The sequence below is a fragment of the Mesorhizobium cantuariense genome, assembly GCF_042647205.1.
Lineage (GTDB): Bacteria > Pseudomonadota > Alphaproteobacteria > Rhizobiales > Rhizobiaceae > Mesorhizobium > Mesorhizobium cantuariense.
Genome location: NZ_JBHRVD010000001.1, coordinates 5008195 through 5117236, shown reverse-complemented (window position 1 = coordinate 5117236; position 109042 = coordinate 5008195). Strand labels below are relative to the sequence as shown.

The 109042-nt window shown below is 63.1% G+C and carries 112 protein-coding genes and 1 pseudogene (2 of these 113 running past the window's edge); 42 read left to right on the top strand and 71 right to left on the bottom strand.

The genetic code is table 11. The features are described from left to right. Window positions 1–282, top strand: partial view of a hypothetical protein gene (locus tag ACFOJ9_RS25035; RefSeq protein WP_378982311.1) — the final stretch only. It extends 849 nt beyond the left edge of the window; only the last 282 of its 1131 coding nucleotides appear in the window; its start codon lies beyond the left edge, outside the window; it ends in the stop codon at window positions 280–282. 2 nt (window positions 283–284) lie between these two features. On the opposite strand, the gene ACFOJ9_RS25030 is transcribed toward ACFOJ9_RS25035, so the two are convergent. The 6 genes from ACFOJ9_RS25030 to ACFOJ9_RS25005 form a co-directional block, all read right to left on the bottom strand. Continuing rightward, complete coding sequence (locus ACFOJ9_RS25030; RefSeq protein WP_378982309.1) at window positions 285–1091, bottom strand: TrmH family RNA methyltransferase; 807 nt, start codon at window positions 1089–1091, stop codon at window positions 285–287. A gap of 210 nt (window positions 1092–1301) precedes the next feature. Continuing rightward, window positions 1302–1646, bottom strand: coding sequence for an ArsR/SmtB family transcription factor (locus tag ACFOJ9_RS25025; RefSeq protein WP_378988033.1), 345 nt, complete (start codon window positions 1644–1646; stop codon window positions 1302–1304). Window positions 1647–1791: 145 nt separating this feature from the next. Further along, window positions 1792–2580: a HugZ family pyridoxamine 5'-phosphate oxidase gene (locus ACFOJ9_RS25020; RefSeq protein WP_378982307.1), complete on the bottom strand. Its 789-nt coding sequence runs from the start codon at window positions 2578–2580 to the stop codon at window positions 1792–1794. A 31-nt stretch (window positions 2581–2611) separates the two neighbouring features. Further along, complete coding sequence (locus ACFOJ9_RS25015; protein ID WP_378982305.1) at window positions 2612–3787, bottom strand: CaiB/BaiF CoA transferase family protein; 1176 nt, start codon at window positions 3785–3787, stop codon at window positions 2612–2614. 6 nt (window positions 3788–3793) lie between these two features. Further along, window positions 3794–4555 carry a 3-hydroxyacyl-CoA dehydrogenase gene (locus tag ACFOJ9_RS25010; protein WP_109659617.1) on the bottom strand — a complete coding sequence of 254 codons (762 nt, stop codon included), beginning with the start codon at window positions 4553–4555 and terminating at the stop codon, window positions 3794–3796. Window positions 4556–4616: 61 nt separating this feature from the next. Then, window positions 4617–5153, bottom strand: coding sequence for a GNAT family N-acetyltransferase (locus ACFOJ9_RS25005; RefSeq protein WP_378982303.1), 537 nt, complete (start codon window positions 5151–5153; stop codon window positions 4617–4619). A gap of 273 nt (window positions 5154–5426) precedes the next feature. On the opposite strand from ACFOJ9_RS25005, the gene ACFOJ9_RS25000 reads away from it, so the two are divergent. Next, complete coding sequence (locus tag ACFOJ9_RS25000) at window positions 5427–6419, top strand: glutathione S-transferase family protein (RefSeq protein WP_378982301.1); 993 nt, start codon at window positions 5427–5429, stop codon at window positions 6417–6419. A 1-nt stretch (window position 6420) separates the two neighbouring features. On the opposite strand, the gene ACFOJ9_RS24995 is transcribed toward ACFOJ9_RS25000, so the two are convergent. Beyond that, a complete protein-coding gene (locus ACFOJ9_RS24995; RefSeq protein WP_378982299.1) occupies window positions 6421–6918 on the bottom strand; it encodes an NUDIX domain-containing protein in 498 nt (165 codons plus the stop codon). 71 nt (window positions 6919–6989) lie between these two features. Between ACFOJ9_RS24995 and ACFOJ9_RS24990 the strand changes: the two genes are divergently transcribed. Continuing rightward, window positions 6990–7913, top strand: coding sequence for a metallophosphoesterase family protein (locus ACFOJ9_RS24990; protein ID WP_378982297.1), 924 nt, complete (start codon window positions 6990–6992; stop codon window positions 7911–7913). Here ACFOJ9_RS24990 and ACFOJ9_RS24985 read toward each other — a convergent pair. From ACFOJ9_RS24985 to leuA, 4 genes are all read right to left on the bottom strand, one after another. After that, window positions 7897–8514: a hypothetical protein gene (locus ACFOJ9_RS24985; RefSeq protein ID WP_378982295.1), complete on the bottom strand. Its 618-nt coding sequence runs from the start codon at window positions 8512–8514 to the stop codon at window positions 7897–7899. The genes ACFOJ9_RS24990 and ACFOJ9_RS24985 overlap by 17 nt on opposite strands. 114 nt (window positions 8515–8628) lie before the next feature. Beyond that, window positions 8629–9432: an alpha/beta fold hydrolase gene (locus tag ACFOJ9_RS24980; protein WP_378982293.1), complete on the bottom strand. Its 804-nt coding sequence runs from the start codon at window positions 9430–9432 to the stop codon at window positions 8629–8631. Between the two features lie 199 nt (window positions 9433–9631). Next, window positions 9632–11395, bottom strand: coding sequence for a tetratricopeptide repeat protein (locus tag ACFOJ9_RS24975; protein WP_378982291.1), 1764 nt, complete (start codon window positions 11393–11395; stop codon window positions 9632–9634). A gap of 184 nt (window positions 11396–11579) precedes the next feature. Further along, window positions 11580–13340, bottom strand: coding sequence for a 2-isopropylmalate synthase (gene leuA, locus ACFOJ9_RS24970; RefSeq protein WP_378982289.1), 1761 nt, complete (start codon window positions 13338–13340; stop codon window positions 11580–11582). Window positions 13341–13775: 435 nt separating this feature from the next. Here leuA and ACFOJ9_RS24965 point away from each other — a divergent pair, with 435 nt between their 5' ends. Both ACFOJ9_RS24965 and ACFOJ9_RS24960 read left to right on the top strand, forming a co-directional pair. Next, on the top strand, window positions 13776–14942 hold the full coding sequence (locus ACFOJ9_RS24965; RefSeq protein ID WP_378982287.1) for an ATP-grasp domain-containing protein: 1167 nt from the start codon (window positions 13776–13778) through the stop codon (window positions 14940–14942). A 4-nt stretch (window positions 14943–14946) separates the two neighbouring features. Then, on the top strand, window positions 14947–15723 hold the full coding sequence (locus ACFOJ9_RS24960; protein ID WP_378982285.1) for an esterase family protein: 777 nt from the start codon (window positions 14947–14949) through the stop codon (window positions 15721–15723). 34 nt (window positions 15724–15757) lie between these two features. Here the strand turns inward: ACFOJ9_RS24960 and ACFOJ9_RS24955 are convergent, their stop codons facing one another. Then, complete coding sequence (locus ACFOJ9_RS24955) at window positions 15758–17293, bottom strand: MFS transporter (RefSeq protein ID WP_378982283.1); 1536 nt, start codon at window positions 17291–17293, stop codon at window positions 15758–15760. Window positions 17294–17440: 147 nt separating this feature from the next. Here ACFOJ9_RS24955 and ACFOJ9_RS24950 point away from each other — a divergent pair, with 147 nt between their 5' ends. Together ACFOJ9_RS24950 and ACFOJ9_RS24945 are read left to right on the top strand one after the other, a co-directional pair. After that, complete coding sequence (locus ACFOJ9_RS24950) at window positions 17441–18334, top strand: LysR family transcriptional regulator (protein WP_378982281.1); 894 nt, start codon at window positions 17441–17443, stop codon at window positions 18332–18334. Window positions 18335–18464: 130 nt separating this feature from the next. Continuing rightward, window positions 18465–19544, top strand: a complete 1080-nt coding sequence (locus ACFOJ9_RS24945; protein ID WP_378982279.1) for an SIP domain-containing protein — start codon at window positions 18465–18467, stop codon at window positions 19542–19544. Window positions 19545–19572: 28 nt separating this feature from the next. Here ACFOJ9_RS24945 and ACFOJ9_RS24940 read toward each other — a convergent pair whose 3' ends face one another. From ACFOJ9_RS24940 to ACFOJ9_RS24910, 7 genes are all read right to left on the bottom strand, one after another. Next, a complete protein-coding gene (locus ACFOJ9_RS24940; RefSeq protein ID WP_378988030.1) occupies window positions 19573–20094 on the bottom strand; it encodes a TonB-dependent receptor domain-containing protein in 522 nt (173 codons plus the stop codon). After that, on the bottom strand, window positions 20025–21677 hold the full coding sequence (locus tag ACFOJ9_RS24935; RefSeq protein WP_378982277.1) for a TonB-dependent receptor domain-containing protein: 1653 nt from the start codon (window positions 21675–21677) through the stop codon (window positions 20025–20027). The genes ACFOJ9_RS24940 and ACFOJ9_RS24935 overlap by 70 nt, the downstream gene beginning before the upstream one ends. A 161-nt stretch (window positions 21678–21838) precedes the next feature. Next, window positions 21839–22939 carry an AbrB family transcriptional regulator gene (locus ACFOJ9_RS24930; RefSeq protein WP_378982275.1) on the bottom strand — a complete coding sequence of 367 codons (1101 nt, stop codon included), beginning with the start codon at window positions 22937–22939 and terminating at the stop codon, window positions 21839–21841. Window positions 22940–23029: 90 nt separating this feature from the next. Further along, window positions 23030–23275, bottom strand: coding sequence for a type II toxin-antitoxin system Phd/YefM family antitoxin (locus ACFOJ9_RS24925; RefSeq protein WP_378982273.1), 246 nt, complete (start codon window positions 23273–23275; stop codon window positions 23030–23032). A 45-nt stretch (window positions 23276–23320) separates the two neighbouring features. Beyond that, window positions 23321–23629 carry a putative quinol monooxygenase gene (locus tag ACFOJ9_RS24920; protein ID WP_378982271.1) on the bottom strand — a complete coding sequence of 103 codons (309 nt, stop codon included), beginning with the start codon at window positions 23627–23629 and terminating at the stop codon, window positions 23321–23323. Window positions 23630–23692: 63 nt separating this feature from the next. After that, window positions 23693–24472 carry an SDR family NAD(P)-dependent oxidoreductase gene (locus ACFOJ9_RS24915; protein WP_378982269.1) on the bottom strand — a complete coding sequence of 260 codons (780 nt, stop codon included), beginning with the start codon at window positions 24470–24472 and terminating at the stop codon, window positions 23693–23695. A gap of 62 nt (window positions 24473–24534) precedes the next feature. Continuing rightward, window positions 24535–24972: a DsrE family protein gene (locus ACFOJ9_RS24910; protein WP_378982267.1), complete on the bottom strand. Its 438-nt coding sequence runs from the start codon at window positions 24970–24972 to the stop codon at window positions 24535–24537. Window positions 24973–25074: 102 nt separating this feature from the next. Between ACFOJ9_RS24910 and ACFOJ9_RS24905 the strand changes: the two genes are divergently transcribed. Continuing rightward, window positions 25075–26178 (top strand): hypothetical protein, encoded by a 1104-nt coding sequence (locus tag ACFOJ9_RS24905; RefSeq protein WP_378982265.1) that lies wholly within the window; start codon window positions 25075–25077, stop codon window positions 26176–26178. Between the two features lie 156 nt (window positions 26179–26334). Here ACFOJ9_RS24905 and ACFOJ9_RS24900 read toward each other — a convergent pair whose 3' ends face one another. Continuing rightward, window positions 26335–27282, bottom strand: coding sequence for a cation diffusion facilitator family transporter (locus ACFOJ9_RS24900; protein ID WP_378982263.1), 948 nt, complete (start codon window positions 27280–27282; stop codon window positions 26335–26337). 5 nt (window positions 27283–27287) lie between these two features. After that, a complete protein-coding gene (locus ACFOJ9_RS24895; protein ID WP_378982261.1) occupies window positions 27288–29477 on the bottom strand; it encodes an anthranilate synthase in 2190 nt (729 codons plus the stop codon). Between the two features lie 319 nt (window positions 29478–29796). Here ACFOJ9_RS24895 and ACFOJ9_RS24890 point away from each other — a divergent pair, with 319 nt between their 5' ends. Further along, window positions 29797–30567, top strand: a complete 771-nt coding sequence (locus ACFOJ9_RS24890; RefSeq protein WP_378982259.1) for an isocitrate lyase/PEP mutase family protein — start codon at window positions 29797–29799, stop codon at window positions 30565–30567. A 7-nt stretch (window positions 30568–30574) separates the two neighbouring features. Here the strand turns inward: ACFOJ9_RS24890 and ACFOJ9_RS24885 are convergent, their stop codons facing one another. The 4 genes from ACFOJ9_RS24885 to ACFOJ9_RS24870 form a co-directional block, all read right to left on the bottom strand. Further along, on the bottom strand, window positions 30575–31630 hold the full coding sequence (locus tag ACFOJ9_RS24885; RefSeq protein WP_378982257.1) for a succinylglutamate desuccinylase/aspartoacylase domain-containing protein: 1056 nt from the start codon (window positions 31628–31630) through the stop codon (window positions 30575–30577). A gap of 88 nt (window positions 31631–31718) precedes the next feature. Then, on the bottom strand, window positions 31719–32897 hold the full coding sequence (locus ACFOJ9_RS24880; RefSeq protein WP_378982255.1) for an MFS transporter: 1179 nt from the start codon (window positions 32895–32897) through the stop codon (window positions 31719–31721). A gap of 127 nt (window positions 32898–33024) precedes the next feature. Further along, window positions 33025–34401 carry an FAD-containing oxidoreductase gene (locus ACFOJ9_RS24875; protein ID WP_378982253.1) on the bottom strand — a complete coding sequence of 459 codons (1377 nt, stop codon included), beginning with the start codon at window positions 34399–34401 and terminating at the stop codon, window positions 33025–33027. Then, window positions 34398–34859 carry a DUF4126 domain-containing protein gene (locus tag ACFOJ9_RS24870; RefSeq protein WP_378982251.1) on the bottom strand — a complete coding sequence of 154 codons (462 nt, stop codon included), beginning with the start codon at window positions 34857–34859 and terminating at the stop codon, window positions 34398–34400. The genes ACFOJ9_RS24875 and ACFOJ9_RS24870 overlap by 4 nt, the downstream gene beginning before the upstream one ends. Window positions 34860–35045: 186 nt before the next feature. Here ACFOJ9_RS24870 and ACFOJ9_RS24865 point away from each other — a divergent pair, with 186 nt between their 5' ends. Then, window positions 35046–35603, top strand: coding sequence for a sugar O-acetyltransferase (locus ACFOJ9_RS24865; protein WP_378982249.1), 558 nt, complete (start codon window positions 35046–35048; stop codon window positions 35601–35603). A gap of 29 nt (window positions 35604–35632) precedes the next feature. Here the strand turns inward: ACFOJ9_RS24865 and ACFOJ9_RS24860 are convergent, their stop codons facing one another. Both ACFOJ9_RS24860 and ACFOJ9_RS24855 read right to left on the bottom strand, forming a co-directional pair. After that, complete coding sequence (locus tag ACFOJ9_RS24860; protein WP_378982247.1) at window positions 35633–36916, bottom strand: ATP-binding protein; 1284 nt, start codon at window positions 36914–36916, stop codon at window positions 35633–35635. Continuing rightward, window positions 36913–37572 (bottom strand): response regulator, encoded by a 660-nt coding sequence (locus ACFOJ9_RS24855; protein WP_378982245.1) that lies wholly within the window; start codon window positions 37570–37572, stop codon window positions 36913–36915. The genes ACFOJ9_RS24860 and ACFOJ9_RS24855 overlap by 4 nt, the downstream gene beginning before the upstream one ends. Window positions 37573–37737: 165 nt before the next feature. Here ACFOJ9_RS24855 and ACFOJ9_RS24850 point away from each other — a divergent pair, with 165 nt between their 5' ends. Further along, the gene (locus tag ACFOJ9_RS24850; protein WP_378982243.1) at window positions 37738–38004 is read left to right on the top strand and encodes a PepSY domain-containing protein; all 267 of its coding nucleotides are present in this window, start codon (window positions 37738–37740) and stop codon (window positions 38002–38004) included. Between the two features lie 59 nt (window positions 38005–38063). Continuing rightward, window positions 38064–38594, top strand: coding sequence for a cytochrome b/b6 domain-containing protein (locus ACFOJ9_RS24845; RefSeq protein ID WP_378988027.1), 531 nt, complete (start codon window positions 38064–38066; stop codon window positions 38592–38594). A gap of 60 nt (window positions 38595–38654) precedes the next feature. Here the strand turns inward: ACFOJ9_RS24845 and ACFOJ9_RS24840 are convergent, their stop codons facing one another. Continuing rightward, window positions 38655–39650 (bottom strand): GlxA family transcriptional regulator, encoded by a 996-nt coding sequence (locus tag ACFOJ9_RS24840; RefSeq protein ID WP_378982241.1) that lies wholly within the window; start codon window positions 39648–39650, stop codon window positions 38655–38657. A gap of 126 nt (window positions 39651–39776) precedes the next feature. Between ACFOJ9_RS24840 and ACFOJ9_RS24835 the strand changes: the two genes are divergently transcribed. Then, complete coding sequence (locus ACFOJ9_RS24835; protein WP_378982239.1) at window positions 39777–40421, top strand: cysteine hydrolase family protein; 645 nt, start codon at window positions 39777–39779, stop codon at window positions 40419–40421. A gap of 66 nt (window positions 40422–40487) precedes the next feature. Here the strand turns inward: ACFOJ9_RS24835 and ACFOJ9_RS24830 are convergent, their stop codons facing one another. From ACFOJ9_RS24830 to ACFOJ9_RS24795, 8 genes are all read right to left on the bottom strand, one after another. Then, the gene (locus ACFOJ9_RS24830) at window positions 40488–42167 is read right to left on the bottom strand and encodes a formate--tetrahydrofolate ligase (RefSeq protein WP_378982237.1); all 1680 of its coding nucleotides are present in this window, start codon (window positions 42165–42167) and stop codon (window positions 40488–40490) included. Window positions 42168–42558: 391 nt separating this feature from the next. Then, window positions 42559–43683 carry a DUF2333 family protein gene (locus ACFOJ9_RS24825; protein WP_378982235.1) on the bottom strand — a complete coding sequence of 375 codons (1125 nt, stop codon included), beginning with the start codon at window positions 43681–43683 and terminating at the stop codon, window positions 42559–42561. 207 nt (window positions 43684–43890) lie between these two features. Next, window positions 43891–45189: a DUF6638 family protein gene (locus ACFOJ9_RS24820; RefSeq protein ID WP_378982233.1), complete on the bottom strand. Its 1299-nt coding sequence runs from the start codon at window positions 45187–45189 to the stop codon at window positions 43891–43893. A 219-nt stretch (window positions 45190–45408) separates the two neighbouring features. After that, window positions 45409–47319 carry an AAA family ATPase gene (locus tag ACFOJ9_RS24815; protein ID WP_378982231.1) on the bottom strand — a complete coding sequence of 637 codons (1911 nt, stop codon included), beginning with the start codon at window positions 47317–47319 and terminating at the stop codon, window positions 45409–45411. A 24-nt stretch (window positions 47320–47343) separates the two neighbouring features. After that, the gene (locus ACFOJ9_RS24810; protein ID WP_378982229.1) at window positions 47344–48489 is read right to left on the bottom strand and encodes a hypothetical protein; all 1146 of its coding nucleotides are present in this window, start codon (window positions 48487–48489) and stop codon (window positions 47344–47346) included. 31 nt (window positions 48490–48520) lie between these two features. Continuing rightward, window positions 48521–49609, bottom strand: a complete 1089-nt coding sequence (locus ACFOJ9_RS24805) for a hypothetical protein (RefSeq protein WP_378982227.1) — start codon at window positions 49607–49609, stop codon at window positions 48521–48523. Window positions 49610–49919: 310 nt separating this feature from the next. Then, the gene (locus ACFOJ9_RS24800) at window positions 49920–50309 is read right to left on the bottom strand and encodes a c-type cytochrome (RefSeq protein ID WP_378982225.1); all 390 of its coding nucleotides are present in this window, start codon (window positions 50307–50309) and stop codon (window positions 49920–49922) included. A gap of 131 nt (window positions 50310–50440) precedes the next feature. Beyond that, window positions 50441–51052 (bottom strand): thymidine kinase, encoded by a 612-nt coding sequence (locus ACFOJ9_RS24795; protein ID WP_378982223.1) that lies wholly within the window; start codon window positions 51050–51052, stop codon window positions 50441–50443. 238 nt (window positions 51053–51290) lie between these two features. Between ACFOJ9_RS24795 and ACFOJ9_RS24790 the strand changes: the two genes are divergently transcribed. The 4 genes from ACFOJ9_RS24790 (at window position 51291) to ACFOJ9_RS24775 (ending at window position 55054) form a co-directional block, all read left to right on the top strand. Further along, window positions 51291–52226, top strand: a complete 936-nt coding sequence (locus ACFOJ9_RS24790) for a choline ABC transporter substrate-binding protein (RefSeq protein WP_378982221.1) — start codon at window positions 51291–51293, stop codon at window positions 52224–52226. Between the two features lie 123 nt (window positions 52227–52349). After that, a complete protein-coding gene (choW, locus tag ACFOJ9_RS24785; protein WP_378982219.1) occupies window positions 52350–53204 on the top strand; it encodes a choline ABC transporter permease subunit in 855 nt (284 codons plus the stop codon). Continuing rightward, a complete protein-coding gene (gene choV, locus ACFOJ9_RS24780; protein ID WP_378982217.1) occupies window positions 53201–54382 on the top strand; it encodes a choline ABC transporter ATP-binding protein in 1182 nt (393 codons plus the stop codon). The genes choW and choV overlap by 4 nt, the downstream gene beginning before the upstream one ends. A 111-nt stretch (window positions 54383–54493) precedes the next feature. Continuing rightward, window positions 54494–55054 carry a hypothetical protein gene (locus ACFOJ9_RS24775; RefSeq protein WP_378982215.1) on the top strand — a complete coding sequence of 187 codons (561 nt, stop codon included), beginning with the start codon at window positions 54494–54496 and terminating at the stop codon, window positions 55052–55054. A gap of 155 nt (window positions 55055–55209) precedes the next feature. Here ACFOJ9_RS24775 and ACFOJ9_RS24770 read toward each other — a convergent pair whose 3' ends face one another. Further along, window positions 55210–56616: an ATP-binding protein gene (locus ACFOJ9_RS24770; RefSeq protein WP_378982213.1), complete on the bottom strand. Its 1407-nt coding sequence runs from the start codon at window positions 56614–56616 to the stop codon at window positions 55210–55212. Next, window positions 56613–57329 carry a response regulator gene (locus ACFOJ9_RS24765; RefSeq protein WP_378982211.1) on the bottom strand — a complete coding sequence of 239 codons (717 nt, stop codon included), beginning with the start codon at window positions 57327–57329 and terminating at the stop codon, window positions 56613–56615. Before ACFOJ9_RS24765 ends, ACFOJ9_RS24770 begins: the two co-directional genes overlap by 4 nt. A gap of 233 nt (window positions 57330–57562) precedes the next feature. Between ACFOJ9_RS24765 and ACFOJ9_RS24760 the strand changes: the two genes are divergently transcribed. The 4 genes from ACFOJ9_RS24760 (at window position 57563) to clpS (ending at window position 59140) form a co-directional block, all read left to right on the top strand. Continuing rightward, window positions 57563–57865: a hypothetical protein gene (locus ACFOJ9_RS24760; RefSeq protein WP_378982209.1), complete on the top strand. Its 303-nt coding sequence runs from the start codon at window positions 57563–57565 to the stop codon at window positions 57863–57865. 38 nt (window positions 57866–57903) lie between these two features. Continuing rightward, on the top strand, window positions 57904–58113 hold the full coding sequence (locus ACFOJ9_RS24755; RefSeq protein ID WP_378982208.1) for a hypothetical protein: 210 nt from the start codon (window positions 57904–57906) through the stop codon (window positions 58111–58113). Between the two features lie 218 nt (window positions 58114–58331). Further along, window positions 58332–58697, top strand: a complete 366-nt coding sequence (locus ACFOJ9_RS24750; RefSeq protein WP_378982206.1) for a hypothetical protein — start codon at window positions 58332–58334, stop codon at window positions 58695–58697. A gap of 137 nt (window positions 58698–58834) precedes the next feature. Beyond that, the gene (gene clpS, locus ACFOJ9_RS24745; protein ID WP_023809857.1) at window positions 58835–59140 is read left to right on the top strand and encodes an ATP-dependent Clp protease adapter ClpS; all 306 of its coding nucleotides are present in this window, start codon (window positions 58835–58837) and stop codon (window positions 59138–59140) included. Window positions 59141–59142: 2 nt separating this feature from the next. On the opposite strand, the gene ACFOJ9_RS24740 is transcribed toward clpS, so the two are convergent. From ACFOJ9_RS24740 to ACFOJ9_RS24725, 4 genes are all read right to left on the bottom strand, one after another. Continuing rightward, complete coding sequence (locus ACFOJ9_RS24740) at window positions 59143–61221, bottom strand: hypothetical protein (RefSeq protein WP_378982204.1); 2079 nt, start codon at window positions 61219–61221, stop codon at window positions 59143–59145. 63 nt (window positions 61222–61284) lie between these two features. Next, on the bottom strand, window positions 61285–64107 hold the full coding sequence (locus ACFOJ9_RS24735; RefSeq protein WP_378982202.1) for a DUF4159 domain-containing protein: 2823 nt from the start codon (window positions 64105–64107) through the stop codon (window positions 61285–61287). Then, complete coding sequence (locus ACFOJ9_RS24730; RefSeq protein ID WP_378982200.1) at window positions 64104–65069, bottom strand: DUF58 domain-containing protein; 966 nt, start codon at window positions 65067–65069, stop codon at window positions 64104–64106. Before ACFOJ9_RS24730 ends, ACFOJ9_RS24735 begins: the two co-directional genes overlap by 4 nt. Then, window positions 65069–66073 carry an AAA family ATPase gene (locus ACFOJ9_RS24725; protein ID WP_378982198.1) on the bottom strand — a complete coding sequence of 335 codons (1005 nt, stop codon included), beginning with the start codon at window positions 66071–66073 and terminating at the stop codon, window positions 65069–65071. The genes ACFOJ9_RS24730 and ACFOJ9_RS24725 overlap by 1 nt, the downstream gene beginning before the upstream one ends. 141 nt (window positions 66074–66214) lie before the next feature. Here ACFOJ9_RS24725 and ACFOJ9_RS24720 point away from each other — a divergent pair, with 141 nt between their 5' ends. Genes ACFOJ9_RS24720 through ACFOJ9_RS24710 form a run of 3 tightly spaced genes read left to right on the top strand, consistent with a single transcriptional unit; the run spans window position 66215 to window position 68738 of the window. Beyond that, a complete protein-coding gene (locus ACFOJ9_RS24720; RefSeq protein WP_378982196.1) occupies window positions 66215–66844 on the top strand; it encodes a DUF1285 domain-containing protein in 630 nt (209 codons plus the stop codon). Beyond that, the gene (locus ACFOJ9_RS24715) at window positions 66844–67476 is read left to right on the top strand and encodes a CoA pyrophosphatase (RefSeq protein ID WP_378982194.1); all 633 of its coding nucleotides are present in this window, start codon (window positions 66844–66846) and stop codon (window positions 67474–67476) included. Before ACFOJ9_RS24720 ends, ACFOJ9_RS24715 begins: the two co-directional genes overlap by 1 nt. Next, window positions 67473–68738, top strand: a complete 1266-nt coding sequence (locus ACFOJ9_RS24710) for a CCA tRNA nucleotidyltransferase (RefSeq protein WP_378982192.1) — start codon at window positions 67473–67475, stop codon at window positions 68736–68738. The genes ACFOJ9_RS24715 and ACFOJ9_RS24710 overlap by 4 nt, the downstream gene beginning before the upstream one ends. An 87-nt stretch (window positions 68739–68825) precedes the next feature. Here the strand turns inward: ACFOJ9_RS24710 and ACFOJ9_RS24705 are convergent, their stop codons facing one another. From ACFOJ9_RS24705 to hemF, 3 genes are all read right to left on the bottom strand, one after another. After that, window positions 68826–69011, bottom strand: a complete 186-nt coding sequence (locus ACFOJ9_RS24705) for a DUF1059 domain-containing protein (RefSeq protein ID WP_109659722.1) — start codon at window positions 69009–69011, stop codon at window positions 68826–68828. Window positions 69012–69236: 225 nt separating this feature from the next. After that, window positions 69237–69497, bottom strand: a complete 261-nt coding sequence (locus ACFOJ9_RS24700; protein WP_378982190.1) for a DUF1344 domain-containing protein — start codon at window positions 69495–69497, stop codon at window positions 69237–69239. 258 nt (window positions 69498–69755) lie between these two features. Beyond that, window positions 69756–70670 (bottom strand): oxygen-dependent coproporphyrinogen oxidase, encoded by a 915-nt coding sequence (gene hemF, locus ACFOJ9_RS24695; protein ID WP_378982188.1) that lies wholly within the window; start codon window positions 70668–70670, stop codon window positions 69756–69758. A 114-nt stretch (window positions 70671–70784) separates the two neighbouring features. On the opposite strand from hemF, the gene ACFOJ9_RS24690 reads away from it, so the two are divergent. After that, window positions 70785–71042, top strand: a complete 258-nt coding sequence (locus tag ACFOJ9_RS24690) for a hypothetical protein (protein WP_027039410.1) — start codon at window positions 70785–70787, stop codon at window positions 71040–71042. Between the two features lie 27 nt (window positions 71043–71069). Here ACFOJ9_RS24690 and soxR read toward each other — a convergent pair whose 3' ends face one another. Both soxR and ACFOJ9_RS24680 read right to left on the bottom strand, forming a co-directional pair. Beyond that, on the bottom strand, window positions 71070–71513 hold the full coding sequence (soxR, locus tag ACFOJ9_RS24685; protein WP_352627586.1) for a redox-sensitive transcriptional activator SoxR: 444 nt from the start codon (window positions 71511–71513) through the stop codon (window positions 71070–71072). Window positions 71514–71726: 213 nt separating this feature from the next. Next, the gene (locus tag ACFOJ9_RS24680) at window positions 71727–72185 is read right to left on the bottom strand and encodes a tRNA (cytidine(34)-2'-O)-methyltransferase (protein WP_378982186.1); all 459 of its coding nucleotides are present in this window, start codon (window positions 72183–72185) and stop codon (window positions 71727–71729) included. A 443-nt stretch (window positions 72186–72628) separates the two neighbouring features. Between ACFOJ9_RS24680 and ACFOJ9_RS24675 the strand changes: the two genes are divergently transcribed. The 5 genes from ACFOJ9_RS24675 to ACFOJ9_RS24655 are packed head-to-tail and all read left to right on the top strand — an operon-like array spanning window position 72629 to window position 77630. Next, window positions 72629–73024 (top strand): hypothetical protein, encoded by a 396-nt coding sequence (locus tag ACFOJ9_RS24675; protein ID WP_378982184.1) that lies wholly within the window; start codon window positions 72629–72631, stop codon window positions 73022–73024. A gap of 28 nt (window positions 73025–73052) precedes the next feature. Continuing rightward, window positions 73053–74939, top strand: a complete 1887-nt coding sequence (locus tag ACFOJ9_RS24670; protein ID WP_378982182.1) for an ABC transporter ATP-binding protein — start codon at window positions 73053–73055, stop codon at window positions 74937–74939. Window positions 74940–74949: 10 nt separating this feature from the next. After that, the gene (locus ACFOJ9_RS24665) at window positions 74950–76833 is read left to right on the top strand and encodes an ABC transporter ATP-binding protein (RefSeq protein ID WP_378982180.1); all 1884 of its coding nucleotides are present in this window, start codon (window positions 74950–74952) and stop codon (window positions 76831–76833) included. 43 nt (window positions 76834–76876) lie between these two features. Next, window positions 76877–77317 carry a GNAT family N-acetyltransferase gene (locus tag ACFOJ9_RS24660; RefSeq protein ID WP_378982178.1) on the top strand — a complete coding sequence of 147 codons (441 nt, stop codon included), beginning with the start codon at window positions 76877–76879 and terminating at the stop codon, window positions 77315–77317. Window position 77318: 1 nt separating this feature from the next. Then, on the top strand, window positions 77319–77630 hold the full coding sequence (locus ACFOJ9_RS24655) for a DUF6665 family protein (protein ID WP_378982176.1): 312 nt from the start codon (window positions 77319–77321) through the stop codon (window positions 77628–77630). A gap of 3 nt (window positions 77631–77633) precedes the next feature. On the opposite strand, the gene ACFOJ9_RS24650 is transcribed toward ACFOJ9_RS24655, so the two are convergent. The 3 genes from ACFOJ9_RS24650 to ACFOJ9_RS24640 are packed head-to-tail and all read right to left on the bottom strand — an operon-like array spanning window position 77634 to window position 78682. Further along, complete coding sequence (locus tag ACFOJ9_RS24650) at window positions 77634–77978, bottom strand: cupin domain-containing protein (RefSeq protein ID WP_378982174.1); 345 nt, start codon at window positions 77976–77978, stop codon at window positions 77634–77636. A 6-nt stretch (window positions 77979–77984) separates the two neighbouring features. Beyond that, window positions 77985–78407, bottom strand: coding sequence for a type II toxin-antitoxin system VapC family toxin (locus tag ACFOJ9_RS24645; RefSeq protein ID WP_378982172.1), 423 nt, complete (start codon window positions 78405–78407; stop codon window positions 77985–77987). Next, window positions 78407–78682 (bottom strand): type II toxin-antitoxin system Phd/YefM family antitoxin, encoded by a 276-nt coding sequence (locus ACFOJ9_RS24640; protein ID WP_378982170.1) that lies wholly within the window; start codon window positions 78680–78682, stop codon window positions 78407–78409. The genes ACFOJ9_RS24645 and ACFOJ9_RS24640 overlap by 1 nt, the downstream gene beginning before the upstream one ends. Window positions 78683–78942: 260 nt before the next feature. Between ACFOJ9_RS24640 and petA the strand changes: the two genes are divergently transcribed. The 6 genes from petA to ACFOJ9_RS24610 all read left to right on the top strand — a co-directional run bounded on the left by petA (window position 78943) and on the right by ACFOJ9_RS24610 (window position 84968). Continuing rightward, on the top strand, window positions 78943–79503 hold the full coding sequence (gene petA / locus ACFOJ9_RS24635; protein WP_378982168.1) for a ubiquinol-cytochrome c reductase iron-sulfur subunit: 561 nt from the start codon (window positions 78943–78945) through the stop codon (window positions 79501–79503). A gap of 16 nt (window positions 79504–79519) precedes the next feature. Then, a complete protein-coding gene (locus ACFOJ9_RS24630; protein WP_378982166.1) occupies window positions 79520–80821 on the top strand; it encodes a cytochrome b in 1302 nt (433 codons plus the stop codon). An 89-nt stretch (window positions 80822–80910) separates the two neighbouring features. Further along, window positions 80911–81783 (top strand): cytochrome c1, encoded by an 873-nt coding sequence (locus ACFOJ9_RS24625; RefSeq protein ID WP_378982164.1) that lies wholly within the window; start codon window positions 80911–80913, stop codon window positions 81781–81783. Between the two features lie 192 nt (window positions 81784–81975). Further along, window positions 81976–83121, top strand: a complete 1146-nt coding sequence (locus ACFOJ9_RS24620) for an alpha-hydroxy acid oxidase (RefSeq protein WP_378982162.1) — start codon at window positions 81976–81978, stop codon at window positions 83119–83121. Between the two features lie 9 nt (window positions 83122–83130). After that, window positions 83131–83676: an adenine phosphoribosyltransferase gene (locus ACFOJ9_RS24615; RefSeq protein WP_378982160.1), complete on the top strand. Its 546-nt coding sequence runs from the start codon at window positions 83131–83133 to the stop codon at window positions 83674–83676. 209 nt (window positions 83677–83885) lie between these two features. Continuing rightward, entirely contained in the window at window positions 83886–84968 is a 1083-nt protein-coding gene (locus ACFOJ9_RS24610; protein ID WP_056580349.1) for a transposase, read from the top strand. Window positions 84969–85176: 208 nt separating this feature from the next. On the opposite strand, the gene ACFOJ9_RS24605 is transcribed toward ACFOJ9_RS24610, so the two are convergent. The 7 genes from ACFOJ9_RS24605 to ACFOJ9_RS24575 all read right to left on the bottom strand — a co-directional run bounded on the left by ACFOJ9_RS24605 (window position 85177) and on the right by ACFOJ9_RS24575 (window position 91304). Next, the gene (locus tag ACFOJ9_RS24605) at window positions 85177–85647 is read right to left on the bottom strand and encodes a MaoC family dehydratase (RefSeq protein WP_378982158.1); all 471 of its coding nucleotides are present in this window, start codon (window positions 85645–85647) and stop codon (window positions 85177–85179) included. After that, window positions 85644–86120, bottom strand: coding sequence for a MaoC family dehydratase (locus tag ACFOJ9_RS24600; protein ID WP_378982156.1), 477 nt, complete (start codon window positions 86118–86120; stop codon window positions 85644–85646). Before ACFOJ9_RS24600 ends, ACFOJ9_RS24605 begins: the two co-directional genes overlap by 4 nt. A gap of 128 nt (window positions 86121–86248) precedes the next feature. Further along, a complete protein-coding gene (gene corA / locus ACFOJ9_RS24595; RefSeq protein WP_378982154.1) occupies window positions 86249–87223 on the bottom strand; it encodes a magnesium/cobalt transporter CorA in 975 nt (324 codons plus the stop codon). A 233-nt stretch (window positions 87224–87456) separates the two neighbouring features. Continuing rightward, the gene (gene ychF, locus ACFOJ9_RS24590; protein WP_378982152.1) at window positions 87457–88560 is read right to left on the bottom strand and encodes a redox-regulated ATPase YchF; all 1104 of its coding nucleotides are present in this window, start codon (window positions 88558–88560) and stop codon (window positions 87457–87459) included. 91 nt (window positions 88561–88651) lie between these two features. Continuing rightward, entirely contained in the window at window positions 88652–89407 is a 756-nt protein-coding gene (gene pth / locus ACFOJ9_RS24585; protein WP_378982150.1) for an aminoacyl-tRNA hydrolase, read from the bottom strand. 23 nt (window positions 89408–89430) lie between these two features. After that, on the bottom strand, window positions 89431–90072 hold the full coding sequence (locus tag ACFOJ9_RS24580) for a 50S ribosomal protein L25/general stress protein Ctc (RefSeq protein ID WP_378982148.1): 642 nt from the start codon (window positions 90070–90072) through the stop codon (window positions 89431–89433). A 197-nt stretch (window positions 90073–90269) separates the two neighbouring features. After that, a complete protein-coding gene (locus ACFOJ9_RS24575; protein ID WP_378982146.1) occupies window positions 90270–91304 on the bottom strand; it encodes a class I SAM-dependent methyltransferase in 1035 nt (344 codons plus the stop codon). 294 nt (window positions 91305–91598) lie between these two features. On the opposite strand from ACFOJ9_RS24575, the gene ACFOJ9_RS24570 reads away from it, so the two are divergent. After that, window positions 91599–93605, top strand: coding sequence for a putative bifunctional diguanylate cyclase/phosphodiesterase (locus ACFOJ9_RS24570; protein WP_378982144.1), 2007 nt, complete (start codon window positions 91599–91601; stop codon window positions 93603–93605). Window positions 93606–93700: 95 nt separating this feature from the next. Here the strand turns inward: ACFOJ9_RS24570 and ACFOJ9_RS24565 are convergent, their stop codons facing one another. Further along, entirely contained in the window at window positions 93701–94129 is a 429-nt protein-coding gene (locus tag ACFOJ9_RS24565; RefSeq protein WP_378982142.1) for a MarR family winged helix-turn-helix transcriptional regulator, read from the bottom strand. A gap of 152 nt (window positions 94130–94281) precedes the next feature. Between ACFOJ9_RS24565 and ACFOJ9_RS24560 the strand changes: the two genes are divergently transcribed. Further along, window positions 94282–95139, top strand: coding sequence for an alpha/beta fold hydrolase (locus ACFOJ9_RS24560; protein WP_378982140.1), 858 nt, complete (start codon window positions 94282–94284; stop codon window positions 95137–95139). A 62-nt stretch (window positions 95140–95201) separates the two neighbouring features. On the opposite strand, the gene ACFOJ9_RS24555 is transcribed toward ACFOJ9_RS24560, so the two are convergent. The 3 genes from ACFOJ9_RS24555 to ACFOJ9_RS24545 form a co-directional block, all read right to left on the bottom strand. Continuing rightward, window positions 95202–95528, bottom strand: coding sequence for a hypothetical protein (locus ACFOJ9_RS24555; protein WP_378979101.1), 327 nt, complete (start codon window positions 95526–95528; stop codon window positions 95202–95204). Further along, entirely contained in the window at window positions 95525–96631 is a 1107-nt protein-coding gene (locus ACFOJ9_RS24550; RefSeq protein WP_378979100.1) for an IS5 family transposase, read from the bottom strand. Before ACFOJ9_RS24550 ends, ACFOJ9_RS24555 begins: the two co-directional genes overlap by 4 nt. A gap of 75 nt (window positions 96632–96706) precedes the next feature. After that, a complete protein-coding gene (locus tag ACFOJ9_RS24545; protein ID WP_378982138.1) occupies window positions 96707–97957 on the bottom strand; it encodes an MFS transporter in 1251 nt (416 codons plus the stop codon). Window positions 97958–98132: 175 nt separating this feature from the next. Here ACFOJ9_RS24545 and ACFOJ9_RS24540 point away from each other — a divergent pair, with 175 nt between their 5' ends. Continuing rightward, window positions 98133–99017, top strand: a complete 885-nt coding sequence (locus tag ACFOJ9_RS24540) for an AraC family transcriptional regulator (protein ID WP_378982136.1) — start codon at window positions 98133–98135, stop codon at window positions 99015–99017. 14 nt (window positions 99018–99031) lie between these two features. On the opposite strand, the gene ACFOJ9_RS24535 is transcribed toward ACFOJ9_RS24540, so the two are convergent. The 8 genes and pseudogenes from ACFOJ9_RS24535 to ACFOJ9_RS24500 form a co-directional block, all read right to left on the bottom strand. Further along, the gene (locus ACFOJ9_RS24535; RefSeq protein ID WP_378982134.1) at window positions 99032–99967 is read right to left on the bottom strand and encodes a ribose-phosphate pyrophosphokinase; all 936 of its coding nucleotides are present in this window, start codon (window positions 99965–99967) and stop codon (window positions 99032–99034) included. A gap of 155 nt (window positions 99968–100122) precedes the next feature. After that, window positions 100123–100749 (bottom strand): hypothetical protein, encoded by a 627-nt coding sequence (locus tag ACFOJ9_RS24530; RefSeq protein WP_378982132.1) that lies wholly within the window; start codon window positions 100747–100749, stop codon window positions 100123–100125. Between the two features lie 43 nt (window positions 100750–100792). Next, the gene (locus ACFOJ9_RS24525; protein ID WP_378982130.1) at window positions 100793–101944 is read right to left on the bottom strand and encodes a M24 family metallopeptidase; all 1152 of its coding nucleotides are present in this window, start codon (window positions 101942–101944) and stop codon (window positions 100793–100795) included. Continuing rightward, window positions 101944–102738, bottom strand: a complete 795-nt coding sequence (pgeF, locus tag ACFOJ9_RS24520) for a peptidoglycan editing factor PgeF (protein WP_378982128.1) — start codon at window positions 102736–102738, stop codon at window positions 101944–101946. Before pgeF ends, ACFOJ9_RS24525 begins: the two co-directional genes overlap by 1 nt. A 119-nt stretch (window positions 102739–102857) precedes the next feature. Then, window positions 102858–103945, bottom strand: a pseudogene (locus ACFOJ9_RS24515) (class I SAM-dependent methyltransferase). Then, the gene (gene lgt / locus ACFOJ9_RS24510; protein WP_378982126.1) at window positions 103942–104796 is read right to left on the bottom strand and encodes a prolipoprotein diacylglyceryl transferase; all 855 of its coding nucleotides are present in this window, start codon (window positions 104794–104796) and stop codon (window positions 103942–103944) included. Before lgt ends, ACFOJ9_RS24515 begins: the two are co-directional and overlap by 4 nt. 83 nt (window positions 104797–104879) lie before the next feature. Next, complete coding sequence (locus ACFOJ9_RS24505; protein ID WP_378982124.1) at window positions 104880–105182, bottom strand: type II toxin-antitoxin system RelE/ParE family toxin; 303 nt, start codon at window positions 105180–105182, stop codon at window positions 104880–104882. Beyond that, entirely contained in the window at window positions 105179–105439 is a 261-nt protein-coding gene (locus ACFOJ9_RS24500) for a type II toxin-antitoxin system ParD family antitoxin (protein WP_056595628.1), read from the bottom strand. The genes ACFOJ9_RS24505 and ACFOJ9_RS24500 overlap by 4 nt, the downstream gene beginning before the upstream one ends. A gap of 163 nt (window positions 105440–105602) precedes the next feature. Between ACFOJ9_RS24500 and ACFOJ9_RS24495 the strand changes: the two genes are divergently transcribed. From ACFOJ9_RS24495 to ACFOJ9_RS24485, 3 genes are all read left to right on the top strand, one after another. After that, window positions 105603–105905 carry an accessory factor UbiK family protein gene (locus ACFOJ9_RS24495; protein ID WP_109659791.1) on the top strand — a complete coding sequence of 101 codons (303 nt, stop codon included), beginning with the start codon at window positions 105603–105605 and terminating at the stop codon, window positions 105903–105905. Between the two features lie 324 nt (window positions 105906–106229). Continuing rightward, complete coding sequence (locus ACFOJ9_RS24490; RefSeq protein WP_378982121.1) at window positions 106230–106730, top strand: type III secretion system chaperone family protein; 501 nt, start codon at window positions 106230–106232, stop codon at window positions 106728–106730. A 13-nt stretch (window positions 106731–106743) separates the two neighbouring features. Further along, window positions 106744–107103: a tRNA-binding protein gene (locus ACFOJ9_RS24485; RefSeq protein ID WP_378982119.1), complete on the top strand. Its 360-nt coding sequence runs from the start codon at window positions 106744–106746 to the stop codon at window positions 107101–107103. A gap of 87 nt (window positions 107104–107190) precedes the next feature. Here ACFOJ9_RS24485 and ACFOJ9_RS24480 read toward each other — a convergent pair whose 3' ends face one another. Continuing rightward, entirely contained in the window at window positions 107191–108213 is a 1023-nt protein-coding gene (locus ACFOJ9_RS24480) for a glycosyltransferase family 4 protein (RefSeq protein WP_378982117.1), read from the bottom strand. Between the two features lie 276 nt (window positions 108214–108489). Further along, window positions 108490–109042: the 3' end of an ATP-binding protein gene (locus ACFOJ9_RS24475; RefSeq protein WP_378982115.1), read on the bottom strand. 863 nt of this gene lie beyond the right edge of the window; the window shows 553 of its 1416 coding nt (coding positions 864–1416); its start codon lies off the right edge, out of view; the stop codon is at window positions 108490–108492.

Sequence of the window (109042 nt, the reverse complement as noted above, 5' to 3'; positions counted from 1 at the left end):
CGTGAACGGCTTGAGGCCAGGCTGACGGTGCTGGCGCGCGAGAACAAGCGGCTGAAGGCGGATCTCACCGCGCTGAGCGCGTCCAATCCCACGGACGGCAGCTCCGCCTTGCGCGAGCAGATGAACGAACTGGCGGCGGAGGTCGTCCACCTGACGGCCAAGCTCGAGGGGCCTGGTTCGCCGATCGCCAAGGCGCTGGCGGCACCGTCGGATGCACGCTCCGGCAACCGCAGTCTTGCCGACCGCGTGCGGGATTTGCAGAAGGCTGACGCGACCGGCTGAAATCAGCTCTCTTTTTTTGCCGAAAAATGATGCAGCGCGATGGCTGAGGCGGCTGCGACGTTCAGGCTGTCGAAACCTTCCGACATGGTGATCCGCACGGTGTGCAGGCTTGCGAGCAGGCTGTCCGGCAAACCTTCGCCCTCGGTACCGAGATAGAGCGCCAGGCGTTCGCTCCGCCGCGCATCGCGGATGTCGGTCCGCCCGCGTGGCGACAACGCGAATTGTTCGAAGCCCTGTCGGGCGAGAATTGCCATGAAGCCGGCGGTGTCGGTGAACGATGCGAAAGGGATCTTGAGCGCGGCGCCGACGGAAACGCGGATCGCCTTGCGGTAGAGCGGATCGCAGCATGTCGCATCCAGCAGAACCGCATCGGCGCCAAAGGCGGCGGCGTTGCGGAAGATCGAGCCCATATTGTCATGGTTGGCGATACCGATGAGCACCACGACCAGCGCATGAGCCGGCAAGGCATCGAGCAGGGCATCTGCCGACTGCGGCGCCCCCTTGCGGCCCATGGCCAGGATGCCGCGATGCATATGAAACCCGGCGATTGCGTCCATCACCGCGCTGGTGGCTACATAGACCGGGAGATCCGCCGGCGCCTTGCGCAGGATATCCTCGAGACCGGCCAGCCGATTTTCCAGGACCAGCACCGATTCGGCGCCAAAGCGCCCGGCCGAGAGCAGCAGGTCCAACACCACCTTGCCTTCGGCGACGAAGCGGCCTTGCCGGCCCGCGAGATCGCGTTCGCGGATGTCGAGATAGGCGGCGACGCGCGGATCTTGCGGGTCGTCGATGCGAATGGGATCCATGCGTTCCTCGCGGCTGTCGCCTTGGCCCGAAAAGACCGATCGCCGGCGCTTCCCTTGGTTCGGAAAGCACGATGCGACAATTAGGGACGATCAGCTATCTCTGTGCGCCCGAATGGGCGCATGTCGCTCTGAAAACGACCAGCTACCTCCATGCGCCCGGATGGGCGCATGTCGCTCGAAATCGTCGGCGAGGTAAGCGGCTACGGACGGTCAGGTTCCGGCACGGCGCAAACGGTGCGCCATCTGGGACAGGTCATCCTTGCCGCTGCCGAAAATGCCGTCCAGCATGTCGAGCAGTTCGCGCACGGCGTCGGATTTGCAGGAATAGTAGATCATCTGCCGGTCGCGGCGGGTCTCGACGAGGTCGAGAGCGCGCAACTTAGCCAGATGCTGGGACAGGGCTGATTGACTGAGCATCACCTTCTCGGCGATGGCGCCGACCGACATTTCACCGTCGGCGAGATAGCTCATGATCAACAGCCGCTTCTCATTGCCCATCAGCATGAGAAATTCGGCCGCCGATTCGGCGTTGACGATTAGCTTTGTCGAGACCATCGATCCCCCATGCTTCTTGTTCATCCTGACGCCATGGGGGCAATGGCATCTGATTCCATAAACTCACTCGTGAATCGGCGCATGCGATTCAGCGTCACCAATGAAAGGTAGAGCATTTCATTTAAATCTCAAGTGTTGCTTTTGATCAAACATAATTAAGTCCAGTCCCGGCGTCGACCGAGGCCCGGCCGACCCTGGCCATTTCGACCAGAACGTGTCGTAATTCGCGTGCTGCCGCCAAGGGTTGTGGGAAGAAGACCCGGCAAACATCGTCGCCCGACACCAGATCCATACCATCGGCATCGAATCCGGCAACGCTCCAGCCGTTGCCGGACACGTTCGTGAAATGCCTTGCATAGACGGCGATCGCGTCGAGATGGTCGGCGTTCATGTGGTCGATGGCGGATTGTTCGCTCGTCGCCAGTTCCTCGACGATCGGTCCGCTGGTGAGCAGATCCGACTGATCGAGCTGATAGGCCTTGCCGAAGCCGCCGTTGAGGCTGGCGCGTTGCGGTTCGAGGCGAAAGATCGAAAAGTCGCCGAGACCGGCATAAAGTTTCGCCTTGGGATTGCGGTTGAGATAACGGCGCTCGGCGCGGGCGTGTTCGCTTGACCCGCGCTCAAGCCGTGCCGCCTGGCAGACCAGTGTCAGGCGCGGGTGCGCCAGCGGGTCGCCCTTGCCTGGTTCGCCAAGCAACAGGGAGCTGCGCGGATCGGCAAGCAGGGCGCCGGTGTGCGCCGAGAGCATCGATACCAGGATCAGCGGCGCGCCATCGATGTCGGTGGCCACGCCGACCCTGCTGGCCAGCGGCGAGCCGGTTTGCGGTTCGATCACCGCCAGAGCGCCAAAGCGGGCGTTGCGCAGAAGCGTCTTCGCCAGCCGGATCGCTTCGGCGTCCGTCTTACGGATCACGTCCTTCTTCGGCTCGTCCAAGGCATCACCGCAGTAAGTTGATTTTTCTTCTCTAGTTATCGGTCAGCAAACCGAATTTGACAAGGTCGTCGACCTCGGCTTTCGAAAAGCCGAAACGCGCCAGCACCGTCGAGGGGGCGAGATCGCTGTCGGCAGGCTTGGTCGCCGGTGCCGGCTGCGAGCCGGAGAAACGCGGCGCCGGGGCAGGGCGCTCAAACGCACCCGCCGTCACAAAGGCGTTGCGCGCCCGATTGTGCGGGTGGTGCTTCGCCTCTTGCAGCGACAGGACGGGGGCAACGCAGGCATCGGTTTGGGCAAACAGAAGGTCCCAGTCGTCGCGCGATTTCTGCCGGACCCGATCAGCAATGGCCGCGCGCATCGACGGCCACAGTGCCTCGTCGTACTGGCCGGATACAAAGCGCTCGTCGAGCGGCAGCAGGCTGGCGAATTCGGCGAAGAATTGCGGCTCGAGGCAACCGATGGCGATGTGCCCGCCATCCGCCGTCTCATAGGTGTCGTAGAAGGGGGCGCCGGAATCGAGCAGATTCGTGCCGCGCTTTTCGCTCCACAACCCGGCCGCCATCAAGGCGTGCAGGGGCACTGCCAGCATCGAGGCGCCTTCGACCATCGCGGCGTCGATGATCTCCCCCTTGCCCGTGCGCGAGCGTTGGAACAAGGCGGCCAGCACACCGGCAATCAGCATCATGGCGCCACCGCCATAGTCGGCGACAAGGTTGAGCGGCGGGACGGGACGGTGGTCGGCGTGGCCAATTGCGTGTAGCACGCCGCAATAGGCGAGGTAGGTGATGTCGTGGCCGGCGCGGCCGGCGAGGGGGCCGTCCTGGCCGAAGCCGGTCATGCGGCCGTAGATCAGCGCCGGGTTGCGCGCCAGCACCGCTTCCGGGCCGAGGCCAAGCCGTTCCATGACACCGGGACGAAACCCTTCGAGCAAGATGTCCGCCTTTTCGGCAAGGCGCAGCAGCAGATCGGTGCCTTCCCGGCGCTTCAGGTCGAGGCACAGGAGGGCGCGGCCGTGGCGGTCGATGTTGTATTCATCCGGCAGCGACAGGAGCTGGCTCGTCGCCGCCCGTTCGATGCGCAGCACTTCGGCGCCCATTTCCGACAGCAACAGGCCGGCCAGCGGCACGGGGCCGAGCCCGGCCATCTCGATCACCTTCAGCCCGGCGAGCGGACCGGTCTTGCCGGCAGCGGACAGGCTGGTGCTCATGGCCGGCTATTTCGGCGCCATGCGAATGGCGCCGTCGAGGCGGATGGTCTCGCCGTTCAACATCTGGTTCTCGATGATGTGCAGGGCGAGAGCGGCATATTCGGATGGTTCGCCGAGGCGCGACGGGAAGGGCACGGCGGCGCCCAGCGAATCCTGCACCTCCTGCGGCATGCCGGCCATCATCGGTGTCTTGAAGATGCCGGGAGCGATGGTGCAGACGCGGATGCCGGAACGGGCAAGGTCGCGCGCCACCGGCAGCGTCATGCCGACGACGCCGCCCTTGGACGCCGCATAGGCGGCCTGGCCGATCTGGCCGTCATAGGCGGCAACCGAGGCGGTGTTGACGATGACGCCGCGCTCGCCACCTTGCAGCGGCTCGAGCTTCGACGCGCGCTCGGCGACGAGGCGGATCATGTTGAACGTGCCGATCAGATTGACCTCGATCACCTTGCGGTACTGATCGAGGGGATGGGGACCATCCTTGCCGATCGTCTTCACGCCAATGGCGATGCCGGCGCAATTGACCAGGATCCGCGGTTCGCCAAGCTTGGCGGCGACGTCGGCGAGTGCAGCGGTTCCACTGTCGGCGCTGCTGACGTCGCACTGGACGGCAATGCCGCCGATCTCGGCCGCGACCTTGGCCGCGCGGTCAATGCCGACATCGAAGATGGCGACGCGGGCGCCCTTGGCGGCCAGCGCGCGCGCCGTCGCCTCGCCAAGACCGGAGCCGCCGCCGGTGACGATCGCGATCTGGCCGTTCGGGTTCATGGCGTCATCCTTTGATCTCAGGAACAGTGGGGCGGATCAGGTGCCAGATCGACGGGAAAGGTCAAGCCATCGCAGCGATTGGATCGGCAACCCTGGCCTGATCGGCGTGGCAGACCTCGCCCAAGAGCCTGGCGAGCGCGCCCGGCGCGATCTCGTGCGACAGCAGCCGGTCGAGATCGACGGGGCGCGGCATCGAAATCTGGCCGCGCGGGATCCGCTTGAAACCGAGCGGACCATAGTAGGGTTCGTCACCGACGAGCATGACCGCGGGCGCACCGGCCTTGGCGGCCGCCTCCAGCGTGATCGCCACCAGCCGGCGGCCGATGCCGAGATTCTTGAAGGCCGGCCGCACCGCAAGCGGCCCGAGCATCAGCGCACGACCGGCGCCGGCGGCGACGCGGGTCATGCGCACCGAGGCGACGACAAGGTCGCCATCGACGGCGACAAAGGACAGCGAGCGCTCGTGCCCTCCGGCTTCGCGGATCTTGTAGGCGGCCAGCACAAAGCGGCCGGGCCCGAAGGCTTCGTCGTTGATGGCTTCGATCTGGAGGTCATGCGCCGGGGTCTCCGGCAGGTATTTCACGTCGGCAAGGCTCATGGTCTTTGCGTTCCGGTAAGGAGGAGAGGTTTGCTGCAAACGGCAGCATTCGCCAGTCAGCGCTTCATCAAGCGCGGGCGCCCTTTCGTCGTCGGTCAAACCGGATCAAAGCAAAGTCGAACATGCGGATTGTCCGCTAGCATCAATTTCCCGCCGCTGCAATCGGCCGTGTTTGTCCGCCGTTTCGGCCAAGTGACGGTCTGTTCAGCACCTGACGTCTTCGACAGGGCAACCTTGCGCCTACATGAACCAGCAGGACGCAAGGAGATTTGCATGGGATTGCTGGTTGAAGGCAGGTGGCAGGATCGCTGGTATGACACGGCGGACAGCGGCGGCAGGTTCATGCGGACGCAGTCGCAATGGCGCGACTGGATCACCGTTGACGGGGCGCCGTCCGAAGGCCGGACGCGCGGTTTCAAGGCCGAGCCCGGGCGTTATCATCTCTATGTCTCGCTTGCCTGCCCGTGGGCGCACCGGACGTTGATCTTTCGCGCGCTGAAGAAGCTGGAAGGCATCATATCGGTGTCGGTGGTGCATCATTTCATGGGCGCCCACGGCTGGACGTTCGTGGCGCAGGACGGCGCCACCGGCGACACGCTTTACGGCCTCGATTTCCTGCATCAGATCTACGCCAAAGCCGATCCCGACTATTCGGGCCGGGTGACGGTGCCGGTGCTGTGGGACAAAAAGGAGCAGACCATCGTCTCCAACGAATCTTCCGAGATCATCCGGATGCTCAATTCGGCATTCGACGCATGGGGAGATGCCAGCCTCGACTTCTATCCCGAGGATCTGCGGCGCGAGATCGACCGCGTCAATGCGCTGGTCTATCCCGCGGTCAACAACGGCGTCTACCGCGCCGGCTTCGCCACCACGCAACGCGCCTATGAAGAGGCGTTCGCCGAATTGTTCGCGGCGCTGGATACGCTGGAAGAGCGGTTGTCAAAACAGCGCTATCTCGTCGGCGACCGTATCACCGAAGCCGACTGGCGGCTGTTCACCACGCTGGTGCGCTTCGATCCGGTCTATGTCGGCCATTTCAAATGCAATCTGCGCCGCATCGCCGACTATCCGAACCTGTCCAACTATCTGCGCGATCTCTATCAGGTGCCTGGCGTGGCTGGTACCGTGAACCTGCATCACATCAAGGCGCATTACTACGGCAGCCACGAGACGATCAATCCGACGCGGATCGTGCCTGTCGGGCCGGACCTGGATTATGCCGCACGGCATGACCGGGCGCGGTTCAGGAAGGCGGCGGCCTGATCTACCAGTAGGGCGAAGACTGCTCGCCGCCAAAAACCTCGGCGATCCGCCGCAGCGTCGCCGGCGTCGTGCCCTCAGGTAAGCGGTCGAGCGGGAAGAAGCCGGCTTCGGCGATCTCGTGATCCGGCAGCTTTGGCGCCGTCTGGCTGAAATGCTCGATCAGGTAGAAGCCGACATGATCGCGGCGGCTGGCGCGACGATTGAAATGCATCGACCTCAGCACCGGCGGGGCGGTCAGCGCGATGTTGCCTTCCTCGGCCAGCTCGCGTGCCAGCGCCTCGGCAAGCGTCTCGGCGACTTCGACGCCGCCGCCGGGAAGCTGCCAGCCCGGCACATAAGTGTGGCGAATGAGGAAGACGGACCTGGACGCCGTGTCATAGATCAGGCCACGCACGCCAAGCGTCATCGGCCGCCGCAGCACGAAATAGAGGTGGAACAGCCTGGCCCTTAGACCCGCCCAGCCGGTCTGGCGGAAGGCCTTTTCCGGGTCAGTCGCCATCAGGTGCGAAACCGTGGGTGGTAAGGAAAGCTTGAGTGGAAAGCGGGGCGCCTGTCGCCTATGAAGGATGCATGTTCAGGCTCGCGCATATTTCCGATGTCCATCTGGGGCCGCTCCCCGATGTATCCTATCGCGATCTCGCCTCCAAGCGCGTGCTCGGCTACGTCAACTGGCAGCGCAACCGCCGCCGCCATATGCATGACGCCGTCATCGACACGATCGTCGCCGACATCAAGGCGAACACGCCCGACCACCTCGCCGTCACCGGCGACCTGGTCAACCTGGCGCTCGACGGCGAGATCGAGATGGCCAAACACTGGCTGGAGACGCTGGGATCGCCGCATGACGTTTCGGTCGTTCCGGGCAACCACGACGCCTATGTGCCCGGCGCCTTCGACAAGGTCTGCCGATCCTGGGCGGCGTGGATGAGCGGCGACGGCATCAACACGCCGGTCGACCGCAACGCCTTCCCCTATCTGCGCGTGCGCGGCAATGTCGCGCTGATCGGCGTCTCGACGGCACGCGCCACAGCGCCCTTCATGGCCAACGGCTTCTTCATGGAAGGCCAGGCGGAGCGGCTCGGCAAGCTGCTCGATGCCGCGGCGCGGCAGGGACTGTTTCGCGCCATCATGATCCATCACCCGCCGGTGCGCGGCGCTGTCCCGCAGCACAAGCGGCTGTTCGGCATCGCCCGCTTTAACAAGATCATTCGCCGCCATGGCGCCGAACTCGTCCTGCACGGCCATTCGCATCTGCCGTCGCTGTTCTTCATTGGCGGTCGAGGCGTCAGGATCCCGGCGGTCGGCGTCGCTGCCGCAGGCCAGGCGCCGGGCGGCAAGCACCCGGCGGCGCAGTACAATCTGTTCGACATCGACGGTGAAAAGGGCAATTGGCGGATCCGGCTGACACGGCGCGGCCTGACCGGGCCGTCCATACCGCCATCCGATCTGCAGACGCTGGAGCTTGGCGTCGAGGTCGCTATGGCCGCAAGCTGAGACCCATGGCAACGATGCGGTCCCAGAACAGGACAACCGACACTATCAGTCCGACCAGTGCGCCGGCAGCGACCAAGCCGAGCCCGGACAGAAAGGCCGACCAGCCCTTGCTGCGCGTCGTCGCACGCAGTGGCGGTTCGGCTTCCGGCACATCGGCGCGTTTCATGCCGGCGACAGCCGGCTCGACCCCGCCTTCCATCATCCTCTGACGCTCGACGATGCGCTCGGCGACGTAGCGCGTCACAGAATCGACAACCGGCTTCATCTCAGTCGATTCGGCAAGGACGACCCGGCCGATGCGGGTGTCCTTGAGGAAGCGATAGGTGCGGCGGTCGCGTCCCATGGCGACATGGCTGACGGCGTCGATCCACAGGCGTGGCTGCAAGCCGGACGAGACGACAAAATCGAAATTGTCCATGTCGGCCGGAACATCAGCAAAAACCGGCGCCAGCTCGGCGGCGAGCAGATCGAGGCGCATGCGATGCGCCTCGCGCATATCGACGACGACATCGTCGCGGTCGGCGAAGGCATTTTTCACATCACGGATGGCATCGGACAGTTTCTTCGACTGGTCGATGGTCTTCTCGCCTGCTTCCTTCATGGCGTTTGCCTCGCGGGTTTGGTTAACAGGGGGTTAACACAGCCGCCGGCAAAATGCACTGGCGAGATCAACGGGATCGAGGTGCTCAGGAAGGTTGTTGCGTGCGAAAAAAGGTCAGCTGGCCGCCGCGGAGAATTTCAGGCGATGCGGCCTGGCGCGGCGACTGGTGTTGCGGCGAATGATCTCGGCAACGAGGTCGGGTGCTTCCTCGGCCAGCATATGGCCGGCCTCCAGCACATGGTGCACATGAAAATGCGCCGGCAGATCATCCGCCTGGGTGAAGGGCAGCACAGCGTCGTCGGTTCCCCACGCCACCATCACCGGCATGTTCAGCCCGTCGAGACGATCGTGCGGGATGACGCCTTGCCGATCGTCCATGGTCATGGCGGCTGCGATCTCGACGAGTTTTTCCAGCTGGGCGGGTCGCCTGCGCATTTCCCAGAGAGCGTCCACGGTGCGATCGAAGGGCCGGGTCCCTGGCCCGGACATGGCGGCGAGGCAGGCCCGGATCTCGGACCGATCGGCTGCGCCGGCATAGCGACGCAACAGTGGTCCGTTGATCTCGGGGCCAACGCCGCCCGGCGCCAGAAGCGTCAGCGAGGCTATTTTTTCGGGCTCGGCCAACGCCATCAGCGCCGCCACCGCACCGCCCATCGAGTGACCAACGAGATGAACGCGCTTCAGGCGACGCTCCGAGAGATCGGCGAGCACGGCCCTTGCCGCCACCTTGGCCGGACCGGCGGAGGGAAAATCGAGCGACATCCCATGCCCCGGCAGGTCATAGGCCAGCGTGTGCGTGGAAGGCGCCAGGGAGAAAATCACCTCGCGCCAGACATCGTGGCAGCCGCCGAAACCATGCAGCAGGACGATGGCCTTCGAGCCAACACCCTGTTCGGCGGCAAAAAGCGATGCGGTCATGAAAGCTGATTTTTTGTTATTGCAGGATGCGCGACACCAATTGTGGCTGGATTGCTCCTAGTCCACCGGGATGGCCAGTAAAATTTTCGCGATTTGTACGGTTGCGGACGGAACTCGGCGTTCAACCGGCATTAGGCGATGGGAGCGCAGGAAATCCATTGGGACGCGACGACGCTCAATCCGCGGATGTCGATTGGTGTCAGCTTGCGTTGCCGAGCCCGGCAGCGCGCAGCGCCTGGACCAGCCGGTCGGTCAGGTCGGCCGGATATTTCCGCTCGACGAAGGTCGCGCGGGGATCGGCGGCGAATTTAGGGAATTCGGTGGTGAGTTGATCCAGCAGCGTGCTCACCAGATGGTCCTGTCCGGCAGCCTTGGCGCCAATCAGTCGTGCCGCCAGATAGTGCGATTTCGTTGCCGTCGTCCTCAGTGCCGTGCTGGCCGCGATGGCCTTGTTCATGTCGCCCTGCATGAACTCGCCGACGAACAGCCCGTAATCCCACCATGTCGAGTGGCCGCTGAAGGTCTCCGCGGCATGGGCAAGGATCGGGGTTCCCTCCGCGTAGCGGCCGGCGAAGATCAGCCCATAGCCGTAGGTGGCAGCCATGCCGAGATCATAGGGATTGAGTTCGTAGGCCTTGCGCATCCAGCGGATCGCCTCGTCCGTATTGCCGAGGCGCGAACTGACGTAGCCGTAGGAGCGATGCGCATAGGGGCTGGTCGGCCCCATCTGCACGCCGCGATGGGCAAACTCCATTGCCTTTTCAATCGTCGCATTGGGCGGATAGGCGTAATGATCGGAGACTGCCTCGAGATGCAGCGAGGCAAGTTCCGAATAGACGAGCGAGGATTTCGTTCCGCCATTGGCCAGTTTCTCGAGGCAGCGATAGGCAGCCTCATGGGTCCTGGCGTTCTGGTCGAGATAATATTTATCGTTGAGCAGCAGGCATTGCGTCAGACCGTTTGGCGCGCCGGTCTGCTCGATATAGTTGTAGATCGTGCCCGAGGCCGGAAGTGCTGAACTCAGCATGTCGGCGATACGGTCTTCGACCACGGCAGGTGCGCTGTCGGCAGGGGTGAGATTGCGTGAAAGAAGCACCCGTCCGGACGCCATGCTTTGCAGCTCGATGGTGATGTCGCCCGCGTTTGGTCCGGGCAGGATGTCGAATATGAAGCTCGTGGCATCGTCGGCCGGATCGGTGACGGTGTCGCGGCCGATGAAGTCGATCGTATCGAAGCCGCTCAGGCCGGCGCGCAGTGACGCGGCGACACGGCTGGTATCGGCGCCTTCCGCCTTGACGTCGATATGGATGAGCGGCAGGACGTCAGCCATTGCCGATGGCACGATGCTGCTGGTGGCGCTGGCGGTCTGGATCGTTGCCGACATGTCGCCGCCTGCCAGCAAGGCAGTGCTGCCCTGACGAAGGATCAATATGCCCAGCATGGCGATGACCAGGGCGATCGCCACCCAGAAGAAGCGGAGATGGCGCGCCACCGAGGGGGCGGGCGACGGCGTCGCGGATGCCAGCGACATCGCATCCGGCATACCCGTGCTCGCGTCGTTGGGCAAATCGGCGGATACAGCGCCGTCCAGCTTGAGTTCGGGAACATCCGGCAGCCGGATCGCGTTCAATTCATAGGCAGGAACATAGCCGCCGCGCGGGATGGCGATGCGGAAAGGCTCGGCAATACCCTCATTGGCAAAATAGTGCTGCAGAAGCTCGCGCAGCCTGCCTGCCTGCACCCGCACCACGGCGTCGGTGGACGAATCGAAATCGCCGTCCTTGCCGAAAACATCCATGGCGATAGAGAAGCCCTTGAGCCTGTCGCCTTCGCCGGCCTGTTCGCGTTCGACAAGATAACGCAGCAGCTTGCGCGCGCGCTCGGACCGCCCGAACGTTTGGCTGGCAAGCAGTCGCTCCAGTGTCTCGCGCACTGCGGGGGCGGCAGGCGTGGCATGCTGCAAGTGTCGATCCTCTCGAAGTCGGCACAGGTTGAGGCGCGATCATATAGGGCTCGCACCGCCACACAAGTATACACCCATTATGCGATCGCGTACCCCACCGGATAATTCCGCGGTGGTTAATGGCCGAAAAGATCGGAACCGATCACCAGTTTGGGACGGTCCCGATCTTTGCTCTGGTTGCGCGTCAGCGGGCTTTTTTGCCAACGATACGGTTGGCGGCAGACATCACCGCTTCCAGCGAGGCGGCGACGATGTTGGTGTTGATGCCGGCGCCGAACAGCTTGCCATCAGGATATTCCATCTCGACATAAGAAATGGCCGACGCGTTCGAGCCGCGCTGCATGGAGTGTTCGGAATAGTCGAGCACCGACATTTCGACGCCGAGATGACGCGACAGCGCATCGACGAAGCCGTCGATCGGACCGGTGCCCGTGCCTGTAATCGTCATTTCCCTGCCGTCGTCGAGGATGACCGCCTCGACAACGCGCCGGCCCTTGATTTCGGTGCTGGGATAGGTGTGGTGATCGAGGAATTTCAGCCGCGCGCCGGGCTGATCGACATAGGTTTCGAGAAAGCGCTCATAGATGCGCCTGGCCGGCACTTCCCTGCCCTCGGCATCGGTGATCGCCTGGATCTCCTGGCTGAATTCGATCTGCAAATTGCGTGGCAGGTTGAGGCCGTAATCGGCTTGCAGCACATAGGCGATGCCGCCCTTGCCGGACTGCGAGTTGATGCGGATGATGGCTTCGTAGCTGCGCCCGACATCGGCCGGATCGATCGGCAGATAGGGCACTTCCCACAGGCTCGTGTTGGCCTTCTTGAGCGCCTTCATGCCCTTGTTGATGGCATCCTGGTGCGAGCCGGAAAAGGCGGTGTAGACGAGTTCGCCGACATAGGGGTGGCGCTCGGGGATCTTCAACTGGTTCGAATATTCGTAGACGTCCTTCATCCGGTTGATGTCGGAGCAGTCGATCCCGGGATCGACACCTTGCGTGTACATGTTGAGCGCCAGCGTGACGATGTCGACATTGCCGGTGCGCTCGCCATTGCCGAACAGGGTGCCTTCGACACGATCGGCGCCCGCCATCAGGCCGAGTTCGGTGGTGGCGATGCCGGTGCCGCGATCATTGTGCGGATGCAGGGAGACCAGCAGGTTCTCCCTGTTGTCGAGGTTGCGGCACATCCATTCGATACGGTCGGCATAGATGTTGGGTGTCGACATCTCGACCGTTGACGGCAGGTTGATGATGAGCTTGTTGTCCGCCGTCGGCCTGACGATCTCGGTGACGGCGTTGCAGATCTCCAGCGCCACTTCGAGTTCGGTGCCGGTAAAGCTCTCCGGCGAATATTCGAAGCGAAAGCCGCCGCCGGCCTTGGCCGCCATGTCGGTGATCATCTTGGCCGCGTCGGTGGCGATGCGCTTGATGCCGCCGACGTCCTTTTCGAAGACGACGCGGCGCTGCAATTCGCTGGTCGAATTGTAGAAATGGACGATCGGATTGGTGGCGCCCTTGAGCGCCTCGAAGGTGCGGGTGATCAGCTCCGGCCGGCACTGCACCAGCACCTGCAGCGAGACATCGGCGGGTACGTTGCCTTCCTCGATGCACCAGCGGGCAAAGTCGAAATCGGTCTGCGAGGCCGACGGGAAGCCGATCTCGATCTCCTTGAAGCCCATGTCGAGCAGCAGGCCGAACATGCGCGCCTTGCGCTCGTGGCCCATCGGGTCGATCAGCGCCTGGTTGCCGTCGCGCAGGTCGACCGAGCACCAGATCGGCGCCTTGTCGATGACCTTCGAGGGCCAGGTGCGGTCGGTGAGGCCGACGGTGGGATAGGGCTGATATTTGCGGGCTGCGTCAGGCATGCCCTTGGCTGACTGTGTCATGCCTCTAGCCGCATCCTTGCCGGCTGCCGCGGCATCGGAGCGGATCTCTTCTCGTGCGTTCATCGTCGTTTCTCCCGGCGGCTCGCGGATCCACCCTCAAGCGGATTGATGGCGAGCGACGCCTTTACCAGAATTTCGTTCGCTTGATATGACTTGGCAAGGAGCATGCGCTTGCGCGGCGGTTCGACCGCCGGGCGCTCCTTCAGCGAACCCGGCGATCGCCGATAAGGCCGAGAAGAAGCAGGGTCGAAGCCAGCGCGCGCACGGTCTCGCCGGAAAAACCGGTCGGACGGGAAGCGTTGGTGGCGCGCGTGTTCATGGCGGTTCTCATACAGGAGCGGCTTGTGGGAGGCAAGTGGGGCCACATGGGGGCCACATGGCGGGCCGTGATCTGTCGGACAATATCCTAACGTGCGTGCTCTTCCCCAGCCGCTGCAAATGCGCCAGACTTGGGCGTCGACGGGATTGCGATGTCCCCGTCGCCGGGAGGGGTCGTCCATGAATTTCGTGTTCTTCTCGCCGCATTTTCCCGCCAATGGCGCAGATTTCTGCGACCGGCTGAAGAAGGCCGGGGCCAGGGTTCTGGGTATCGGCGACGCCCCCTATGACGCGCTCGACGCCAAGCTGAAAGCAGCCCTTTCGGAATATTACCGCGTCGCCGACATGGAGGACTACGATCCAGTGTTCCGGGCGATGGGGCATTTCATCCACAGATGGGGCCGCATCGACCGCTTTGAATCGCTCAACGAGCATTGGCTGGAACTGGAAGCCAACATCCGCACAGACTTCAACATCTATGGCACCAAGCTCGATTTCGTGAAGAATCTGAAGCGCAAGAGCCGCATGCGCGCCTTCTTCCGCAAGAGCGGCGTCGACACCATCGCACAGCGCAAATGCTCCGACCGCACCGGGGCCATGACCTTCATCCGCCGCGTCGGCTACCCCGTCGTGGTCAAGCCCGACAGCGGCTCCGGCGCCTCGAACACCTTCAAGATCTCCAACGCCAAAGAACTCGACCAGTTCTTCAGGGACAAGCCCGAGGGTGTGACCTTCGTCATGGAGCAGTTCATCGAGGGACTGGTGGTGACCTATGACGGGCTGGTCAACCGCGATGGCGAGGTGGTGCTGGCCGCCAGCCACCGCTACGACCAGAGCGTCATGGAGGTGGTCAACAAGGACCGCCACATGAGCTACACCTGCTTTCCCAGGATCAGCCCGGCGGTCGAGGAGGCCGGCCGCAAGATCCTGAAAGCATTCGACGTGCGTGAGCGCTTCTTCCACATCGAGCTGTTCGAGACCAAGGACGACCGCGTCATCGCGCTGGAGGTCAATATGCGCCCGCCCGGCGCCTGGATGACCGATGCCATCAACTACACCTTCGACATCGACGTCTATGCGGCATGGGCCGACATGGTGGTGAAAGATGCCGCCGGCGGACCTTACGAGGGCAAGTATTTCACCGCCTATGCCAGCCGCAAGCGGCGCCTCGGCTATTTGCACAGCCATGAGGACGTGTTAGCCGCGCATGGCGACAAGATCGTCCACCATCAGGCCATCGAAGAGGTTTTCAGCCGCGCCATGGGAAACTACGCCTACCAGATGCGCTCGAAAGACGAAGCAGCGCTGCGTGAGGCGGTCGCCTATATCCACGCGGAAAAGGCGTGAAGCGATGGACGTTTCCTATCACAAGAATTTCTCGGGCAAGCTCGGCCGCGATATGGAATACAAGCGCTACGGCCATGCTGGCCGGCCGGTGGTGGTGTTCCCGACTTCTCAGGGCCGGTTCTACCAGTTCGAGGATTCCGGCGGGGTGGGCGCCCTTGCCGAATTCATCGATACCGGCCGCATTCAGCTGTTCACGGTCGACGGCGTCGATTCGGAATCCTTCTTCGACAAGCATGCCGATGCCGCTCACCGCATCGCCCGGCACGAGGCCTATTTCCGCTATATACGCGAGGAGGCACTGCCGGAATTCCTGTCGACAGCCGAGCAAGCCAATGGCGGGCGCAAGCTGAAGCCGCTGTTCTCAGGCTGTTCGATGGGCGGCTACCATTCGTCGAATTTCGTCTTCCGCTTTCCGGAACTGGCGAGCGGCGTCATCGCGCTGTCGGGCGTCTATTCGGCCCGCGACTTTTTCGGCAAGGCGCTTGAAGGCGACATTTTCTACAACTCGCCGCTCGACTATCTGCCCGGCATCGTCGATCCAAAACTGCTTGCCCGGCTGAAGGCGCTCAGGCTGATCTTCTGCTGCGGGCAGGGCGCCTGGGAGGAGCGGATGCTGGTCGAGACGCGAAAACTGGAACAGATCCTGCGGGACAAATCCATTCCCGCCTGGGTCGATTATTGGGGCGGCGATGTCAGCCACGACTGGCCGTGGTGGCACAAGCAACTGGTCTATTTCTTCGGCCGCTGGCTGGATGAGGACCTGATGCACAGGCTGGATTAATAGCGAGCCTAGTCACCTGACTTTTCGCTGATGGCTACCCTTCCTGGCACACCGGCAGGGGTGCCGCCTCGTGTTCCGACGCCGATCCGCGACGCAGACCAAGGAAGACGACGATGGCGGTCATGACGGTGATTGCCGCCAGCACGATCAGCAGCCTGTCGAATGCCGTCTCGTAGGTCTGGACCAGAACAGCGGCTCCGGCTTGTGGCAGGTGTTGCGCCGTTGCACCGAGATTGCCGGTCACCAGCAGCTGCGCTGCGGCCGCGGCATCCGTTGAAGACGCCATTCCCTGCGCGGCGAGCTGCGCGGCGGTGAAGCCCGACAAGGTCGCCATGACGATCGCGAGCGCCACGCCCTCGCAAGCGACGCGGGTGGTGTTGAAGATGCCGACCGCCATGCCGGCGCGCTCCCTCGGCACGACGCTGACGGCAAGCCCGTCCATCAATCCCCAGGGCAGAGCGATGCCGACGCCGATCAGCATCAGCGGCGCCACCAGCGCACTATCGACCGGCGGTGTCATGCTCAGCCAGACAAGCCCGGCGGCAGCGACGAGCAGGCCGACGCCGCAGATCGTGGCCGGCGCGATCCAGCGCGCCAGCTGGCCGGCGAGCATCGGCAGGATCAGCAGCGGGCCAGAGAGGCAGATCATCAATTGCCCGGCCTTGATCTCGCTCATCCCCTCGATGCCGATGAAGCGGATCGGCAACAGCACGAGCAGGACGACGAAGGCATAGGCGGGTGCCGCTGCCAGAAACTGGACGCCGACGAAGCGGGGATAGGCGAACAGCGTGAGATCGAGCATCGGCCGGCGTACGCGCCGCTCGACGACGATGAAGGCAACAAAGCAAATGGCTGCCACGGCCAGAAGCGTGACGACGAGAGGATCGGCCCAACCGCTCTGCGGCGCCTGGAGCACACCATAGGTCAGCGACGCCAGCGCGATCGTGAAGCTGCCGGCGCCCGCCCAGTCGAGGCCCGTCGCATCCGGGTCGCGCGATTCGTAGATGGTGCGCAGGCCGAGGGCCGCTGCGGCGATCGCCAGCACTGCGACCAAGACAAAGATCGACCGCCAGCCGAATGTCGAGATGAGCAGGCCGGACGCGATCGGACCGAAGGCGAGGCCGATGCCGAAACTGGTGCCGAGGAAGCTAAAGGCGCGCAGCCGCAGCGGTCCTTCGAATTCCTGGGCAAGTGCCGAGGCGCCGCCAGCGAAGGCGGCCGCACTGCCGATCCCCTGCGCGGCCCGGAAAATGTCGAACCAGATGATGTCCGGCGCCAGCATCGCGCCCAGCGATGCCAGGACATAGAGGGAGAGGCCGACGAGGAAGAGGCGCTTGCGGCCGTGGTTGTCGGCCAGAGCGCCCGACGCCATCAGGGTGGCGCCGAAGGTCAGCATGAAGGCGTTGGTCACCCAGTTGAGCTCGATCGGACTGCCGCCGAGATCGGCCGCGATGCGCGACAGAGCGACGGCCGGACCGGTGAAGGTCAAGGGCATCGTCATCGCGGCAAGGCACAAGGACAAGAGCACGAGCCATCTCTCGGCAGAGCCGGTTGTGGTCCTAGAAGTCATGGATTTCCCTATCTGAAGCAGCACTCGCCAGTAGTCCGCGCGATTGCGGAGCCGGTCGTGATGACAAGATAGGTCGTCGGCATTTCGGGAAAAATGGTGTTATATCTCCTGGTATATCGGACTGAAACGCTCGAATGGAATGACGCGATGGATCGTCTCAACGGCCTCCTGGCCTTCGCCCGCACCGCCGAGCTCGGCAGTTTCGTCGCTGCCGGGCGGGCGCTGGGCATCTCGGCTTCCGCCGTCGGCAAAAGTGTCGCCCGGCTCGAGCAGGAACTCGGCGTGCGGCTGCTGCAGCGCAGCACGCGGCGCGTTGGCCTGACGGAAGAGGGCAAGCTGTTCAACGAGCGGGTGCGGCGCATCCTCGACGACATCGACGATGCCGAGGCGATGCTGTCGCGGACACGGGAAACGCCGCACGGACGGCTGCGCGTTTCGACCCCGATCGTCACCTATCATTTGCTGCTGCCGGTGCTGTCGGAGTTCATGGCCCGCTATCCGGAGATAGAGCTCGACATCGATTTCAACGATCGGATCGTCGACGTCATCGACGAGGGCATCGATGTCGCGATCCGAAGCGGCGAGCTGCCGGATTCACGCCTGGTGTCGAGACCCGTTGCGCCCTTTCGCATGCTGCTGTGCGCGGCGCCCTCCTACCTCGACCGCCATGGCACACCCGGCGAGCCGGCTGATCTCATCAGGCATTTCGGCATAAACTTCCGCTTCCTCAACAGCGGCAGGCTGCTGGACTGGCCGTTCATTACCGGAAGCGCCGAACCGCAGATCCGCTCGATGCTGACCTGCAACAACATGGAAGCCTTGAAGGGCGCCACGCTCGCCGGACTCGGTATCGCCTGCATGCCGGATTTCCTGGTGCGCGAGGCGCTGCACGAAGACAGGCTGCGCACCGTCCTCGACGACCATGTCGATGGCCGCGGCCAGTTCCGGATGCTGTGGCCCTCCAATCGCCATTTGTCGCCGAAGGTGCGCGTGTTCGTCGATTTCCTTCCCGAGCGACTTGCTGCGACAAGCGGTTCGTAGCCAACTCATCGAATAAATATGATTATTATTGTCATGTTTCTGTGGAAACATCGGAGCGGCTGTGGCATGCCGCTGACGGTGAGGGTGCCGCGCGGCGCCTTGCCCCGAACCGTTTCGAAGGACTTGGATGATGGACCAACTGAGCGCGCAGGCCCTGATCAGCGATGAGGCGACCCGCTCGGCGATGGACCGGTTGCGTGCCGAGCATGGCGAATTTGAGATCGAAACCGGCGTTGCCGATCGCTGGGAGCTTCGCCTGCATTACGGCTCGTTGAGCGCCACGCTCGAGGGCGACGCCATGCTGGTCCGGGTCGCGGCGACAGACGAAACCTGCCTGTCCTACATGAAGATGACGGTCGCCGGCCATGTCGCCGAACATCTCGGCACGACCAAGGGCATCCATTGGCAAGGTGACGGCAGCGATGCCGGCACGCCGGTCTTCTTCCGCGAGATCACGGTGATGTCGTCGACACGGATCTCTGCGCACATGCAGCGCCTGCGATTCGCCGGCAAGGATCTCGGCCGATTTACCCATGGCGGCCTGCACATGCGGCTGCTGCTGCCGCCGCCTGGCCGCCGGCTGGTTTGGCCGACGATGGGCGCTGACGGCTTGATCGTCTGGCCTTCTGGCGACGATGCGCTTGCCGTGCGGGTCTACACGATCCGGGCGGTGGACGCCGCAAGCGGATGGCTCGATGTCGATTTCGTGCTGCACCCCGGCCAGGAGACGCCTGCCGCTACCTTCGCGCAAAACGCACAGGCGGGAGACGTCATCGGCATGATCGGACCCGGTGGCGGCGACGCCCCGATGGCGCAGACCCTGCTTCTGCTCGGCGACGACACCGCACTGCCCGCCATTGGCCGGATTTTGGAGCATTTGCCGCCGTCAACCCGCGCCGAGGCACTGATCGAGGTCGATGGCCCGGATGACCGGATCGCGCTGGCGCAAGGGGACAATATCGATATCACCTGGCTCTACCGGCACGGCCGCGAGGCCGGCACCGCCGGCCTGTTGCCGGCCGCCTTGCGGGAGCGCAGCCACATGGCGCTTGCCGACGGCCTTTATGTCTGGGCCGGATGCGAATTCGGCGATTTCCGGGAGATCCGCAAGATCGTCCGCAAGCAATGGAGCCTGTCGCGCGACCGGCACCTGGTCACGGCCTACTGGCGCCGCGACGCGCAGGGCGAGAACGGGGGCGGCGAGGACTAGTCGCCGCCCTCTCGAAACGGCGTTGCCGTCAGAAGCGGTAGCGCAGGCTGGCGAACAGCGAGCGGCCTTCGTCGCGGTAGCAATAGCCGGCGGAGCAGATGGTCTTCTGGTTGTCGAACAGGTTCTTGGCGTTGACCTGCAGCTTCACGCCTTCGAGCTTCGGATTGCGATAGCCAAAATCATAGGAGAGCGAGGCGTCGACGAAGGCGCGGGCGCTGTTCCTGAAGGTGTTGGTGTCGTCGCCATAGCTCGAGCCGGCGACGCGCACGCCGGTACCCAGCCCCAGGCCCTCCAGCGTGCCGTTCTCGAACTGATAGTGGCCCCACAGCGACAGGATGTGGTTTGGGGTCGCCGACAGTTCCTTGCCATCGGTTCCTTCGGCACCGCGCTCGATCTTCACCCGCAGATAGGTATAGGAGGCGATGAAGCTGAAGCCGTTGTCGAGCGAGGCATTGGCTTCCAGTTCGACACCGCGCGAATTCAGGTCGAGCTGGCGCTGCTTGTTGATGCCGGTCGAGGCGTCGAAGACGACGCCGTCCTTCTGGTCGATGTCGAACAGCGCGGCGCTGATCGTCGCGTTGTGGTCGGGATCTCGTATTTGACGCCGATCTCCTTCTGCGTGGCGATGGTCGGGCGGGCGACACGCCCGACGGTGCTGGTGACGTCGTCATAGACGAAGCCGATGTTGGGCGAGAAGGAGGTCGAATAATTGACATAGGGCGTGATGCCCCATTCGGTCTGGTAGGACAGGCCAAGCCGGCCGGAAAAGGCACCGTCCTTCTGCTTGGACGTGCTGTAGTCGGCGGCGGTGGAGGTGGTGTCGACCCAATCGTAGCGGCCGCTGGTGAACAGGGTGAATTGGTTCCACTCCATCTGGTCGTGCAGATAGACACCGAGCTGGTTCATCTCCTGGCCGCCGGAGTGGGGAACCGGCATCGCCTTGATGTCGTCGATCGAGACATAGGATATACCGCTGGCGGCATCGTAGTCCGACCAGGCATAATCGACGCCGCCGACGGCGGTGTGTTTGACCGGTCCCGTGTCGAACTCGAACTGCGCCATGTTGTCGACGACGAAGTTCTTCATATTCTCGGTGTAGTGGCCCCAGTAGCGCTTCAAGTCGGCGCCGTCCGGATAGTGGCCGCTGTATTCGATATCGCTGTCGACGGCGTTGTAGCGCAGGTTCTGGCGCACCGTCAGCACATCGTTGAAACGGTGCTCGAACTTGTAGCCAATGCGGCCCTGGCTCTGGGTGAAATCGTTCCAGGCGGGATCGCCTTCATACAGGTTGGACAGCACGCCAGTGCTCGAATTGTAGAAGGCCGCCGTGCCGCCGGTGACCGATTTCGAATATTCGCCGAGGATGGTCAGCTTCGTATCCTCGTCCGGCTTGAAGGTGACAGCCGGCGCCAGATAGATCTTGTCGTCGGGATAGGCAGGCAATTCGGTATCGCTTTTGCGGCCGAGGCTGGTGAAGCGGTAGAGGATGCTGCCGTCCTCGTTGACTGGCCCGGAAGCGTCAAGCGCTGCCTGAAACCGGTTGTGCTCTCCGGCAAGCAATTCGATTTCGCGGAACGGTTCATCCTTGGGCCGCTTGGTGACGACGTTGACGATGCCGCCGGGGCCGCTGACGCCGTAAAGCGATGATGCCGGGCCTTTCAGGATGGTGACGCCCTCGATGCCGTAGGGCTCGGTCTTGAACCAGGCCGAGGGGCCGTTGTACTGGCGCAGCCCGTCGCGGAACATGCCGTTGTAGAAGGCCTGGAAGCCGCGCAGGAAGAACGCGTCGTAGCGGGTGTCGAAGCCGAAGCTGTTGGGATTGGCGCTGGCCGTGTAGCCGAGCGTTTCGTTCAGCGTGCGCGGCTTCTGGTCCTCGATCTGCTTCTGCGTCACGACCGAAATGGCCTGTGGAATCCTGGCGATCGGCGTGTCGGTCTTGGTGCCGATGCGGTCCTTCTTGGCGACATAGCCATCCTGTTTCAGGATTTCGTTGCTCTGCGCGGTGACCTCGATCTTGCCGAGCATGGTGGACGTTTCGCTGTCCTGGGCATGTGCAGCGCCGGATTGGCCGAGCATCGCCGCGCCGCCCAGCAATGATATTCCCAGGCGCCATGTCGCCGGCCTTGTTCGCATCAACTCGTCTCCACTGTCTCATGCCTGATTGCGTCCCCGCTCTCAAATATGAGTATGTTAGTCAAGTATTTTTTGCGACCCGTGCACAGACTGCCGGCTGCTGTCACACAGCAGCAACGCTGGTCAGGATTCGGCCAACCAAACTGGGGAGGCTGCTTTGCCTATTGCCTGACGCTTCTCGCCACCAGTCGCGCGACGCTCGGGCCAATCAGCAGCACGATCAGGAAGCGGGCCGATTGCAGCGCCATGACGAAGGAGATGTCGACGTTCTGCGCGGCGGCGGCGATGATGGCGATGCTGTCCATGCCGCCGGGGCTGGTCGCCAGATAGGCGGTCAGCGGATCGATGCCCAAGAGATGGCTGATCATGAAGGCAAGGCCGCCGCAAAAGGCGATCAGCGCCACGATCGAGGCGATGATCTGCGGCAAGGCGCGCGTCGCATGGCGCAGGATCGCCCTTGTGAAGTTCAGGCCGATCGACCAGCCGACCATGGCGTAACTGACGGCCAGCAGCCATTGCGGCAATTGCATCTCCACGCCCAAGCCGAGATGGACGACGGTGCCGAAGATAAAGGTACCGAGGAAGAAGGGCGAGGGCAGCCTCAGCAGTTTTCCCAGAAGGCCGCCGACAAGCGCGATGCCGATGGTGGCGGCGAAGGGTTGCGGATCGATCGGCGGAAACCACATGATGGCGGGGATTTCGACACCCAACGTGTCGACCCACATCTTGGCAACGAGCGCTGCCGTCATCGAGACGAAGATGACGCGCAGATATTGCATGAAGGCGACGAGACGCTGGTCGGCGCCGAAGGCACCGGCCATCAGCACCATGGCGGTGGCCGCACCCGGCGACGAGCCCCAGACGGCGGTGGTGCCTGGCAGGATGCGCCAGCGGCTGATCAGCCAGCCGAGCAGGCTGGAGGCCGTGACGGTGGCCATCACGACGCCGAGAAACAGCGGCCATTCCCGGTAGAAGACCGGAAAGATGTCGGCCGAGATCGAGCTGGCGACGAGGCAGCCGACGATCGCCTGGGCGGCGCCGAACAGAAGGCGCGGCACGCGCACCGTGGCGCCATTGGTGCCGGCGACGATGGCCGCCAGCATCGGCCCGATCAGCAGCGCCGCAGGCAGGGCCGCGAGTTCCAGCGCGCCGGCAAACAGCAGGGAGACGATCAGCAGGGCCAGCCATTGCCAGAGCTTGCGCATCCGCGCCATGCGTTCGATGGCGGGCTGGTCTGGTGGCTGCTCGGCCGAGGAATCCATGTTTCGGTCTTAGACCCGGGAGGGCGAAAAATGCGAACGCGGTTCACAGAAAATGATGGTTTCACGCGTCTAGGTGTCGAGTAACAGGTTTCATGTGCCGGCGTCGAACCGGCGCGCGATCTCATTGCGACCCATGCGGTCGAAATCGTCAGGGACGGAAAACTGGCCGCCCATAAAACCTACCCGTCGCGCCTGCGGCGCCGGCTGATCGATAGGCACGATTCTGGCCAACGGCTTGCCAGCATTGGTAATAACGAACGACTCACCTTGGGCTGCACGTGCCACGAGGCGCGACAAATGGGCTTTCGCGTCGCGAATGTTTACCGCCTGCGTCAAAGGTTGCTCCTCAAAAACTGCCCCCGCGTCGGCATCGTGCCAGGATCAGCCCGTCTTGCCGTCGGCCAGGCCGAAGCCGCCAACAGGGTGGGTCTCGACCTGAAATTCAAAGCCCGCGATGAAAGGCCGCGCCTTGGCGATCGCCGCCTGGACTTCGGGAAGCTGCAGCGAGGCCTTGTGGCTTTCGGCGTCGGTCCACACTTCAGTGACCCAGATCGCATCGGCATCCGCGGGGTCGCGGGCGATGATGTAGCTCAGGCAGCCCGGCAGGGCGCCGGTACTGGCGCGCAGCACGTCCATGACCACGTCGCGCTGGCCGCGCGCCGCCCGCATCTTGCCGATCAGTCCATACATTCCGTTGTCTCCCTTTGAGGTTTTCGACAAGAACATGCAGATCGCCAGTATGCCGATAGCCGCTCAAGGCATCAACTGGCCGCCATTCACCTCGATCACCTGGCCGGTGATGTAGCCGCTCAAGAGATCGGAAGAGAGGAACAGATAGGCGCCGACGCAATCCTCAGCCGTGCCGGCGCGTCCCTGCGGAATGGTGGCGACCATGCCTTTGATCTGCTCGTCGGTCGAATAGCGCTCGTGGAACGGGGTGAGAATGGTGCCGGGCGCCACCGCGTTGACGCGGATGCCGAAGCCGATCAGCTCCTTGGCCATGCCGCGCGTCACATTGGAGACGAAGGCCTTGGCCGAGCCGTAAAGCCCGGCGCCGCCGCCGGCACCATTGCGCGCGGCGATCGAGGAGGTGTTGACGATGAAGCCGCCCTGTTTCTTCAGCCACGGGATCGCCTTGCGCGAAGCGGTCAGCACCGAACGGGCGTTGAGGTCCATCACCGCGTCATAATGCGCTTCCGTCTGCTCGGCATAGGGCACGCGGCCAAGCATGCCGCCGGCATTGTTGACCAGCCCGTCGAGGCGGCCGAGATACTGCGCGCTATCCTCGACGACGCGTTCGACATCGGCGGCAACGGAGAAATCGCCCTGGACGAGAAACACCTCGCCGCCCTTGTCGGCGATCGTCATGCCGAGCTTCTCGGCGGCGGCTTGGCTCGAATTGTAGTGCAGCGCCACCTTGCATTTCTGCGCTGCATAGGCCAGCGCGAGCGCCGCCCCGATGCCGGTCGACGCACCGGTGACCAGCACTGCCTTGCCGGCAAGATCGGGTATGCTGAGTGTGGTGGCTGGCATGGTTCCTCCTCCGGGACTTCGGCCCGTCCTTCGTAGGCCCTTGTCGCACCGGTGTTCAAGCCTCAGGGGCGCAGATAGGCGTAGCCCTGTCCTTGCAGTTCGGCGAGTTTGACGACGCCGCCCTTGTCGGCGGCATGGAAACCGGCGAGCAGCTCGGCGAGCGTAATATCCATGCCTTGCATGGTGTTGGCGCAGGCATGGGATTCCAGCCCCTGCTGCACCAGGCCGGCGAAGCGCCCGGAAATCGCGGCCGATATTCCCTTCGACTTGAAGCTGGCCAAGGCCGGACCATGCACGACCAGTACGATGTCGACATTGCCGCCGGTGCCGTCATAATGGTTCTTGATGTTGCCGAGCACGAAATTGACCTTGTCGACGTCACTCAAGTGATAGGCAACCTTCTGCCTGGCGGGCTCCGTCGTCGCCGCCTGCGCCGCCCGCAGGCCAAGAAGCGTTCCGGTTCCAGCAAGAACCGCGCGGAACATATCGCGCCGGCGCATGGCATCCTCCTCGGCTTGGCGGCCCACCGCGAATTGCATGGCTCCAGCCGCAATACTAGCATAAATTGACGTCACGTCCTGTCGATGCGGAGGAGAAGTCACATGGCGTTTGGGGTGGGGGAATGGAAGACAGTCGCGGGCGCCGGGTATGGCGTCGCGCTGCTTGGAGTGCTTGCCGGTTCGGCCTTCGCCGACGATGCGCTCAAGCTCACCGAACTCAGCCCCAACGGTGCCGACGCCTGTTTCGGCCGCGTCTATGACGCGGCGCACCTCAAGGCGCATCCGAAGCAGAAGGTGGCGCGGATCTTCTTCTACTACGGCCATGATCCGGTCAGCCGGCCGAACGAGGAACCTACCGCGAATTCCGACACGTCCTACAATGCCTTCATCGCCACCACCGTGCGCGGCGCCAAGGCGCCTGAATGGGCCGGTGGCTGGTGCAATCACGAGTCCGAGGACGGCAGGACCGGCCCGATCCATTGTGGCATGGAGTGCGACCGGACGCTGGCGTCGCTGAAGGTCGACGACAAGGGCCGGCTGTTCCTCTCGGATCTGCAGCCCGATATTTATCTCGATGCCGGCTCGGAAGAAGAACTTGGCGCTGCGGAATATAGCAGGCAGGCACTCGGCAAGGATGACGACAATTTTCGCCTCGACCCGATCCCAGCGGCGACCTGCAAGGCGGAGTTCGCGCGCATCGATCCGGTCGACCCGGCGCTCGGGTCCCCGCTGCGCGAGCGGCTGAAGCCGGACCAGGCCTTCTGCTATGGGCGCGACTACGATGCAGCCCATCTCGGCTCGCACCCCGACCAGCTGACGCAGTCGATCCGGGTCTTCCGCGGATCGGTGGAACTCGCGTCCTTCGCCTCGGGCGGCGATGCCGCCAACTGGCCTGACGGCGCCGACATTGCCGTTACCGTTACCACACGGCAGAAATCGGCTGAGGTGACGCAGACCTATTCCTGCCAGGGCGAGGCCGACCAGTGGCGCTGCGCGGCCAGCGCGAAGATGAGCGATTTCTCCTGCGACATCGCGCAGAAGGAGATTTTCCTCAAGCGCGGCGTCAACGGCACGATGATGCTGGCCAATCCCAACAGCGCACTCGCGATCGTCGATCTGTGCTCGAAGGCCGCCGACGGCAAGACAAAATCCGACGACAAGGTCTATCGGCTGCAGCCGATGCCGCAATCGGCCTGCTCGCCTTGAGGCCAGTCGATATTCAGGTGATGCCGGCCTGCGAATGGCGGCTTCCTGTGCTTCCGGTGCTCACGTACTTAAAGTACGCTCCGCTCCGGTTCTCGGAAGTCACCATTCTCGGCTCGGCCTGACCTGAATCTCGACAGGCCTCAGGCTAGCGCAAGGCTAAGCAAACGGCACGGCCGTCGTGCCCTTGGGGAGCTTGGCCTCGTCGTCGGGCTCGACATGGATGGTGACGCGCACCGAGGGGATTTCGGCCCTCAGCGCGTCCTCGATGCGGTCGCAGATGACGTGGCTGGCGCCGACCGACATGTCGGCGTCGACGACCAGATGGAACTCGATGAAGGTGGCACGTCCGGCGATGCGCGTCTTGAGGTCGTGCACCTCGAGCGCGCCCTTGCAATTGGCCGAGATGACGTCGCGGATGCGCATGTGCTCTGCCGTGTCGACGGCGCGGTCCATCAGGCCGTTCATCGACGAGCCGATGACGTGCCAGCCCTGCCACAGGATGTTCAGCGCCACGAGGACGGCAAGCGCGGGGTCGAGGATCTGCCAGCCGGTCAGGATCGCTCCGACCAGGCCGCCGAAGACGCCGATCGAGGTGACCACGTCGGTCATGATGTGATTGCCGTCGGCGACCAGTGCCGGTGACTTCTCCGCCCTGCCGGCGCGGATCAGCGTCCAGGCCCAGAAGGCGTTGATGACGGTGGCGACGCCGTTGACCGCGAGGCCGCTCCAAGGCTGCTCGAGTGGTGCCGGCGTCTGCCAGGAGCGCCAGACCTCGTTGAGGATCAAAAGGGCGGCGAGCACGATCAGCACGCCTTCCAGCACCGCCGAGAAATACTCGGCCTTGTGATGGCCAAACGGGTGATCCTGGTCGGCCGGTTTGTAGCTGACCTGGATCGCCCAGAAGGCGGCGGCCGAGGCAATGACGTTGACGATCGATTCCAGCGCGTCCGAATAGAGCGCTACGGAGCCGGTGACGTACCAGGCGATGAGCTTCAGGCCGAGCACGATGGCGGCAATGATGATCGACCAGAAGGCAAGGTTGGCGACCTTGCGCTTCGCAGCCGCCCTGGCCGCGATCGCCATCGTGTTCTCGGCTTCAGCCATCGACGTCAGGCGGCCTTTTCCTTGGCCTTGCGCGGCAGGTGGGCGACGATGTTCTCGATGATGCGCATGCCGGCATTGTGGCCGAGCGTCATGATCGATTCCGGATGGAATTGCACCGCGGCGATCGGCTCCTTGCGGTGCTCGAAGGCCATGATGACGCCGTCCTCCGTCTCGGCCGTGACGATGAAATCGTCGGGCAGCCGCACCGGATCGGCGAAGATCGAGTGGTAGCGGCCGACGGTGACTTCCTTGGGCAGACCGGAGAAGATGATGCCGGGCTTCGAGACGCGGATGCGCGAGGGCTTGCCGTGCATCGGTATGTGCAACTGCCTGAGTTCGCCGCCATAGGCCTCGGCCAGCGCCTGCAAGCCAAGGCAGACGCCGAAGATCGGCAGGTCGCGGGCGCGCGCCTTCTTGATGGTCGCGGCGCAATCAAAGTCCTTCGGCGTGCCGGGACCGGGCGACAGCACGACGAGGTCGGGCTTCAGCCGGTCGAAGACTTCCTCCGGCACCGGCGAGCGGACGGTCGAGACATTGGCGCCGGTCTGGCGGAAGTAATTGGCCAGCGTGTGAACGAACGAGTCCTCGTGGTCGACGAGCAGGATGTTGACGCCGTCGCCGACGCGCGCGGTGGTGCGTTCGGTGCTGGCGGAATTGCCCGTCTTGGCGTCGCGGATGGCGGAGAGCATGGCGGATGCCTTCAGTTCGGTTTCGGCTTCTTCTTCCTCGGGAATGCTGTCGAAGAGCAATGTGGCGCCGGCGCGTACTTCGGCAATGCCGTCCTTGATGCGGATGGTGCGCAAGGTGAGGCCGGTGTTCATGTCGCCGTTGAAATTGACCATGCCGATCGCGCCGCCATACCAGGCGCGCGGGCTCTTTTCGTTCTGTTCGATGAAGCGCATGGCCCATAGCTTCGGCGCGCCGGTGACGGTGACCGCCCAGGCGTGCGACAGGAAGGCGTCGAAAGCATCCATGCCTTCACGCAGGCGGCCTTCGATGTGGTCGACAGTGTGGATTAGGCGCGAATACATCTCGATCTGGCGGCGGCCGATGACGCGCACCGAACCCGGCTCGCAGACCCGCGACTTGTCGTTGCGGTCGACGTCCGAGCACATGGTCAGCTCGGATTCGTCTTTCTTCGAGTTGAGCAGTTTCAGGATTTGCTCTGAGTCGGAAATGGCATCGTCGCCGCGCTTGATGGTGCCCGAGATCGGGCAGGTCTCGACGCGGCGGCCGTTGACGCGCACGAACATTTCCGGCGAGGCGCCGATCAGGTATTCGCCTTCGCCGAGATTGATGAAGAAGGAATAGGGCGAGGGGTTGATGGCCTTCAGCTTGCGCGAAATCTCTGATGGCTGCGTCTCGCAGCGCTCGTAGAACATCTGGCCGGGCACGACCTCGAACAGGTCGCCGCGCTTGAACGAATCCATCGCTTTGCGCACCAGATTGGCATATTCGCCCGGTTCATGGTCACCACGCGGCGGAATGCTGTCGGGGCTCTTGAACGGCTCGGCGATTTCGTCGCGCGGCAACCCCTCCGTCGAAAACCCGTCGCCGGCATAGTCGTAGCGGTCGGTCCAGGCCTTGGCCGAATAGTGGTCGACGACCAGGATTTCGTCGGGCAGGAACAGCACAAGGTCGCGCTGGCTTTGCTTGCGCTCGAGCTTGTAGTCGACCGGGTCGAACTGGAAGGCGAGGTCGTAGCCGAAGGCACCGTAAAGACCGAGATTGGCGTCTTCCTCGGTCTTGAACAGAGCGGTGATGGCGCGCAGCACGGTGAAGACAGAAGGAACGCGGCTGCGTTCTTCTTCCGTGAAGACACGGCCGGGCTTGGCGACGTCGAGGCGGATGAGCTTTTTCGACGTCTCGGCGATGGTGACATCGGCCAGGCTGGCGAGCGCCTTGCCGATGACCGGCAGCAGCGCCTGGCCACGGCCGTTCAGCGCCTCGATGCGCATGGCGCGACCACGCGCCGAGATGACCAGCGGCGGGTCGATGATGGCGGTGTCCCAGCGCGTGTAACGGCCGGGATATTCATAGTTGGAGGAAAACACCGCACCGCGGCGTGAATTCAAGCCGTCGACATAAGCGTCGATCGCGCCCGCATAGGGCCGATCATGGCGCTCGCGGGTGATGGTGATGCCACCCGCGGTCACGAAACTTTCCGCCCCGTTTTCCAGAACCTTCATCGTCACTGCCGTCTCCATCAGCTTCTTGGGGCAACGGACCCGGGAATGGCTTGGAAAAAACAAATGGCCGCCCGGACTTTCCGTTGCGGCCACCCTCTCTTTTCACGCGCACGTGTTCGAACAGGCCGCTGTCAGCAGGCCCACCACCAAATGGTCTTGGTCGAACGCATATTCATGGCGAAATCCATAGCCGCGAAAAACGGGATGCGCAACTGATTTGAAAAGCCTGTCCGGTGGCCGCCGCTTCTGCATCTCATGGCACATCGCCAGGGCGGACAGTGCCGCTTAGACTGTTCCTCTAACAGCAGGAGACGGGAAAGCAACCATGACCGAGCAGATCGATCGCGCGCGGACGTTCCATTCCCTCCATGTCAAGGGAAACCCAATCGTTCTCTACAATGCCTGGGATCCGGGCTCGGCCAAGATCGTCGAGAAAGCAGGAGCCAAGGCGATCGCCACCGGAAGCTGGCCGGTTGCGGCCGCGTTCGGCTACGCCGATGGCGAGAAAATCCCGCTGGAGCTGGCGCTCGACAACATCAGGCGCATCGTCGGGGCGGTAGACCTGCCGGTGACCATGGACCTCGAGGGCGGTTACGGCGTCGATCCGGAAATCGTTGCCCGCACGGTAACGTTGGCGCTGCGGGCCGGCGCTATTGGTTTCAATTTCGAGGATCAGATCGTCGGCGGCACCGGCTTGCATGACATCCCTGTCCAGGTAAAGCGCATCCAAGCCGCGGCGGCGGCCGTCAAGGCTTCCGGCATACCGGCGTTCATCAACGCTCGAACCGACATCTTCCTCAAGGCGAAACCGGATGCGCATGATGACGTCCTGCTCGACCAGGCCATCGAGCGCGCACAGGCCTTCGAAAAAGCCGGCGCGCACGGCTTCTTTGCGCCGGGTCTTGGCGATGAGGGCCTGATCAAGACGCTCTGCAAGGCAATTGCGTTGCCGGTCAACATCATTGCGCTGGCGCACGTGCCGCCGCGCCAGCGGCTGGCGGAACTGGGTGTCGCCCGCGTCAGTCACGGCCCGGTGCCTTACCGGCAGATGGCCGAATGGCTGGAGGCGAAGGCACGACAGGCCATTTCCGGATAGGCTGGAGTTAGTCCTCCAACGTTCCCGACCTGGCGTCGGCGCTCTTCCTGTCGCCGACCAGCTTCAACAGATCCTCGCCGGCGCGGATGATGCGGCGCGAACGGCGGGTCAGGATGATGCCGTCCTGTGGCGCGAACACTTCCGTGCGGCCATCGGTTTCACCTGGGGCATGGACGATGGTGGCGAGGCGCGCGCCCCTGGCGACGCGGTCGCCGGGTGTCACGTCATAGAGCACAGCACCCGCCCGGGGCGCCGGCATCATGTCGATGTTTTCCAATGGGGCGACGACGCCGGTGAAAGGACCGAGCGCGGGCAGGGTGGTATCGGTGATCACGCCGCGTGCCACCAGCAGCCGGTAGAGCCCTTCGGCGTCGGCGGTGGCCAAGGCGCCGTCGACATCGAGGATGCCGCGATATTCCACCGTGGTGGCGACGCGACGGTCGAGCTTCGCCACATCGGCGGGGACGTTCTGGTAGGGCATGATCGAGGCACCCTCGAAGGTGCCGTCGGTGTCCTCGCTCCACAGCACGACCGCATCAACGCCCATGGCGGCGGCGCAATCGGCCATGGCCGGCCATAGGCTGGTGTGCACGTAGAGATAGGCGAGACCTTCATCGTCGCAATGCAGGTCGAGCACGATGTCATGGCCGAGCGACAACTGCACCAGCCGGGTTTTCAGACGCTGGTCTACGCTGCCAAGGGTGGTGTCGGGCAAGAGGGCTGCGTCGGGCGCGGCGAGCAGCGGAAAGCCGCGGTTGAAATTGGTGCGCGTGCCGAGATGAAAGCGGCCCTGATGCTCGCCGAAATGATATTGCGCCCGGCCGATCGGGTTGGCCCAGGGCACGATGGTGAGGTTGCCCTTGATGCGGCCTTCGGCTTCGGCCTTGGCCAACATCGGCATCAGCGCGTCGATGGCGACGACGCCCGGCAATTCGCCGGCATGGAGCGCTGCCTGCAGATAGGCTGAAGGGGCAGACTTGTCCGCGCCCGCGAAGCGGAACAGCGGGAATTCGTAGGAAACGCCTTCGCTTTCGCCGGCGATGCGCTCGATCGATTTCTGCATGACTTCCTCCATCAGGGACCAGAAGACATGCCCAGTTGAAGGCGTCGATGTCGATTGGTCCAGCCTGCCGCGCTATGGGCGCAAGAGACTATTCCGCTGGAGCCTGGAGAGGGATGACAGGCGCGCGCCGATCCAGCGACTGCGACAGCACAGCGACGGCGACCGCCAACAAGGCGATCACTGCACCGACCAGCGGCAAATTGGCATAGGAAACACCGGCGGAAAGGGCCACGCCGCCGATCCAGGCGCCGCTGGCATTGCCGACATTGAAGGCGCCCTGGTTCAGCGTGGCGGCGAGGTTCGGCCCCTCGGAGGCCGCCTCGACGACGCGGATCTGCAGCGGCGGCACGACGACGAAGACGAGCAGGCCCCAGAGGAAGACGATGCCGATGGCAACGCTTGCTATCGCGCCGAACTGCATGAAGCCGACAAACAGGACCGCCAGCAACAGCAGTGTGCCGATGACCGTCGGCATCAGCTTCCAGTCGGCCAGCCTGCCGCCGATGATGTTGCCGATGGTCATGCCGGCGCCGAACAGCAGTAGCACCCAGGTGACCGCCGAGGTCGACAGGCCGGAGACGTCGGTCAAATAGGGTTTGATGTAGGTGAAGACGGCAAACAGGCTGGCCGAGGCAAGGGCCGCGATCAGCATCGCCAGCCACACCTGCAGCTTGCCCAGCACGCGCAGCTCGCCGCGCAGGCCGCCACCGCTCGGTTCAGTGACATCGGACGGCACCAGCCAGGCGATGGAAGCGACTGAGATCAGGCCGATGCCGACCACGGCCCGGAAGGTGGCGCGCCAGCCGAAGGCTTCGCCTAGTGCCGTGCCGGCGGGAACGCCTAGGATGTTGGCCAGGGTCAGCCCGGCGAACATCAGCGCAATGGCGCTGGCGCGCTTGTTGCGCGGCACCAGGCTGGCGGCAACGACCGAGCCGATGCCGAAGAAGGCGCCATGGCCGAAGGCGGTGAAGACCCGTGCGGCCATCAGCGTCCAGTAGTTGGGCGAGATGGCGCAAAACAGATTGCCGACGACGAACAGCACGGCCAGCCCGACCAGCACAGGCTTGCGCGGCAAATGCGCGGTGGCCATCGCCACGATCGGGGCGCCGAAGACGACGCCCAGCGCATAGCCGGTGACCAGCAAGCCCGCCGAGGGAATGGACACGCCGAGATCGGCTGCGACCTCCGGCAGCAGGCCCATGATGACGAATTCGGTGGTGCCGATGCAGAAGGACGCAATGGCAAGCGCAAGGATCGGCAAGGGCATGGGGCGTCCAGACTGAATCGGTTCAAATTTGAGACTGCGCGAAGGACGCCACCGTGCGCAAGCTGCATTGCTGCATTGCAGCGATGCAGAAAAGGAAGGGCTTTGAAATGGATACCCGCAGGCAAAGTCAGGCCAGCGGCTTCAACTCCTGGGCAATGGTGGGCAGAAGTTCCGAGACATTCGGATGAATGTGCACGGCGCGTGCCAGCGTATCGACGGGCGCCTTGGCGTACATCAGGTCGAGAACGCAATGCACCGCTTCGTCGCCGCCGGGGCCGAGCACCGAGCAGCCGAGGATATGCCTGGTGTCGGCGTCGACCAGGATCTTCATGAAGCCCTGCGTCTCGCCCTTTTCGATAGCGCGGCCGACGCGGGTCATCGGCCGCTGGCCGACCAGCGCGCGACGGCCGGATTTCTTCACCGCGGCCTCGGTCATGCCGCAGCGGCCGAGCGGCGGGTCGATGTAGAGCGCATAGGCTTCGATGCGATCACTGACCTTGCGCGGATCGTTGTCGAGCAAATTGGCGGCGACGATCTCATAGTCGTTGTAGGAGGTGTGGGTGAAGGCGCCCTTGCCGTTGCAGTCGCCCATCGCCCAGATGCCGGGCACGCTGGTGCGCAGTTGGTCGTCGACGGTGACAAAGCCGCGCTTGTCGACTTCGACACCGGCCTTGTCCAGGCCGAGATCGTCGGTGTTGGGCGTCCGCCCCAGGGCCAGCAGCACGTGCGAGCCGACCGCCGGCGGTTTGCCGGCCGAGAAGGTCACGGCAATGTCCTTGCCCTCTCTGGCGAAAGCGATGTCGTCGGCGCCGAGATGGACCGTGATACCTTCGTTTTCGAGGATCGACAGGATGGCAGCCGAGACGTCCTCGTCCTCGCGGCCGGTCAGGCGGGGGCTCTTCTCGATGACGGTGACTTCGCTACCGAAGCGGCGGAACATCTGCGCGAATTCGAGCGAGATGTAGCTGCCGCCGACGACGATGAGATGGCACGGCAGCACGTCGAGATCCATCATCGAGGAATTGGTCAGATAGTCGATGTCGTGGATGCCGGGCAGGTCTGGGACCGAGGCGCGGCCGCCGGTGTTGAGGAAGATCTTTTCGGCGGCCAGCAGATCGTCGCCGACGCGCACCGTGTTGGCGGATTCGAAACGCGCATGGCCGCGATAGAGCGTGCAGCCCTTCATGCCGGCAATCCAGGTCTCGAGATTGGTGCGGGCGTCGATCGTCACCTTGTCCTTGCGCGCCTTGATCCTGGCATAGTCGACCCCGACGGGGCCGCTGAGCGTCACGCCATAGTCTGCAGCACGGCGCGCCAGATGCGCGGCATAGGCGCTGGCGACCATGGTCTTGGTCGGCATGCAACCGGTGTTGACGCAAGTGCCGCCGACCAGCTTGCGCTCGATCAGCGCCACGCTCATGCCGGCGGCGTTCAGCCGGCCGGCCAGCGGAGGGCCGGCCTGTCCGGCACCGATGATGATGGCGTCGAAGGTTTTCGTCGTCATGCCACCGCCGCTACGATCAGCAGACCGCCGATGATTGCCACCGCGTCCTCGATGAAGGCGGCGGGCTGATCCTTGCCGAAGGCCGCTGCGAGCCGGCCGCGTGCTTCGGCGCCGCCCAGCGTGCCGATGACAGCGCCGATGGCGCCGGCAATCAAGCCTCCGATGGTGGCGCCGCCTGTCGCGCCGATCACCGCGCCGGTGAAGGCACCCATGACGATGCGGGCGCCGAACTGCTGCGGTACCTTGCGGCTCGGCATCGACGGCAGCTGGTCGGTGACCAGTTCGACGATGCACAGGATGGTGAAGATGCCGACAGCCGCCCAGTGGCTCATGAAACTCGCCCAGGTGCCGGCCACCGGCAGCCAGCCGAGATACGCACCCCAGGCCACGGCGGCCGGCGCGGTCATGGCGCGAAGACCGGCAATAACACCGATCAGAAGTGCGAGAATGTAGAACATGGTCGATCCCCCTCGATCACCGGGCAAGGACAGTCCGGCAAGAGCAGGCTAGCATAGGTCCGGCATTTGACCAGCGCATGACTGCGAGAAATTCGATTGGATTTAGCGCACAGTGCTGCCGGATGCTGGCACTTTCCCGTTCACTGCAATTGTGCTTTGGCAAAAGCTCTAACAGGAGACACCGTCATGGCTGGAAGCGAGCGCACAAAGATGGCGGCCGGCGAATGGTACACGTGCCTCGATGACGAACTGGAGGCATTGCGGGTAATAGCGCGCGACGCGCTGTTCGAGCACAATTCGCTGCCGCCGCGGCAGCGCGGCAATCTCGGGCCGGGCTTGAAAGCTTTGCTCGGCAACGCCGGCGAGGGCGCCCGCATCGAGGCGCCGTTTCACTGCGCCTATGGTTTCAACATCTTTCTCGGCGACGGCGTCTTCCTTAATGCCGGCTGCACCATCCTCGACACAGCGAGTGTGCGCATCGGCAAGGGAACGCTGCTTGGCCCCAATGTGCAGATCTACTGCGCCGAGCACCACAGGGAGGCCGCTGGGCGGCAAGCTGGACTGGAGATCGCCAAGCCGGTCGAGATCGGCGCCAATGCCTGGATCGGCGGCTCAGCCGTCATCCTTGGCGGCGTCAGCATCGGCGAGGGTGCCATCGTCGGCGCCGGTGCGGTGGTGACACGCGACGTGGCTGCGAACACCACGGTGGTCGGCAATCCGGCACGGGCGATCAAGGGTCGTTGACGTTACGCGGTGGGAACCGGATCGTCGCTTCAAAGCCGTCCTGCCAGGACCAGCGTCGCATCGATCTGTTGCAGGATTTTGTTGACGATTGCCAGGCCGAGGCCCGATCCCTCGGCGCGCGTCGAGCCGCGCTTGAACCGTTTGATCAGGCTGCCCGGAACCGGAACCACCGGACCTTCGTTGATCACGCCGAGGCTGGCATCATCGCCTATGCGCACAACCACTTGTGCGCCCCCTGCGCCATGTCGCAAGGCATTCTCGATAAGGTTGCGCAGCACGATGGCCAATGCATCCGTGTCGATCGCGGCGTATGCCTTGGCCTTTGGCGTTTCGAGGCGAAGGCGGCCTTTGTTCTGGCTGCGCTGTTCGAAGTCCGCGACCACCAATGCCGCGACCGTGGCAAGATCGGCAGGCTTGCCGGCGACCGCCACTCCGGCATCGGCACGCGCCAGCTGCATCAGCTTTTCGGACAGGCCGGCGAGATCGGACAGCGCCGCCTTGATCTGGCGCGGGCGTTTTCTTGCCACCTCGTCCGGGGCTTCCGCGATCAGCCGCTCCGTCTGTGCCAGTGCGCCGGCGATCGGGGTGCGCAATTCATGCGCGGCGTTCGCGGTGAATTCCTTTTCGGCGTCGAGCGCCATATGCAGGCGCCGCATCAGGCTGTTGACCGACTTGGCGATGGCGGCGAGTTCGGAGGGGAGGTCCTCGGTGCGGATCGGAGCAAGGTTGTCGCCGTGGCGGGCGCTGATCTCGCCGCGCAGTGTCGCGATCGGCCTCAGGAAACGCGCCAGGGTCAGCCACGCGACAAGTGCGCTCAACGGGATGAGGATGACCATCGGTATCAGGAAGCCGGTGGCGGCCTCGAGCGTTTCCTCATTGCGCCTCGAATCGAGCTCGGCGACCTGGATGAAAACCGTGCAGCTGATTGCGGGCTCGGTGTAGATCCGCCAGCCGGCTGCTTCCGAGAAGCCCTGCGTGAGTTCGGCCGTGAGCGGCTCCGCGGGGGCATCATAGGAATGTATGAGAACGCGGCCGCTGGCGTCCCGCACCTGAAACATCAGGCGGCCGCCGTCATCATCCGAAACGGCCTCCGCCAGCCTTCGCGGCGATTGCGACGCCTCGCGCCCGAAAAGATCGTCGATGACCAGCGGCAGCAGCCGGCGCGCCGCTTCCTGCATGGAACTGTCCATGGCTTCGTTGATTTCACGATGCAGCGTGATGCTTCCCGTGCCCGCGGCGACAAGGCCGAAGGCGACCGTGACCAGGATCAGCGAGGCAACGAGGCGACCGGCAAGGCTGTTGAGCAGTCTCATGGGGATGCCAGACGGTAGCCCAGCCCCCTTACCGTCGTGACGGCGTCGCGCCCGATCTTCTTGCGCAGGCGACTGACATAGACTTCGACGGTGTTGCTCTCGATCTCCGCGCCGAAGGCATAGAGCGCGTCCTCGATCTGGTTCTTGCCGACAGTCATGCCGGGCCGGCGCAAGAACTGCTCCAGCACCGCCCATTCGCGGGATGTCAGCATGGCCTCCGTGCCGTCCACGACGACGCGGCGGGCTGCCTGGTCGATTTCAACCGGCCCGAGCCGGATCAAAGGGTTCGGATTTCCCGCGTAGCGGCGCGCAACCGCTGCGAGGCGTGCGGACAATTCGCCGAGATCAAACGGCTTGACCAGATAGTCGTCTGCTCCCGAATTCAGCCCCTCTATCCGGTCGGAGAGCTGGTCGCGCGCGGTCAGGATGATGACCGGCGTATCGGTGCCTCCACGGCGCAGAGTCTTCAGGAGTTCGAGGCCCCTGCCATCCGGCAGATGCAAATCGAGCAGGACGAGTTCATAGGAGACGACATGAAGGTGATCGCCGGCTTCGCCAAGCGTCGTGCTCCAGTCCACGGCATGGCCGTCGGCGGCGATGTGATCGCGCACCGCCTCGCCCAGTACCGGGTCGTCTTCGATCAGCAGAACGCGCACCTTGCCTCCATGTTCAGCAGCACGCCCGTCCATGCGGCACGAGGCTGACAGGAAGCTGAATGAAAGCCAATTGCGGCTTTTGGACAATGCAAGGTGCGTTCAGGCTGCTGTCAGGTTTCACGGCCAGGGTCCGCGACATCGGAATTGGCCGATGGAGAAAACAAGATGAGGACCTTGATCCTGACCGCGCTGGTGACGGCTTTTGCCGGGCCAGCCTTTGCCGCCGACAAATGCAATGTGCCGACCGACCAGTGGCAGCCGCGCGAAGCGCTGCAAAAGAAGCTTGAAAGCGAAGGCTGGAAAGTTCGCAGCATCAAGACGGAAAACGGCTGCTACGAAGCCAAGGCGCTCGACGCCAACGGCAAGAAGCTGGAAGCCGTCTTCAACCCCAAGACGCTCGAGTCGGTCGGCGCCGATTCCGACGACGGCTGATCGCCATGAACGCCACCGTTTCGACACGAGAAACCTCGGTCGAGTCGACATGAGAAAATCTGGTCAGGGTCTGGAGCCCCTACGTTCGCCTCTTTCACTGGTCCCTGGTCCTGTGCGTTGCGGTGGCGTGGCTTTCCTCCGGAGAGATCATGAAGGTGCATGAACTGGCCGGCTATTGCGCTGGAGTTCTGATTGCCTCGCGTTTGATTGCCGGGTTGGTGGGATCGGGATACACGCGCTTCCGCCAATTCGTGCGCGGGCCGCGCGTGGTAGGCTTGTATCTCGCCGATGTGGCGCAGGGCCGCGAAAGGCGTTATCTCGGCCACAATCCCGCCGGTGGGGCCATGGTGCTGGCGCTTGTCGCTTGCGTCGCAGGAATTGCGCTTACCGGCTGGATGCAGACCACCGATGCCTGGTGGGGCGTGGCTTGGGTAGAGGACACGCACAAGATCCTGGGCAATGGTATCCTGGTGCTGGTCGGGCTTCATGTTGGTGGCGTGATGCTGGCCAGTCTGCGCCACGGCGAGAATCTTGTTCGCGCCATGGTCACCGGCCGCAAACGCGCGCCATCGGCGGAAGATGTCGCCTGACCATGGAGACTGGAGATCCCAAGGGCGCCGCATCGATGCGGCGCCCTTTGCCTTTCTATCTCAGTGCGAAACGCCGCGCGCTATTGGTTCGTCCTGATCGGCCCGCCGGGAGAATTCCCGCCGATACTGCGCCGGCGATGTCTTGAGCCTTGCGGCGAAATGCTGGCGCAGCGAGGTGGCGCTGCCGAAGCCGGCTTCGAAGGCCACCATGTCCATCGATTTCTCCGTTGCCTCCAGCAACCGTTGAGCCAGTTCTATCCGCTGGCTGGTTAGCCAATCGCCGAAACTGGTGCCGATCGATTTCTGGAAGCGGCGGGTAAAGGTGCGCCGGGTCAGGCCGGCGGCCTCGGCGACGCTATCCAGGCTATGCGTCTCTCCGAGCGCCGCGCGAACCGCGTCGAGGGCTTGGGTGAACCGGTCGGCGTCCGCGCTTCTTGTCACCGGATGCTCGATGAATTGCGCTTGCCCGCCCTGCCGATGCGGAGAAAGAACGATCTGGCGGGCGAGCCGCAGTGCCGCTTCCGCGCCGTAGCGGGCGCGCACGATGTGGAGACAGCAGTCGAGGCCGGCGGCGACGCCGGCCGAGGTGACGACATCGCCATTGTCGACATAGAGCACCGAGGCATCGACGGCGACGTCGGGATGGAGTTTCTGTAACTGTTCGGAATAGGCCCAGTGCGTCGCGGCACGGCGGCCCGAAAGCAGCCCGGCCGCGGCAATGGCGAAGGTTCCCAGGCACAGGCCGACGATCAAGGCGCCGCGCCCGTGTGCCTGACGTAGTGCCTCCATCAGCAGCGGCGGTGCCGGCTCGCCGAGATGATGCCAGCTTGGGACGATGACGATGTCGGCGCCGTCGAGCCCTTCGAGCCCATGCGGCGCGGCAATTGTCAGTCCCGCTTCGGTGTGGATCGGACCGGCCTTGACCGCGCAGATGCGGAAGTCGAAGCGCGGCAGGCCAAGCGCCGTCCTGTCCTCGCCGAAGACAAGGCACGGCACGGAAAGATGGAACGGGCTGATGCCGTCGAAGGCGAGGACGGCAATGATCGGGTCGGTCATGGGTGCTTCCGGCAGTTGAAAGCGGATTGTCCCAATTCTTTCGAATAATGTCAATCGGGCCACTTTTAGCAGGCCGGCGACCCGCCTATTTTCGGTCCATTGCATTCAAGCCGGAAGGAAAACACCATGTCTGACCCAGCCAACACCACGCCACGCCGGGCGCTGATCGTCGTCGATGTGCAGAACGACTATGATGGCGGCAATCTCGCCATCCAGCATCCGCCGTTCCGCGACAGCGTCGTCCATGTGGCGCGGGCGATGGATGCGGCGACCGCGGCCGGCATCAAGGTGGTGGTCGTCAAGCAGATGGCGCCCGAGACATCGCCGATCTTCGCCAAGGGCAGCCATGGCGGTGAACTGCATCCCGAGATCGCCAGGCGTGAGCGCGACCATTATGTCGAAAAGAACCTGCCCTCCGCCTTCACCGGCACCGACCTCGAGGACTGGCTGCGCGCCAACGCCATCGATACGATCACGGTGGTCGGCTACATGACGCATAATTGCGACCTGTCGACCATCATCCACGCCGTGCATATGGGCTTTGCTGTCGAGTTCTTGTCGGATGCGACGGGCTCGGTGCCTTACGCCAACAGCGCCGGCTACGCCTCGGCCGAGGAGATCCACCGCGTGGTCACGATCATCCTGCAGTCGCGCTTTGCCGCCGTGCTCAAGACCACCGAATGGGTCGAGTGCCTGAAGACCGGCGCGCTGCCGGAACGCGATACGATCTTCGGCTCCAACCAGCGGGCGCTGTCGCGTAGCGCTGCGTAGGACTATCTGGAAACAGAAAGGGCGCCGCATCGCTGCGGCGCCCTTTGCGGTTTGAATTGAAGGATTTTAGAACAGGCCTTCAATCTGGCCCATCTCGTTGAGGAAGATCTTTTCCGAGGACGGCGCCTTGGGCAGGCCGGGCATGGTCATGACCTCGCCGCAGATGATGACGACGAAGCCGGCGCCCGCCGAAAGCCTGACCTCGCGCACCGGCACGGTGTGGCCGGTTGGCGCGCCGCGCAGATTCGGGTCGGTCGAGAACGAGTACTGCGTCTTGGCCATACACACCGGCAGGTGGCCATAGCCGGCCTGCTCCCAGGCGTGCAACTGGTCGCGCACCGACTTGTCGGCGATCGCTTCCGAGCCGCGATAGATGCGCTGGACGATGGTGTTGATCTTCTCGAACAGCGGCATCGCGTCGGGATAGAGCGGGGCGAACTGCGAGGCGCCGGATTCGGCCAGCGCCACCACCTTGTTGGCGAGGTCCTCGATGCCGGCCGAGCCGTGGGCCCAGTGCTTGCACAGGATCGCTTCTTCGCCCATCGAGGCGACATAGTCCTTCATCGCCTGGATCTCGGCGTCGGTGTCGGAATAGAAATGGTTGATGGCGACAACCGCCGGCACGCCGAACTGGCGGATGTTCTCGATGTGACGGCCGAGGTTGGCACAGCCCTTCTTGACCGCTTCGACGTTTTCCTTGCCGAGGTCTTCCTTCTTGACGCCGCCATTCATCTTCATGGCGCGCACGGTGGCGACGATGACGGCCGCGGCCGGCTTCAGGCCCGCCTTGCGGCACTTGATGTCGAAGAATTTTTCAGCGCCAAGATCGGCGCCGAAGCCGGCTTCGGTGACGACATAGTCGGCGAGCTTGAGCGCCGTCGTGGTGGCGACGACCGAGTTGCAGCCATGCGCGATGTTGGCGAACGGGCCGCCATGCACGAAGGCCGGGTTGTTCTCCAGCGTCTGCACCAGATTGGGCTGCATGGCGTCCTTGAGCAGAACGGCCATGGCGCCGTCGGCCTTGAGGTCGCGGGCATAGACCGGCGACTTGTCGCGGCGGTAGGCGACGATGATGTCGCCGAGGCGCTTTTCCAGGTCCTTCAGGTCGGTGGACAGGCACAGGATGGCCATCACTTCCGAAGCAACGGTGATGTCGAAGCCGCCCTCGCGCGGAAAGCCGTTGGCGACGCCGCCGAGCGAACAGATCATCTCGCGCAGTGCGCGGTCGTTCATGTCCATGACGCGGCGCCAGACGACGCGGCGGGTGTCGATGCCGAGCTCATTGCCCCAGTAGATGTGGTTGTCGATCAGCGCCGAAAGCAGATTGTGCGCCGTGGTGATGGCGTGGAAGTCGCCGGTGAAGTGGAGGTTCATGTCCTCCATCGGCACGACCTGCGCATAGCCGCCGCCGGCGGCACCGCCCTTGACGCCGAAATTCGGCCCGAGCGAGGCCTCGCGGATGCAGACGATCGCCTTCTTGCCGATGCGGTTCAGGCCATCGCCGAGGCCGACCGTGGTCGTCGTCTTGCCTTCGCCGGCCGGCGTCGGGTTGATGGCGGTGACGAGGATCAGCTTGCCGTCCTTGTTGCCCTTCACCGACTTGATGAATTCGGCTGAGATCTTGGCCTTGTCGTGGCCGTAGGGCAGCAGATGTTCGGTCGGGATGCCGATCTTCTGGCCGATCTCCTGGATCTGCTTTTTCCTGGCGCCGCGCGCGATCTCGATGTCGGACTTCACTTCGGCCATGACGGCTTTCCTCTGGATTGGACGGTGGAGGGGACGGGTTTGATCTTACTGGCAAGCAGGTTGGAACCGGGCGCGGGCATGTTCTAACCCTGTCGCTGCCGCGGCGTCAACTTGCATGCAACTATGTTTCCTCTAGAGAAAATTCCTCTGCGGACCGGCCGACCTGTCGTCGGTTCTTCCTGGCTCCGTTGCCGCGCCGTATAGAAGCCAGAGGACGCGTCGCTCTGCCGTCTCAAAACAGCCGCAGAATGCACGGAATGCGACAGAGGCGACGACGCAAATTCGCCATCGCCTGCCTAAAGCGCCTCGCGCTTTAGGCTCTTATTTTTATGCATGTCGTTCTCCCAAAACCGGGACCACTTTTGGGCGACATGCATTGGGCTGAACAGCCTTACTGCGTCAGAACGTTGCTGATTTCGACCATGTTGGAGCGCACCCTGAGCACGTAGAAACCCATCGTCGTCAGATGCGTCGGCAAGATCCAGCCGTCCTCGCGGCCATTGGCGATGATGAAGGGCTGGATGCGCAGCGCCGAGACGAACTGTGAGTCCATTGTGTCCCACAGGTTCTGCAGATGCTTTTCCTTGATGACGTCCTCGAAGTCGGCCTGGGCGCCCTTCATCAGGCCGTAATAGCCATAGAGCTGGCCATAGGCGAACCAGAAGCGGTCGTCGGCGCGGAAGTCGAACCAGCCATTGTTGTGGTTCTCAGCACGCTCCTTGAGGATCGCCGAGGTCGAGCCGATGTCGGACGAGATACGGTCGATATATTGTTTCAGATTGTCGGCGCGGGCGTCGAACGTCGCCTGGCAGGTGGCGAGGCGAGCATTGAAGGAACGCAGCATGCGCACGGCGTCGCGATAGTAGCTTGGCGTCGGTGTCTTGGGGCCGAACGGGTTCAGGCCGAAATACCAGGTCTCTTCGTCGAACTGCAGGTTGCCGCGGGCATTCTGCAGATCGCTGTCGATCTGCGAGGTGGTGCGCACACGGCCGAGATTGTCGGCGAGTTCGGTCGCCGTGCGCCGCACCGCCTGGTTGATGCCGCGCTGGAACGAGGCCTTGTTGTCCATCCACGGCGTGTGGTCCCAGTCGATGCCGAACAGGCCGAGCTTGTAGAGGATCATCGACGAGATCCAGGCATTCTGGTTGACGTTGAAGTCGGTCAGGTCGGCGGCGATCTGGGCAATACCGGAGTTTCCGCAGGTCTTGGCGGTGTCCGTGCCGGCGCCGGCGGCAACCTGTTCGCCGGCGGAGACGTTGCGCTTCTCGAACGTGTAGGAGTCGGGATAGTTCGGGTTGAAATTGTTCCACCACTGGGTGGCATAGAAGAAGTTGGCGTAGAGGCCGATCAGCACCAGCAGAGCCACGCCGAGCGCCGCCTTGAGGATCCAGCCGCGCTGCGTGTACCAGCGCCCGGCCCACAGGAACGGCCACAGGATCGCGCCGATCACAAGCCCGATGCCGCGGCCGATCCATTGGAAAATCCGGGTGAAGAAGTTCACGATCGGATCGAGCATGGCGATGTCACCCCCTCAAAGCATGATGCCAAAAAGTTGCAGACTTTTTGGATAACATCATGCGCCAAAACAACAAGTTAGAACGAAATAACGGTTCGTTTCGTTCTAGAGCAATTCCAGGAAAAGTGTGAAACGGTTTTCCGTCCGGAATTGCGTCAAATCAAAGAGATAGAGCGGTTCGGCGTTTCCGTTAAACGGTGAACCGCTCTAGTCAGTCAGGCCGTAGAGGCGTGTGCGAAACGCCACCTTGTCCTTCAAATATGTGGTTTTGAGAACGTCCACAACATGCGATCGCCAGGCATCGCTGAAGCCGTCATAGTCCTCGTAGAAGCCCTGCTTGTTGAAGATGTAGCGCGAGACGAAATCCGACGGCACGAAATCAGAGATCAGCCGATTGGTCAGCCAGGCGTCGGGATGGTCGGGCTTGGCGCGGATCACCAGGAAACGCTGCTGCGGGAAGACATCGTCGATCTTGAGGTGGCCGAGTTGGGCGATCTCGCGCTTGGCGGCGTTGAGGAAGGGAAAGTTGCCGTCCCTGGTGATCAGGTCGGCATGGCTCTGGATCCAGGTCTGCAGCCAGACCTTGTCGACATCGGTCAGGTTGCGGTCCGGCTCGGCATCGCGGATCAGCGCGCGCACCACCATCTCGGCGCGGTGCTCGAGATAGCCCGAGGTCTCGACCCAGGAGGCACGCGGCAGCTCGATGCGGCCGGTGGTGGCGAGGAACTTGAACACCTTGTCGGCGTCGTTGATCGAGAGATAGCTGACCTGCCACGGCCGCGAACGGCGGAAGCCGGGCGCTGCCGGATCGCTGATCACCGTCGTCATGTCGGGGTCGACGAATACGTAGAGGCCGCCGAAATGGCTGGTCCAGTAGGCGTTGTGGCGGAAGATGATCTGGTCGGGCACCAGCGCGTTCTCGCGGATGTCGCCGCAGATCTTGGCGAGCTCGACCATGCGGGTCAGCATGGTGTTGTCGCGCCAGGCGTCGGGTTCCTGCTTCAGCCGGTCGACGAGCTTGCCGAGTTCGGCGGCCTTGCCCAGCACATCCTCGGCCGACAGCACCTTGAACTCGACCTGGCTGATCGACAGCAGGTCCTCGATGTCGTTGACCTTGGGAACGGAATCCTCGATCTCGCCGTAGATCACATCCTTGATGGTCAGCGCGTCGATGGCGCGCTGGTTCTTGGACATGAACTCGAACATCAGCTGCGAGGTGTTGGAGAAGGCGGTGTGCACCACCGGCAGGTCGATCTGCGACGGTGTCAGGATGATGAAGCGGCGGTTGACCTCGTTGGGATCGAGATAATCATAGTCGTCGCATTCCTCGGCCACTTCGGGCGAGAAGCCGGTGCGGTCGATCTGGAAGCTTTTCAGTTTCGTCGGCTTCAAGCCGAATGCGGCCAGCGCCTTGTTATAGCGCTGGATCAAATGCGGCTCGTCGACCGTCAGTAGCCGGCCATAGATCAGCTCATTGTCGCGCAGAAGATCGGGTTTCTTGGCCATTATTCCTTCTCCCCGTTCACGGGGAGAAGGTGCCCGAAGGGCGGATGAGGGGCGCGGCTCTTCCTTCTCCCCTTGTGGGAGAAGGTGAATCGCCGCGTAGCGCCGAGACGGTTGAGGGGTGTTGGCCGGAGCGCTGTTGGTGCCAAGCTGGAACACCCCTCATCCGTCGCCTTCGGCGACACCTTCTCCCACAAGGGGAGAAGGGAAGGACGGCTCAGCTCACGCATTCCATAGCCCCTTCTTCTTCATCTCCTCCATCTCGCGCGCGGCCCGTTCGCGCAGGCGGGCATCGCGCAGCAGCTTTTGCACCGCGGAGTCGTCGGATTTGTCGGAATAGCGGAACTCCGAGTCGGCGTAGCGGTTGATCTCCTGCATGACCATGTCCATCGAGAACGGCCCGCGCAATTCCTCGATCATCGCTTTCTTCTCGTCGTAGCCCTTGTGCATGAAGACTTCCGGCTTCTCGAACCAGTCGTCGGGAAGCTCGATGTCCATGGCGCGCATCTTGATGGCGTCGGTGACGTTCTTGATGGCGCGGCCGGTGAAGCGCGGCTCGGCATCCTTGATCAGATGCAGATAGGTGCCGATGTCGGCCATCGATTTAGGCGCGCCGTTCTCCTTCATGTAGCGCTCATAGACCTTGATCAGCCCGTCTTCCCTTGGCTTCTCGTGCTCTTCATAGGCCTCGGTCACGGCGCGCTGGATTTCCTGCGCGGCGTAGAGATTGTGGTCGCCGAGCGGGATCTTGTGGTTCTTGCCGGCGAGCAGCACGAAGATGTCGATGTAGTCGTCGCGGCTCTGCGGCCCGTCGACCAGCCAGCGGGCGCCGGCGCGCTGGCGCAGCGCGTCGTCGACATTTTCGGGATAGTTGGAGAACATGCCGAACGAGCAGTTGCCGCGCACCACCGTGGCGGCACCGGCGAAGGCATCCATCAAGACGCCGGTGATCTCCTGCTGGCCGGCCGAGGCGCGGTCGTCGGAGCGGCGCGCCGCCACCTGGTCGATGTCGTCGACGGTGCCGAAGCCGATGACGCGCGGGTTCAGCACATTGTTGATGAACTGGCGGCAGTTCTGGCCCGACTTGCCCTGATAGGACGAGATCTGGTCGACGCCGAAATTCTCGTAGGCGAAGGGATAGCCGGCGACCTGGCAGTAGCCATTGACGAGGCCGGCGATCATCTGGATCAGGGTCGTCTTGCCGGTGCCGGGCGCGCCGTCGCCGATGAAGGTGAACAGGAAGCCGCCGAGCTCGACGAATGGGTTCATCTCGCGCTCGAAATCATAGGCCATCAGCATCTTGGCGAGCTTGACCGACTGGTATTTGGCGATGTGGTTGCCGACGACCTCTTCCGGCTTCTTGAAGGTCATCACCAGCGGCTTGGAGCGCTTGCCCGGCGCGACGTCGAAACCATCGAGGGTGAAATCGTCGGCATCGATGCGGATATGGGCGTTCTCGAACGGGCCGATGCCGTCGAAGCGGCCCTTGCGCGCCAGAAGCCCGTCGATGGCGACGCGGGCGAGGGCGCGCGCCCGGGTCATCAGGTCGGCGTCGTCGGACGATCCTGATATCGCCTTGTCGAGGCCGGCCAGGATCGACTTCACCGCATCCTGCGGCGTGTCGAACAGGAAGTCCGGCTCGGGAATGTCGTTGGGCGCCTCGCCGTCGCTGTCGATCAGCTGGAACAGATAGGAGGCGAGGCTGAAGGCGGAGATGTAAGCCGAGGCCGACAGAAGCTTCTTGAAGGTGGACGCCTCGTCGCCTTCGAGCGGGGCGCGGGTGTTCTTGGCCTGCAGACTTTCAAGGTCCGAGCCCTCGGCAAAGACGTCCGATATTGCGAGCGCGATCGCCGTGCCGCGGCGGGCGCGAAACAACAGCGTGTGCTGCGGGATGGTCAGCAGCTGGTCGTCGGGATGAACGGCGCCGACGGTCTTCGACAGCTCGACCTCGCGCGTGCGGCGCACCGAACCGACCGAGACGGTCGAGACGAAGCGGCGGTTGGTGCCGGCAAGTGCGGTGCCGGACTCGCGTGACGGGTCCTCCAGCACGACGACGCGGGTGATGAAGCTCTGCGCGGTAGCGCGGTGCTTCTCGATGGCGGCTTCCGGGATGGTGGTCAGGCCGGTATCCATGAAGGGTGCTCCGTGGTGTGACGGTCAGACGTCTGAGATGACCTGTCCGTTGGACAGAATGTGAACCTTGTAGCCGGCAAAGATCTTCTGCGCCTCGCCGGCGGCGTAGAGCGCCTGATAGGCCTCGTGCGGGATCAGCGCATGGTTTTCGTAGCTCGACACGCCCTGGCGCGCGGCTTCCAGATCGTCGGTGTTGATGAAGAATTCCTGCGTCGTCTTCTCGCTCGAAAACAGCCCCTTGCGGCCGGGTTTCTCGGCCTTGGAATAGACCTCCTGGATGGTCCAGGTCAGCAGCCAGGCATTTTCGGGCTTGCGCACCTTGGCCAGTACTTCGGTCACCGTCGAATTGTTGTCGGTAATCCCGGCCGAATAGAACGGGCCGAGCACGACGCGGCGCAGCTGCTTGGGGTGCAGCGGTTCGAAATCCTTGTCGAGGTTGACCGCGATGGTCGCCGGCGACAGGGTATAGGCGGAGTTCTTCTCGGTGAAATCGTCGAAACGATGGGCAAGCTCGGGATTGAGCAGGCCGTCGACCGGCAGCGGAATGTCGATCGTCTCGTTCAGCTTGCCGTTTCTGTCGACAAGCTGGCGGATCATCGCGTCGGAAGAATCCTCCACCGTCACCATGTAGACCAGAGGCAGGTTGGCGCTGCCGTCGAACGTCGCCCAGTGGACGAGATAATAGGGGCGCCCCGTCTTCGGGTTGACCGAGACCTTGGCCGTTTGCGCCAGCATAAACGGGCCGAAGGTGTTCTCGCTTTTGACGTCCTCGAGATAGAGCCGCTCGGCCATCGACTTCTGCAGCGCCTCGGGGAATTCCTTGTGACGCAGGATGAAGTCGGCCATTTCCTCGCGCAACTCGCCGGCCAGCGGAATGTTGGCAAGCCGCGCGTCGGCCTGGCGGCGGTCGTTCTCCAGTTCAAGCAGGTTCTGGAAGACCGGAAATCCGCTTTCGGCGCGCGAAATGCGGAACGTGTCCATAAAACCCAGCCGGTTGCGCCAGCAGGAGAATGACTTGTCGAGCCGGGCAATGTATTCGGCGACGATCTTGGCGACGATGCCATGCCGGTAAAGCGGCGAGCGATCGTCGCGCATGAACACTTCAAGGCCGCTGAGCGCGGCCGTGATGGCGGAGAAATACCGTGCCGCCGCTTCGTTTTCGGGGGTCATGCCTGTGCGCTCGCGGGCAGTCCTGTCACCCCTAAGACTGCACGTAGTTTGCCGAATTGTGCTTCTTCAGCACCTCGTCGAAGCGGCGTGCGAAGGCATCGTCGGCCAGCTTCTTGCGGCGCTGGATGTCGGCGGTGGCGACCATGTTCTTCTCGTGCATCTCGAGCAGGTCGCCGATGTGCTTTTGCGAAGCAGCACCGATGCCGGCCATGGTTTCCTCGGCGGTGTTGTCGACCTGGCTGCCCAGCGTGTTGATCTTGTGGGCGACGTCCTGCTGGGCGGCAGTCTTCAGCGAATCTTCCAGCGCCTTGTACAGCACGATGCGTTGCTCGGTATCGATGGTCAGCTTGTTGATCAGCGTCGACTGCGCGGCGATCTGGTTGTTGAGCGAATCGACGAAGGTCTGGAACATCGAGGTGTAGCGCTCGAGCGTCTGGCTCTCGGCCAGCAGCTCCTGCTCCTTGGCCTGCTTTTCATTGTATTCCGTCGCCAGCTTGGAGCGCTCGCCTTCGAGCTGCGTGCGCTCTTTCTGGCTGGTCGATGCGGCGATCTTGTTTTCGATATCGAGCAGCATCGGGTTCAGTTCCTCGATGCGCTTCTGCACGGCTTCGAGGTTGGTCATGGTGGTCTTGCGGCGCTCGATGACCTGCGACAGGCTGGTTTCCGAGGTCTTGTAGCGCTGGTCGAGGACCTCTTTCTGCGCCTTCAGGATGCCGACGATGGTGTCGGATTTGACCAGCAGTTCCTGCAGATTGCCGGCCAGCGACATGTTGCGGACGCGGTCGGTGCGCATGCGCTGCTTGCTCTGACTGGAAAAGACGCCGATGAATTTTTCCCAGCCGGTGTAGTTCTTCATGCTCTCGAACTCGGCGCCGAAGACGTTGGTGGCGTCCTCCAGCCCGATGATCAGGTCGGCGATGTTGCCTTCCATCACCTTCTGCTGCTTCAGCACATCCTCGATGCGGGCGTTCTCGAGGTCGAAATTGGCGTCGCCGATCTTCTTGTCGGAGGTGGCGAGCGTTTCAAGCACGGTGCCGGACTGCTCGATCTTGGTGCGCATGTCCTGCACGACCTGCTTGGTCTTGGCAATTTCGGCATCGAAATTCTGCAATGTCGCCATTGGGGCCTCCCGCTTCGGCATCAGGTCGCTGGTCGCGAACAGCGGCGAATATATGTGGCGCATTCGGGGATTGAAAGACGCAAGACAAGACCTGCCCCGAAAACAAAAGAATCCGTCACGGTCTTGAAAGGCAATGAAGGCTTGCTCATGGCGTGATTAGCTTGCCGGCCAGGCTTAGTTCAGCTGTCATTGAACTTTCATGCCGCAAAGCGACGGCACTGATGCCTCAGTATTCGGCTAACCATTGAAGCAATCGCGGCCGCGGCAGGAGAAGCAAGAGCCGACTTTACAGCGGCGCTCGTGCAGCGGATCAGGGCTTGGGATCGGCCTTCAGATAGGCGATGATATTGGCGATGTCGTCGTCCTTGGTCAGGCCGGCAGAAGCCATCTTGTTGCCGGGCACTTTCAGCTTGGGTGCCTTGAGATATTCGGCGAGATTGGCTTCATCCCAGACCAGGCCGGCAGCACCGGCACTCTTCATCGCCTCGGAGTAGTGACCAAGAAAACTCTCGGCGCTGCCGGCGGTGCGGCCGACGACGCCCAGCAGATGCGGGCCGACCTTGTCGCGGTCGGTGGCCGCTTCGTGACAGGCGATGCACCGGTTGAAGACCTTCTTGCCCAGGGCCGGGTCACCGCCGGCATGGGCGGCAAACGAGGTGGCAAGGAGAAGAATGCCGGCGGGCGAAAAGGCTCGAAACATGGCTGACCCCGGAGCGTTCTGGCTGGCGGCCTTATACGGCGGAGCCCTTAACAAACGCTGCATCGTGGCGGCATTGGGGAAAGATGCGCGATCCGGCTGCACAGGGCCGGGGGTCAAGGCCGCCGGGGCCGTCAGCCCTTGATGAAGCCGATGAAGTCGTCGGGCACGGCGCGGCCCATCTCTTCTTCCCAATGGCGGCGGCAGAGCGAGACATAGACGTCCTTGCCGATCGCCACCTGCTCGCCCTGGCGCGCCACCTTGCCATCGGGGCCGAGGCGCACGACCATCGTCGCCTTGCGGCCACAGCGGCAGATGGTGCGCACTTCGCGCAAATCGTCGGCGATGGCCAGCAGTGCGCGCGAGCCGGAAAACAGCTTGCCCTGGAAATCGGTGCGCAGGCCGTAGCACATGACCGGGATGTTCAGCCGGTCGGCGATGCGGGCGAGCTGCCAGACCTGCTCCTCCTCGAGGAACTGCGCCTCGTCGACGAAGACGCAATGCACTGATGTGTGCGCGTGGTGATCGGCGACGCGGGCGAACAGATCGTCACCGTCGCGAAACATCTCGGCTTCCGTCTCCAGGCCGATGCGCGACGAGATCAGGCCGGTATCGCCCTTGCGGTAGTGGCCGGCGACGAACAGCATCGTGCCCATGCCGCGCTCGCGATAATTGTACGACGCCTGCAACAGCATCGTCGTCTTGCCGGCATTCATCGTCGCATAGTGGAAGTAAAGCTTGGCCATACCGCTCTTTTAAGCCGACTTGGCTGGGCACGGGGAGGGGCGGCCGCCCGCATTCCCCTGAAAAAGCCGTATCGCAAGACAAAAGCGTCAGCCGTGTCGCTGATTGGCCAGCCCGCGCCGTTGATCGTGATTGTCTTAGCGCTTGAAACCACACCAGAATGGTGTTTGGCTGACGAAACAAGGCGGGCAGAGAAACCGTAACTAGGCTTCGCCAAAGAATCACAATGGGAGACTGTCTATGTCGCGTATGAACTCTTTCGTCGCCGGCCTCGGCCTGGCGGCTTTTTTGTCCACCAGCGCTGCCTATGCCGGTGATCCGGCAAGCTGCAAGGCGGTGCGCCTTTCCGATGTCGGCTGGACCGACATCCAGGCGACGACCGGCGTCGCGTCCGTGCTGCTGACCGCACTCGGCTACGAGCCGCAGACGATCCAGCTGTCGGTGCCAGTGACCATGGCTTCGCTGAAGAACAAGGACCTCGACGTGTTCCTCGGCAACTGGATGCCGTCGATGACCGCTGACATCAAGGACTACACCGCCGACGGTTCGGTCGAGACCATCAGCGAAAACCTCAGTGGCGCCGGCTACGGTATCGTCGTGCCGACCTATGTGGCGGACGCCGGCGTCAAGACGCTGACCGACCTCGGCAAGTTCAAGGACAAGTTCGACGGTAAGATCTATGGTATCGAGGCCGGCAATGACGGCAACCGCATCATCCTCGACATGATCAAGAACCCGAAGGACAATCTCGAAGGTTTCGAGCTGGTCGAATCCTCGGAAGCCGGCATGCTGACGCAGGCCGAGCAGTCGATGAAGAACAATGAGTGGATCGCCTTCCTCGGCTGGACGCCGCATCCGGTGATGGGTGCCATGAAGATCACCTATCTCGATGGCATGGGCGACAGCGGCTTTGGCGCCGCCACCGTGCATACCAATGTGCGCAAGGGCTACACCACCGAGTGCCCGAATGCCGGCAAGTTCATCGCCAACCTGAAGTTCAATCTCGACATGGAAGGCGAGATGATGGACGCGATCCTCAAGGGCGCCGACGCCAATACGGCCGCGACCGACTGGCTGAAGAAGCATCCGGACGCGGTTGCTCCGTGGATTGCCGGCGTGACCACTTTCGATGGCGGCGACGCGGCTGCAGCCGTGAAGACTGCGCTCGGAAGCTGAGCGGGTCTTGCGTTCGGCGTGACCGATCAAGAAGGGCAGTCACTGTAGAAAGGGCTGCCCTTTTTCATATCGTGTGACAAGATGACCGTCCGGCAAGGACGGCGACTGCCAAAGAGGGGCAAGATGGATCCGATTTCAAAATTCTTTGTCAGTTATAAGATCCCCATAGGCGAGTGGGGCAAAGCGTTCTTCACCTTCCTTACCGACAATTTCAACACCTTCTTCCGAGGCCTCTCCGGCGGCTTGAATTTCCTGCTCGACGGAGTGGTCGACACGCTGCTGCTGGTACCGCCCGTCATTCTCATCGCGCTGATTGCGCTGCTTGCCTATTATCTGCAGCGATCGAGAGGCCTGGCGGTGGCCGTCTTTCTCGGGTTGCTGTTCATCCTCAACCAGAACCTCTGGAAGCAGACGGTGGAGACGCTGGTGCTGGTGGTTGCCGCTGCCGCCGCCTCGATGGCCATCGGTGTGCCACTCGGTATCTGGGCTGCGCACAAGCCGAAGGTCTACCGCATCATGCTGCCGGTGCTCGACCTGATGCAGACGCTGCCGACCTTCGTCTACCTGATCCCGGTGCTGACGCTGTTCGGCCTCGGCAATGCGCCCGGCCTCATCGTCACCATCATCTTCGTCATCCCGACCGCGGTCCGGCTCACGCATCTCGGCGTCGTCTCGGTGCCGAAGTCGATCGTCGAGGCAGGCGAGGCGTTCGGCGCCACCAAGAGCCAGTTGCTGTGGAAGGTGGAGCTGCCCTCGGCGCTGCCGACCATCATGGCCGGTCTGACGCAGTCCATCATGCTGTCGCTGTCGATGGTGGTGTTTGCCGCACTGATCGGCGCCGGCGGCCTCGGCACCGAAATCAACCGGGCGCTGGGTTCGCGCAAGATCGACCTCGGGCTTGAAGCCGGCCTCGCCATCGTCGTGCTCGCCATCGTTCTCGACCGGATGACCCGCATCGCCGTTGGAGGCAAGAAATGACCGTCGCCGTCGATTTCAGGAACGTCGACATCGTCTTTGGCGCCGACCAGGCCGGTTCGCTGGCGATGATCGACGCCGGCGCCAGCCGTGCCGAGATCCTCGAGAAGACGGGCAATGTGCTGGGCTGCGCCGGCGCCAGCCTGACCGTGAACGAGGGCGAGATCTCCGTACTGATGGGCCTGTCCGGTTCCGGCAAGTCGACATTGCTGCGGGCGGTCAACCGGCTCAACGTGGTGTCGCGGGGCCAGGTGTTGGTCAAGGATGGCGACAAGACCGTCGACGTCGTCACCTGCGATGAGGCGACCTTGCGGCGACTGCGGCAGAAGCAAGTGGCAATGGTGTTCCAGCAGTTCGGCCTGCTGCCCTGGCGCACGGTGGAGGAGAATGTCGGCCTCGGCCTCGAACTCGCCGGCGTGCCGGAGCTAGAGCGCAAGGAGCGCGTGCAACGCCAGCTCAAGCTGGTCAATCTCGACCAGTGGTCGAAGAAATATGCGCATGAGCTTTCGGGCGGCATGCAGCAGCGCGTCGGCCTGGCCCGCGCCTTCGCCACCGAGGCGCCAATCCTGCTGATGGACGAGCCGTTCTCGGCGCTCGACCCCCTGATCCGCACCAAGCTGCAAGACGAATTGCTGCAGCTGCAGGCCGAGTTGAAGAAGACCATCATCTTCGTCAGCCACGACCTCGAGGAGGCGCTGAAGATCGGCAGCCACATCACCATCATGGAGGGCGGGCGCATCGTGCAGACCGGCGCGCCGGAAGACATCGTGCTGCGTCCGGCCAACGACTATGTCCGCGACTTCATCGCCAATGTGAATCCGCTGTCGGTGCTGACCGCCTGGAACGTGATGCGCGACCGTCGCGATCTGGAGCACGGCGACAGTGGCTGGGTGTGGCTCGACCGGCGCAAGACGACGCGTTTCAAGATCGACGAGCACGGGCTGGTGGCGGCGGCCGAACGCGACGGCAAGCCGGCGATCTGGGTGTCGTGCGCCGATCTCGAGGCCCAGTCCGAGGAAGCGGCGCAAGTGTTCTGGGCCAATCCAGGCACCTCGCTGAAAACCGTGATGCTGGCCATGCATCGCTCGCAAACCGCTCCCGTGGCGCTATTCGACGACCAGTCGCGCTTTGTTGGCGCCATCGGCATCCGCGACGTGTTGAGCGCGGTGCTGCGGCGGTGACCTTCGGCGTCAATTCAGCCCATAGGGCGTTTATCGTATTCGAGGGAACGCAGGGCAGGAATTGCTGAATAGCCTAAGGCACAGCCGGGTCGCATAAATTGAGGTTGAGGCATGCGAAACGCGACGGTGGCTGCAATCATATACGAGTTTCTATTCGACGTTTACCGGCTAATCGACGCTGAGCGAGGGCACAACGAGTGGCTGCCAGACGAGCATGGCGTGGTGCGCGAAGCCTTCTATCACAGTTACACCAGTTGCTGGGAGTGGAGTACCTCCGTGCTTGAGGAGGTCGGCGCCACCAAGACCCTCCAGCTGCCGCACATTAAGCAAGACCCGAACAGGAGCAGCCCGTACAGCTACCCCTTAATGACCTTGGACGAATGTCGCGTTGCAGACTTTTCAGAGTTCGAGACCTTCGACAATTATTGCTACGCAATGTTTACCTTTTACCAATTGATCGATCAAACTTCGGGCCTAGAGGGCGAGCTAAATCTGGCCGTTCGGTCTCCCCGGTTCTTGGAGGCGGTCGCATCCAAGGACGATGTCTTCCTGGTCGAGGACATTCATTGCGTTAAATTTAGAAGAGATCGCTTCGAGGAAAAGGTGATGACGCGTTGGCGCGACCCGATGCAGCGTCGCATATTTCGACGCAAGGACGGCGCACAGAAATAAGCAACCAGCCTCGCCACCGTTCGTTGACCTATTGCCGGTTGATCCCGGCACTCCATGCCTGACCCGCTGCCGAAAGGTAGCGGGTTTTTTGGTGCACAACCCCCGGGGCATTGCGAGCCGCAAACCAATTTGAGATTTGACTGGCTGTTCCAAGCTTAGGCCACCGCCGGCAGGCGCAACTCAGTCAACAGGCCACCGCCGGGGTTGTTGAACAGGCTGATCTCGCCGCCGGCGGCGCGGGCGATGTTGCGGGCGATGGTCAGGCCGAGGCCGAGACCGCCGGTCGCGCGGTTGCGGGATTGTTCGAGGCGCACGAAAGAGCCGAACACGGCGTCGATCTGGGCCTGCGGTATCCCAGGCCCTTCGTCGCGGATGGTGAGCAGGATCATGTTTTCCGACCGGCGCAGGCTGAGATGCGCCTTCTTGCCGTAGGTGACCGCGTTCTGCACCAGATTGGTGACGCAGCGCTTGAGCGCGACCGGCCGCGCCATGCAGATCAGGCCGCGCGAGCGGGTCTCGTCGTCGAACGAAACGTCGTCATAGCCGTCGGCGATCGACTCCACGAGCGACCAGAAGTCGATGCGCTCGTTCTTTTCCTCCGTCACCTCGAAGGTGGCGAAGTCGATCACCGAGCTGGCAATGCTTTCGACATCGGCCAGATCGTGCGCCAGCGCCTCGCGAACCGCCGATTTGCGCAACAGCTCCAGGCGCAGGCGCATCCTGGTCATCGGCGTGCGCAGATCATGCGCCAGTGCCGCCGCCAGATGTTCGCGGTCCTCGACATATTCGCGCAACCGGGCCTGCATGGCGTTGATCGCCTTGGCGGCGGCGCGGACCTCGCGGCTGCCGCTCTCGGCGATTGGCGGGCTCTTCAGGTCCTTGCCGATCCGGTTCACGGCGGTTTCCATCATCCGGTAGGGCGCGGTCAGCCGGCGCAGCGACCAGATCGACATGATCACCACCAGGCCGGCGATCAGCGAATAGAGCGGCAGGCTGTCGAAGCTCAGGATCGGGCCGACCGGCGTGATCGGCTCGGTGAAGTTCAGCCATTGGCCGTCGGCGAAGCGCAGCGACGCCGTCAGCTTGTCGCTCTGGGCGAAGTCGGCTGCCAGCACCAGAAGGTCGCGCTCGACCTGGCCGATATCGGGCCCCGGCGCCATGCCGGTGGCGTCGTCGGCCTCGCGCGTCGCCGGGTCGCGCCGCACGCGCGCGTCGGTGATGCCGAATTTCGACAGCCGGCCAACGAGGATGTCTTCGAGTTCGGCCAATTCGTCGTCGCCGGCGATCGACGAGGTGACCGCCGGCGTGTCCGAGACGGTGAGCGCGTAGGTCGAATTGAACAGGCCGGTTGCCGTCGCCTTGCGTTGGTCCGGACTGGCATCATGCATCAGCTGCACCAGCGAGAAGGCACGGTCGTTGAGACGGTAGAGGTCGACCACGTCGTTGGCGACGGCGCGGTCGCGCGACACGATGTAGAGGGTCGCGACCTGGCTGATCAGCAGGCCGGCAATGACGATCAGCAGCACCCAGACAGGCAGGGTCTGCGGCAGGAAACGTCTCATTCGGACGTCGTCTCGGGCAGGAACTGGTAGCCGCCGCTGCGCACGGTCAGGATCAGCTTGGGCGTTTTCGGGTCGTCTTCCATCTTGCGCCGCAACCGGCTGACCAGGATGTCGATGCTGCGGTCGAAGGAGTAGTCGCTGTCGCCGCCGGACAGTTCGATGAGCTGGTCGCGGGTCAGCACGCGCTGCGCGCTCTTGACGAAGGTCTGCAGCAGGTTGAATTCGGCCATGGTCAGTTCGACCCGGACGTCGTCCGGCGCGATCAGCCGGCGACGCGAACAGTCCATCGTCCAGCCGGCGAAGCGGTAGATCTGCTTGGTGGTGGCGCGCTTGGGCTCGGCGGCGCCGTTGCGCCTGAGCACGGCGCGGATACGCGCCAAAAGCTCGCGCGGGTCAAAGGGTTTGGGCACATAATCGTCGGCGCCCATCTCCAGGCCGACGACGCGGTCGGTCGTCTCGGTGACAGCGGTCAGCATGATGATCGGCGTTGAATACTGGGCGCGGATATCGCGGCACAGCTCCAGCCCGCTCTTGCCGGGCAGCATCACGTCAAGGACGATGAGATCCACCTGCGCGCGGCGCAGGATCATCTCCATCTCGATGCCGTCGGCGGCAACCGAGGTGTGCAGGCCCCGCTTCTGGAAAAATTCCTGCAGCAGGTCGCGGATGCCCTTGTCGTCGTCGACGATCAGTATGTGTGCGTCGGATTTCACAGCAGCCCTGTCATTGTTGATTGCCAAGCCGTTCTGTCGCAACCCACACGATAGAATTCAGGCCATATGTTGGCCAGTGGTGATGATGGGTTCACACCGGCTTTCTCAGACACAATCCAGAAACAAAATTCTACAGTTCAGAAAAACTCCTGAAAAATTTCAAAGGCATAACTGGTCTCGTGGCGGTCGGGTCATCGGCTGCGACGCTAGTCTCCGGGTTTACGGAAAAACCGATGCCAAGGTTGTCGATCAGTTTGTTGGGTGCGTTGCTGGGCCTTGGCCTGGTCACTGCCGCTGTTGGACAATCGGACGCAAAGGCGACGCTCACCACCCGGAGCGAACGGTGTGCCAATCTCAGCCACCAATTCGATGAAGCCCTCGAAACCCATGCCGCGGCAACGCAGGTCACCGCGGCAAAGGCACTTCAGAGAAAGGGTAACCGGTACTGCGCCGCCAAGAAACAGGCACAGGGCATCCGGATGCTCGCCAATGCTTTGAAGCTGCTTGGAGTGACACCGAACGACCCGGTTCAGTGACATCAGAAACTCGACCTGCATAAAAAGGAAATGAAGCCATGAAAAAGTCCATCCTCTCCGCCACCGGTCTCGCCGTCGCTCTCGCTTTCGCGATGCCGGCTCTCGGCAATGCCGCTGCCACCACGACCGCTGCTCCGGCTGCTTCGACGACCACCGCTCCGGCGACTGCCGCTCCGGCCAAGGCTGCTCCCAAGAAGGTCGTCAAGAAGCACAAGAAGGCCGTCAAGAAGGACGCCCCGAAGGCTTAATCCATGCGCGGCATAACATGCCTGCCTTTTGACCAAGGCCGCTCCAGCTGGTTTCGGCTGGAGCGGCCTTCCTCCTGTCCGAACCGTGGAAAAGCCAATGTATTGGCGGTGAAGCGGACCGATGGGCCCAACCGATCCTTGGCGAAGTCTGGCACCGGCAGCTTCCGCCTCGACCAACTTTAACCCGTTTGCAACGCCGGCTGTGTAGGACAATCCGCATGAAGAAGCGGCTTTCGTCCATTTTGCGCTCGATGGTGATCGGCGGCCTGGTTGCCACCGGCGTCGCCAGGGTGCTGATCCTGTTCACCGCCAGCCCGGTGCCCGATCCGGCCAGCGGGCGCACCGAGCCTTCGCTGTTTGCGCCGGCGATTTCCACCAACTGGGACTACATCACGCCGGCACAGACCTGGCTGCTGATCGTGCTGACCGGCGCGACGCTGATCAGCGCCGCGGCGTGGCCGATTGCAGCATGGCTGGAACGCCGGGCCGATGCCGGTGGAACCCGCCTTCGCCACGATATGCCATCCGCCACGACCCTGCGGGCGATCCAGGGCCGTCGCATGTTCGGCCGTCAGGACCGTTGAACGGCAACCGACACTTTCCCACATGATTGTTAATGGCCGCGCCCACCGGACACCGGTTTTGCGCGTCGATCAAAATGGACGGCCGCTGTCGCCGATGGCAGAATGACGGCAAGGTCGCTTCGCTAACTGTCGGTCCGATGCCTGAAATCACCACAAAACCGCGCGTCCAGGTCAAGCCACAGGTCGAACGGCCGAAGCTCTACAAGGTTATCCTCATCAATGACGATTTCACGCCGCGCGAATTCGTGGTGACGGTGCTGAAGGGCGAGTTCAAGCTCAGCGAAGACCAGGCGCACCGGGTGATGATCACCGCGCATCGGCGCGGCGTCTGCGTCGTCGCCGTCTTCACCAGGGATGTCGCCGAGACCAAGGCGACGCGCGCCACCGATGCCGGCAAGGCCAAGGGCTATCCGCTGATGTTCACGACGGAGCCGGAGGAGTAGTCCTACCGCCCCTCGCGGTACCACATCGAACCCATTGCCAAAAGCAGCAGGCCGAGGCCGAGGAAGCCGCCGAACAGCGGCACGCGCGAGACGGCCTTGAGTACGCTGTCATCCGTGGTGCGCAGGCCGATCCAGTCGCTGCCGGACGCGGCGCCGGCCGAGCGCACCGGCACGATGGAGGGCAGGGTCACGTCACTGCCGAGCGTCGAGGACGACGCCAGCCGGCGCACGCTGCCGCCGGTGGCTTCCGCCGGCGCCTTCAGCCGGTTTTCGGTGGAGATGACATCGGCGAATTCCGGTGCATTGACCGGCCCGACATGGGCGAGTGCGGTCAGGTCGCCATTGGCGACCTGGTAGAGGCCGATCTCGCTGGTCTCGACGCTGCCGAGGAAGACGCCGGGCTCGGATTTCACGAGCTTGACGGTCAAGGTCTTGCCGGACGGGGTGATAATCTGCGCGGGGCCGGGATCGTCGGCCATGGTCTGACGGCGGATTTCCAGCACCATGCCGCGGCCGTCGGCGGTCAACCGCTCCTCCTCGAGCTCAGGCTCCTTCATGAGCCAGTGCGCAATGCGCCGGTAGAGCTGGACATGCGGGCCGCCGCCCTCGAAGCCGCGCGCCCACAGCCAGCCCTGGTCGGACAGAAGCATGCCGACGCGGCCTTCTCCCTTACGGTCGAGCAAGAGCAGGGGCCGGTTGTCGGCGCCCTTCATCACCACTTCGCCTTCCGGGTTCTGCACGCCTATGGTGCGGAACCAGCGACTCCAGTGCGGCGGCTCGGTGGCCGAGCCATCGAGCCCACGCGTCACCGGGTGACGCTGGCCAAGATCGGTGAGGCGCGGATAGAAGGCCTTGTCGACAACCTCGCCGGTCGGCATTGCCGGCAGGGCCGACATCAGCGGCGTGCGTGCGATAGAGCTTTCGCCGGCATATTCGGGGCCGGCCGCGATCAGCAGCGCGCCGCCCTTTTCGACATATTCGGAGATGTAGTCGTAATAGAGGATCGGCAGCACGTCGCGGTGCTGGTAGCGGTCGAAGATGATGAGGTCGAAATCCTTGATCTTCTCGACGAACAGCTCGCGGGTCGGGAAAGCGATCAGCGACAATTCGTTGATCGGCGTGCCGTCCTGCTTTTCCGGCGGCCGCAGGATGGTGAAATGGACGAGATCGACCGAGGCATCGGATTTCAACAGATTGCGCCAGGTGCGCTCGCCCGCGTGCGGCTCGCCAGAGACGAGCAGCACGCGCAGGTTCTCGCGAATGCCGTCGATCAGCGCGATGGCGCGGTTGTTGGTGTCGGTCAGTTCACCCGGTTCGCGGTCGATGGCGAGTTCGACGATGTTGCGGCCGGCGCCCGGAATGGTCACCTGCAGCGGCATGGCCTGGCCGACAGTGGCATGCTCGACCGCTACCTGCTCGCCATTGACCGAGACACGCACATCGACTGGGCCAGTCTCGTTTTCGGTCGAGATGACGCGGTAGGTCATGTCGAGCGGCTTGCCGACAAGGCCGAAGCGCGGCGCGTTCTCGAAGCGGATGCGGCGATCCTTCTCGTGGTCGTTGCCGGTGATCAGCGCATGCAGCGGGGCGTTGAAGTCGGGGGCGCCCGGGGGCGCATCATGAACCTCGCCATCGGTGATCATGATGGCGCCGCCGATGCGTGACGGCGGCACGTCACGGAAGGCGCCTTCGAGCGCGCCGAACAGCCGCGTCTCGGTGCGCTCCTCGGCGGCCTCGGATTTACCCGCTTCGACGACTCGCACATCGAACTGCTTGAAGCGGCCAAGACGCTGCTGCAGCCCGGCCAGTGCCTCGTCGGTCTGTTTGGTGCGGTCGCCGATATCCTGGCTCTGGCTGCGGTCGACGACGAGGGCGACGACGCTTTTCAGTGGCTCGCGCTCCTCGTTGAGGAACACCGGATTGAACAGGGCGGCGGCGAGCGCCAGCAAAGCGACGAAGCGGAAGACCGAGCCGCGCTGGCGAAACCACAGGCCGACCAGCGCAAGCAGCGCCAACGGCACCAGCGCCAAGGCCAGCAGTGGCCAGGAGATCAGCGGTTCGAAGGAGATCGACCAGTTCATCTCTTACCCTCCCTCTTGTGGGGAGGGTCGATCCGCGCGGGGAACGCAACAAAGAATCTCATCTTACTGCCCCAGCCGTTCGAGCAGGATGGGCACGTGCACCTGGTCGGATTTGTAGTTGCCGGTCAGCATGTACATCATGATGTTGACGCCGGCGCGCAGCGCGTAGATGCGCTGCATCGGGTCTGCCGGCACGGTCGGCAGCAGCGCATCGCCATTCTCGTCGACCGCCCAGGCGCCGGCGAAATCGTTGGCGGTGATCATGATCGGCGAGACGCCGTCGCCGGTCCGCACCGGCCGGTTTTCGGCATTGCTGGCGTCGAGCGAGGCCTCGACCCATAGCGGGCTGCCGGCGAAGCGGCCGGGAAATTCGGGCAGGATGAAGAAGGACTTGGTCAGCACATGGTCTGATGGCACCGGTTCCAGCGGCGGCACGTTGAGGTTGCCGAGGATGTCGCGCAGCCGCTCCGTCGCCGGGCTGGTTGAATCGGCGCCGATGCCGTTGGCGAACTGGTCGCGGGTGTCGAACAGCACCGTGCCGCCCTGCTGCATATAGGCGTCGATGCGGGCGATGGCGGCCTGGCTGGGCATCGGTGCGGAGGGATCGATCGGCCAGTAGATCAGCGGATAGAACGACAGCTCGTCCCTCGAGATGTCGACGCCGGCCGGCTCGCCCGGTTCCAGTGCCGTCTTCTCGACCAGGAAGCGCGTCAGGCCCTCGAGCCCGGCGCGGCTGATCGAATCGTCGCCCGGCACGCCGGTCAGCACATAGGCGATGCGGGTCTTCGAAATCGCCTCGACGGCCACCTCGTCGCCCGGCTTGGCATCGTCGGCGCGGGCGAGATCGGCATGGCCGAACAAGGCGCCGAACGCAATCAGGACCGCGGCGGAGGTTGCCGCGGCACCTGCGCGGCGCGGCCGGCGCGAAAACAGGCCGCCCATCCAGAACACCGCCAGCGTGTCGAGCAGCATCAGCGCCAGGGCAGCCGCGACCAGCGCGCCCTTCAGATTGCGAGATTCGTCAAAGGCATACTGGATCGAGGTGACGGGAACCGTGATCTGCGGGCGTGCCAGCGGGGCCAGCGTGCTGTCGGCTTCAAGCAGATTGTGGGCAAACACACCCGTCTCGGAACCATAGAGGCCGGGCGGGTTTTCAAAAGTCACCGGCAGGGCACCGGCGCCCGGCACCAGCGGCCGTGCGTCCGGTGTCGGCGGCACCAGCGAGCCGTCAGCCGCAATCATGCGGTAGGGCGCCAGCGAGGTGGCGGCGGCTTCGGCATTGGCGATCGCCGCGCCCTGATTGCGTGACAGCTGCACGATACGGCGCAGCATCTCGACGAAGCTGCCCGAGATCGGCAGATTCGACCAGGTCGCCTCGGGGGTGACGTGGAACAGCACCAGCGTGCCCTTGCCTTTCTTCAGTCCGGTGACCAGCGGCGTGCCGTCGGCAAGGGCTGCCCAGGTGCGCTCGACGATGTCGGGCGTCGGCTCGGCCAGCACCTGTCTGGTGACGGTGACTTCGGTCGGCGGGGCGAGATCGGCGAACGGGCCGGCCTTGGGGAATTCGGTGACCGGCTGCGGCGACGTCCATGACAGCGCGCCGCCGAGCGAACGCTCGCCGGTGCGCAGGCGGACCGGCAGCAAATCGTCGTCATTGCCGGCGGCGGCCAGCCGCGAACCGGCGAAACGCACCAGCGTGCCGCCATTGTCGACCCAGTCGACCAGCCTTTGCCGGACCGGCGCGGGAATGGTGCCGATGTCGGCCATGATGATCATCGCCGGCTTCTGGTCGAGGATCTGCGGGATGGCATCGGCGAGGTCGGCGCTGGAGGGTTCGACCAGATCGGCGAAGGGCTGCAGCGCGCGCCTGATGTAATAGAGCGGCGACAAAAGCGGCTGCGCCTGGTCGGCCTCGGCCTGCGACAACAGCCCGACGCGGCGGCGCTTGGAGCTTTCGTCGAGGACGCGCACCGCGCCGGCCTGATGTTCGCCGTCGAGCGCAATCGAGGCAAAGTCATTACGCAGTTCGAACGGCACCGCCATGGTGCCGGTGGCGGTGGTTTCGCCAGGCGAAAAGGTCAGCGTCGCATCGGCGATGCGGCGGCCCTTGTCGTCGAAGGCGCCGGCGGTAACCTGTGCCGGGGCCGGGTCGCCAGGCGCGCGGATGGCGGTCAGCGCAAAGCCGTCGACCTGGTTGTCGGCGGTGGTCAGGCCGGTCAGCGACAGCCGGTCGGCGGTTGCCCAAACGACACGGGCGGCATTCTTCGACAACAGCGTGTTGAAGGCGGCCTCGTCGCCTTTTGCCGCAAGGCCGTCGGCAAGCACGGCAACACTGGCGCCGGGCAAGGTCTCCAGCACGCCGGCGACGCGGGCATAGACAGCGGGCCGGTCGGTGGGGATCGGCCGCGGCTTGGCGGCGCGCAGCCGGTCGAGGGCGGTGGCGGCATCGAACGGGCCGACCTCCGCATTGGGTTTTTCGGCGGTGAAGGCGATGATGACAGGCACGCCGTTCGAGCCCGCATCGTTGATCAGCCGCTCGGCGGTGGCGACGCGCTTGCCCCAGTCGGCGGCACTTGCCCAATCATTGTCGATGACCAGCGCAAGTGCTGCACCTTCGGCCGGCAGCTTTTCGCGCGGGTTGAAGACCGGGTCGGCCAATGCGGCGACGATGAGCGCCGCCATCAGGAGCCTCAGCAGCGTCAGCCACCACGGGCTCTGCTGCGGCGTCTCCTCGCGCTTCAGCACGCGGGCGAGAATCTTCAGCGGCGGGAAGATTTCGGTCTGCGGCTTGGGCGGCGTCAGCCTGAGCAGCCACCAGATCACCGGCAGTGCCAGCAGGCCCCACAGCACCATGGGGGCGCCAAAGGAGAGCGGCAGCCAGCTCATGCGACGGCCTTTCCTGGCTGATCGCCACCAGCGATCATGCCGGCCCGACCGCCAGCGGTTGGCCCGACGGAGGGGCCATCGGCGGTCATCGCCATGTGCAGGCGCACCAGCGCATCGGACGCCAGCCGATCGGTGTGGTTGACGGTAAAGCTCCAGCCAAGCCGCTTGCACCAGGTGGCCAGTTCGTGACGGCGGGCGGTGTAGAGCAGGCGATACTCATCGCCCAGCATTTCGGCGCGGCCGGCGGTCAGCTTGTCGCCGGTCTCGGGATCGGTGAATTCGGTGCGACCGGCATAGGGGAAGGTCTCCTCGGCCGGATCGGCGACCTCGATCAGGTGGGCGCGCACGCCGTGGCGGGCAAGCACGTCGAGCCAGGCCATGGTTTCCTCGACTGGATCGAGGAAATCGCTGACGATGACGATGTCGCAGAAGCGCCTGATGTCGGACAGGTCGGGCTTTGCCGGCAACTCGCCGGCATGCATCAGTTGGGCGGCGATGCGCTCGGCGCCGTTGCGGGCGGTGAACGGGTCGGTGAGGCCGGGCCAGGCGATGCGCTCGCCGCTGCGCGACAACAGCTCGGCCATGGCCAGCGCCAGCACCAGCGCGCGCGACTGCTTGGAAACGCTGGCGCCGGTCGATTTGTAGAGCATCGACGGCGAGGGGTCGGCCCACAGCCAGACCGTATGGGCGGCTTCCCATTCGCGGTCGCGCACATAGGTATGATCGTCGCGAGCCGAGCGGCGCCAGTCGATGCGTGAGGAATCGCCTTCGACATAGGGTCGGAATTGCCAGAAATTCTCGCCGATGCCGCGCTTGCGGCGGCCATGCCAGCCCGCGATCACGGTGTTGACGATGCGCCGCGCCTCGACCAGCAGGTCGGGCACCAGCGAGGCCCGCAACCGGCCACGGGCCAGCGCGTCGCGCGTCGCTGCCGGAGCCTGGACCTCGCCGATATGCGCCATCAGATGCCTTTGGCCAGTTTCGCCACCACGTCGCGCACGCTGGTGCCTTCGGCGCGTGCGGCGAAGGTCAGCGCCATGCGATGCTGCAGCACTGGCTCGGCCAGCGCGCGGACATCGTCGATCGAGGGCGCCAGCCGGCCGTCGTAGAGCGCGCGCGCCCTTGTGCACAGCATCAACGCCTGGCTGGCGCGCGGGCCGGGACCCCAGGCGACAAGCTTGTCGGTTTCGGCATTGCCCTGGCCGGGACGCGCCGAGCGCACCAGCGTCAGGATCGCTTCGACGACGCTTTCGGGCACCGGCATGCGGCGGATCAGCGTCTGGATTTCCTTCAGCCGCGCCGACTGCAGCACGTTCTGCGCTTTCGCGTCCTCGATGCCGGTGGTTTCCAGAAGGATGCGGCGCTCGGCCTCGATTTCGGGATAGAGGATGTCGACCTGCATCAGGAAGCGGTCGAGCTGCGCCTCGGGCAGCGGATAGGTGCCCTCCTGCTCCAGCGGGTTCTGCGTCGCCAGCACATGGAAGGGCGCCGGCAGATCGTAGCGGGCGCCGGCAATGGTGACGTGGTACTCCTGCATCGCCTGCAGCAGCGCCGACTGGGTGCGCGGCGAAGCGCGGTTGATCTCGTCGGCCATCAGCAGCTGGGCGAAGATCGGCCCGGAGATGAAGCGGAAGGAGCGCTTGCCGGTCTCGTCCTGCTCCATCACCTCGGAGCCGAGGATATCGGACGGCATCAGGTCCGGCGTGAACTGAATGCGGCGCGAATCGAGGCCGAGCACGATGCCCAGCGTTTCGACCAGCTTGGTCTTGGCGAGGCCCGGCACGCCGACCAGCAGCGCATGGCCGCCGGCCAGCAGCGCCACCAGCGTGCGCTCGACGACGCTTTCCTGGCCGAAGATGACCCGGCCGACCCCGTCACGAATTCTGGAAATATCCGCCAGCGCCTTTTCGGCCTCGGCGATCATGTCCGTTTCGCTGATCGGGCTTTCCTTGACCATCACGCTCATGCAGCATCGATCCTTGTGGTTGGAAACACCGGCCCGCAGCATACCATAGGTTGCCGCGATTCGGCTCGCGTGGCGCCTACGTTAAAACTTAAATCACAGACTTAGGCTGACAAGCGCAACAACAGTGACTATTTCGTGACCATGACGGAACCCTTGGAACATCGTGAAGAAAGCCTGACTGATGCCACCGAGGCGCGCGGTCTCGAGGCGCTGATCGCGCGCGCGGCACGCGCCGGCAAGGGTGCAGCACCCGTCGAGCGCTGGAATCCGGACTTCTGCGGCGATCTCGACATGGAAATCAGAGCCGACGGCACCTGGTTCTATCTGGGCACGCCGATCGGGCGCATGCCGCTGGTGCAGCTTTTCTCCTCCGTGCTGCGCAAGGACGCCGACGGCAGGACCTATCTGGTGACACCGGTGGAAAAGGTCGGCATCCGCGTCGCCGATGCGCCGTTCATTGCCGTCGAAATGGATGTTTCCGGCGACGGCGACGCGCGGACCATCACCTTCCGCACCAATGTCGGCGACGTGGTCGAGGCCGGGCCGGAGCGGCCGCTGCGTTTCGTCGACGAGAACGGGACCGGCGGACTGAAACCCTATGTGCTGGTGCGCGGCCGCCTAGAGGCGCTGGTGGCGCGGCCGGTGATGTATGAGCTGGTCGGGCATGGCGAGGAGATCGAGATCGGCGGCAAGACCATGTTCGCGGTGCGCTCAAAGGGCGCGGTGTTCCCGATCATGCCGGCGGACCAGTTGAAGCGGCTGAGCGCGTGATGGACCAGGTGTCGCCGGCGCCGTTTTCCTCAGCGGATTTTCGCGCGCGCTTTGCCGCGCAGCCGGATGCGCATGCCGGTGACGAGTATGGCGACCATCGATTCAATCCGGGTCATCCGCGCCTCAACCAGGGCAAGGCGCTGCGCGATGCCGCCGTGCTGATCCCGGTTGTCGATCATGAGGGCGATGCGACGGTTCTGTTGACCAAACGGGCCGAAAAGCTGCGCAACCATTCGGGGCAGGTGGCCTTTCCCGGCGGCACCATCGACCCGACCGATCCAAGCCCGGAAGCGGCGGCGTTGCGCGAGACCTTCGAGGAGATCGGCCTTGGCGACGATCGCATCGAGATCATCGGCCGCATGCCCGATTACGTCGCCGGCAGCGGCTACCGCATCGCGCCGGTGCTGGGCATTGTGCGGCCGGGTTTTGAGCTGACGCTCAACACCGACGAGGTCGACGCCGCCTTCGAAGTGCCGTTGCGCTTCCTGATGGACCCCGCCAACCACAAGCGCGACAGCCGCATGTGGAACGATCTCGAATGGTTCTTCTACGACATGCCTTATGGCGACCGGCGCATCTGGGGCGTCACCGCCGGCATCATCCGCACGCTGTATGAAAGGCTTTATGCGTGAGTGTCTCGATCGCGGGCAGGGCCGACTGGCTCACCGACAAGCATCTGCAGCGCCTGCTGGCCGCACTGGCCGAGGGCGGCGAAGAGGCGCGTGTCGCGGGCGGCGCGGTGCGCAACACGCTGATGGGCCAGCCGGTCGCCGATATCGACATCGCCACCACTTGCCTGCCGCAGGAAACCATCCGCCGCGCCGAGGCTGCAGGTTTCAAGGCGGTGCCGACCGGCATCGAGCATGGCACGATCACGGTGGTCGCCGGCGGCAAGCCCTATGAAATCACCACCTTGCGCGCCGACATCGAGACCGACGGGCGGCGCGCCAAGGTGTCGTTCGGGCGCGACTGGAAGCTTGACGCCGAGCGGCGCGATTTCACCATCAACGCACTCTATGCTGAGGCCGACGGCAGGGTTGTCGACCTGGTCGGCGGCATCGCCGACATCGAGGCACGACGGCTGCGCTTCATCGGCGACCCGGAAGCGCGCATCCGTGAGGACTACCTGCGCATCCTGCGCTTCTTCCGCTTCTTCGCCTGGTATGGCGATGGCCGGCCGGATGCCGAGGGGCTAAAGGCTTGCGCGCGGCTGAAGGAGGGGCTCGCCCAACTTTCGGCCGAGCGCATCTGGTCGGAATTGAAAAAGCTTTTGTCGGCGCCTGATCCCTCGCGGGCGCTGCTCTGGATGCGGCAGGCCAGCGTCTTGACGGCCGCACTGCCGGAAAGCGAGAAATGGGGCATCGACGCGATCCACGGGCTGACCAGGGCCGAGAAGGACCTCGGTTGGACACCCGACCCCTTGCTGCGGCTGGAAGCGATAGTGCCGCCGGACGCCGCGCGCATGAAGACGCTCGCCGAGCGCCTCAAATTCTCGACTGCTGAAGCGGATCGCCTGCGCCACTGGGCGCTTGCCACCGCTGTCGAGCCGAAGACGACCGAGGGCGAACTGGCAAAAAGGCTCTATCGCGGCGACCGGCAAGGGTTTGTCGACCGGCTCAGATTGTCGCTCGCCGGGGCACGGGCGCGCGCTGTCGAGGACACCGACGCGCTGCTTGAAGCCGGCGGCTTTTCGCGGCTGCTGGCCTTCGCTGTGAAATGGGAAAAACCGTTGTTTCCGCTGAAAGGGGCCGATCTGACGGCGCTCGGCGCAATTCCAGGGCCGAAACTTGGCGAAATCCTCAGGAATCTCGAGGCGGAATGGGTCGAAGCAGGATTTGCGTCCGATCGCGGCGCGCTGCTTGAGCGTGCCGCGGAAGCCTTGAAAGCCGGGTAAAGTATTTGTCAGCGCAATTCCTAAGGGAAAGCGCTATGCGCTTTTCCCGGGAAAACCGCTGCGCAGTTTTCCCGGAATTGCTGCAAATCAGGCCGCGTCGCGGGCCTTCTCGATGCGCGAGCGGATCGCCTCGATCATCGTCTCGCGGATGACCGTCTCGCCATGCGTCTCGCGCATGTGCTCGACGGCACGGCGCATAACCTCGGCCTCCTCATCGGCACGCGTGTGCCAGTCACAGCCGGGAACAAGCGACCCGCAGTGAAATTCCTTCATGGGATTTTCTCCTTTTTCCTCCGTGGAGCCTGGTCGAGGCTCCCGCACTTTGGTCCGATTTCCAGGGTTGAATCCGCGAACCGCGAGCGGGTGGAAAGCATAACACAGATGGCGTGGTATTGGTTGCCGTCAACGGCAAAAAGGCGGAGCAGCGCTGCTCCGCCTTTTTGCGCTATCCCGAAGCAGGACCAGACACCGCCTCGTCCTGCTTTGGCGGGCAGGCCATCACTTGGTGATCTTGACGGACTCGGCAATTTTTTTCTTGCCGCTCATGTCCCATGAGACGCGGACCTTTTCACCGACCTGCAGGCCAGGATCCTTGAAGGTCTTGGGAAGCGTGAAAGACGATCCGTCATCGAGGACCAGGCTCATGGCCGTTGCGTCAAAGGTCTTGATCGTTCCGGTGGTGTGCTTGACGGCGGCGAACGCCACCGAACCGGAAGCGAGAAGGGCAGCGGCGGCTGCCGAAACAATGATCTTGCGCATTGCGAAGTACTCCTGGAGAGGCGGGCATCGTTTTTTGACGAAGATGTCCCGCATCGTCTGGGCCGTCCGGTCGCGTCGGGTCGCGGCCCGCTCTTAGGCGAACCGCCGGCGCTTCCCGACCCGGCGCCACAAATAGACCAGTCTTTTCAAGAGCCTATTAGACGAAAAAGAAATTTTTCGACGCACCGCGTGCCACATTCCATGCCCATTTCGAACGAATGGGACATCAATGCGGCTCACGCCGCGCTCACCATTTTGTTACGGCCAGCGAACCTCAGGGGGCAGGCTGGAGAGGATAGCCGCGACATTGCCGCCAGTCTTCAGTCCGAAGATGGTGCCGCGATCGTGAAGCAGATTGAATTCGACATAGCGGCCGCGGCGGATGAGCTGTTCGTCGCGATCGCCGTCGGTCCAGTTCTCGTTGAAGTTGGCGCGCACGAGATGGCCGTAAACGACGAGAAAAGAGCGGCCGACATCCTGGACGAAGTTGAAATCGGCATTCCAGCCGCCTCTGTCCTCGCCTGAATGCAGCCAGTCGAAGAAGATGCCGCCGGTGCCGCGCGGCTCGTTGCGATGCGGCAAATAGAAGTACTCGTCGCACCAGGCCTTGAATTTCGGGTAGTCGGCCACCGCGACGTTCTTCTCGCAAGCGAATTGCATGGCGCGGTGGAAAGCGACCGTGTCGGGGTCGTCCTGGGTGCGGCGGCTGTCGAGCACCGGCGTCAAATCGGCGCCGCCGCCGAACCATTGGCTAGATGTGACCACCATGCGCGTGTTCATGTGCACGGCCGGAACGTTGGGGTTCCAGGGATGCGCGATCAGCGAAATGCCGGATGCCCAGAAGCGCGGATCTTCCTCGGCGCCGGGCATCTGCTTTCTGAATTCGGGCGAGAACTCGCCGTAGACGGTCGAGGTGTGGACGCCGACCTTCTCGAAGACGCGCCCGTGCATCATCGACATGGTGCCGCCGCCGCCGCGGCCCTCGTCGCGTTCCCACGGCGTCTTTTCGAAACGACCCGGAGACCATGAGGCCAGCGGCCCGCCAAGATCCTGCTCGATCTGCTCGAAGGTGGTACAGATGCGTTCGCGCAGCGCCTCGAACCATAGGCGCGCCTTCATCTTCTTCTGTTCGATGTCGGCGGGCAGGCCTGCCGGTATTTCAGGTCGTTCCAAGTGCCGTCTCCGGTTGGGGCGGCGAGTCCTACAAATGACTCGTCTTTTGCCGGCGCGATCCCTAATCTCTTAGGGGACAGGGTCAAGTGTCATTACGGTGCAAGGAGTTGTTTCGTGCGCACCCCGGCAAGACCGCCGCTGGATGGCCTGAAGAAAAGGCTCGACCAAAGCCGGGCCGAACACGCGCGCATGCCGCGCGATGGTTTCCTGCGCGAGACCTTCGTGCTGCCGCGCTCCGATGCGCGGCTCAAGGCCAAGGAATGGTTCGAGCGCTTTCCCAAGCAGGCCTACTGGACCGAGATCGAAAGCTGGTTCGAGCGGCCGGGCGACCTCATCGAGTTCACCATCAGGCGGTTGCCGGCGGCGGATTGAAGCGTGGCGTGCCTCCCGACAAGGGGCTCAGCCAGCAACCAGCCTTCTCGCCCCCGTGCCTTCCCTCGCCAGCCGGTCGCCCTTGTTGCGCAGCGGGCATTTGTCGATCGACATGCAGCCGCAGCCGATGCAGTCGGTCAGCCCGTCGCGCAGTTTCTTCAACTGGGCGATCTTGTGATCGAGGCCGTCGCGCCAGGCGGTCGACAGCAGGTTCCAGTCATCGCGTGTCGGCGTGCGACCCTCGGGCAGCGATGCCAGGGCCGTGCCGATTTCGGCCAAAGAGATGCCGACCTCCTGCGCCACCTTGATGATCGCCACGCGCCGCAGCACGTCGCGGCCGTAGCGGCGCTGGTTGCCCGACGTGCGGTGGCTGCGGATCAGGCCGCGGGCCTCATAGAAATGCAGCGCCGACACCGCCACCCCGCTGCGCATGGCCACCTGGCCGACCGTCAATTCCGTTACAGGCGCCATGTCTGATTTTCCGCCCCGATTTTTCTGCTTGACCTCAAGTTAAGTTGAGCTTGTAGCGAAGAAACCCTGGATGTGCAAACGAAGGAGAAGGCGATGTGCGCCTGGGTCAAGATGACGGGAGACGGAGTGCCGCTAGGTCTTGACGCAATTCCCCAGGGAAAGCGCTACGCGCATTTCCCGGGAAAACCGCTTCACACTTTTCCTGGAATTGCTTTAGCCGAGTTGCCGGATGGCTTCGCCCGCCACCATGGCGACGGACAGCGCGACGTTGATGCTGCGCGCCGCGCCCTGCATGGGGATGGTCAGCCGCGCATCCGCCGCCTGATGGACAGGATCTGGAACGCCTGCGGATTCGCGGCCGAACAGAAGGATGTCGCCATCGCCGAAGGTGAAGCTGGTGTAAGCGGTCGTGGCTTTGGTGGACAGCAGCACCAGCCGGCGCGCGCCAGTTTTGCGCCAGTCCTCGAAGGCGTGCCAGTCGACATGCCGGGTCAGGGCAGCCATTTCGAGGTAATCCATGCCGGCTCGCTTGAGCGCTTTGTCGGAGAGCGGAAAGCCGGCCGGTTCGATGATGTCGACGCCGAGCCCGAGGCACGCGGCGAAGCGCAGGATTGTCCCGGTGTTGCCGGCGATATCCGGCTGGTAGAGCGCGATGCGGAGACAACAGTTCACTTCCGCGTCCTTCTAATAAGTGGCAGATCGGCCACAGCGGGCGCGCGGTTTTGGAAATTGCTGGACCTGCGGGTGGCCATTTTCTGCGAAGTCGGGTATGTCAGCTCCATTGTCAACCCGAACCGATGGAGGGGTAATTCATGATGACCATGCACATCCAGCGCCCCTCTCGTGGGCTTACCTGCCTGCTGGCGGTTTCGGTACGACAATTCTCCTGACTCTCTAAGACTTGATCGCACCGATTCCCGCCGAAACGTTTTTTCGGCTCTCGAAGGAATCCTGCGATGTTTTTCAAAAAGTCAAAAGGGCTGAACGCCCCACCTGAACCCGTCCGGACCGATGCTTATCGTGTCTCGACCGGCGCAATGCGTGCCTCCGGCCGAATGCCGGCGGACGATATTGCTTCGCCTTTTTATCTCTATTTTCACACGGAGGACGGACCGATGTTCGATCCCTACAGAATACCGGGCTCAAGGAGCCTGCATATCCACCGACTGCCGACCTGGGCGCTGCTGATCGGCGACACCTATTCGTCGGCCGTTCACGCCGAAGTCCGCCGCCGGCCGCATCGCGGCATGCTGCCGGACGTCGATTTCTCGCGCGCGGTTCCCGACCCCAGCCGGCCGTCGCTGGTGCGCCGGATCGTCCGTTTGATCCGACCCAGCGCGAAAATCCGGATCGTGAACAGTGCGCCGTCAGGATCGTCAGGCGCGCCTGTCGGCGAAAAGCCCGCGAGCCCCTATATTGCGCGAAGCAGGGCCGACGGTCCGGATGATTCCGGACCGTCGGCCGTCGACGCCGTGGGTTCCGGAGACTTCGTACGCTCCCGTGCCGCATAAGCGGAAAACAGATTTGTGAGCATGACCTATGTTGTTGTTTAGCTGGTTTGAAAGACGGCTCGATCCATTCCCCGCGGCGGAACCGGTCGAGCCGCCCAGGACGCTTGTTGCCTTCTGCGTGCATTATACGCGCGGCGCGTGGCCCTATATCCTTCTCGACGCGGTGCTGGTGACGGCCATCGCGATCGCGGAAGTGTGGATGTTCGGCTTCCTCGGCCGCATCGTCGACTGGCTGTCGGGGCAGAATCGCGAAACCTTCCTGCAGACGGAAGCCTGGAAGCTCGCCGGCATGGCGTTCATCGTGCTGTTTGCGCTGCCGGGCACGGTATGGCTGCATTCGCTGCTCAACCAGCAGACGCTGATGGGCAACTATCCCATGCGCATCCGCTGGCAGGTGCACCGCTATTTGCTCAAGCAGTCGATGAGCTTCTATCAGGACGAGTTCGCCGGCCGCATCGCCACCAAGCTGATGCAGACGGCGCTTGCCGTGCGCGAATGCGTCATCAAGCTGATCGATGTCCTGAACTACGTCATCGTCTATTTCCTTGGCATGCTGGTCATCGTCGGCTCGGCCGACTGGCGGCTGGCCGCGCCGCTCGGCGTCTGGCTGGTCGGCTACATCCTGTTGCTGCGCTATTTCATCCCGAAGCTGGGCAAGGTCGGCGAGGAGCAGGCCAATGCGCGCTCGACCATGACCGGCCGCGTTGTCGACAGCTACTCCAACATCCAGACGGTCAAGCTGTTCAGCCACGCACGCCGCGAAGCGTCGTTTGCGCGGGAAGGCATGGCCGGCTTCCTGCAGACAGTCTACCGGTCGATGCGGCTGGTGACGGTGCTTTTCGGCCTGCTCTACATCATGAATTCGCTGCTGCTGTTTTCGGTCACGGCGATGGCGCTGTGGCTGTGGCTCGGCCAGTCGGTGACGATCGGCGCGGTCGCGGTGGTCATCGGGCTGGTGCTCAGGCTGTGGGGCATGTCGCAATGGATCATGTGGGAAATGTCGGGCCTGTTCGAGAATATCGGCACGGTGCAGGACGGCATCGCCTCGATCTCGTTGCCACGCCTGGTCGAGGACAAGCCCGGCGCGAAGGACATCGCCGTTTCCAGGGGTGAGATACGCTTCGAGGACATCCGCTTCCACTATGGCAAGCAGAAGGGGGTGATAGAGAACCTGTCGCTGGCGGTGAAGCCGGGCGAGAAGGTCGGCATCGTCGGCCGCTCCGGCGCCGGCAAATCGACGCTGGTCAACCTCCTGCTGCGTTTCTACGACCTGGAGAGCGGAAAGATCCTGATCGACGGCCAGGAAATCGCCGATGTGACACAGGATTCGCTGCGCGCCCAGATCGGCATGGTCACGCAGGATACCTCGCTGCTGCATCGTTCGGTGCGCGAGAACATCCTCTATGGCCGGCCCGATGCTTCAGAAGAACTGCTTGTCGAGGCAGCGGGGCGCGCCGAGGCGCTGGACTTCGTATCAGGGCTTTCGGACGCCAAGGACCGTAAGGGCTTCGATGCCCATGTCGGTGATCGCGGCGTCAAATTGTCCGGCGGCCAACGGCAACGCATCGCCATTGCTCGCGTTATGTTGAAGGATGCACCCATACTTATCCTTGACGAAGCGACCTCGGCGCTTGATTCCGAAGCCGAGGCGGCGATCCAGGAGAATCTCTACAAGCTCATGCAAGGCAAGACCGTCATCGCCATCGCGCACCGACTGTCGACCATCGCCGCGATGGACAGGCTGGTGGTGATGGACAAGGGCCGTGTCATCGAGGAAGGTTCGCACGAAGAACTCGTCGCCAAGGGCGGGCTCTACGCGCAGCTCTGGCAGCGCCAGTCGGGCGGGTTCCTGCTCGACGAAGGCCCAGCCGCCGCCGCCAATGACGCACTTGCAAAGGGGCAAGCCGCAGAATGATGGCCGCCGCATGATGACAGCCGTCTATCGCTGGTTCGAGAACTGGGTCTATCCGTTCAGGGAGCCGGCGAATCTTCGGCCACCGACCAGCGTCGGCGGCTTTCTCTGGCACTATGTCGGCCAGGCGAAGTTCGCCTTCTTCGCCATGCTGGTCATCGGCGGCATCGCGCCGCTGGTCGAGGCCGGCCTGTTCTACTTCGTCGGGCGGCTGGTCGATATTCTCGACCAGCTTCCCGCCGAGCGCAGCTGGCACGCTTTGTGGAACGCCGCAGGCTCTGAACTGGTGTTCATGATTGCGGTGGTGCTGGTCATCCGCACCATCGTCGTCGGCCTTTCGGCGCTGGTCGACGAACAGACGATCACGCCCGGCTTCTACAATCTGGTGCGCTGGCAGGCGCACCGGCATGTGTCGCGCCAGTCCTACGCCTTCTTCCAGAACGATTTCGCCGGCCGCATCGCCACCAAGGTGTGGCAGGCCGGGCAAGCGACCGGCGACCTGATGGAAAGCTTCATCGAGGTCGTCTGGTTCATGGTCGTCTACACGGTGACGACGCTGGCGCTGGTCGCCGGACTGGATCTCAGGCTGGCGGTGCTGGTGGTGATCTGGATTTCCGCCTTCGGCTGGCTGGCCAAGCTCTATCTGCCGGCAATCCGCAAGCATGCCGAGGAAACCGCCGAGGCCGGCTCGATGATCACCGGCCGCATCGTCGATTCCTATTCCAACGTACAGACGCTGAAACTGTTTTCGGCCGACGGCGACGATCGCTACATCAAGAACGGCTTCGACATCTATCTCGACGCGCTGCGTCCGTTTACCCGTCGGCTGACCGGCGTGCGCATGGCGCTGACGACGCTGTCGGGCATCATGATCACGGCGATCGGCTGTTTTGCCGTCTATCTCTGGGTCGAGGGCTCGATCACCGTCGGCGCGGTCGCTTTCACCCTGTCGCTGGTGCTGCGGCTCAACATGCTGCTCGGCCGGCTGATGATGCAGCTCAACAGCATCTTGCGAAACCTCGGCGTGCTGGAAAATTCCAAGGCGCTGATCTCGCAGCCGCTCGGCCTCACCGATGCGCCCGACGCAAAGGAGCTCGTGGTGGCAGGCGGGCGTATCGAGGTGAAGAACGTCGAGTTCCACTACGGCAAAGGATTCGGCGTGCTGAACGGCATTGACCTCGTCGTGCGGCCGGGCGAGAAGGTCGGACTGGTCGGACCGTCGGGCGCAGGCAAGACGACCCTCGCCAATCTGATCCTGCGCCTCTACGACCTCGAGAGCGGGTCGATCACCATCGACGGCCAGGATGTCGACAAAGTTACGCAGAATTCGCTGCGCGCCAATATCGGCGTCGTCAGCCAGGACACGGCCCTGTTCCATCGTTCGCTGCGCGACAACATCAAGCTCGGCATGCCTGACGCGACCAATGCCGAAGTGATCGCGGCGGCGAAAAAGGCCGAGGCGCACGAGTTCATCCTGACCTTGCGCGACAACAGGGACCGCGCCGGCTACGAGGCTTTTGTCGGCGAGCGCGGCGTCAAACTGTCGGGCGGCCAGCGCCAGCGCGTGGCGATCGCCCGCGTCTTCCTCAAGGACGCGCCGATCCTGATCCTCGACGAAGCGACCTCGGCACTCGATTCCGATATCGAGGCGGCGATCCAGGAGAATCTGACGCGGCTGATGGAAAACAAGACGGTCATCGCCATCGCCCACCGTCTGTCGACGATCGCAGCACTCGACCGGCTGGTGGTGCTCGACGGTGGCCGCATCGTCGAGCAAGGCACGCATGACCAACTGGTGGCGCTCGACGGGCTTTACGCGCGGCTGTGGAAGCGGCAGTCCGGCGGTTTTCTCTACCACGAGGACAGCGTGCTCGGAGAGACACGCCCGGCGGAGTAGCTCCATGGGCGGGTCGCCAAGTGTCAGCCCGGAGGTCGGCTATGTGCTCAAGCGGCTCCGGCCAACCATTTCGGCCTTCGACGCGCTGAAGGAGGAGAGCCGGCTGGAAGGCTACTGGATGCTAGTGCGCCTGGCGGATGGCTGGGCAAGCGGCCGCAACAAGTTCCTGAAGCGCGGCGAGGCGCTGTACGGAGCCTGGCATGGAAGGGAACTCGCCGGCGTGTGCGGGCTGAACATCGATCCTTATTTCGAGGGCAGGGACCACGGCCGGGTCCGGCACCTGTTCGTCAGTGCGCGTCACCGTCGCACCGGCCTTGGCCGGATGCTGGTCGGGACCGTTATCGACAGGACCCGTCACCATTTCGCCGTGCTGAACACCCGCGCGCCGCAAGAAGCCTTCGGTTTCTATGAACGGCTTGGCTTTCAGCGCGTGGAAGGCGAAGAGTTTGTCACACACCGCATGATTTTCGGGAAAGGGGGCTGACATGTCCTTGCGTCCGCCATCTCATCTTGCCGGCGCTGCCGCTGCCGAAGCCGCCTTCGACGCGCTCGGCCATGAAATATTGGCGGAGAAGGCGGCCGCGCTCGGCCGTGCCGGCCAACGGGTCGAGGAAACGCTGGCCAGGCTGCGCGACAATGCCGACGAGCAACTGCGCCCCCGGCTGCTCAAGGATGCCGCCGAGGCGGTGCATGGCTATTTCATCCAGCGCGAGCTGTGCGGGTTGCGCAAGCACGATGCCGTCATTCGCGAATACAGCATCCCAAAGGCGGTGCTGGCCAGGCTCGGAGCGAAATAGGGATCACTCCAGCCATTCGGTAATGAAGCTGCCGTTCTCGTGGATGTCGGTCGTCTCCAGCGGGCCGGGGCCGAGATTGGTGAATTTGTGCGGCGTGTGGGGCGGCACGATGACAATCTGGCCGGCCGAGGCCTCGAGCTCCTTGTCGCCGACGGTGAACAGGCCGGTGCCCTGACGGATGATGAAGATCTCCGCGTAGGGATGCGTGTGCAGCCGCGGGCCGCCGCCGACATCAGGCAGGTAGTTAAAGATCAGGCAGGAGTTGGAGCCGTAGGCGCCGCATTGCAACTCGCCCTTCCAAAGGTCGGAGCCAACAGCCCAGGTGTCGCGGTCTATGATGTGTGCCATGGCTATCTAGCCCTTCGCGGGTATCCAGGGATTGAAAAGCTTCACCCTGGTGCCCTCAAAATCCTTGGTATTGCGTGTCACGACCGTCAAATTATTGACGAGCGCGGTGGCGGCAATGAGGGCATCACGCTCCGGCTTCGGATCGGGAACGTGGAGGTTTGCGCAACGCACGACAACGGCCGTGTCTATGCTCAGTATCCGGTCGTCAAACTGTGGAATCAGTATCTGATCCAGCCACTCACGGTACATGGCGGCCTGGCGGGGATCCTTCTTCGACAAGAGCAACGTTCCGATTTCGAGTTCCAGGATCGAAATGACCGACATGAAAAAGCTGGCGATGTCGTGAGTCTCTGACCAGGCTAAAACGTTGCGATCGGTCTTGTCCCGACGACGCAGATTCGAAACGACATTGGTGTCGAGAATGAACATCAGTCGAGTTCGGGAACCTTGAAAAACGGCCCTTCCAGGCGAGGTGGTTCCCAATCGAAATCTGCTTCGGGGCGATCGTCGGCGATCGCGTCCGCGAGGCTTCTCGGCTTCTTCTCCAAACGCTGATATTCCTCCATAGACATCAGTACATGGGAAGGCTTGCCGCGGTCGGTGATGATAACCGGTCCGTTCCTGGCAGCCCGCTTGGCAAGCGCCGTGTCCTGGTTGAATTCACGGCTCGACATGATGGTGACCGTCTTCGTCGAGATGTTCATTTCAGCACCTCCATTCGGGAGATGTAGACATATTGCTACATTCAGCCAAGCACGTCAAATTCATCGCTGTGCGGAACACCCGCGACAATCTGCCCTTGTGCCTTCACCCGTCTGGACAAAAACGGGCTTCACGCATAAACCGAAGTCCAAATGCCGGAGGAATTCGCAAGCCTGTTCGCCATGCGCTGTCGGGTTGGCGTAATTGAGCGGGGAACAAGGCTCAGCCACCGGCACGGAAGAGGCGAAAGGATCAGGCACCCGTGAGCGCAACCGACATCCAGGATCCCAACCGTCGTGATTTTCTCTACGTCGCCACCGGCATGGCCGCAGTGGTCGGCGCGGGGGCCTTCGCGTGGCCGTTCATCGACCAGATGCGCCCCGACGCCTCGACGCTGGCGCTCGCCTCGGTCGAAGTCGACGTCGCCTCGCTGACACCGGGCATGTCGCTGATCGTCAAGTGGCGCGGTAAGCCGGTCGTGGTGCGCAACCGCACCGAACAGGAAATGAAGGACGGCGAAGCGGTCAAGCTGGGCGACCTCAAGGATCCGATCGCCCGCAACGCCAACCTGCCGGCCGATGCGCCGGCGACCGACGCCAACCGCACCACGCCCGGTAAGGAAGCCTGGATGGTGATGGTTCAGGTCTGCACCCATCTCGGCTGCATTCCGCTTGGCCAGGAAGGCGATTTCGGCGGCTGGTTCTGCCCATGCCATGGCTCGGTATACGACACGGCCGGACGCATCCGCAAAGGCCCGGCGCCTGAGAACATGGCAGTGCCGGTATTCAAGTTCATTTCCGATACCAAGATCCTTATCGGTTGAGGCAGGGGACATTTCGATGAGCGAGGGACACTCGACCTATACGCCCAAAACCGGTCTCGGACGCTGGTTCGACGCCCGCATGCCGCTGCCGCGGCTGGTCTATGACAGCTTCATCGCCTATCCGGTGCCGCGCAACCTCAACTATGCGTGGACCTTCGGCGGCATCCTGGCAATCATGCTGGTGGCGCAGATCCTGACCGGCATCGTGCTGGCCATGCACTACACGGCCGACACCAATCTCGCCTTCGGCTCGGTCGAGAAGATCATGCGCGACGTGAATTCGGGCTGGCTGTTGCGCTACATGCATTCGAACGGCGCCTCGTTCTTTTTCGTCGCCGTCTACATCCACATCTTCCGTGGCCTCTATTACGGTTCCTACAAGGCGCCGCGCGAGCTGCTGTGGATCCTCGGCTGCATCATCTACCTGCTGATGATGGCGACCGGATTCATGGGCTACGTGCTGCCATGGGGGCAGATGAGCTTCTGGGGCGCCACCGTCATCACCGGCTTCTTCAGTGCCATTCCGCTGGTCGGCGACTGGATCCAGCAGCTGCTGCTCGGCGGCTTCGCCGTCGACAATCCGACGCTGAACCGCTTCTTTGCCCTGCATTACCTGCTGCCGTTCATGATTGCCGGCGTTGTCGTGCTGCATATCTGGGCGCTGCATGTCGTCGGTCAGTCGAACCCGACCGGCATCGAGATCAAGTCGAAGACTGACACCGTCGCCTTCACCCCCTACGCGACCATCAAGGACGCGTTCGGCATGATCGTGTTCCTGTTCTTCTTTGCTTATTTCGTCTTCTACCTGCCGAATTATCTCGGCCATCCCGACAATTACATCGTCGCCAACCCGCTGAAGACGCCGGCCCACATCGTGCCCGAATGGTACTTCCTGCCGTTCTACGCCATCCTGCGCGCCATCACCTTCAATGTCGGGCCGATCAACTCCAAGCTCGGCGGCGTGCTGTGCATGTTCGGCGCCATCGTCATGCTGTTCCTGGTGCCGTGGCTCGACACTTCGAAGGTGCGCTCGGCGGTCTACCGGCCCTGGTACAAGCTGTTCTTCTGGCTGTTCGTGGCCGATGCCATCCTGCTTGGCTGGCTGGGCTCGCAGCCGGCCGAAGGCAGCTATGTGTTCATGGCGCAGATGGCGACACTGGTCTACTTCGCCTTCTTCCTGGTCGCGCTGCCGGTGCTCGGCCTGATCGAGACGCCGCGACGGCTGCCCAACTCGATCACCGAGGCGGTGCTCGAGAAGAACAAGGGCGGGGGCGGACATCCGGCAGGCGCCACGGCCGCGCCAGAGACCAAGGGCTGAGCATGATCCCGAAAAGTGGGAACCGGTTTTCGGACAAGATCATGCTCAAACAGGAAGACAGAGCGGTAGAGAATCTAAGGGGATTTGGCATGAAAAAGATTCTCACCTCGCTGGCGCTGGTCGGCCTCGTGGCCGTCGGCATCGGGTCGGCGGGCACTTGGGCGATCGCCGCCGAAGAGGCGCACAACGCCGCCGCGCCGACGCATTTCCCGATCCACGAGCCGAAGGAAATGAGCTGGAACTTCACTGGCCCGTTCGGCACCTATGACAAGGCGCAGCTGCAGCGCGGCCTCAAGGTCTACAAGGAAGTCTGCGCGGCCTGCCATTCGATGAACCTGGTGGCGTTCCGCACGCTGTCGGACCTCGGCTATTCCGATGCGCAGATCAAGACGCTGTCGGCCGAGTACACCATCCATGACGGCCCCAACGATGCCGGCGACATGTTCGACCGTCCCGGCAAGCCGTCCGACCATTTCCCGGCACCGTTCGCCAACGAGGAAGCAGCCGCTGCCTCCAATGGTGGCGCTGCACCGCCCGACATGTCGCTGCTGGCCAAGGCGCGCGGTATCGAGCGCGGCTTTCCGCAATTCGTCTTCGACATCTTCACCCAGTATGACGCGGGCGGCCCCGACTACATCCACTCGCTGCTGACCGGCTACGACGAGACACCGCCTGCCGGCATGGTCATCCCGGAAGGCACCCACTACAACCCGTACTTCATGTCTGGCGTGTCGCTGAAAATGCCCAAGCCGCTGTCCGACGGCCAGGTGACCTATGATGACGGCGCGCCGCAGACCGTCGACCAGTATTCTCGCGACGTCTCCGCCTTCCTGATGTGGGCGGCTGAACCGCATATGGAAGACCGCAAGAAGACGGGCTTCCGCGTGCTGGTGTTCCTGCTTTTGTTCGGCGCGCTGGTCTATCTCACCAAGCGCAAGGTGTGGGAAGGCGTGGCCCACTAAACCGGGCCGAGCCAAAGGATTACAAAAGGGCGCTTAGAAGCGCCCTTTTTGCTGAGGCGGGCTGGGATTTCAGCCCGGTTGTCAGGTGCAGTCTTGTCGAACAAGCCCGTTGGCAGGGAGACATCTGATTGATATTCGACGCAGGAAACGGCGGCGAAGGGCTCGCTCCGAAATGGCATTTGGAACTCGATGATGCGGCTCAGCGACTGTCACAACTTTTCCGATTTCCGCCGCATGGCGCAGCAGCGGCTGCCGGGGCCGATCTTCAATTACATCGACGGCGGGGCGGACGATGAGGTCACCTATCGCCGCAACACCGAAAGCTTCGAGACCTGCGACCTGGTTCCCAACGTGCTGCGCGGGGTGAGCGAGGTCGACATGTCGGTGACGGTCATGGGCCAGAAGCTGGCAATGCCGTTCTATTGCTCGCCGACCGCCTTGCAGCGCCTGTTCCATCATCAGGACGAGCGCGCGGTCGCCAAGGCCGCCGCCAAATATGGCACCATGTTCGGCGTCTCCTCGCTTGGCACCGTCAGCCTCGAGGAAGCGCGCAAGATCAGCAGCAGCCCGCAGGTCTACCAATTCTATTTCCACCGGGATCGCGGCCTCAACCGGGCGATGATGCAGCGGGCAAAGGCGGTTGGCGTGGAGGTGATGATGCTGACCGTCGACAGCATCACCGGGGGAAACCGCGAGCGCGACAAACGCACCGGCTTTGCCATTCCCTTCAAGCTCAACCTGGCCGGAATGGCGCAGTTCGCGCTCAAGCCGGCCTGGGCGATCAACTATTTCACCCATGAAGGGTTCAAGCTGCCGCAGCTCGACGAGCACGTCGACATGGGCGGCGGCACGATGTCGATCAGCCGCTACTTCACCGAGATGCTCGACCCGTCGATGACGTGGGACGACGTCGCCGAGATGGTCAAGCTGTGGTCGGGTCCGTTCTGCCTCAAGGGTGTCATGTCGGTGGAGGATGCCAGACGCGCCGTCGACATCGGCTGCAGCGGCATTGTGCTGTCGAACCATGGCGGCCGGCAGCTGGATGGTTCGCGGGCGGCGTTCGACCAGCTTGCCGAGATCGTCGATGCGGTCGGCGACAGGATAGACGTCATCATGGATGGCGGCGTGCAGCGCGGTACGCATGTGCTGAAGGCACTGTCGCTCGGCGCCAAGGCCGTCGGCGTCGGCCGCTATTATTTGTTCCCGCTCGCGGCGGCCGGCCAGCCCGGCGTCGAACGGGCGCTTGAGCAGATGCGGGTCGAGATCGAACGTGGCATGAAGCTGATGGGCTGCAGTTCGATCGAACAATTGTCGCGCAACAACCTCCGATTCAGGTAATCTCGAACCATGAAATCCTCGCTCGAAGACACGTTGCTTGCCGCGATCCGCACCATTCCGGACTATCCCAAACCCGGCATCCTGTTTCGCGACATCACCACGCTGCTCGGCAATGCGCGCGCCTTCCGCCGCGCCATCGACGAGCTTGTGCATCCTTATGCCGGCCAGAAGATCGACAAGATCGCCGGCATCGAGGCGCGCGGTTTCATCCTTGGCGGCGCCGTTGCCCATCAGCTCTCGGCCGGTTTCGTACCGATCCGCAAGAAGGGCAAGCTGCCTTTCGAGACGGTGCGTGTCGCCTACAGCCTGGAATACGGGCTGGATGAGATGGAGATGCACAAGGACGGCGTTTCGCCCGGCGAGAAAGTGATCCTGGTTGACGATTTGATCGCCACCGGCGGCACCGCGGAAGCCGCGGTCAAGCTGTTGCGCCAGATCGGCGCCGACATCCTCGCCGCCTGCTTCGTCATCGACCTGCCGGACCTCGGCGGCCGCGCCAGGCTGGAGGCGCTTGGCGTGCCGGTCAGGACGCTGATTGGGTTTGAGGGGCATTGAGACCGGTTTGCCGAGGGCAAATTGAAAGGTCCAGTGGACCTTTCAAAGGGCTCCAACGTCCGGAGCGATAGCGAAGGGCCGGGAAGGCAACGCGAGACACCAGCGCTGGCGCCGCCCCTCATCCGCCCTTCGGGCACCTTCTCCCCGTAAACGGCATATGCGCTAAGATAGGTGTTGCAGTGGGGAATCGGTTGTGATTCTACGCTGCGATGACTCACGAATCGCTTGTAGATGACGGCTGGGCCGAGACGATTGAGCTCCTCGGCGGTGAAGAGTTGATTGCAGGGAGTGCCCGCGAGACGAAGGCGTTTCTGCGGCCGCGGGGCGTCAGGTCGGCTACTGATCTGTTGCGCCTGACACTGGCTTACTGCCTTGGCAAGGTGGGCATGCGGGGCGTCGTGGCCTGGGCGGCGGCAAGCGGGATCGCCGACATCTCGGACGTGGCGTTGCTCGGCCGGCTGCGCAATGCAGGGCCGTGGCTGCAGCAGTTGATCGGGCACCTTTTGAAGCGCGAGGAGGAAGGCTTGCCTAAGGGCCGGCTGATCCGCATCCTCGATGCGACATCGGTTGCCAAGGCGGGTGTGCATGAGAAGAAGAACAATGGCCTTTGGCGTATGCACTGCGCCTTCGATCTTGAGCGCGAGCAGTTCGATTTCCTCGAGATCACCGACCAGAGCGAGGCCGAGCTGATCGACCGCGTGCCGGTGGTGCCGGGCGAGATCCGCATCGGCGACCGCGCCTATCTGCAGGCCGAGCGGATCGCAAAGGTCATGGCGCAAGACGGCGACGTTGTCGTGCGCGCGCCGTGGAAGAATGTGCGATGGCTCGACGCCAACGGCAAGGCGTTCGATCTCATCGGCCACCTGAAGAGCTGCCGGGAGGAGGTCATCGAAACGCCTGTCTGGCTGGGCCTCAAGAAGGGCGAGCCCCTGAAGATGCGCCTGATCGCCTTGCGCAAATCCGAGGCTGCGACACAAGAAGCGCGGCGCAAAATCAACAAGGAAGCCAAGGCCAAGGGCAAGCAGGTTCAACCGGAGACGCTGATTGCCGCCGGCTTTGTCATCCTTGTGACCTCGCTTGACCAGGAGGAGTTTCCCTCCGGCACAGTTCTCAAGCTCTATCGCATGCGCTGGCGCATCGAGCTCGCCTTCAAGCGTCTGAAGAGCCTGATCGGACTGCGCGCGCCTCCAGCCAAAGACCCAAGGATCGCAAAGCCTTGGATTCTTGCCCACTTCCTCATCGCGCTTGTGACCGAACCCCTTTCGCAGGAGTTGGGTGTCTCTCCCCCTTGAGCGACGGGCGCCCGCTGCTGTGGCGCGCCACCCGCCAGATCGTCGCCTCTCTGATCGCAGCGATCTTTGCTCAACCTCCCTTGGCAGCCCTGCGCCAAAATCTCCATGCCTTGCGACATCGATGGCGTGAGCCACCACGAAAGCGCAAATTTCAGTCCATGCCGAAGCTATCTTAGCGCATATGCCGTAAACGGGGCGAAGGAAGAACCTACTCAGCCTTCACCAGCACGGCGCTCTCGAACTCCAGCACCTTGTCGCCGGTCGGATCGGAAGCCTCGCATCGCAGCGCCAGCAGCCGCCAGCCGGGGCGTGAGGCGATCGGGCGGTGGGACAGTGCGGTGCGTGTGAAGGTGATGGTTTGCCCGGCATAGACCGGCTTCAGCCATTTCAGGTTCTTGAAGCCGGGCGAGGGGCCGAATTCCGGCACCGGGCCGGGGCCGCTCCATGCAGCGACCTCGGCGTCCATGCGGTTTTCGAGATTGAGTTTCATCCAGGTCGCCGCGGTGTGCCAGCCGGATGCGCAGAGCCCTCCAAGCACGCTTTTCTTCGCGGCTTCCTCGTCGATATGGAAGATCTGCGGGTCGTATTTGCGGGCGAAGGCCTTGATCGCCTCGGGCTCGAATGTGTGCGAGCCAAGCGCCACGGTGGTGCCGATGCGGAAGAACTCGTCCAGTGTCATGCAGGGATCCCCGCGGCATCGCGCGTGAGGAACATGACGGAATTCTCGAGCTCGAAGACGCTCTCGCCACGCTGGTTGAACAGTTCGCTGCGCATGGTCACGAAGCCGAGTTGCGGCTTCGATTTCGACAGGCGCTTGGCAACAACCACCAGGGTGCCGGTGAGTTGGTCGCCGGCCAGGACCGGCTTCTTCCATTTGACCTGATCGACGCCGGGCGCGCCCTGGCAGGTCGAGTCCAGCAGGAAGGCATCGCACAGCATGCGCATGAACATGGCGCAGGTGTGCCAGCCCGAGGCCGCCAGCCCGCCAAGGATGCTGGCCTTGCCGGCCTCTTCGTCGAGATGCATCGACTGCGGGTCGAATTCTCCGGCGAATTCGACGATCTCGGCGGCGCTGACCACCTTCGAGCCAAGATCGAGCGACGCGCCCTCGACGAAATCCTCATAGGCCCAGCTTTTTGGTTTTGCAGTCATGGTCTGAAATCCGGCTCACGAACCTGCGATCCCTCAGGATCGAGGGTTTCCGGATGCAGGCCGCAGCGCATTTGGTCAAGAGATTTCTATAGCGCCACGTCGTGGCTGCATGGCCTTTGGCGGGCGGATCAGAGCCAGCCGCGGCGGCGGAAATACCAGAAGGGCAGGATCGCCGACAGCACCATCATGGCAATGGCGAAGGGATAGCCCAGCTCCCATTTGAGCTCGGGGATGACGTCGAAGTTCATGCCGTAGATCGAGGCAACCAACGTCGGCGGCAGGAAGATGACGGCGGCGACCGAGAAGATCTTGATAATGGCGTTCTGCTCGATCGAGATCATGCCAAGCGTCGCGTCGAGCAGGAAGGAGATCTTCTGCGACAGGAAGGTGGCGTGGTCGGCGAGCGACAGCACGTCGCGCGACAGCGTCTTGATGCGCGCCTTGGTGTCCTTGCTCATCTTGGTGCGGGTCGAGGCATGGGCGAAGAAGCCGGCCAGGCGTTGCAGTGAGATCAGGCTGTCGCGGATCGAAGACGCGATATCCTCCTTGCGGCCGATGGCTTTCAGCAGTTCCTGGAAGTCGCGGTTGCGCTTGGAAACCTTGGTCGAGGTTGCCTGGAAGATGTCACGCGAGATCGCCTCGATGTCGCGGCCGGCGCGCTCAAGGATATCGGCGAGACGGTCGACGATCGCCTCCAGCAACCCGATCAGGATCGTGTCGCCGCTGGTGCAGCCGGTCGCCACCTTCTCGGCGCGCTGTGGAAAGGTCTTGAAGGCTTTCGGTTCGTGATAGCGCACGGTGATCAGCCTGGTGCCGGCGAGCACGAAGGTTACCGGCGACATCAGGGGGTCGTCGATCTCGGTCTGGGCGGGCAGGGTGGCGGTCATGAAATAGGCGCCGTCCTCGACATAGAGGCGGCTCGAAATCTCGATCTCCTCCATCTCCTCGCGCGTCGGAATGGCAACGCCGAGCCAGCTCTCGATCGTCGCTTCCTCGTCCTTTGTCGGGTTGAACAGGTCGGCCCAGACGATGGTCTCGCTGGTTGCCAGGAGATCGTCGACAGCGCGCAGGCGATCATTGTCCACGACGAAGGCCTTGATCATCGCCAGATCTCCCTGCCAGATTAAAGGGGTGCGTTCGAATTGACGCGTGGTGTCGGATTGCACGGTTCTTCAGCGTGTGCGCCGACCGTGCGTCTGCCGCTTAGACCTGTGGCATGACAAAATCAAGACAAGTGGCTATCCGCGGATGGCCGCCGGCACACTCGGAAGCACTCGTCGAGAAAACTTCGCCGACAGCTTGCCGGGATGTTTCGGATACCCGCCCCCTTGAGGCATCAGGTGTTGAACTTGAACAGCAGGATGTCGCCGTCCTGGACGACATATTCCTTGCCTTCGTCGCGGGCCTTGCCGGCTTCCTTGGCCGCTACTTCGCCGCCCAGTGTGACGAAGTCGTTGTAGGCGATGGTCTGGGCGCGGATGAAGCCGCGCTCGAAATCGGTGTGGATGACGCCGGCCGCCTGCGGTGCCTTGTCGCCCTTGTGCACGGTCCAGGCGCGCGTCTCCTTCGGCCCGACGGTGAAATAGGTAATGAGGTGCAACAGCTCGTAGCCGGCGCGGATGACCTTGTTCAGGCCAGGCTCATCGAGGCCGAGCGAGGACAGGAATTCCATCTCTTCCTCGTCCGAGAGCTGCGCGACCTCGGCTTCGATCGCGGCCGAGATGACGACGGTGCTGGCGCCTTGCGCCGCAGCCATCTTCTCCACGGCCTTGGTGTGCTCGTTGCCGGTGGCGGCGTCGGCTTCGGTGACGTTGCAGACGTAGAGGACCGGGTGCGAGGTCAAAAGGTTGAGCCCCTGCAGGATGCGCAAATCTTCCGCCGAAATGCCCTTGAGCAGGACGCGGGTCGGCTTGCCTGCTTGCAGCAGTTCGAGCGCTGCCTCCATCATCGGCAGTACGGTGGTGGCTTCCTTGTCCTTGCTGCCGGCACGCTTGCGGAATTGCACGATGCGGCGCTCGAGGCTGTCGAGGTCGGCGAGCATCAGCTCGGTTTCGACCGTCTCGGCATCGGCCACCGGGTCGATGCGGCCCTCGACATGGGTGATGTCGTCATCCTCGAAGCAGCGCAGCACATGCACGATGGCGTCGACCTCGCGGATGTTGGCAAGGAACTGGTTGCCCAGCCCTTCGCCCTTCGAGGCGCCGCGCACCAGACCGGCAATATCGACGAAGGAGATGCGGGTCGGGATGATCTCCTTCGACTTGCCGATTGCCGCGATCTTCTGCAGGCGCGGATCGGGCACCGCCACCTCGCCGGTGTTCGGTTCGATGGTGCAGAACGGATAGTTGGCGGCCTGCGCCGCCGCCGTCCTAGTCAGCGCGTTGAAAAGCGTCGACTTGCCGACGTTGGGCAAGCCAACGATGCCGCATTTGAAACCCATTTTTGTCCGGTCCTATCGGGAAAATAGAAATTTGATCAGGGCTATGGGCGATAGGGGTGATCAACGTCAAGCCCTGTGGCGCCGATCCGGCTCAGTCCTTGCCGCCGAAAAGCTTCTTCAGCATGGCGGCCATCGGCCCGGTCTCGGGGAGCTTGGCGGGCGCCTGTTGCGGGCGGGCCTGGCGGATGTGACTTTGGGCTTTCGGGCTCTGCACTTTTGGCGCCTTGGGAGGCGGTCGGTTGTCATCGCCTGTCGGCACCAGCTTGTCGCGCAAGGCCAGCGTCACGCGGTTCATGAAGGAATTGTCGTCGCCCTTGGCCAGCAATCCGGCGTCGCCGGCGATGGCGTCGAGCAGGACATCCAGCCATTCGCGGTCAGCCTTGGCAAAGTCGCCAAGCACATGGCCATGCACCATTTCCTTGACGCCGGGATGGCCAACACCGATGCGCACGCGGCGATAGGCGTTGCCGACATGCTGGTCGAGCGAGCGAATGCCATTGTGGCCGCCGGAGCCGCCACCGACCTTCACCCGCAGCTTGCCGGCGGCAAGGTCGATCTCGTCATAGAAGACGGTGAGCGCCTCGGGGCCGAGCTTGTAGAAGCGCAGTGCTTCGCCGACCGCTTGGCCGGACAGGTTCATGAAGGTCTGCGGTTTGATCAGGACGATCTTTTCGCCGTCGAGCGTGCCTTCAGAAATCAGGCCCTGGAATTTCTTCGACCAGGGCGAAAAGGAATGGCGGCGGGCGATTGCGTCCGCCGCCATGAAACCGACATTGTGTCGATTGTCAGCATATTTCGCGCCCGGATTGCCGAGGCCTGCAAAGACAAGCGCTGTCTTCTCTGGCATCGTCTGCTCCGGGCGGGAAAGAGTTACTTCTCTTCGGCGGCAGGAGCCGCTTCAGGTGCAGCCGCTTCAGCCGTCTCTTCCGTCTCCGGCTTCATCGCCGACGAACCGGCAATGGTCGCGATGGTGAAGTCGCGGTCGGAGATCACAGGCTTCACACCAGCCGGCAGCGTAACCGCCGAGATGTGGATCGAGTCGCCAATGTTGGCGCCGGTGAGATCAACGGTGATGAATTCCGGGATCGCATTGGCCGGGCAGTGGAACTCGACTTCGTGGCGCACGATGTTGAGCACGCCGCCGCGCTTGATGCCGGGCGACTTGTCCTCGTTGATGAAGTGGACAGGCACGTCGACATTGACCTGGGTGTCCTTGCCGATGCGCAGGAAGTCGACATGGACAGGGAAATCCTTGACCGGGTCGAGCTGGAAGTCCTTCGGCAGGACCTGGATCTTCTTACCGTCGACATCGATCGTGGCGATCGTGGTCAGAAACCCGCCGCCATGGATCTTGTAGTAGATGTCCTTGTAGGTGAGCGCGATAGCCAGGGGAGGCTGCTTGTCACCATAGATTACTGCAGGCACTTTACCGTTGCGGCGAACTGCACGGGCGGACCCCTTACCGACCTGTTCGCGTGCTTCGGCCTTGAGCTCGTAAGTGTCGTGGCTCATGGCATTTCCTTTCGGTTTGTTCTGGAGCGCTCACGGTTGGCAAAGTGCTGGACCGTAAACGTCGAAAGCCGCCGGGTGAGGCGGCCTTCCGCCGCGTTGCCTCCAAGGGTGTCTACGCGGGTGGCGGCTCTATAGCGGAAGGCGGCCGGAGGTGCAAGCCAAAGGCACCTCCGCCGGCGCACAGTCCAAGTCGGGCGCTATCCGCGCTTTTCGATGACGGCATACAGGACGTTGTGGTTCTCGCCAAAGAACACCTGCGCCTCGACGGCGTTGCGGTCGACGCTGGCATTGACGATGTTCCACATGTCGACCTCCGACCGCAGCAGCAACACCCAGTCCATGAACGTCTCCCGGTACCCGGCGTCGGGATTGCCCTCGGCGTAGTTCGCGAACAGGAATGTTCCATTCGGCTTCAACATCTGCAGGCACGTTTTCGTGAGTTTCACGGCGACGTTGTGCTGGAGGTAGTCGTAAAGGCCGGAGGCGTAGATGAAGTCGAACTTGCCCAGTTTGTGGCCTCTCGTGAGCACGGTTCGCACCGAGCCGTCGATGGCCTCGATCACCGTGCCCTGGAAGTCGCGCGCGATCAATCCAACGCTCTGGGGATCCTGATCGAGCGCAACCCAGCGCTTGAGGCGGCCCTCCGCCAAGGCGACTGAACGGTTGGCTTCCCGCAAATGGCCGGCCGCGATCGCCAGGACCTCAGTTTGCGGTCCGTTCTTGGCCGCAATCTCATCGACATATCGGGTCAGAAGATCGCGTCGTTCCCTTGCAGCGACACACGACGGTACGTTCTGGGTATGGCTATAGAGCGCCTTGCCGACCTCCGAGGCGTTTGCCACGCTCTCGGCCACGTGCGGATCGCAATAGATATAATCCAGCAGCTCCGCGTCGCCGGAATAACCCCTGGGCTTGCTGAACGACCACCGCGTAAGCGGATCCTCTAGAAAATATCCCAGGATCGGGTGGTTCTGCGCCACCGGTATCAATGCTTGCCAAACGTCGGGATGAACCTTGGAACGCAGCGCGTTGAGGTAGGACAGCAAGCGACGAACGATCTCGGCGGGATCCTTGCTCTGTTCGACCTGCTGGTGTGTCGCGTGGAGAATGAGCGCCAGCTCTGCGCGAGCGGTTTCGAACGCTTCGCTATGATGCTCGAGCTTTCCTCGAGGGAGGCTGCCGGCCAGCATCTCGGCAGTAATCAAGCTTTTGCCATCAAGAACGGTTTGCACGCCATCACTCCATAGTTAACAGTCAGTTAACTTATTGCGTAGAATGCTCCATTTGCCAATGTCAGTCCGGGGGCATTTTAGCGGTATGATTAATTTCCCGCCAACCATGTTCGTTCTTTAGACGGCTTCCGAGCCGGATTCCGGGTTCGAGTTAACGGAAACTTGTCTTGCGCGATTGCATTTGTTTGCCCGGCGTCGCAATCGCTGTCGCGTCCCAAGGAGCCGGCCCGCGTGGGGGCAGAAGCTGGAAATGAGTTCGGAAAACAAAATCCCTTTCAAACGGGGTCTATTGTGATGAACGAACACCTGTCATCCGTATTGGTCGATACGGTTGATGCGGAACCGTACGAGCCACGCTACGAACTGGGGGCCGACGAACTCCGCACCCTTTACCGCACGGAAGCCCAGGCGACGCGAAGAGGGGAAGCCAGGCCAGGGCTTTGGATCGCCGTTGCCATCTATCTCTTGTTTTCGGCAACGGATCTGCTGCTGATTCCAGATGTGGCCGTCTATACGATCACGGCGCGCTTCGCGGTCGGATTGAGCGCGCTTTTGATACTGGAAGAGCAGCTTCGCCGCGGCGTCGGAACGGAATGGCTCGACATGACCTGCGCGGGAGCCATCATCTTTGGTTATGTCGGCTGGTTGTCCCCAGCGGTTATGGGCGCCGACAAGGAAAGTGTCTCTTATTATATGGTCTTCGGGACCATATTCATGATGAGTGCCAATCTTTTTTTCACGTTCAGGTTCAAGGTTTCCATTATAACCTCTGCCATAATCTTATGTGTATTGTATATTGTGAATTACTTTGTGCCTTCTACATTAACATACAAAATGGTATTTGGTACTTTCTACATTTCCTGCTTTACATTCACGTCATATGTGAACTGGAAACTGAATGAGGAGCGCTACAACGTCTTCTTGAACGCCCTGGAAGCCAAGATTCAACACAATGAGGCGACCGAACGCGGTAAGGCTTTGCTGAGACTGTCGCGGACCGATCCGCTTACGGGTCTGGAGAACCGGCGGGCGATCGACGAGAAGCTGCGGGATTACTGGAGTGACTGGCAAAAGGTTGGCACCAGTTTCGGGGCGATCCTCATCGACGTGGACTTTTTCAAGAAGTTCAATGACTGCTACGGCCATCAGGAAGGCGACCGTTGCCTGATCCATGTCGCCAATGCCCTTAGCGATATGATCAAGCAGTACAATGGCTCCATCGGCCGCTATGGCGGTGAAGAGTTCATCGTCCTGGCCCGCATGGAGAAAAAAGAGCAGATACTGGATATCGCGGAAGCCATTTGCAGCACGGTGGAAAACCTGGCGCTTACCCACGAGCTGCGGCGCGACGGTGTCTCGATCGTGACAGTGAGCGTTGGCGCTGCCTTCACCAGGACGCAGACCGGTGCCAAGCTGGAGAAGATCATCCACGAGGCCGATCGCGCGCTCTATCTGGCAAAAGCCGGTGGTCGAAACTGTGCCCGGCTGTTCGATCCAACCGATCCCCAAAGCAGCGACGAGAGTGAGAACATTGCGGCTTTGCTGAAGATCGCGATCGGCCAGAATCTCGTTTCACTCGTCTATCAGCCTATCCAGGATGTCAAATCGGACCGGGTTGAAGCGGTAGAGGCTCTGATGCGCCTCAAAATGCTGGACGGTACATCGGTTCCGCCAAGCCTGTTCATCCCCGTCGCGGAACGGACCGGCGCGATCCTGGAACTCGGGCGCTGGGCCATAAGGACAGTGTGCGCAGAGCTCCTGGCGGACGATCACGTCCGTGTCGTCAGTGTCAACGTCTCTCCGATCCAGCTCAAGACGCCTGGCTTTGCAACGTCCGTCGCGACCATTCTGGGCGAGACCGGCGTCGCCGGCAGCAGGCTGGCCTTCGAAATCACCGAAGGGCTGGAGATGGAGATGCATTCGGACATCCTCCGCTGCATCAGCGACCTGAAGCTGCTCGGGATCAAGATATGGCTGGATGATTTCGGGACGGGCTTCGCTGGCCTTTCGTGGCTTCGTCTGATCGATTTCGATACGGTGAAGATCGACCGCTCGTTTCTGCACGACTGCAGCGCCCCGAACGGCAAGGCAATGCTCCAGGACATTATTACGCTGGTTCGAAATCGCGGCCACAAAATCCTGGTCGAAGGGGTGGAAACCGACGAGCAGATGGCCCTCATGCGCGAATTCGGCATAGACAAGATCCAGGGCTTTCATGTCGGCCGTCCCGCTCCCGCCGCTAGTTTCCAGGCAAAGCGAGCCATGCGCAAACGGTCATTTGCTGTGCTTAAGTCCGCATGATGACTTTCGGACGTTTGGCTTAGCCGCCGTCAAAAGCCGTGCTGACTGCCATCGACCCATGACAGGGCCGAGCGGCTACGCAAGGGCTGTGTGGGCTACCGGTCGCCGGTCAACGCGTCGCGTAGCGCCTGGATCTGCCGGTTCAAAGCATTGAGCTCGGCCAGCGTCATGCCCGAGCGCACGATCAAGGTCTCGTTCAGACAGTTGCATTGCACCAGCAGTGCGCGCCCGGCGGGGGTCAGGTCGACCTGCACCTGGCGTTCGTCGGTCTGGCTGCGCTGGCGGGTCACCAGCCTGGCCTGCTCCATTCGCTTCACCAACGGCGTGACGGTGCTCGATTCCAGAGCGAGCCTGTGGGCGATGGTGCCGACCGACATGCCGTCAGCCTCTCCAAGTGCGTTCAGCACCAGGTACTGCGGATAGGTGATCCCCATCTCGTCCAGCATCGGCTTGTAGGTGCGGTTGATCGCCATGCTGGTGGCATAGAGCGTGAAACAGAGCTGGTTGTCCAACGGGAGAGGCACGGCGCATTCCTTCTTGCCGATACAAGCGTCAATTTGATACCACGAAAAATGATATCGCGATATATATTTTCGTGGACAAGGGTGTCGAGCTGCGTTAGGCATATTGATATCGCGATATTGTTTATCGTGATAACAACTGAAAGGAGATTGAGATGACCTCGCGAACCAAGCCCAACTCCGGCAGCGGCACGATCACCACCAAGGACGGAACGCAGATCTACTACAAGGACTGGGGAACCGGGCAGCCTGTCGTCTTCCATCACGGCTGGCCATTGAGCAGCGACGACTGGGACGCCCAGATGCTGTTCTTCCTGGCACAAGGCTACCGTGTCATTGCCCACGATCGGCGTGGCCATGGCCGCTCGACCCAGACGGATATCGGCAACGAGATGGACACCTATGCCGCGGATGTCGCGGAACTCGCCGCCCATCTGGACCTGAAGAACGCCATCCATGTCGGCCATTCGACCGGCGGCGGCGAAGTGGCGCGCTATGTCGCCCAATATGGCGCCGGCGGCCGTGTTGCTAAGGCGGTGCTGATCGGCGCGGTGCCGCCAATCATGCTCAAGACCGCGGCCAATCCCGGCGGCCTGCCGATCGAGGTTTTCGACGGCTTCCGCTCCGCCCAGGCGGCCAACCGCGCCCAGTTCTTCCGCGACGTTCCGGCCGGTCCGTTCTACGGCTTCAATCGCCCGGGTGCGGAAATCTCGCAAGGGATCATCGACAATTGGTGGCGCCAGGGCATGATGGGCGGCACCAAGGCGCATTACGATTGCATCAAGGCCTTCTCGGAAACCGACTTCACCGAGGATTTGAAGGCGATCGACGTGCCGGTGCTGGTCATGCATGGCGACGACGACCAGATCGTTCCCATCGTCGACTCGGCGCTGCTGACGATCAAGCTGCTCAAGAAGGGCGAACTCAAGGTCTACAAGGGCTACCCGCACGGCATGGCCACGACCCATGCCGACACCATCAACGCCGACCTCCTGGCCTTCTTCAAGGCCTAGGATATTTTCGAAGAAAAAAAGCACCCGCCATCAGGCGGGTGCCTTTCTCGTTCATTTCAGGTCTAGCAGGCTGTTGAAGAAGTCCATCTGCGAGCGATGAAGTCTGCTTCATCGCCGTTGTGAAAGCAGATTTGGCCTACGATGGAGCCGTCCGGTTGGATTTCAGCCCAACCGTCTCCCTGAGCCTCGTCCATTTCGTCATTGCCTTGCCAGGAGAAGGCGACATGGTTGCCGTCGCCTCCGCCGAATATCTCTCCGGTGACGCAGCCGAAGGCGAATTCGCCGGAACCGTTGGCTTCAAAGAGAATGTGAGCGGGCTCGGCCATGTCGGGATAGTCCTCGACATAGTCGGGCATCTCAACGATCCGCCAGCGTCCCACGAGGCTCATGCTGGCGCCGCCAGCAGCTTGGGCAGGCGGATCAGGTTGTAGGCCGCCAGGCCCAAGGTGAAAGCCGCGCCCACACGGGCGCATCCTCGCAGCTTGACCTTGGCCATGCCGGCGGATGACTTGATCCAGCCGAACACCTCTTCGATCCGCTTGCGGCAGCGCTGGCTGGCTTCATAGCCCAGATGGCGCTTCGTGCGGCCATCGATTGCCGTTACGCGGGGCTTGCCCGTCTTGCTGAGATGGCCATCGACGGCAATATGCGGCGTAACCTTGCGCTCGCGCAGGTCCTTGATGAACTGACGCACGTCGTAGGCTTTGTCGGCGCCCAGCGTGATGCGCCGTCGCGATTGCCTGCGGTCCAACATGGCGAGCGTGGCCTCCCGCTCGGCCGTGCCCGTAGCCTGGGTGATGCCGCCGTCGACCGCCAGCCCATGGCGGTTCTCCATCAGCGCATGTCCCATATAGCAGAGCTTCGCCGGCCGGCCGTCGCCCTTCTTGTAGAGCCGCGCCTGCGGATCGCTCGTGCTCTGGTGCGTGTCGTTAGAGCGCTTCTCCTTATGAAAGCCGCGCTCGGCGTTGCGGCCAGCACCGTCCGGATCATTGTCGCCGCCATCCTTGCGCCGGAAGCTCTTGATCGAAGCCCAGGCGTCGATCAGCGTCCCATCCACCGAGAAGTGGTCCGAGGACAAAAGCCGCTTCACCTTCGGCTGTGCAAGAACCGCGCGCAGGAACTTCGCCGCGATCTCGCCTTCGAGCAGACGCTCCCTGTTCTTGGTGAAGCTCGAATGGTCCCAGGCCGGATCATCAATGCCAAGACCTACAAACCAGCGGAACAGAAGATCGAACTCCATCCGCTCCATCAACTGGCGCTCAGAGCGGATGCCGTAGAAGGCCTGTAACAGCATCGCACGCAGTAATCGCTCCGGCGCTATCGACGGGCGGCCGAGCCCAGGCGGATAAATCACCGCGAAATCGCCGTCCATCTCCGCTAGCGCCGCGTTGACGATTTCCCGGATCGTGCGAAGCGGATGATCACCCCGAACGCGCTCCTCAAGATCGACATACGAAAACAGCGACCCTGTCCGCTCGTCCAATCCGCGCATCCACGAATCCCCAATCGATCAAGGATCAGTGAATCACGCTCCCAACAACTGCGCTAGCACTTCTTCAACAGCCTGCTAGCGGATTGCAGCGACCGCCTGTGCCTTCCTGACTTCCTTCATGTTCGGCAGGAACACGGTCAGCAGCCCGAGCAGCGGCAGATACGAGCAGATCTGGAAGACGTAATCGATGCCCTTCATGTCGGCGACGACGCCGAGCACGGCAGCGGCGATGCCGCCCATGCCGAAGGCGAAGCCGAAGAAGATGCCGGCGATCATGCCGACGCGGCCTGGCACCAGCTCCTGCGCAAAGACGACGATGTTGGAGAAGGCCGAGGACAGGATCAGGCCGATCAGCACCGTCAGCACCATCGTCCATTCCAGATTGGCGTAGGGCAGGGCCAGCGTGAAGGGCAGCACGCCGACGATGGAGAACCAGATCATCGCCTTCTGTCCATAGCGGTCGCCGAACGGGCCGCCGAGCAGGATGCCGAGCGCCGAGGCGCCGAGGAACAGGAACAGCATGACCTGGGACATCTGCACCGAAACCCCGAACTTATGCATGGAATAGAAGGTGTAGTAGCTGGCGAGGCTGGCGATGTAGGCGTTCTTGGTCAGAACCAGCAACGTCAGCACCGCCAATGCCCACATAACCTTGCGGCGCGGGAAGGGCGAGACGAAGCTTGCCGTCTTGCGGTTGCCCTGTGCGGCGCGCAGCCGGCTGTACCAGCCGCCGACCTGCCACAAAACGATGATGCCGATCAGCGAACCGACGGCGAACCAGGAGATGCTGGTCTGGCCGAACGGCACGACGATGAAGGCAGCCAGCAGCGGCCCCATGGACTGGCCGAAATTGCCGCCGACCTGGAACAGCGACTGCGCCAGGCCGAAGCGGCCGCCGGAGGCAAAGCGGGCGATGCGCGAGGATTCCGGATGGAAGATCGCCGAGCCGATGCCGATCAGCGAGGCGCCGATCAGAAGCAGGTAGTAGTGCCCGGCATAGGCGAGCACGGCGAGGCCGATCAGCGACGACGCCATGCCGTAGGGCAGCGAATAGGGCATCGGCCGCTTGTCGGTGATCATGCCGATCACCGGCTGCAGCAGCGATGCGGTCACCTGGAAGGTGAAGGTCAGGAGGCCGATCTGCCAGAAATCGAGGCCGTAATTCTCTTTCAGGAGCGGATAAATGGCCGATAGCAGCGACTGCATGATGTCGTTGATGCAGTGGCAGAAGCTCACCGCCAGGATGACGGTGAAGGCCGTCGCCTGGGCTGAAGCGTGACTGGCGCTCGCTGGCGGGGCGACGCTGGCGGCTGTCGTATCGGTCAAGGTAAGGCTCCGTGGTCTTTTTGGCGGGCACGCCCGCAGGCAGTTGACGGACGCTCCTGCGGCCGCCTTGTCGGACGCTCCCGTGGAGCGCCTTGAGGACGCTGCCTTATAAGCCGCTTGCGGCACGACTTCTTTCGTGGTTTGGTCCAATAGTTTCGCAAGTGGGCCATATAGGATGCCGCACGGTAGAGAAGTCTTTCACGCCGGCAATGCCAATCTCGGCCAGTTGCACGAGAGCCGCTGGCAGTGGCTGGAGCAAGTGGCCGGGCCGGCGGTGGCGCTGCCGACCGAATATCCGGACGGCTACCGTGTGCCGCAGCACCGCCACAGCCGCAGCCAGCTGCTGCATGCGCTTGTCGGTGTGGTGCTGGTGACGACGCGCTACGGGCGCTGGATGGTGCCGCCCGACCACGCGATGTGGATTCCAGCCGGCACCGAGCATTCCGTCGAAATGCTGGGCGATGTCTCGATGCGCTCGGTCTACGTCATGCCACGGGCGATCCCCGGGCTGCCCGAAGGCTTGCGCGTCGTCGGCGTCACCGACCTGATGCACAGCCTGATCGTGGAATCGGAAAAGCTGCCGCAAGGCGGCGTTTTGGAAGGGCGCGGCGGGCTGATCATGAACCTGCTGCTGCACGAAATCCCGACCCTGCCGGAACGGCCGCTCGGCCTGCCTTTCCCGTCCGATCCGAGGCTCGCGGCGCTGTGCCGGCGGTTCGTCTCAGCGCCTTCACCGCATGCGACGATCGACGAGTGGGCTGATGCCGCCGGCATGAGCCGGCGTTCATTTACGCGCGCCTTCCAGCGCCAGACCGGCCTGTCGCTGTCGACATGGCGCCAGCAGGCCTGCCTGTTCGCGGCGCTGCCCAGGCTCGCCGATGGCGAGCCGATCACGAGGGTGGCGCTCGATCTCGGCTATGACAGCGTGCCGGCCTTCATCACCATGTTCAAACGCATGCTGGGCGCGTCGCCGCGCGGCTATATGCGCGGCGCGCGCGAAAGCGTCGAAGTCGCTCGTCGCCTGATCGGCCCGGTTCGGCTGGAAAGCCCAGCGCCTTAGGGTAGGTGCCGATCCTAGTCGAACAGGCTCGACACGGATTCCTCGGTCGCCGTGCGCGAGATGGCTTCGCCCATCAGGTCGGCGATCGAAATGACTCGGATGTTGTGTGCGTCGAGCACGCCCTGGGTCGGCTGGATGGAATCGGTGATCACCAGTTCCTGCAGCTTCGAGCTGCTGATGCGGGCAACCGCACCGCCCGATAGCACGCCGTGGGTGATGTAGGCGGTGACGCTGGTGGCGCCGTTGGCCAGCAGCGCATCGGCGGCGTTGCACAGCGTGCCGCCGGAATCGACGATGTCGTCGATCAGCAGGCAATCCTTGCCGGCGACCGCGCCGATGATGTTCATGACTTCCGATTCGCCGGGACGCTCACGGCGCTTGTCGACGATGGCCAGTTGCGCGTCGAAGCGCTTGGCCAGCGCACGCGCCCGCACCACGCCGCCGATGTCGGGCGAGACCACCACGACGTTGCCGAGCTGCTTGTATTTGGCCTTCACGTCGCGGGCCATGACCGGCACGGAGAACAGATTGTCGGTCGGGATGTCGAAGAAGCCCTGGATCTGGCCGGCATGCAGGTCGAGCGTCAAAACGCGGTCGACGCCGGCGCGGGTGATCATGTTGGCGACCAGCTTGGCCGAGATCGGTGTGCGGCCGGAGGCGCGGCGGTCCTGCCTGGCGTAGCCGAAATAGGGGATGACCGCCGTGATGCGCTTGGCCGACGAGCGCATGAAGGCGTCGATCATGATGAGCAGTTCCATCAGGTGATCGTTGGTCGGGAACGAGGTCGACTGCAGGATGAAGACATCCTCACCGCGCACGTTTTCCTGGATTTCGACGAAGATTTCCTGGTCGGCGAAGCGCCTGACCGTGGCTTTGCCCAGCGGGACGTTGAGGTACCGGGCGACCGCTTCGGCCAGCACCCTGTTGGAATTGCCCGCGAAGAGTTTCATGCACGGTTCCTGGTGGAGGATGGAAAGACCTGACGGACTCGCCTGCGCCCTTTAACCGGGCTTTTAGCGGCCCGCGCCGGTATTGCAAGCGCCGAGATCGGGAATCCGCCGGCTAAACTCAAGAAAGCTCCGCGCCATCGCCAGGCTGCAACATTTCAGCCCGCCTTGCCGCCGAGCCAGGCCGCGAACTGGTCGATGGTCTGGTCGGCGATCGCCTGCATGGTGGCCGGCGAGACCCCCTTCCAGCTGTCGCCGCCCCCGCTGTCGCCGGATTTGACCGATGGCGCCTTCTGCTGGCCGTTGATACGGTGCAGGCGGTTGCCGGCCGGGTCATAGACGTCCCAGACATAGATAACGGTGGTGTCCGTGCCTTCCGACATCGTCGAGAAATAGCCTTTGAGCACGTGGGTCGCGGTCTGGTCGGCGCTGCCGGCGAGCGTGATGCCGCGCTGCCTGGCGCGTGTCTGCAGCTCCGCCGTCAGCGGTGTCGCCGCTTCGACCGAAGCGCCGACGATCGGCGCGATCTGCAGCCGGGTCTTCGCCAGGATCGCAGCGCTTTGGGCTGATGTGACCGGGGTGGTGACGGTTGCAGGAGCGCCCGCCGTGGTGCCGGCGGGTGCCGGAACCGTGGCTGCCGTGTTGCCTGACGTGGCGGGCAGCGTCTGTGCCGACGTCGCCGGCGGGGTGATCGCCGACGGTTCGAGCACGTCCTTTGCGTTGGTGCAGGCGGCAAGAGCCAATGCCACAAGCAATGACACGGTCGTCACATGCGATCGTCTCATTTGCCTTCTAACTCCTTGGCGAAGAACGCCTCCCATTATGGATTCACTGTACGATCAAGTCGAGATCATGGCGGGACAGCGGCTTGGGCTGGGATTCGGTGGTCAGGTAGGTGCGGCCAAGCGTCATTGCCGTCTCGGTGTCGGAATCCATGATGATCATGTGGGCGAACAGCGTCATGTTGGGCGCGATCGGTTCGGGGTTGCCTTGATAGAACATCGGCATGTCCATCCAGGACGGTGTGAAGCGGGCGCCGACCGAGTAGCCGCAGGCGTTCAGCCGGTGTTTGGTCAGGCCGTGCGCCTCCATGGTGCGGGCGTGGGCGTCGAACACGTCGCCGAAGCTGTTGCCCGGCGTCATTGCCTTCTCGACGGCCAGAAGTGCTGCGCGGGCGGCATCGAAAAGCTCCTGATGGCGCTTCGAGACCTTGCCGGTCAGCACCGTGCGCATCATCGGTGCATGGTAATGGTTGAAGACGCCGGCCCATTCGAGCGTCAGCTGGTCGTTCTTGGTGAGCTTGCGGCGGCCGGATTTGTAGCGGCACAACAGCGCGTCGACGCCAGAGCCGATGATGAACTCGTTGGCCGGATAGTCGCCGCCGCCGGCAAAGATCGCGCCCTGCATGGCGGCCAGGATCAGGGCTTCGTCGCCGCCCTGCTTGATCAGCGGCAGGGCCGCGTCGAGCGCATCGTCGGAGAGATTGGCGGCCTTCTCGGCCTTGGCGATTTCGGCCGGGCTCTTGAACAGGCGCAGCCGGCCGACAATGCCGGACGCATCGGCGATCTGGCCGAAGGTCTGCAACTGTTCGTCCAGCCGGCGGCCGTTGTAGGCGGTCAGGCCGTGGGTGTCGTATTCGACACCGATGCGGGCGCCGAGCAGGTCGAGCTCGTTGAGCAGATTGCGCAGGTCGACCGCCGGATTGGCGCCGTTGCGGTCGGTCCACAGAACGATGTTGTCGATGATCGAGGTCTGGCGCGCCTGACGCAGATCGGCCGAGCGGGTCAGAAGCACCATCGAACCGTCGGCCTTCACCACCAGGCACTGGAAGAAGCAGAAGCCGAACGTGTCGTAGCCGGTCAGCCAGTACATGCTTTCCTGTGCGAACAGCAGGATGGCGTCGAGCTTCTTCTCGGCCATCTCGATCATCAGCCGGTCGCGCCGCGCGTCAAATTCGGATCGTTCAAAATGCAGCGCCATTATTCCCTCTCCAAAACGATTGCCGAAACCTGCCGGCCGTAGTCGGGCTCCTTGCGGTGCGTGGTGCGCCGATAGGAGTAAAACAGATCTTCCTCGGCATAGGTGCAGCGGCCGAGGCCCTCGGCCGTCACGCCGGCCCTGGCCAGCCGATCGACCGTGTAGCGGTTGAGGTCAAACATGGCATGGCGGGGGGTTGCCGAGGGTGCGAAATAGCCGATGTTTTCAGCGTCGGCCTCGACGAAGCGGGCGACGAATTCCGGCCCGACCTCATAGTTATCAGGGCCGATCGAGGGGCCAAGCACGGCGACGATGTTTTCACGCCGGGCGCCTAGGCTTTCCATCGCAAGAACGGTGTTTTCGAGCACCCCGGTGAAGGCGCCTTTCCAGCCGGCGTGTGCCGCACCGATGATGCGCGCCTGCGCATCCGCGAACAGCACCGGACCGCAATCGGCGGTCGAGGCGCCGATGGCGATGCCTGGCCGGTCGGTGACGAGAGCGTCTGCCTTGGGCCGTTCGCCGGCAAAGGGTTCGCTGACGATGATGGCGTCGGGCGAATGGATCTGCCAGGCGGTCAACAGATGGCTTGCCGGCACGCCCATCCAGGCGGCGACGCGGGTGCGATTCTCGGCCACCAGCGTCTGGTCGTCGTTCGATCCGGTGCCGATGTTGAGGCCCTGGTAGATGCCGCTGGAGACACCGCCGATGCGGGTGAAATAGCCGTGGCGGATGCCTTGTGCCTGCGCCTTGTCCAGCAGCGGCGACCGAACGGGATCCGGTTTGGTCTGATTCAACATGCGGGCGTTGTTGTCCGTGTGGGCGGTTTCGTCAAGAAAAAGTCCGGGTGCAAAATGCAGCCGGCGGGTGGCACCGTGCTTTTGCCGGACGGGAGATTGGGAGGGCCGGCAGTGAAAAGTCAATCCGCCGTGGCAAATGGCCGGACGGCCACGCCGCGTGGCAGCATGGCAAGCACCTTGAAAAGATCGCCCATTGCTTGCGGCCCGGCGAGGCGTTCGACGGCCTCAGTGATCTTGTCTCGTGCCGCCTGGTCGGCACCGGCGCCGAGCCGGCCGGCGCGTTCGAGAATGCCCATGCCGAGCAGAAAGTCGCCCTGCTTCGACAGATGGGCGTCGAGGCCGTGCGTGCGAACGGTCGCGGCAAGGGCGGCGAAATCGACATGGGTGGTGAGGTCGGCCTCGCCGGGATTGGCCAGCACATCTTCGTGATTGTGGCTGCGCAAAGCCTGCAGCGTGTCGCCGACCCCGGTTGGAGATGGCCATAGTCGAGGAACAGGCCGGCGCCACCATGCTTGGATATGTGCTCGGCAATGGCCGCCATCAGCGCTGTACGGGCCGGCGCGACCTCGACGATCGCACCCTGCGGCGCGTCAGTGGCATCGGCGGGCAACAGCGTCGGATCGACCGAGCCGGCGCCGGCAAAGAAGCGCAGCTCGTTGGTGTCGTCGAGGCCGACCATGCGCTCGCGCCAGCCGGCGCCGGCGCGAACGAACTGGCGGACGGGCACTGCGTCGAACACTTCGTTGCCGATGATGAACAGCGGTTGTTGCGGCAAGGTCTCGATGGTTTCGTGCCAGCGAACCGTGAAGGGTGTGACGCCAAGCGTCTGTTGCTGGACCTCTGTGAGGCGCGGGCTGGTCTCGACCATGGCGAAGGCAGCACCATTGGCCAGATCGGGGTCAAGCCGCGACAGCGTGCGCAGCATGTCCTTCATCAGCGTGCCGCGGCCGGGGCCGATCTCGGCGATGGTGACCGGCAGCGGTCGGCCGCTCGCCAGCCACGCCTGATAGAGCCAGACGGCGACCAGTTCGCCGAACATCTGGCTGATCTCGGGTGCGGTGATAAAGTCACCGGCAGCTCCAAAGGGCTCGCGCGTCGTGTAGTACCCATCCGCCGGGTCGAACAGGCACAGCGCCATATATTCGTTGACGGGAAGCGGCCCCAAGGCCTCGATCAGGTCGACGATGCGGGTTTTCAGCCGTGTCATGCCGGCTGCGGTTGCGTCACCGGCTTGGCGGTCAGCATCGCCCAGATACCGGCCAGCACCATCGGCGACGACAGGATCATGCCCATGGTCAGCCAGTTGGTGCCGAGGAGGTAGCCGAGCTGCTGGTCGGGTTCGCGGAAGAACTCGACGAAGATGCGCGACAGGCCGTAGCCGCAGATGAAGGCGCCGCCGACGAAGCGCGGCGTCTTCAGCTTGAGGCGCGAATGGGTGAGGATGCGCAGCACGAGGAACAGCACCACGCCCTCGAGCAGCGCCTCATAGAGTTGGCTCGGATGACGGGCAAACGGCCCGCCATTGGGGAATTCAAACGCCCAGGGCACGTCGGTTGGCCGGCCCCAGAGCTCGGAGTTGATGAAGTTGGCGACGCGCACCAGGCCAAGGCCGACCGGCACGCCGGCCGCCACGACGTCAAACAGCGACCAGGTGCGGATGCCGCGCTTGATGGAAAACAGGGTCATGGCCAGGATGACGCCGAGCAGGCCGCCATGGAACGACATGCCGCCCTGCCAGACGGCGAAGATATCGAGCGGGTGCGCGATGTAACGCGCCAGATCGTAGAACAGCACATAGCCGGTGCGGCCGCCGAGCACGACGCCGATGGCCGCCCAGACGATGAAATCGTCGAGATCCTCCGGCTTCATCGGCAGGACGCCATCGGGCCAAAGCTTGGCATTGGCGGCGAGCCGCTTGGCATACCACCAGGCGAACAGGATGCCGACGATATAGCCGACGCCGTACCAGTGCACCGCCAGCGGCCCGATCTGGATGAGGATCGGGTTGATGTTGGGGAAGGGCAGGGAGGCCAGCGGCAGCAGGAAATATTCGTTCAACGGGGAACTCTCGGTTTGCGAAACGCGTTTGGGCGCGGACCATGCGGCAGGGTTTTGGCAGGGTCAAGGCAAGGTGGGCGCGCTCAATTGTCGGGGAACAAGATCGTTCCAAGATCCATCGCGCCGTGCAGAACGTGCATTATCTCCAAGGTGTCAGCGCTAACGCGGTAGAAAATCAGATAATTGCCATGGACGCGCCGACGAATGCCTGAGGATCGATGCCGCTCGAAGAGCGGATACCGCTCCGGCATGGTGCGCAATTCCATGCAATCGCGGCGCAATTCCTGAATGAACGTCACCGCACGAAATGGGTTGTGCAGCGCGATGTAGTCACCAATGGCTGCAAGGTCCGCTTCAGCCCGACGGGTGAAGACCAGACGCCTCACTTGTTCTTCTCTGCCATCGCCTTGTATTTGGCTTCGAGTCTGTCCAGCACCTCGTCGCCGGGCTTCACCCGGCCGGCGTCGGCATCTGCAATGCCTTCTGCGAGTGCTGCGTCGAGGGCGGCCAGGCGCTTTTCCCGCTCTTCGACGAGGCGAACGCCCTCACGCAGCACTTCGCTCTTCGAATTGTAGCGGCCGGTGCTGACGAGCTGGTTTACGATATCTTCGAGACGGGTGCCCAAGTCGGCGCTAATGGCCATGATGATGTTCCTACAAAACCGTCCTGGATAATAATAGTTATTGATCGAACTTGCCAGTGATTTGAGCAAGGAGCAGATCCGACTTGATGCCGCAGCAGGGTGCAACAAGCTTGCATTCGACGCGCGGCGCCACTACGTCACTTCGAGCAAGCGAGGATTTGCCATGTCGACCGGACCGAACCGCATTCTCGATGAATTCGCCAAGCTGATGACCGATGCCGCCGGCGCCGCCCAGGGCGTGCGCCGTGAGGTGGAGACCGCCTTCAAGGGCCAAGCTGAACGCATTCTCAACACCATGGACGTGGTGCAGCGCGAAGAATTCGAAGCCGCGCGCGAGATGGCCGCCAAGGCTCGGGAAGAAAACACCCGCCTTGCCGCCCGCATCGAGGCGCTTGAGGCGAAGCTTGCGGAACTGGCCGGTGATGCCGCACCAGCGGCGGCGGCCAAGCCCCGCGCAAAAAAATAATCGTTAAACTTTTCCACATAGCCCGATCCTGAAAAGCGCTTTGCCGTGAATCGCTTAACGGCATTGCATGAATCTTTGTGACAGCGGCTTTCCACATGCGAATGACGCAGTGCGAAAAATTGGGCTGTTCACGCGACTCCCGATCAATAGACTGAATTTGTTGCATGATTCGGAGCAGGGTCATGCGGCCGGGCGGTGGGGTCCGGTCTGGGGTCTTTGCGTCGAGAAGTCCTGGCCGTCCGAGTTCTAGACAAGATTGTTCGTTGTGTGTGCCCTCCCGCGGAGCGTGTGGCGGCGCTCGTACAGAACGACAGGAAGCATTCCATGGAACTTCTCGAACTAGAATTTTCCCGCGAAATCCATCCGGTGGATGTTATCGAGCAGGTAGCCCACAACAACGACTGGTCCTTTGAGCGGGCCGGCGACGACGAGATTTCGATCTCGGTTGCCGGCAGCTGGACCGACTATCACGTCTCCTTCTCGTGGATGGAGGATTTCGAGGCGCTGCATCTGGCCTGCGCCTTCGACATCAAGGTGCCGGAGACCCGCGCGCTGGAAGTGATGCGGCTGCTGTCGCTGATCAACGAGCAGATGCTGTTCGGCCATTTCGACCTCTGGGAGCAGGAGGGCGCGATCATGTTCCGCCAGTCACTGCTGCTGGCCGGCGGGGTCGAGCCGTCGAGCCAGCAGGTCGAAGTGCTGCTGTCGTCGGCGCTGGAAGCCTGCGAATGCTATTTCCAGGCCTTCCAGTTCGTCGTCTGGTCGGGAATCTCGGCCAAGGACGCGCTGGCCGGCGTGCTGTTCGAGACCTACGGCAACGCCTGAGCCAAAGACCAAGATGAGTTCGAACAGCGAGCGCAAGCCCGAGATCAGTTTTGCCGATTTCGATCGTGTCGACATCCGCGCCGGCACAATCGTAGAGGCCGAACCCTTTCCGCAGGCGCGCAAGCCCGCGTTCAAGCTGAAGATCGATTTCGGCGCCGACATCGGCATCAAGAAATCGTCTGCGCAGATCACGAAATACTATGCGCCCGAGACGCTGATCGGCCGGCAGGTGTTCGCGGTGGTCAATTTCCCGCCGCGCCAGATCGGGCCGTTCATGTCGGAAGTGCTGACGCTCGGCTTTCCCGATGAGGAGGGCGCCGTGGTGCTCGGTGCCATCGAGCGCAAGGTGCCGGATGGCGGCAGGTTGTTTTAGGCAAGATCGCTGGCAACCAATGTCTCATTCCTTGGCACCCCCCTCTGTCCTGCCGGACGTTGAGCAGTTCGGCACCGCCGCCCCCGCTCAGGCCGCCAGCTTGCGCGTCGTTCCCAGCGCTTCCTCGACCGTGTCGAGAAACATCTCAGCACAAGCTTTCCAACTGTAGCGCATGGCACGTTCGCGTGCCTGCGCGCGGTCGACGTTGAGCGCGGCGAGTGAGGCCTCGCGCAGATCGTTGGAAACAGCGCCGCCAAAACCGTCGCCGACGATGTCGATCGGCCCGGTCACTGGATAAGCGGCGACCGGCGTGCCGCTGGCCAGCGCCTCGATGATGACGTTGCCGAAGGTGTCGGTGCGGCTGGGGAAGACGAAGACGTCGGCCGAGGCATAGATCTCGGCCAGTTCGTCATTGGGACGGTGGCCGAGGAAATGCGCCTGCTTGTATTTCGCCTTGAGCCTGGCAAGCTCTGGACCCTCGCCGACGACCACTTTGCTGCCGGGCAGGTCGAGGTCGAGGAAGGCGGAGAGGTTCTTTTCGATGGCGACGCGGCCGACGCAGAGGAAGACCGGGCCGGGGAAGCCGAGATCCTTCTTCTTGTCCGGGCGGAAATGGTCGGTGTCGACGCCGCGCGTCCAGGGCCTCAGCTTGGTGAAGCCGCGCGCCGCAAGGTCGTCGGCGAGCGACTGGGTGGCGACCAGCGTGCCCTGGCCGGAATTGTGGAAATCGCGCAGCCAGCGGTAGGCCCAGCTTTCCGGCACCGGCAGGCGGGCGCTGAGATATTCGGGAAAGCGCGTGTGATAGCTTGTGGTGAACGGCCGGCCGGCATTGCGGCAATAGCGCCGTGCCATGATGCCGAGCGGACCCTCGGTGACGATGTGGATGTGGTCCGCCTTACCGGCTTCGATCAGGCGCGCGACATGGCCGGGCGTGGTCAGCGCCAGCCTTATGTCGGGATAGGTCGGCAAGGGCAGGGTGCGAAAGATGTTAGGCGTCAGGAAATCCACCGCGACGTCGAAGGATTTCAGCGTCTCGGTGAGCCGCTCCAGCGTGTGGACGACGCCGTTGACCTGCGGGCGCCAAGCGTCGGTGACCATCAATATGCGCATGGCGGCCCTTTGCTTGAAAGGTCGACGGTTGTCTTGAGACGATGCCGGAACGGCGACCAGCCTGCTGCTCTCGCCTCGCTCCAGCGCACCCGGACGGGCACGGGGTCGAAGTGAGGCGGCAAGGCCGAATCAATTGAGGTCGCGCGCTTCATGCGCGCTCTTGACCATGGTTTCATGACGGGCGGATGAAGCCAGTGTTTTAGTGGAGCAAGATCTCTGGACAAACGGTTTCCGTTTGTCCGAAAACCGGTTTCCACTTTTCGGGATCATGCTCCGTTATGCCGGAACCTTGATGACGGCGCGAAGTCCGCCAAGCGGGCTGTCGTCGAGGGTGATGTCGCCGCCATGGCTGCGGGCGATGTCGCGGGCGATCGACAGGCCGAGCCCGGTGCCGCTGGCATCGAGGTTGCGGGCTTCGTCGAGCCGCACGAAGGGCTTGAACACGTCTTCGCGCCGGTCGGCCGGAATGCCCGGACCGTCGTCGTCGATGGTGACCAGCAGCGAACCGCGGCCATGGGTGGCGTTGACCTCCACCGTCGAGGCATAGCGGAAGGCGTTGCCGATGACATTGGACATCAGCCGGGCAAAGGCGTTCGGCCGCACATGCACATCGGGGTCGCCGGCAAGCGTCGTCGACAGCTTGCGTTTGCGCAGCCTGGCTTCCTCGTCGAGCTTCTCGAAATAGGCCTCGAGATCGAACCGTCCGGCGTCTTCCGAAGCCTCGCCACGGGCAAAGGCGAGATAGCCTTCGAGCATCGACTGCATGTCGTCGATGTCCTGGTCGAGCGCCGCCTTGGTCTCGGCCTTGCCGCCGGAAAGCGCAAGCTGC

What these genes read in the sequence shown, in the direction of transcription:
- ACFOJ9_RS24560 (WP_378982140.1), top strand. Translation starts at nt 94,282, where the DNA reads ATGACCTCGCGAACCAAGCCCAACTCCGGCAGCGGCACGATCACCACC.
- ACFOJ9_RS24865 (WP_378982249.1), top strand. Translation starts at nt 35,046, where the DNA reads ATGGCTGGAAGCGAGCGCACAAAGATGGCGGCCGGCGAATGGTACACG.
- ACFOJ9_RS24955 (WP_378982283.1), bottom strand. Translation starts at nt 17,293, where the DNA reads ATGACTTCTAGGACCACAACCGGCTCTGCCGAGAGATGGCTCGTGCTC.
- ACFOJ9_RS24535 (WP_378982134.1), bottom strand. Translation starts at nt 99,967, where the DNA reads ATGAAACTCTTCGCGGGCAATTCCAACAGGGTGCTGGCCGAAGCGGTC.
- choV (WP_378982217.1), top strand. Translation starts at nt 53,201, where the DNA reads ATGACCGTCGCCGTCGATTTCAGGAACGTCGACATCGTCTTTGGCGCC.
- ACFOJ9_RS24820 (WP_378982233.1), bottom strand. Translation starts at nt 45,189, where the DNA reads ATGGCCAAGAAACCCGATCTTCTGCGCGACAATGAGCTGATCTATGGC.
- ACFOJ9_RS24900 (WP_378982263.1), bottom strand. Translation starts at nt 27,282, where the DNA reads ATGGCTGAAGCCGAGAACACGATGGCGATCGCGGCCAGGGCGGCTGCG.
- ACFOJ9_RS24715 (WP_378982194.1), top strand. Translation starts at nt 66,844, where the DNA reads ATGGACCAGGTGTCGCCGGCGCCGTTTTCCTCAGCGGATTTTCGCGCG.
- ACFOJ9_RS24555 (WP_378979101.1), bottom strand. Translation starts at nt 95,528, where the DNA reads ATGAGCCTCGTGGGACGCTGGCGGATCGTTGAGATGCCCGACTATGTC.
- ACFOJ9_RS24935 (WP_378982277.1), bottom strand. Translation starts at nt 21,677, where the DNA reads ATGCGAACAAGGCCGGCGACATGGCGCCTGGGAATATCATTGCTGGGC.
- ACFOJ9_RS24500 (WP_056595628.1), bottom strand. Translation starts at nt 105,439, where the DNA reads ATGGCCATTAGCGCCGACTTGGGCACCCGTCTCGAAGATATCGTAAAC.
- ACFOJ9_RS24930 (WP_378982275.1), bottom strand. Translation starts at nt 22,939, where the DNA reads ATGGATTCCTCGGCCGAGCAGCCACCAGACCAGCCCGCCATCGAACGC.
- ACFOJ9_RS25010 (WP_109659617.1), bottom strand. Translation starts at nt 4,555, where the DNA reads ATGAACCCGAACGGCCAGATCGCGATCGTCACCGGCGGCGGCTCCGGT.
- ACFOJ9_RS24950 (WP_378982281.1), top strand. Translation starts at nt 17,441, where the DNA reads ATGGATCGTCTCAACGGCCTCCTGGCCTTCGCCCGCACCGCCGAGCTC.
- ACFOJ9_RS24740 (WP_378982204.1), bottom strand. Translation starts at nt 61,221, where the DNA reads ATGAACTGGTCGATCTCCTTCGAACCGCTGATCTCCTGGCCACTGCTG.
- ACFOJ9_RS24985 (WP_378982295.1), bottom strand. Translation starts at nt 8,514, where the DNA reads ATGAAGGAAGCAGGCGAGAAGACCATCGACCAGTCGAAGAAACTGTCC.
- ACFOJ9_RS24840 (WP_378982241.1), bottom strand. Translation starts at nt 39,650, where the DNA reads ATGACCGACCCGATCATTGCCGTCCTCGCCTTCGACGGCATCAGCCCG.
- ACFOJ9_RS24480 (WP_378982117.1), bottom strand. Translation starts at nt 108,213, where the DNA reads ATGCGCATATTGATGGTCACCGACGCTTGGCGCCCGCAGGTCAACGGC.
- pgeF (WP_378982128.1), bottom strand. Translation starts at nt 102,738, where the DNA reads ATGTTGAATCAGACCAAACCGGATCCCGTTCGGTCGCCGCTGCTGGAC.
- ACFOJ9_RS24725 (WP_378982198.1), bottom strand. Translation starts at nt 66,073, where the DNA reads ATGAGCGTGATGGTCAAGGAAAGCCCGATCAGCGAAACGGACATGATC.
- ACFOJ9_RS24990 (WP_378982297.1), top strand. Translation starts at nt 6,990, where the DNA reads ATGTTCAGGCTCGCGCATATTTCCGATGTCCATCTGGGGCCGCTCCCC.
- ACFOJ9_RS24770 (WP_378982213.1), bottom strand. Translation starts at nt 56,616, where the DNA reads ATGAGACGTTTCCTGCCGCAGACCCTGCCTGTCTGGGTGCTGCTGATC.
- ACFOJ9_RS24790 (WP_378982221.1), top strand. Translation starts at nt 51,291, where the DNA reads ATGTCGCGTATGAACTCTTTCGTCGCCGGCCTCGGCCTGGCGGCTTTT.
- ACFOJ9_RS24980 (WP_378982293.1), bottom strand. Translation starts at nt 9,432, where the DNA reads ATGACCGCATCGCTTTTTGCCGCCGAACAGGGTGTTGGCTCGAAGGCC.
- ACFOJ9_RS24910 (WP_378982267.1), bottom strand. Translation starts at nt 24,972, where the DNA reads ATGCGCCGGCGCGATATGTTCCGCGCGGTTCTTGCTGGAACCGGAACG.
- ACFOJ9_RS25005 (WP_378982303.1), bottom strand. Translation starts at nt 5,153, where the DNA reads ATGAGCCTTGCCGACGTGAAATACCTGCCGGAGACCCCGGCGCATGAC.
- ACFOJ9_RS24800 (WP_378982225.1), bottom strand. Translation starts at nt 50,309, where the DNA reads ATGTTTCGAGCCTTTTCGCCCGCCGGCATTCTTCTCCTTGCCACCTCG.
- ACFOJ9_RS24730 (WP_378982200.1), bottom strand. Translation starts at nt 65,069, where the DNA reads ATGGCGCATATCGGCGAGGTCCAGGCTCCGGCAGCGACGCGCGACGCG.
- ACFOJ9_RS24945 (WP_378982279.1), top strand. Translation starts at nt 18,465, where the DNA reads ATGGACCAACTGAGCGCGCAGGCCCTGATCAGCGATGAGGCGACCCGC.
- ACFOJ9_RS24570 (WP_378982144.1), top strand. Translation starts at nt 91,599, where the DNA reads ATGAACGAACACCTGTCATCCGTATTGGTCGATACGGTTGATGCGGAA.
- ACFOJ9_RS24630 (WP_378982166.1), top strand. Translation starts at nt 79,520, where the DNA reads ATGAGCGAGGGACACTCGACCTATACGCCCAAAACCGGTCTCGGACGC.
- ACFOJ9_RS24550 (WP_378979100.1), bottom strand. Translation starts at nt 96,631, where the DNA reads ATGCGCGGATTGGACGAGCGGACAGGGTCGCTGTTTTCGTATGTCGAT.
- ACFOJ9_RS24905 (WP_378982265.1), top strand. Translation starts at nt 25,075, where the DNA reads ATGGCGTTTGGGGTGGGGGAATGGAAGACAGTCGCGGGCGCCGGGTAT.
- ACFOJ9_RS24960 (WP_378982285.1), top strand. Translation starts at nt 14,947, where the DNA reads ATGGACGTTTCCTATCACAAGAATTTCTCGGGCAAGCTCGGCCGCGAT.
- ACFOJ9_RS24670 (WP_378982182.1), top strand. Translation starts at nt 73,053, where the DNA reads ATGTTGTTGTTTAGCTGGTTTGAAAGACGGCTCGATCCATTCCCCGCG.
- ACFOJ9_RS24705 (WP_109659722.1), bottom strand. Translation starts at nt 69,011, where the DNA reads ATGAAGGAATTTCACTGCGGGTCGCTTGTTCCCGGCTGTGACTGGCAC.
- ACFOJ9_RS24915 (WP_378982269.1), bottom strand. Translation starts at nt 24,472, where the DNA reads ATGCCAGCCACCACACTCAGCATACCCGATCTTGCCGGCAAGGCAGTG.
- ACFOJ9_RS24995 (WP_378982299.1), bottom strand. Translation starts at nt 6,918, where the DNA reads ATGGCGACTGACCCGGAAAAGGCCTTCCGCCAGACCGGCTGGGCGGGT.
- ACFOJ9_RS24775 (WP_378982215.1), top strand. Translation starts at nt 54,494, where the DNA reads ATGCGAAACGCGACGGTGGCTGCAATCATATACGAGTTTCTATTCGAC.
- ACFOJ9_RS24640 (WP_378982170.1), bottom strand. Translation starts at nt 78,682, where the DNA reads ATGAACATCTCGACGAAGACGGTCACCATCATGTCGAGCCGTGAATTC.
- ACFOJ9_RS24650 (WP_378982174.1), bottom strand. Translation starts at nt 77,978, where the DNA reads ATGGCACACATCATAGACCGCGACACCTGGGCTGTTGGCTCCGACCTT.
- ACFOJ9_RS25025 (WP_378988033.1), bottom strand. Translation starts at nt 1,646, where the DNA reads ATGGTCTCGACAAAGCTAATCGTCAACGCCGAATCGGCGGCCGAATTT.
- ACFOJ9_RS24645 (WP_378982172.1), bottom strand. Translation starts at nt 78,407, where the DNA reads ATGTTCATTCTCGACACCAATGTCGTTTCGAATCTGCGTCGTCGGGAC.
- ACFOJ9_RS24490 (WP_378982121.1), top strand. Translation starts at nt 106,230, where the DNA reads ATGGAACTTCTCGAACTAGAATTTTCCCGCGAAATCCATCCGGTGGAT.
- ACFOJ9_RS24525 (WP_378982130.1), bottom strand. Translation starts at nt 101,944, where the DNA reads ATGGCGCTGCATTTTGAACGATCCGAATTTGACGCGCGGCGCGACCGG.
- ACFOJ9_RS24755 (WP_378982208.1), top strand. Translation starts at nt 57,904, where the DNA reads ATGAAAAAGTCCATCCTCTCCGCCACCGGTCTCGCCGTCGCTCTCGCT.
- ACFOJ9_RS24920 (WP_378982271.1), bottom strand. Translation starts at nt 23,629, where the DNA reads ATGTATGGACTGATCGGCAAGATGCGGGCGGCGCGCGGCCAGCGCGAC.
- ACFOJ9_RS24890 (WP_378982259.1), top strand. Translation starts at nt 29,797, where the DNA reads ATGACCGAGCAGATCGATCGCGCGCGGACGTTCCATTCCCTCCATGTC.
- ACFOJ9_RS24540 (WP_378982136.1), top strand. Translation starts at nt 98,133, where the DNA reads ATGCCGCACGGTAGAGAAGTCTTTCACGCCGGCAATGCCAATCTCGGC.
- ACFOJ9_RS24810 (WP_378982229.1), bottom strand. Translation starts at nt 48,489, where the DNA reads ATGACCCCCGAAAACGAAGCGGCGGCACGGTATTTCTCCGCCATCACG.
- ACFOJ9_RS25000 (WP_378982301.1), top strand. Translation starts at nt 5,427, where the DNA reads ATGGGATTGCTGGTTGAAGGCAGGTGGCAGGATCGCTGGTATGACACG.
- ACFOJ9_RS24860 (WP_378982247.1), bottom strand. Translation starts at nt 36,916, where the DNA reads ATGAGACTGCTCAACAGCCTTGCCGGTCGCCTCGTTGCCTCGCTGATC.
- ACFOJ9_RS25030 (WP_378982309.1), bottom strand. Translation starts at nt 1,091, where the DNA reads ATGGATCCCATTCGCATCGACGACCCGCAAGATCCGCGCGTCGCCGCC.
- ACFOJ9_RS24610 (WP_056580349.1), top strand. Translation starts at nt 83,886, where the DNA reads ATGACTCACGAATCGCTTGTAGATGACGGCTGGGCCGAGACGATTGAG.
- ACFOJ9_RS24735 (WP_378982202.1), bottom strand. Translation starts at nt 64,107, where the DNA reads ATGAGCTGGCTGCCGCTCTCCTTTGGCGCCCCCATGGTGCTGTGGGGC.
- ACFOJ9_RS24805 (WP_378982227.1), bottom strand. Translation starts at nt 49,609, where the DNA reads ATGGCGACATTGCAGAATTTCGATGCCGAAATTGCCAAGACCAAGCAG.
- ACFOJ9_RS24795 (WP_378982223.1), bottom strand. Translation starts at nt 51,052, where the DNA reads ATGGCCAAGCTTTACTTCCACTATGCGACGATGAATGCCGGCAAGACG.
- ACFOJ9_RS24580 (WP_378982148.1), bottom strand. Translation starts at nt 90,072, where the DNA reads ATGAGCCACGACACTTACGAGCTCAAGGCCGAAGCACGCGAACAGGTC.
- ACFOJ9_RS24830 (WP_378982237.1), bottom strand. Translation starts at nt 42,167, where the DNA reads ATGGCCGAAGTGAAGTCCGACATCGAGATCGCGCGCGGCGCCAGGAAA.
- ACFOJ9_RS24720 (WP_378982196.1), top strand. Translation starts at nt 66,215, where the DNA reads ATGACGGAACCCTTGGAACATCGTGAAGAAAGCCTGACTGATGCCACC.
- ACFOJ9_RS24665 (WP_378982180.1), top strand. Translation starts at nt 74,950, where the DNA reads ATGATGACAGCCGTCTATCGCTGGTTCGAGAACTGGGTCTATCCGTTC.
- leuA (WP_378982289.1), bottom strand. Translation starts at nt 13,340, where the DNA reads ATGAACGCACGAGAAGAGATCCGCTCCGATGCCGCGGCAGCCGGCAAG.
- ACFOJ9_RS24760 (WP_378982209.1), top strand. Translation starts at nt 57,563, where the DNA reads ATGCCAAGGTTGTCGATCAGTTTGTTGGGTGCGTTGCTGGGCCTTGGC.
- ACFOJ9_RS24620 (WP_378982162.1), top strand. Translation starts at nt 81,976, where the DNA reads ATGCGGCTCAGCGACTGTCACAACTTTTCCGATTTCCGCCGCATGGCG.
- ACFOJ9_RS24825 (WP_378982235.1), bottom strand. Translation starts at nt 43,683, where the DNA reads ATGCTCGATCCGATCGTGAACTTCTTCACCCGGATTTTCCAATGGATC.
- ACFOJ9_RS24875 (WP_378982253.1), bottom strand. Translation starts at nt 34,401, where the DNA reads ATGACGACGAAAACCTTCGACGCCATCATCATCGGTGCCGGACAGGCC.
- ACFOJ9_RS24485 (WP_378982119.1), top strand. Translation starts at nt 106,744, where the DNA reads ATGAGTTCGAACAGCGAGCGCAAGCCCGAGATCAGTTTTGCCGATTTC.
- ACFOJ9_RS24530 (WP_378982132.1), bottom strand. Translation starts at nt 100,749, where the DNA reads ATGAGACGATCGCATGTGACGACCGTGTCATTGCTTGTGGCATTGGCT.
- ACFOJ9_RS24885 (WP_378982257.1), bottom strand. Translation starts at nt 31,630, where the DNA reads ATGCAGAAATCGATCGAGCGCATCGCCGGCGAAAGCGAAGGCGTTTCC.
- pth (WP_378982150.1), bottom strand. Translation starts at nt 89,407, where the DNA reads ATGCCAGAGAAGACAGCGCTTGTCTTTGCAGGCCTCGGCAATCCGGGC.
- corA (WP_378982154.1), bottom strand. Translation starts at nt 87,223, where the DNA reads ATGATCAAGGCCTTCGTCGTGGACAATGATCGCCTGCGCGCTGTCGAC.
- ACFOJ9_RS24835 (WP_378982239.1), top strand. Translation starts at nt 39,777, where the DNA reads ATGTCTGACCCAGCCAACACCACGCCACGCCGGGCGCTGATCGTCGTC.
- ACFOJ9_RS24750 (WP_378982206.1), top strand. Translation starts at nt 58,332, where the DNA reads ATGAAGAAGCGGCTTTCGTCCATTTTGCGCTCGATGGTGATCGGCGGC.
- choW (WP_378982219.1), top strand. Translation starts at nt 52,350, where the DNA reads ATGGATCCGATTTCAAAATTCTTTGTCAGTTATAAGATCCCCATAGGC.
- ACFOJ9_RS24495 (WP_109659791.1), top strand. Translation starts at nt 105,603, where the DNA reads ATGTCGACCGGACCGAACCGCATTCTCGATGAATTCGCCAAGCTGATG.
- ACFOJ9_RS25015 (WP_378982305.1), bottom strand. Translation starts at nt 3,787, where the DNA reads ATGAGCACCAGCCTGTCCGCTGCCGGCAAGACCGGTCCGCTCGCCGGG.
- ACFOJ9_RS24675 (WP_378982184.1), top strand. Translation starts at nt 72,629, where the DNA reads ATGTTCGATCCCTACAGAATACCGGGCTCAAGGAGCCTGCATATCCAC.
- ACFOJ9_RS24655 (WP_378982176.1), top strand. Translation starts at nt 77,319, where the DNA reads ATGTCCTTGCGTCCGCCATCTCATCTTGCCGGCGCTGCCGCTGCCGAA.
- ACFOJ9_RS24615 (WP_378982160.1), top strand. Translation starts at nt 83,131, where the DNA reads ATGAAATCCTCGCTCGAAGACACGTTGCTTGCCGCGATCCGCACCATT.
- ACFOJ9_RS24700 (WP_378982190.1), bottom strand. Translation starts at nt 69,497, where the DNA reads ATGCGCAAGATCATTGTTTCGGCAGCCGCCGCTGCCCTTCTCGCTTCC.
- ACFOJ9_RS24605 (WP_378982158.1), bottom strand. Translation starts at nt 85,647, where the DNA reads ATGACACTGGACGAGTTCTTCCGCATCGGCACCACCGTGGCGCTTGGC.
- ACFOJ9_RS24600 (WP_378982156.1), bottom strand. Translation starts at nt 86,120, where the DNA reads ATGACTGCAAAACCAAAAAGCTGGGCCTATGAGGATTTCGTCGAGGGC.
- ACFOJ9_RS24880 (WP_378982255.1), bottom strand. Translation starts at nt 32,897, where the DNA reads ATGCCCTTGCCGATCCTTGCGCTTGCCATTGCGTCCTTCTGCATCGGC.
- ACFOJ9_RS24870 (WP_378982251.1), bottom strand. Translation starts at nt 34,859, where the DNA reads ATGTTCTACATTCTCGCACTTCTGATCGGTGTTATTGCCGGTCTTCGC.
- ACFOJ9_RS24965 (WP_378982287.1), top strand. Translation starts at nt 13,776, where the DNA reads ATGAATTTCGTGTTCTTCTCGCCGCATTTTCCCGCCAATGGCGCAGAT.
- soxR (WP_352627586.1), bottom strand. Translation starts at nt 71,513, where the DNA reads ATGGCGCCTGTAACGGAATTGACGGTCGGCCAGGTGGCCATGCGCAGC.
- clpS (WP_023809857.1), top strand. Translation starts at nt 58,835, where the DNA reads ATGCCTGAAATCACCACAAAACCGCGCGTCCAGGTCAAGCCACAGGTC.
- ACFOJ9_RS24850 (WP_378982243.1), top strand. Translation starts at nt 37,738, where the DNA reads ATGAGGACCTTGATCCTGACCGCGCTGGTGACGGCTTTTGCCGGGCCA.
- ACFOJ9_RS24815 (WP_378982231.1), bottom strand. Translation starts at nt 47,319, where the DNA reads ATGGATACCGGCCTGACCACCATCCCGGAAGCCGCCATCGAGAAGCAC.
- ychF (WP_378982152.1), bottom strand. Translation starts at nt 88,560, where the DNA reads ATGGGTTTCAAATGCGGCATCGTTGGCTTGCCCAACGTCGGCAAGTCG.
- ACFOJ9_RS24625 (WP_378982164.1), top strand. Translation starts at nt 80,911, where the DNA reads ATGAAAAAGATTCTCACCTCGCTGGCGCTGGTCGGCCTCGTGGCCGTC.